This is a genomic window from Streptococcus mitis, from assembly GCF_000722695.1.
Taxonomy (GTDB): Bacteria; Bacillota; Bacilli; order Lactobacillales; family Streptococcaceae; genus Streptococcus; species Streptococcus mitis_O.
Genome location: NZ_JPFU01000012.1, coordinates 1 through 115343 on the forward strand (window position 1 = coordinate 1; position 115343 = coordinate 115343).

A 115343-nucleotide genomic window follows, 5' to 3' on the forward strand; every position below is an offset into this window, starting at 1 on the left:
GATAGGCTTCGAATAACTGATTGACAGTCACAAATTCCCCAGCCTGAGCAGCTCTATATGACGTTTTAGAAATGCTTGTTCTTCTTCGTAAGTCAGATATTCTCGATGACGTCCACCACGGGTCTCTTTAAGAAGAGCCTCTAAACCAAACTCCTTATATTTTTTCAAATTCCTCCAAACAGTTGTTTTATTGCAATCTAGCAAATCCATGATTTCCTTATAACTCTTTCCTTTTGAGCGAAAATAAATAATCTGTAGACGTTTATGATATTTGGCGTACGATGAATCTCTCAGGAGTTTTTCAATTTTCTGTATTTCTTCGTTTGTAAGTTTCATAACTACTATTATAAGATGGTTTTTGATTTTAGTATAGTATAATTCAGATTTTGCCCCCTATACACAAAAAAAGCCTATCGACCAAGCTAGAAAGTTTGAATCAATAGGCTTTTTAAAGGCTGATTATTTAACAGCGTCTTTAAGAGCTTTACCAGCTTTGAATGCTGGAACTTTAGAAGCTGCAATTGTGATTTCTTTACCAGTTTGTGGGTTGCGACCTTTACGAGCAGCACGTTCACGAACTTCAAAGTTACCAAAACCGATCAATTGAACTTTTTCACCAGCTGCAAGGTAGTCAGCTACTGCTGCGAATACAGCTTCAACTGCTGCTGCTGAGTCTTTCTTAGTCAATTCTGTAGCTTCTGCTACTTTAGCGATCAAATCTTGTTTGTTTGCCATGTTAATGATTCCTCCAATTTAATTTCTAATTAACAACTATAATCATATCCTAAAATCCCTTTTAGGTCAAGTTAAAAACGCTATTTATTCGCATTTTCTTTATTTTTTTAGGAGTGGTAACGTACCAAAATAGCCCAAGCGTTTTCACCCGTGTGAGTTTGAATAATAGAACCTGTTTCCAATACTGAAATTGGCTTTTCAACATACGGCTGCAAATTGTCTTTCATCTCTTTTGCCCAATCAGAACTACCAGAATATGAAATTCCAATCTCTGCTACAGAACGTTCAGAGAGTGATGTTATCAACTCATCCAACCATTTTTTAAAAGTTTTAGCGCCACGACCTTTAACCATTGGTTGCAATTCATGGTCCTTCATCTGCATGACAACACGGATATTGAGAAGTGAGCTCAACAATCCAGTTACACGACCAATTCGTCCACCTTTTACTAGATTTTCTAAAGTAGAAACGCCAATATAGAGCTCCGTATGTTTTTTTACTTCTTCTACATGAGATAAAATTTCCTCCATATCTTTGCCTTCTTGTGCTAATTTAGCAGCTTCGACAACTTGGAATTTCAAGGCTTGGTCAGTGAAGGAACTGTCAATAACTGTTACATCAGCAGTAGATAAACTAGCACCTTGGCGCGCTGCTTCTACAGTACCTGAAAGGGCATGGGACATATGAATAGCAAGAATCTGACTGCCATCCTTGCACAAGTCTTCAAAAACTTCAGCGAAAACACCTACAGGTGGTTGACTTGTTTTCGGAAGATTCTTAGCTTCTTGCATCAAGTGAAGAAACTTACCTTCTTCTTTTAAATCAGCATCCGAATAAACAACATTATCAATCATTACAGATAGAGGAACTACCGTGATATCTAATTGCTTTACTAATTCTGGCTCAATAGTAACAGATGAATCGGTAACAATCTTAATTTTTGTCATAGTATCAATCTTTCTATTTTAGGATTCAGATTGGTTTTCTTACTTTTAATTATATCAAAAAAAGATTAAAAATTCTAATGGAGTCAATCAAATTTTCCTTAAAAATTTGATATAATCAACTTATAAGAAAAGAGGTGTCCTATGATTAAAAAAATCTATCCCGTTTTAACCATTTTACTAGGTGCTGGCATTTATGCTTTTGGTCTAACCTATTTTGTAGTTCCCCATCATCTCTTCGAAGGAGGGGCTACAGGCATTACTCTTATTACCTTTTATCTTTTTGAAATTCCTGTTTCCCTCATGAATCTGCTGATTAATATTCCTCTATTCATCCTAGCTTGGAAAATATTTGGAGCAAAATCTCTCTATTCTAGTTTGCTTGGAACCTTGGCTTTATCTGCCTGGTTAGCTTTTTTTGAGCGTATTCCCCTTCATATTGACCTTCAAGGTGATTTACTAATTACTGCCCTTATATCTGGAATTCTATTAGGAATTGGTCTTGGAATTATCTTTAACGCTGGAGGTACAACGGGTGGAACAGATATTCTAGCCCGTATCCTCAACAAATACACTCATTTCTCCATGGGGAAACTGCTTTTTATCTTAGATTTTTGTATTCTCATGCTCATTCTCCTTATTTTTAAGGATTTGAGATTGGTTACTTACACTCTGCTCTTTACTTTCATTGTATCCCGAGTGATTGATTTAATTGGGGAAGGAGGATACGCAGGTAAAGGATTTATGATTATTACTAAACGTCCTGACCAACTTGCTAAGGCTATTAATGATGACCTAGGAAGAGGTGTTACTTTTATCTCGGGGCAAGGCTACTATAGTCAAAAAGATTTGAAAATCATTTACTGTATTGTCGGAAGAAATGAAATTGTTAAAATGAAGGAAATGATTCATCGAATCGATCCTCAAGCTTTTATAACTATTACAGAAGCCCATGAAATCCTAGGAGAAGGCTTTACCTTTGAAAAAGAATAAAAAGAGGTAGTGTAGTGATCTCAAAAGTTAGACTAAATCATCTATCTTTCAGGTCACAGACAACCTCTTTTTTGTTTACTTATACTCTTATACTCTTCGAAAATCAAATTCAAACCACGTCAGCGTCACCTTGCCGTACTCAAGTACAGCCTGCGGCTAGTTTCCTAGTTTGCTCTTTGATTTTCATTGAGTATTAAGACCAATTCCGAGCTACTTCTTCATCTGCCTTTAACTGATCCACTAATTGGTCAACAGAATCAAATTTTGTCATATCACGAATGCGATCAAGCCAATAAACCATGACGGTCTCGCCATAAATATCTTGATTAAAATCAAAAATATTGACTTCAAAACGTGCTTCTTCTCCATCAAAGGTCTCATTTTTCCCGACACTAGCCATGGCACGATACTTCTGTCTTTGAATTTCAACATCAACGACATAAACACCATCTGCTGGCATATAAGTACGGTCTAAAAGCACCAAATTAGCTGTCGGATAACCAATCGTACGACCACGAGCATTACCATGAACCACCATACCTCTCGATGGTAGAGGCGCTCCCAAAAGTTCTCCTGCTTCCTTCACATTTCCATCTAAAATAGCTTGACGGATACGAGTTGAACTAATCTTTCCTTTCTCATCTTCTACAGGTGGGACGATAATGACTTCTCCATCAAAGTAATCCTTTAAGTCTTCTGCCGTTTTTTGGTCAGAACCAAATGTATAATCAAAACCTGCAACAATAATTTTGGCATTCATGGCCTTGATATAAGTTGCAAAAAATTCTTCTGCCGTAAGACTAGCAAATTGACTACTAAAATCAAGGAGATATAATTCTTCAACACCTTCTCGTTTTAATTTCCTCTCACGTTCAGCAGGGTTCAAAATATGTAAAAATAGGTCAGGATGATAAGGCTCTAAAGCAATCTTTGGAGATTCATTAAAGGTCATAACGACGATAGGCAATAAATCCTTTCTCGCAGCCTTATTGGCAACGCGAAATAATTCTTGATGCCCCTTGTGTATACCATCAAAATAGCCTAGAACAACGACTGAATCAGATGGTGTGCCAATATCTTTTTGGTTTTTTATAGGAATAGTAATAATCATAAAATAATTATATCATAGTGATAGCTATTTCTGGAACAGAAAATCTGAAATGTCATTTTTTTAACCTGAAGTGTACTATTTTAGAAGAATTATATTTTTAAAATCAGAAAAACGCATTACATCAGGCATAAAAGCTTGATACAATGCGTTTTATCATGAAAAGATCTACTGAATTCTATAGGAAATGAATTTCCAGCAGTCTTTTCACGTTCTTTTAATAAGTTCCTTCTTCACCTTGACTAGTCAAGATAAGAGGTCCATCTTTTGTAATCACGAACTGGTGTTCATACTGACATGACAATCCACCGTCGATGGTTTTATGCGCCCAGCCGGTCTTCATATCTGTATCAATTTCCCAATCACCTGTATTAATCATTGGTTCAATAGTCAAGACCATTCCTTCACGAAGACGGAGTCCACGACCTGCAATACCATAGTTAGGAACCATTGGTTCTTCGTGCATTGTTGGACCAACACCATGTCCTACAAGATCACGAACAACACCGTATCCACGGCTTTCAGCGTATTCTTGAATGGCTGCACCGATATCACCGATACGATTTCCAACAACAGCTTGCTCGATTCCCTTGTACATAGCTTCTTTAGTGACATCCATCAAGTTTTTCACTTCTTCGGACGGTGTGCCAACGGCGTAAGCCCAACATGAGTCTGCTAGGCCACCAGAATAGCTCTGAGTGTATTTTTTCATTTGCTCGACATTGTTGAAGTTTAATTTTGAGACATTCAAATCCGATTTAGCAATTGGACCTCCCAAAACCATATCAACCTTGAGCAAATCGCCATCTTTTAAGATATAGTGACGAGGGAAAGCGTGAGCTACTTCATCGTTAAGAGAGCAACAGGTAGCATAAGGATAGTCCATCATGGCACCGTCAACCCCAATCTGAAGTGGAAGGAAATTTTCTTCCTTGCAACGACGGCGAACGTATTCTTCAACTTCCCACATATCTAGGCCAGGCTTAATCAAATCACGTAAGCCGATATGAATACTTGCGAGGAAATCACCAGCTTTATCCATAGCTTCGATTTCACGAGCTGATTTTAATGTTATCATTTTTTCTCCTAGTTTCTAATTAATTTTAACAGTCACATTTGCTTTTGAAACAATCTGATGGCCGTGATAAATATCGTAGTCAATAATAGCTGAACGTCTAGTATGATGGATAATGCGTGCTTGAATGCGCAATATATCATCAATCTGAACAGCCTGTAAAAAGTAGATCAGCATCTGCTCTATTATTAAATTTCTTCCGCTATTCACAACCAAATCTTGTGTCATGTGAGTCAGAATTTCAGCCAATACACCATTAGCCAAAACTCCGTTTTTCTCTAACATAAAGGGTTCTACTGTAATGACTACTTCATCATGGTGATAAGAGAGTTTTTGTCCAATCTGCTCAGAAAAAGTCGGTAGAGCCGAAACTTGGGAACGACTCATCTTCTCCATGACATCTCGTCGCGTCACAACTCCAAGCAAGGTTTGATTATTCCGAGTAACTGGTACCATTTCAAAGTCTTCAGCAATCATCCGTTGACTGACATTAGCAATATTTGTCGATAATCCAACCAAAAATAGACTACGAGACATGACCTTATCAATTGTAGTACTTGGTGATTTATCGCCCGCATCTCTCATGGTTACAACTCCAACGACAACCTGATGTTGGTTAATAACTGGAAAACGACTACTTCGATTCTTACGTACTAAGTCCAAATAATCTTTGACTGTGTCGGTCTCTCTCAGAAAACCATATTCATGACTTGGACGATAAAGTTTCTCAACTGTCAAAATATCAGTCTTGATTTGGACATTTGACAAGGCTTTATTGATCATGGTCGCAACAGTGAAAGTATCATGCTTGCTTCTCAGAACAGGAATCCCTTTTTGATTGGCCAGTTTTAGCACATCATCATGGACCTGAAATCCCCCTGTAACTAGAACTGCATTTTCATTTTCCAAGGCTAGCAACTGAATACGGGTTCGGTCTCCGACAATCAAGAGCCCCCCATCATGAAGGTAAGACAAGATGTTTTGTTCAGTCATGGCACCGATTGAAAACTTGCTAAATTCTCTTTCTAAACCTTCTTGTCCAGCTAACACCTCAGAAGAAGTTACTTCTGCAATTTCTGCATATGTTAATCTTTCGATAGCAACTTTCTTCGATTTAACGCGAATTGTTCCACTACGGGGACGAGTCTCCACAATTCCACGGTTTTCAGCTTCCTTGATGGCCCGATAAGCAGTTCCATCACTGACTCCCAGATGATTAGAAATACTACGAACACTGACCCTTTTACCTACTGGTAATTCCTCCAAATAACTTAGAATTTCCTGATGCTTACTCATTGAATTCTCCTTTTACATACCGAAATTCAAGATAATCCCGCATTTTTCTTGTGTAACGATCACTTCCCTTAAACTGACGAAACAAACTAAATCCAGACTTGAGAGCAACCTTTTGGCTAGCTTCATTTTCAAGATGGGTTATAATGGATAATTGTTTTAAGTCAAATTCTTCAAAAGAAAGTTGGCAAAGTTTTTTTACAACTTCTGTCATAAAACCTTGACACCAAGCGTCTTTCCTCAAAAAATAGCCAAGCTCTGCTTCTTTTTTGATTTCATCTAACTTCTCAAATTTAATAGAACCAATCATTTGTTGATTTTTCTGGTCACAAATTGCCCATACTCCCAAAGGGGACTTCATAAAGTAATTAGCCAGTGCATACTGGCTTTCTTCTAGACTTGCCTGCGTTGGAAAAATAAATTGAAGATTTTCTGGATTCGAAGCTATCTCGTGGAAGTCCTGACTATCACTAAAAAAGAAAGGACGCAAATACAAGCGATCCGTTTCAAAAAAGAAAACATTGCTAATTTGGTCCAAATATTCATAAACACCTCTACGGTTTATTCTTCAACAAGTGTAATATCCGCTCCTAGATTACGTAATTTTTCGATAATATCAGAATAACCACGTAAGATAAACTCGATATTGGTAATTTCAGTTTGTCCCTCGGCCATCAAACCAGCAATAACTAAAGCTGCACCAGCTCTTAAGTCAGTCGCTTTAACACTTGCCCCATTCAAAGCACGACCACCTGTATATAAAATATGACCATTTGTTGTTGAAATATCTGCGTCCATCTTAGCTAATTCAAAAACATGGTTTACACGTTTTTCGTAAATCGTATCAACAATTGTACCACGACCATTAGCTGTTAGCAACAAAGGGGTAATCGGCTGTTGCAAGTCAGTAGCGAAGCCTGGGTAAGGAGCTGTCTTAATATTGATTGCTTTCAAATTAGACTGTTCTTCTACAAAAATACTGTCTTCAGATACAGTCATTCTCACTCCCATCTCTTCCAACTTAGCAATGAATCCTTCTAGATGTTCATAAAGAACATTATTTATACGAATCCCCTTACCTACTGCAGCAGCTAAGGAAATATATGTTCCCGCTTCAATACGGTCTGGAATTACCTGATGATGCGTCCCATGTAAACTTTCAACACCATCAATAATGATAATATTGGTTCCAGCACCACGGATATGGGCACCCATATTATTCAAGAGAGTAGCAACATCAATAATCTCAGGTTCACGGGCTGCATTTTCAATAATGGTACGCCCATTTGCTTTAACCGCAGCAATCATCGTATTAATCGTCGCACCGACACTAACCGTATCCATGTAGATACTTGCGCCGTGAAGTCCTGTATCTTTGGCAGATAACTTCATGTTATCTCCCTCGTAGCTAACAGTTGCACCCATAGCTTCAAAAGCCTTAAGGTGTAAATCAATAGGACGTGGTCCCAAATCACATCCTCCAGGTAAACCAACAGTGGCTTCACCAAAGCGACCTAAAAGACTTCCATAAAAATAATAAGATGCACGAAGACTATTGATTTTCCCATAAGGCATTGGAATATTTTGAACACCTCTTGGATCAATCTCTAACACATCGTCATAACGCTTAACTGTAGCACCCATTAACTCCATGATTTCGACAAGACTAGTAACATCAGAGATATCTGGTACACAATCCAAAGTCACAATATCGTCTGCCAAAATAATAGCCGGAATCAAAGCTACTACACTATTTTTTGCGCCACTAATGGTAATCTCACCTTGCAGGGGCAAGCCACCATTGATAACAATTTTTCTCATTTTAAATTTTTAATACTCTTTCAAAATTTCTAAAAAGGTCCTACGTTAAAGTATATCATAAATTCACCCTTTTTTCCATCATTTTCAATTATATTAGCTGAATCGTATTTGTTGGTAACTGAGCTTTCTTAAAAAGTTATGTCCCTTTTTTGCTTTTTTGCCCCCTGAACAGAAAAAAGCCCTTCGGATAAAATCCGAGGGGCTAGAAACGTTGTTAAATCAACGGCCGAACTTTTGAATTTCAAGGTTCGGGATAAAATAGTTCACTGAACTATTTTATTTTTTCAAGTTATCTTCCTATTACTAGATACTAAAAAATAGGCCTAAACCTACTCAATATCTAACTTGATTTTCTCAAAAACTATTAAATTCAAATAAGTTGAGATAACTTAAAGGGTAACAAAAAGGAACTTAAAATGATGAGTTCAGCAGGCAAGAAACTAGCACGGTCAAACGTGCTTTTTTTTATGTCACTCTAGGTAAGCTTTTAACAACGAAATGTGCAATATCAATTTTTGTGTTTCATTTTTTCGATATAAGCGAATGCCTCGTTTTCTGAAATTTCTTCAAAGTCCGTGAAGTCATTGAAATATATTTTATTAAACCAATCTATGCTATTAACCCACGTTTTTTCGATATCAAAAACTTGCATAACACCACCAAATAAACGAAGTATTTGAGGGTTCTCCGCTGTTGTGTGATAATATCTATTTTTTATCATATTACTTCACCACTACTATTTTTCAGCTTTTCAGCAATTTACCACTTGCTTTTTTATATCTTTTTCATGTCTATATAATAGGAAACAATTATATCATATTTACCCCCGTTTTTCCAATTTGTGCATATCCACTGAATGAAGCACCAAATCACGATACTTCCAAGTTGACACCAAGCAATCTAGTAAGTCTTTATCTTCTACTTTAAAATCTAATAGGAGCAATAATTTAACTGTGTATTCATTTTTTAGTATCGGTACACTATATGTCACTTCTACCCAATGTTCAAAATCTGATTTAGTTTCTTCAATGCTTGTAAGTTCCATGTTTAAAATGTTCATTTTTCTCCCTCCTACTTTATTATTCGTAAAAGTAAAAGAAAACCACTTAGATTGTTCTAGGTGCTTGTTTAAATTGATTCTAGTTTTAATGTTTTGAGGTATTCTTCCCATTCACGGTCCAAGTCCTCAACAGTTTTATTCTTATTTCGTTCCTGGATGGCATCAAAATCAATGTTGTCATCTTCACCTTCCGGCCAATCATAAATATCTTTTTTAGCCATATCATTCAATCCTTCCAAATTCAAAACCGAACACTTCGGATAATAATTCAAGAGTTTTTTCTTGTGCTACAACTTCAGTATAATCCTTCTTCGCAAACTTTTCAATATTATCTTTATACATTGGTAAATAGATTTTTCATAGATTAATATTAACCTCTAAATTAAAACAAAAAGCGTAAACCCGAATCCCGCAAAAGAAAAGGTAAACGCTAAGAGGTTGGGGCAAAAGCCCTTTACACCTCTATTTTATCAAATACCACTTGAAAAAACAATGCTCATACAAGCCCCAGATTCGTTTCTAAGGGCTTTTAGTTTACCCATGGTGTTTTAATCGTCTAGCACGCAATAAAGCGAATACGGGCGAATATGAAGCCTCATCTTACTTATATACTTCCAGCTCTCCGTTCTGGTGGATTCTCGCAAAGTTTAAGACGGATATTTGTTTGTACCGGTGATAACTAGTGGAGCTAGTACCTGCCATTTCTACGCATTCGCTCATTGTTTTCTTTCTCATATAGCAATAATGGATAATAAAGTATTTTCTGGCTCGCTTGTTCTCTATGCTGTTAATGTCGTGGGCGAATATTTCCAACCCCTCACGGATTGCTTTTTCATGCTCACCGCTCAAATTCCACTGATCAGGTAAGACAAGTTTCCAAGCCTCTTCATCGATACTAACTTGGTTTTCACTTCCTGCCATCCTCTGGAAACGTAGAAAGTAAGTCGCTTAATCCTCTGAAGCGTATCCTCTTTTAGTTTTAGAACACTTATAAGATTGTTCTCTATCTTGTTCTCTCTGCTTGCCTGTACCCTGCTATGGCTTAGTGTTGGCTTTTCGATAATACCACCTTCCAGGGCTTCCAATTCCAAATATAAGCCTTTGATTTCCTTGCTTATCCACTTAACGCCCTCTAGTTTTTCTTTTACCTGCTCTGGTGTCATGCCTCGGCCTCCTCTATGATATAATATTTTTATTGGGTATATCACAAAGGAGTCAGCTATGCTGGCTTTTTTTCGTTTTCTCGGCGTTCGCTCGGAGTTCAAGTATATTCTCCTTATCTGATTGATAACTGATAAGCTCTATTCATCACAAAAACCTATATTGTCCCAGAATATCCGCAATCCTTTTGTATTTTTAATTCGTGAAATATCTTTTTCTGCTGCTTCTTTTGTCGGATAGACTTCTATAATATCTTTGGGATTTTTCCACCTATCCTATATCTTACCTCAAAATGTCCAGTATCAATCTGCGTCAAAAACACGGTATCAACTTCATCAACCACCGCTAACTTATTCAACTTATTTAAACGGTTTTTAATCGCCTTCATCTAGTATCTTCGCCTCTAATATTTCTAATTGCTCTACTACTTCAACCATTTCAACCGCCTTATAAGCCATGTTTAGAATGCTCTGGGCGCTCTGTTGTCTCGCATACGGGCTTACTGTCTTATCAAGCATGATTTCCCGTAATACATTGACTGCCTCAACACTTGCATTCTGTAACAGCGTAGTAGACTCCTTGAGTTGTTCGCTACGTCTTTCACGGTAAATTCTCTTAAAGGTTGCATCGTTCAAGTAATTGTAAGCCGTCTTTCTGGTGATCTCACTTAATTCACTAGCTTTTTTTACATTCCCAGTCATGAGATAATTGGCCATAAATATTTCTTTTTTTCTGCTTAATTCTGTCAAATACTAGTCACCTCACTTTATTGCTCTAATTCTGGAAACTCACTTATCCCAGTCATTTCCCTAAGTTCATCCATACGTTTTTTTGATTTCTTATAGTCTGCTAGCTTAATATCTTTAAATGGTGTTTTAATAAAATCATCCATATCTATCTTTATTTCATCTTGCTGAAAAGCAAATCTTAAACAATCCACATATAAAGATATACATTCATCGGTTGTTGCATATTCCGTCTTTCCAGCATACTCTTCTAACTTTTCTAGTCTTGCTTTTAAACTTCTAACCATTCCCCTACCTCGTGTGTAATTCTGTCTGATTTATGTAAAAAAAGGGGATTGCTCCCCTCCACATCACAAACCTAACAAACCACGTCTTTCTTTGCCCAGTAGTTTATCATATAGGGCTTTATCCTTCTCATATAGTTCATGTCTACGCTTATAGCCCATAGCCTTAAACTCTTCAAGGGTTACAGCTTCCTCTTCGTAAGATTTTGAAATACTTTCTACGTTCTTGGCAAGCCCCTGCAGTAAGTCAGCTTGTCTCTTCTCTTCTTCGATTTCTTGAAATAGTTGTTTATATTCATCTTTCATTATTGTTCTCCCTCAAAATAGTTAATACGATTCACAAAATAAGCCAAATCATCACTCGGATCTAAATAGCGGTGCTGGCTTCCCATATAGCCAGCTACACCACTGTAAATGTAAGGCTTACTTACTCCACTATATTCTGGAGACGTATTCAGGCGGTCAAATAACTCTTCGATACCTGTTTCTCTTACCTCATCCGCCAATCTTTTAGCAGTATTTTTGTAGTTTTCATTATAATTCGCAATTAACTCCAGAAGCTCAATAGATTTCTGTTTAATTTCTTGGCGCTGACGTTTCACTGTTTCATCTTGCTCTAATGCTGTTTCTAAATAACCTAACGCATTGATTTTTCTAGCATCTGCTACGATTGAGTTAATCCGTTCTTTTTCGAGTTTTGTTCTTTGCTCTTTCATATCGGCAATATATTTCTCTTTAGAGTTGACTGCCTTAAAATCTTCAAAAGTTTGTAACTCAGCTTTCTTAGATTTAATAGCCTCAACTTCTTTTTCGGTTTTCTTGATTTCCTCATCAAAGCGATCAAAAATCTCTAATTGAGTCCGTACTTTGTCCATCTGGTTTTTGACTTCTTGCAATGTTGGCATTTCTTTTTCCTCCAATCTTTCCAAAAACAAAAGAGGCATAGCTAAAATAGATTACTCTACTTTATGCTATACCTCTGATTTTTTCAGTCAGTATTCTTTTTAAATATTGTTGTTTTAGATTCCACGCTGGAGACAATCTCGCCGTCTTGTATTTTAAGCGTGATACTACCAAACCTTGGAACCTCTAACAGTTTTATTATACCATAACTTTTGAAATAAATAAAGCCTTCTTGTATCTCCATGTTTACCTCTCATGCTATTTGTATAGAACCATCACACTGGTCAATGCCCCTATGCTCTCATAGTGTCCCTCTGTTGCTTCTGAATGTCTCACATCTACTACTTCAACAGTTGCCATGAAATCATTTACTTCCTGTTCAAACTCTTCTTTACTTTCCCAAAAATGATGATAAAATAGTTTAATTTTCATGTTGTTTTTCCTTTTTCTGTTTTCAGGGTGTCACTAGTAGTTACACCATTGCAAGGGGGTCGATACTATCTACCCCATTTTGTTAAATTTTTAGTGTTTGTCAGGTACTGCTCTTAGTTCGTCAAGTTCTTCAAAGACCTGCTCAAACTTTTCCGCTATTTTAATCACGTTCACATTATTCACCGATGAATTATAGTTCGCATTCTCAATAAATCCATCTAGTACCTCACTTATCCGCTCAATGTTTTCTTCTAGTCTATTCACTCTTTGACAAATGTTCATCGCCACCTGGTTTGCTCCTTTTTCTCTCAGATTAGGTTTTGATTAGGTTTAAAAAATAACCCTTTAAAAGCCTATTATATAAGCGTTTCAAGGGTATTAGATTAGGGTTAGTTTTACTTTCCAAGTTCGCGCCTATATAACACGTTTATATATATTTTTATATAAAGATATTAGAAATAAAAACTAACCTACTAACCCAAATACTCGCAAAGACTTTTATATCAACGTTTACAAAGGTTAACATTTAGGTTATGTTTCTATTTTTTGCATAACCTAAATTGCTATAACCCTTGATGTAATTGGTTTTTTAGTATTAAATTTCCTAACCTAAATCTTCATCTTCTAAGTGTATTCCCCATACCCCTTTGACAAATCTTTTACGTTGAAAACCTTGTGGGTCAAGTACTTCATAAAACTTAGGGCTAACCGTTCCATTTTTAGCTGAGTACTTATATGACGTTGTTTTTTCCAATTCGGTCATTACTGCATTGCTAAATTGTCCAAGTTTAGGTTTATCTATCCCAATATCTTCAGCAAACTCTTTTAATTTATTTCTTGCAATAAACATTGGAACATGGTTTATTTCATGCCACCTGTTTGGTATGTAGAAATTCTCTACCCAAACTTTGATATAATCGTTATCGTTTTTATACTTGCTAAGCATTTCTTGTACCGCTTTAGGTTCTATAAAGCTATCAAAATCTGGCATATTTAAAACTTTAAACAAAACCCACTCTAGTAGCTCTTTGTTCTTTATAAATCGGTCTTTGATTTCATGACGTTCTTTCTGACCGTTAAAATCTGCACGGAAAGGAATGATACAAAGACGTCTATACCACCCCATCGTCTTATTTCTAGATCTAGGCAAATCATTGCCCGAAAAGATACACAATAGTCTGAAACGTGCTTCCACGGGTTGCAAGCTTTTTTTATTGACCTGCACTGGATCTCCACTAATTACACTCATAAGATCAGAAACTTCATCCAGGTACTTGTTAGAAATATCATCTCCAATATTACAAACCTTTCCTTCCAAAGCGCCCAAATAGAACTCTTTCCCGAATTGGTCAGGTTTCAAATTACTAATATTTGACCGTCCTATTAAATTCTCCAGCAAGGCTTGAAAAGTACCCTTTCCATTATTACCATCTCCAACCATTAGCACCATTTTCTTACGTGTTCGGTTGGGATTGATAGCCTCGTTTATGACTTGCCACAATAAAGCTACAACTTCTTTATCGTTAACTGCTAATGTCTCTAACCATCTATCAAAATCAAACCAACCATCTAAAATCGGCTTTCTAGCACTTGGATTGTAACTTGTTTGTATCTTACTGGTAATGACAAAATTAGGACTAAATTCCTCTAGTCTATGAGTTTTAATATTATAAACTCCATTTGCTACTGGAATATATCGGTAATCGTCCAGCGGTTTTTTCATTTTTGTTTCTGTACGGATAAAAGATATAAGTTCCGTGAAGAACTTGTTAGAGGTCAAACGTGAGTCATATTTTAAAAGCAATTTTCGGAAAATGTCGTTACTTGATACATAATGGCCTAAATCCAAGTGGTAAAGATATAGCTTACTAATATCACTTATTGCACCCTCACCTATAAAGGTAAAATGGCAAATTTCCTGTAACGCTTTGGCTACGATTGCAACACTTGGTCGTGAGATTTCTACCCTTTCGTTTTTCTTTCCTTCATTGACAATATAGGAGTTTTCTTTACGCCATTGATCTCCAAGTTCCCAAATCCTGCTATATAATTCCTTCATCGTTCTAGGAGGTTGTTCTTGCTCTCTGACCTCCGTGATTTCACTTTCTAGGTTTTCTAATTCTTCTAGTTCTATGGTTCTAACCTCTCTTTCTGTATTCAGCCCGTGCTATGCTGCTAAAAGTACGGTCTAACTCTTCAATTGGTAATGGTTCACTTGTGACGCTATTAGCTATCTTAGATAGTTCATAAGCCGTTTTTAGGTCGCAATCAACCCACTTATTAAAGAGTAAGCCTACAAAGCGTGTCAGTGCTACGTTACGCCCTCCCTCGTCTCCAAATCCGTTGAAAAGCGTGTCAATGATCCTCATGGTCATAGATTTCTGACCACTTGGTCTTGGAGTGTATGGAAGACTTGTAGCATTCTGTTCGACTGGTTCAGCCGTTGTCTTTGGTACTGGATAGTCAAGTCCATGCTCCACAATCTTTTGATAACTCTCTGGGTCTCCTGTTGTTACTGGTAGTCCTTGGAGTTGTGACCATGTTAAACTGGCCATGTCAAAGGATAGACCAATCTTGTCAGCAATCTCTTTCACTACCTGCTTATAGGTTGCCTCATTCATCACGTTGTCAGGCTTCACTACAAGGCGAAAACGGGGCTTTTCTAAGCTATGTTTGATAGTCGGGTATAAGATGTATGAGTAGCCAAACAAAGCGCTAGAAATGGCTTTTATGAAGTCCTCAGACGTCCCCTGTATATCGTCATAATCAAGGAAAATCAAATCCCGATAGATTAGATTGGAGTTGTTTCGCTTGTAACTGCCATTCTTTTCTGGTGTTACTTTCCCACTGATACAGTATGGCGCTTGTGTTCGTTTGAAGTCTTCGATATTCCCCCCTTCAGAGACTACCAAAGGCTTAAAACGTTCAATATACTGGAACGGCTCAAGCTTATCAAATGGATAAACAAGATTATTTTGAAAGCCTTTAGCTTCATAAATTACCATATCAGCCTCCTTTTCTACGTTTCTTTCTCAATTTCTTCAATCGTTTTTCCTCTTTGATTTGGGCTAATGTTCTACCACGGTTTTTATACACTTTAACATCATGATAATGTCCTTTATTATCTGCTGGGTGAATACTATACCTAGCCATTCTTCCACCCCCTAATCTACTGCAAGAAAATTGTAAATATCACTCTTGCGGTAATAAACTTTCTTACTACTTTCAAATGGTGAACGGAGCGGTTTCAAACCTTCTTTTTCCCAATTATTTAACGTAGTTCCACTAATACCAAGTTTTTTGAGTAAGTCAGGCCTAGAAATCAAGTCCCAGTTGTCATCACGTTGCTTTTCCAGTTCCATCCTTTTAGCCAAGTGATCTCCCACTTTCTCCAGTAATTCAAGCTCTGCTTCTCTTGATAACAGTTGCATATTACACCCCTTTCTAATTATGAATCTTACCCGCAAGCTGGATATAACGCCCATAGCAAGGGTTTAAATCATCGCTAGGTGTTTCTATCGTCTGTTGATTTTCTCGCTCAAATTGGGCGCTCTTTTTGCGATCTCGGTGGTTTAGATAAAGCAGTAAGCCAATCAGTACCACCATAGAGATTACCGCCTGTGTATTGGTCAAATCTAATTCATTCATGTCATGCCCTCGCTTTGTAATTCTTGATATAGTCCACTTGATCAGTTCGCTCCATCTTCAAAAACTCATCTACCTCTTTGGGTGTTACCTTTCTATCTAAAAAATCAGTGATGAACTGAAAGAGGTTCGGATTTCTATCCTTGATTTCAGCAATTGCTTCATCAAATTCTGCTTGTGTCATGTTGTCTAGGTCTAGTGTCATTTTAATAGCCCTCTTTTCTCTAAATCATCAATTACTAAATCCCGTAAATATGTCCATGTTGAAGCGGTCTTGTGAATGATACCATTGCTTAGATTATTCTCTTTTACAACTTGGTCTAAGAAATTGAATAGCAACCAGTCAGGGGCTTTACCGTATCTGTTTACGCATTCATCGTCATATTTTTTTAATTCTCCAAGTAAGTTCTCAACATTCGCATTGAAAAACTCTTTATGGCTCACTTCTTGCTTCTTGTACGCTTCAGATAATTTATAAAACTTTACCCATAGCTGACTGATTACTGAATTACAATCTTCAGCAATTTCCGTTGCTCCAATATGATTCTTAGACTTATGCCACTCTGATAAAATTTCCAGTTTTTCCTCAATGAGTTGCAACTCATTTCCAAAATCTTTTAAAAATGTGTCCATGTTTATTACCTCTGTTTCTATGTTGTGTAATTGCCCTAAGGGCTTTTTAATGCCTTTTACTATCCAGGATATCCTCACACTCAAAGTTGGGCGATGGCGAGTGTGGGGATTTTGAATGGTTGTTTCTTATACAGTTTTTCTTGTAATGAAGTTCCTCACGCTCAGAAGTTTGCCGACCGAGAGCGTGGGGCTTTTTGAGTTGTTTCTTATAACGCTAATCCTCACGCTCAGAGTCGCCAAATTGAAAGCGTGAGAAAGTACCAGTTTTAAGAGTTGGCGCTCTATGCTTTTCAAAACCTTTTCTAATTGCTTGCCTACCATTAGTTGTTATTGATTGAATAGTTGATTTTTGTTATAATCAAGGTATAGAAAAAATATCTATATTCTTGATCCAGTCGCTTGCTTCAGTCGCCAAACGTTCAGCAAGTGACTTTTTTTGTTGTCAATCCCCAGTGGTAAAGCACCACATGAGAAACTTGTAAATGTAAAGTAGTATTGCGATTGGGTCGCTCCTTTCTAATAATCTTCAGCAAGCCACTGCATGGCCTTTTGATAAATGCTAGGCTTTACTTCGCCACCGTCTCGGATTTTTCGATAGGTAACTTGTGTAACTCCGATTTCTTCGCCTGCTTGCTTTGCAGTTAATTTCTTATCTGCTTGCTTTCGGCGGATTGCTTTTGCTTGTGTTGAGGTAATAAGCAATGAAGTTCCTCCTTTCTACAGTTATCATAATTGATAACTTTTATCTAGATTGTAACATCATAAATGATACTTGTCAAGCAACAAATGATATTTATTGTTATCTTTTTTGATATTTTTTTATTTTATGATATAATCACAATGAGGTAATAATATTTATGAAAAATCGTATTAAACTACTTAGACAAGAACAAGGGAAAACACAAAAAGAATTGGCCGATGAAATAGGTGTAAAAAAGCTAACAATATCTAGATGGGAAAACGCTGAGGATGTTTCCCTTAAGCAAGATAAAGCCCAGCTACTAGCAGATATATTCGGAGTTAGTGTTAGTTATCTGTTAGGGTATAGCGAGTATAGAGATAGCCAAGAAGCAAACTTTCATCTCAACAAAATCAATCCTGATGATCCATATAATTTAGTTAGAGCTAGGATATGCTCTATCCTTGGTGATGACTTAATGGAAGAACTTGAAAGGCAATATGTGACTGGTTATGATGATCCTGATTACTCTAATCTTATTTCATTCTTATCTGCAGTAAATCAGCTTTCATATACTGATGAAGAAGAGTTATTACTAAATTATGGAATACTCCCTAAGGAAGATAAAAAGATAATAAAGAATCTGGTTTCTGATATGGCTGAAAAAGTAAAAATAGCCAATAAAAAAGAACCTTGGGAAAAAGGATTCTAAACCAATGAACCACAATATCCAACAATCATGAATCCCCCCCTTTTTCCACTATCTAAAGTGCAAAAACAGGGGAAATTGAAGAATAGAAAGCCAATTTTACAGACTAAAGCGCAAAAATGAGCTAAATTGCAAAATAGAAATCCGATTTGAACCAACAAAACTAATATCTAAAAGATATAATTCATTAACTTTAAACAAAACGAAGTAAAGAAAAATCAATTATTTTGAACAAAAGTGTTGACTAACATTTAAAATTATCATACAATGAAGGTACTTAAGAGAATAGCGCCCGATAATTCTCAGTGAAACGGGATAGCGAAAAAAGCGCCTTCTATGTATTTAGGAGGTGCCTTTTTTTGTCCAAACCATTCAAGACTATACAAGAACAAATAGAGTTATTACATAAACGGGGGCTTGTAATATCTGACTATTCCAAAACAAAAAAGTACCTACTAACAAATAACTACTACAGTATTATCAATGGTTACAGTAAATATTTTACTGATCAACACAACAATTATATACAAGGTGCTAATTTCTCGGAAATTACTTATACATACTTTTATGATAAGGAAATCAAATACACCTTCCTAAAAGCTATCTTAGAAGCTGAGAAACACATAAAATCTATATTAGCTTATGTTTTTTCCGAGGCTTACCCTACTACTCCTTATTTTTACTTAGATTACCAAAACTACGACTACAAGAAAAACAAGAGGACTGTCCCTTTTGTGATTCGTCAAATCGTAAAAATCATTGATAAACATAAATCAAGCCGAAAAAGCAATAGCATACAACACTATTTCAATAAACATAACGACGTCCCTTTCTGGGTAATCGTGGATTACTTGACTTTTGGAGATATACTCGCAATTTTAAAGAGTTTGCCACTCTCCCTACAAGATAGAATTACAAAGAAGTCTTACAGTTTTATTAGTGAACACTGCACTATTAAGAAAAATTTTACTAGGGATATGCTGATTTCCTTTGTTGAAAACCTAGCAGAAACTAGAAATGTTTGCGCTCACGATAACCGCTTATATGGTTTCAAGTGTAGAAATAGTTTGAAATACTATCCTGATTTACACGACAAACACAATATAAAGAATACAGACGCAAAAAGTAGTCCTTATCATACCATGATTGCGTTACAATGTTTCCTAAGCGCTAATGAGTATGCTAAACTACATAATACTCTTCTATCACGATTTAAAGACTTCTCTAAACATTTACATACACTCTCTATTGATTTCTTTTTAAACGAACTAGGCTTCCCTCCTAATTGGCAACAATCAAATAAACTCGTTCATTAAACAATCCCATATAAGCCCATATACGCCTTGTTTCCTATTACGGTACAATTTTACCGTCCGACTGCTTAAAATCGAAAATAAGGGGCTACGAGAAGCCCCTCGCATGGTATAACTTCAAAATCTTTTCTAATTGCTTGCCTGCTGATGGAAAAGGAGTAAACCATGAATATTACAGAATACAAAAAGAAAAACGGAACTATCGTATACCGAGCAAGCGTGTATCTTGGAGTTGATAAACTTACTGGAAAGAAGGCTAGAACTACAGTTACGGCCAAAACAAAAACAGGCGTTAAAATCAAATCTAGAGAGGCCATTAATGCTTTTGCTTCTAACGGGTATACAGTTAAAGATAAGCCAACAATCACAACATACAAAGAACTGGTAAAAGTTTGGTGGGATAGTTACAAGAATACAGTTAAGCCCAATACTCGTCAATCTATGGATGGATTGGTTAGAGTTCATTTATTGCCTCTATTTGGCGATTACAAGCTAGATAAGCTGACCACGCCTATTCTTCAACAGCAAGTGAATAAATGGGCTGACAAGGCCAATAAAGGCGAAAAAGGGGCGTTTGCTAACTACTCCTTACTCCATAACATGAATAAGCGTATTTTGAAGTATGGCGTAGCTATCCAGGTAATACAATACAATCCAGCTAACGATGTCATCGTTCCACGCAAACAGCAAAAAGAAAAGTCTACTGTAAAATACTTAGACAACAAAGAATTAAAACAGTTTCTGAATTATTTAGATACTCTGGATCAATCAAATTATGAAAACCTATTTGATGTTGTCTTGTATAAGACTTTATTGGCCACTGGTTGCCGTATTAGTGAGGCGCTGGCTCTTGAATGGGCTGATATTGACCTAGAAAACTGTGTTATCAGTATCAATAAGACACTAAACCGCTATCAAGAAATAAACTCACCTAAATCAAACGCTGGTTATCGTGATATACCAATAGACAAAGCCACCTTGCTTTTACTAAAACAATACAAGAATCGTCAACAAATTCAGTCTTGGAAATTAGGTCGATCTGAAACAGTTGTATTCTCTGTATTTACGGAGAAATATGCTTATGCTTGTAACTTACGCAAACGCCTAAATAAGCATTTTGATGCTGCTGGAGTAACTAACGTATCATTTCATGGTTTCCGCCATACACATACTACTATGATGTTGTACGCTCAGACTAGCCCTAAAGATGTCCAATATAGATTGGGACACTCTAACTTATTAGTGACTGAAAATGTTTACTGGCATACAAACCAAGAGAATGCAAAAAAAGCTGTCTCAAATTATGAAACAGCCATCAATAATTTATAAAGGGTGTCACGTTTAGTGACTACCCTCTTACTATACCTAAAATCAGTTAAGGGTAACTAAAAGGGTAGTAAAAACAAAAAAGCACTAAGGGAAAGCGCCCCAAAGTGCTTATTTCAAAGGCTTTATAGCCCCTCATCTCATAAAGAGATTATTTTTTCAAGTTGTAGAATGATTTCAATCCACGGTATTCTGCTACTTCACCAAGTTGGTCTTCGATGCGAAGCAATTGGTTGTATTTAGCGATACGGTCTGTACGTGAAAGTGAACCAGTCTTGATTTGTCCTGCGTTAGTTGCAACTGCGATGTCAGCGATTGTTGAATCTTCAGTTTCACCTGAACGGTGTGATACAACTGCAGTGTAACCAGCTTCTTTAGCCATTTCGATAGCTTCAAAAGTTTCAGTAAGAGTACCGATTTGGTTAACTTTGATAAGGATTGAGTTAGCAGCACCTTCTTGGATACCACGTGCAAGGTAGTCAGTGTTTGTTACGAAGAAGTCGTCACCAACAAGTTGTACTTTCTTACCAAGACGTTCAGTAAGAGCTTTCCAACCATCCCAGTCGTTTTCATCCATACCATCTTCAATAGTGATGATTGGGTATTTGTTAACCAATTCTTCAAGGTAGTCGATTTGTTCTGCAGATGTACGAACAGCAGCGCCTTCACCTTCAAATTTAGTGTAGTCGTAAACTTTACGTTCTTTATCGTAGAATTCTGATGAAGCACAGTCAAATCCGATAAATACATCTTTACCTGGAACATATCCAGCAGCTTCAATCGCAGCAAGGATAGTTTCAACACCGTCTTCAGTTCCTTCGAAACGAGGAGCGAATCCACCTTCGTCACCTACGGCAGTTTCCAAACCACGTGATTTAAGGATTTTCTTAAGAGCGTGGAAGATTTCAGCACCGTAACGAAGAGCTTCTTTAAATGTTGGAGCACCAACTGGCAAGATCATGAACTCTTGGAAAGCGATTGGAGCATCTGAGTGAGAACCACCGTTGATGATGTTCATCATTGGAGTTGGAAGAACTTTAGTGTTGAATCCACCAAGATAGCTGTAAAGTGGGATTTCAAGGTAGTCAGCAGCAGCACGAGCTACAGCGATAGACACACCAAGGATTGCGTTTGCACCCAATTTACCTTTGTTAGGAGTACCGTCAAGAGCGATCATAGCACGGTCGATAGCTTGTTGATCACGTACATCGTAGCCGATGATAGCTTCAGCAATGATGTTGTTTACGTTGTCAACAGCTTTTTGTGTACCAAGACCACCGTAACGAGATTTGTCACCGTCGCGAAGTTCAACTGCTTCGTGTTCACCAGTAGAAGCTCCTGATGGAACCATACCACGTCCGAAAGCACCTGATTCAGTGTAAACTTCTACTTCAAGTGTTGGGTTACCGCGTGAGTCTAGGACTTCGCGAGCGTAAACATCAGTAATAATTGACATTTTTTACTCTCCTTATGAGTTAAATTTTTTACACCTCTATAATACCTTAAAACCCCTCCTTTTTCAAGAAAAAACGTTATCTTTGTGCAAATTTTCCTTAACTTTATAAAGTAATCGCTTTCTTTTGTCTGTTTTATTCTAACTTTTATGATATACTGTTTTCATGACAGATTTATCAAAACAATTACTTGAAAAAGCTCATGGTGGGCCAAAATTAAATCCAGATGAACAAAGACGCTACCTTGGTACTTTTGAGGAAAGAGTTCTTGGATATGCAGATATTGATACGGCAAATAGCCCTCAATTAGAAAAAGGATTTTTATCTATCTTAGAAAACCTTCAAGAAAAGGCTGAGCCTCTATTTGTTAAGATTTCCCCAACTATCGAATTTGACAAGCAAGTTTTCTACTTAAAAGAAGCAAAAGAAACTAATAGCCAAGCCACAATAGTATCTGAAGAACACACTTCTTCTCCTTTCGGCCTGGTTATTCATACTAATGCACCAGTGCAAGTAGAAGAAAAGGATCTTCGACTTGCTTTTCCAAATCTTTGGGAAGTTAAAAAGGAAGAACCAGCCAAAACATCCATCTGGAAGAAATGGTTTGGCTAAATCTTACTCAGACTTAATAAACGCCCAATATTGGCAGCCGTGTGCTCCAGATAGACACTGGCATTGTTCAAACTATCTTCTAGTGGTTCACTTTTCTCCAAAATAGAAAAGGCAGCTTGGATATTTTCAAATGGTAGGGAAGGTAAATCTTCAGCGAGACTACCACAAATAGCAATAACAGGAACTCCGACAGGGGTTCTTTTTGCTACGCCTATAGGCGCTTTCCCTGCTAAACTTTGACGATCTAGCCTTCCTTCTCCAACAATAAGCAAGTCAGCATCTACAACTTTCTTATCAAAGTCAATCAAGTCCAGACAGGTGTCAATTCCAGATACGATATTTGCCTGAGTAAAGGCACACAAACCGCCAGCAATGCCTCCACCAGCTCCTGCTCCTTTAATTTCCAATGTTGCAGGGGAGACTTTTTCATAAAAATCTTGTATTGCCTGATCTACGGTCTCAAACATAGTGGGATTTAGGCCTTTTTGCTTGCCAAAAGTGTAGGTCGCACCTTGATGACCACATAAGGGACTCACGACATCTGCTAAAATACGAATTTGAACATTTTCAGGAATTTCATAGCGATTTTCTGTTGAAACAGAAGCTAAGTTTAGTAAGGATTGACCGCATGCAGGCAAGACATTTCCATCCTTATCATAAAATTGATAACCCAATCCAGCAGCGATCCCAATTCCTCCGTCATTACTGGCCGTGCCACCAACGCCAATATAGATATCTTTCATCCCTTTAGCAATGAGATGACGAATCAATTCTCCAATACCACGAGTTTGGATTTGCAGTGGATTTCGTTCCTCTAACGGAATCTTTCCAAGGCCAACTAAATCAGCAACTTCAAATAGCGCCAGTTCCCCTTTTTGAAAATAGCGCATGGCTTCTTTTTGTCCAAAAGGTCCTGTCACTTTGATCCATTTTTCTTCCATACCAAGAGAATGTCGAATAGCATCTACAGTACCTTCTCCCCCATCACCAACAGGGCAGAGGAGACATTCTACATCTGCTATCGATTGTTGGAAGCCTCTTTTAATAGCTTCAGCTATCTGCTCAGCGGTCAAGCTTTCTTTAAATGAATCTGGTGCAATTACAATCTTCATATTTTCCCTCATTCTAAAAAGTCAATCAAAGGAAGAACTTCTAAAAAATCCCTCTTATCAACATGATTTGGTATTTCTTTTTTCAGCACTTCTTTAGCACAAAAAGCAATTCCCAGTCCTGCTGATTTCAACATTAATAAGTCATTAGCCCCATCACCGATTGCAACTGTTCTTTCTTTGGGGAGTTTGAATTCCTTTCTCCATTTTTCCAGAGTTGCTTGTTTGACTTCAGGGCTTATAATTGCTCCAACTAATTTTCCTGTTAAAAAACCTTCTTTGACTTCAAGTTGGTTGGCAGAGAAATAGGTAATCCCTAGAGATTTTGCCAATCTCTCAACTATTGGTGTAAATCCACCAGACACCAGACCAACTAGGATGCCATTCTTTTGGAGAATAGAAACGAATTCCTGGGCATTTGGCGATAGATGAATGGAGTTGAAAACTTTCTCAAAGACCGAATCAGGTAGGCCTTTTAACAAAGCTACTCTCTCTCGTAAACTCGTTTCAAAATTCAACTCTCCTCGCATCGCCTGACTTGTAAGCCGCGAAATTTCCTCCTCACAACCTGCCTCCCTACCCAACAAATCAATCACTTCTTCTAGGATTAAGGTGCCGTCAACATCCATGACACACAAGCCTTTTACTTGAGACATATCTTCTCCTCTCTAAATAGCCTAAAAAGAGTATGGGACAAAAGTCTAACCTTAAATATAAAAAGCGAACAAAACGAGTCATCTGAGACTCAGAATTCTGTCTTGTTCGCTTTTCTATCTAATCTATCGGTTTTAAAAATTTATAATAAAGAATTCCTAAAATCAAAATCTTTTTGTCCCAGACTCTTTTATCTATTAGTTAACTAAGCTTTGGTACAAGTCTAGATATGACTTGCAGGCTGTATCCCATGAAAAATCACACTCCATAGCTTGTTTTTGTAAGTTTCTCCAAACGTCAGGATGGTTTCTATACAAGTCCAATGCTGTTTGGAAAGTCCAATTCAACCAGTAAGGAGATAGATTGTCAAAGCTAAAGCCAGTACCGCTTCCTTCAATCGGATTAAAGGCTTGAACAGTATCTCGCAAGCCACCAACCTCATGAACCAATGGCAAGGTTCCGTAACGCATTGCCATCATTTGAGACAAACCGCATGGTTCAAAACGACTCGGCATGAGGAAGAGGTCACAAGCAGCATAGATTTCTTGAGCTAGTTTGACATCAAAAGTGATATTGGCTGATAGCTTGTCTGGATAGATTTGAGCAAACCATGAGAAAGCCTCTTCAAAGGCTGGATCACCAGTTCCTAAAAGAACAATCTGAACATCATTTTGCAAGATATGGTGTAGACTTTCCACCACGACATCAAAACCTTTTTGACGTGTCAAACGAGAAACAATTCCCACCAGAGGAACGTCAGCTCTAACTGGCAAGCCAACTCGTTCTTGCAATTTTGCCTTATTTCTCGCTTTTCCAGACAAGTCTTCCTGATTAAAATGATAGTCTAAAAGAGCATCCGTCTGAGGATTATACAGATCAGCATCAATCCCATTCACGATACCAGAAACTTTACCAGACTCCATTCGAAGAATCTGATCCAAGTTACATCCGAACTGACTGGTCATAATTTCATGAGCATAGCTAGGCGAAACGGTTGAAACACGGTCAGCATAGAGAATACCTGCCTTCATCCAGTTCAGACAGTTGTTCCAGCGAAGGGTGCCATCAGCGTAACGTTCAAAGCCAACTCCAAACAAATCCCATAACATTCCTTCTGAGAATTGTCCTTGGAATTCCAAATTATGAATGGTTAAAACAGTTTTAATTCCTTGATAAGCTTGAATCCAACGGTATTTTTCCTTTAACAAGAATACTATCATGGCTGTATGGTAATCATGAACATGGAGAAGGTCGGGGATAAAGTCAATTCTTTCCATAGCCTCAATGGCAGCCAGTTGGAAAAAGGCAAAGCGTTCTCCGTCGTCAAAATCACCGTAAACATGGCCACGGAAGAAATAATATTGGTTGTCAATAAAGTAGAAGGTCACACCATTTAGCACTGTTTTCTTAATTCCACAGTACTGTCTGCGCCAACCAACATTCACCTCAAAATGAAGAACATCTTCAATCTGATTTCCAAACTTAGCTTCTACCATGTCATAGTAGGGTAAAATCACTGCCACTTCGTGCCCAGCTTTTACCAGTGATTTGGGAAGAGCGCCAATGACGTCTCCCAAACCACCTGTTTTTGAAAAGGGTGCACCCTCAGCTGCTACAAATAAAATTTTCATGAATGAATATCCTCTGTTACTTTAGTACCTTTCTTAACGACAACTGGATGTTCTGCAGTTCCACGGATCACAACTCCATCTGCAACTTCCACACCCTTGTCCAAGATAGCATATTCTACCTGAGCACCTTCTCCAATAACAACACGAGGGAATAAGATGCTATCTTTAACCAAGCTATCCTTATGGACATGAATATTGCGTGATAGAACAGAATTAGCCACTTGACCTTCAATGATACTACCAGAAGCAAACTGAGATGTACTTACCTTAGATGTATTGGCGTAGTAAGTTGGCTCTTCGTTTTTGACCTTTGTATAAATCTTTTGGTTTGGTGAGAAAAGAGAGTAGAATTTTTGCGATTCAAGCATATCTTTATTAGCTTGGTAATAAGACTCTACAGAGTGAATATTTGCAAGGTAGCCTGTGTACTCGTAGGCAAAAGCCCCTTCTTTGGCAGCTAAATCCCGTAAAACATAACGTAACTTCTCTGGATGTTCTTTTTTAGATTCTTCTTCTAGACGTTCAATCAACCAAGGTGTATCAACGACAAAGATATCTGTGGACATATTGAACATTTCAGCTGTTGACTTGCTATCAAAAAGTTTATGAGAACGGACATGGTCTGTTTCATCCACTTCTAAGATTGCATTTACTTCTGAAATATCTTTCTTAGGAAGTTTCTTATAAACAACTGTAATAGATCCCTTCGTTGTGTTATGAAGGTGGAACACTTGGTTCAAATCAATATTAATCAAAACATCACAGTTGAGTGATACTGTTTGGTTTGAGCCGGAACGTTTCAAATAAGTAAGAAGCTGTTGGTAGTATTCTTTTCCTACTGTGCTACTCTCAACGCGTGTATTGTAAATACCTAGATAATAGTGACTGAGAAGAGTTGATAAGCCCCACTCACGCCCTGAACGGATATGGTCAAAAACAGAACTAATATTATCCTGCTGAAAAATACCAAAAACACTACGAACACCAGCATTGGCAAGACTTGAGAGTGGGAAGTCAATCAAACGATATTTACCGCCAAATGGCAAACTAGCTACTGGACGGTGGTCTGTCAATGTTGACATGTCATGAAAACCAACTGTGTTTCCTAAAATGGCAGAATATTTATCAATCTTCATCTGTTGCTACCCCCACTACTTCATTATATCCTACAACTTGTACTTCTTCTGTTCCATCAATTTCGACACCATCAGAAATAACTGCACCTTCACCAATAATGGCACGTTTGATTTTAGCCCCATGTCCAATGATGGCTCCACTCATGATAACTGAATCAACAACTTCTGCACCTTCACGAACTTGCGCACCTGTTGAAAGAATAGAGTGTTTAACCGTTCCATCAACGAAACATCCGTCTACAACTAATGAGTCTTCCACATGAGCATTTGCCCCAAGGAAGTTTGGTGGTGAAATCAAGTTTCTTGAGTAAATCTTCCATTGACGGTTACGGCTATCCAAGGCATTCTCTGGAGAAATGTACTCCATGTTCGCTTCCCAAAGCGACTCAATAGTACCAACGTCTTTCCAATAACCATTAAATTCGTAGGCATAGACACTTTCACCTGACTCAAGGTAATTTGGAATGACATTTTTACCGAAGTCTGACATATCAACATTGCTCTTTTCAGCAGCGACTAACATATTGCGGAGACGTTGCCAATCAAAAATGTAAATCCCCATAGAGGCTTTGGTAGATTTAGGTTGAGCTGGTTTCTCTTCAAATTCTACAATACGATTGTTAGCATCTGTATTCATGATACCAAAACGGCTAGCTTCTTTAAGAGGGACATCTAAAACTGCTACTGTCAAACTAGCATTATTATCCTTGTGAGATTGGAGCATAGCATCGTAGTCCATTTTGTAGATATGGTCCCCAGACAGAATCAAGACATACTCAGGATTGACACTATCGATATAATCGATATTTTGGTAAATAGCGTGACTAGTTCCTTCAAACCAACGATTTCCTTCACTTGCCGAATAAGGTTGAAGAATAGAGACACCAGAATTAATCCCATCTAGACCCCAACTTGAACCATTCCCAATATGGTTGTTGAGAGCAAGTGGTTGATACTGGGTGATGACTCCAACATTGTTGATGCCTGAGTTGGCACAGTTTGAAAGAGCAAAGTCAATGATACGGTAGCGCCCACCAAATTGCACAGCTGGTTTTGCAATGCTTTGAGTGAGTTTACCGAGACGAGTTCCTTGCCCACCAGCAAGAATCAAAGCTAACATTTCATTCTTCATTTTCTACTCCTTTTTGGTTTTTACTTGTGACAGTTTTATCAGATTTCAAGCGACGCTTGATTTTCCATACACTAGCTCCCATAGCAGGTAAGGTAAAAGTCAAGGTCTGCTCATAATCCTTCCATAGTCCTTCTTGCGTTTGAACAGTTTGATTGTGTTCTTTCCAGACACCTCCCCACTCTTCTAACTCAGTATTCCATACTTCCTGATAAATACCTGCAACAGGAAGTCCGATTGTAAAATCTTTTCGTTCAACAGGTGCCATATTAAAGACACAGACTAACATGTCGCCCTTTTTACCCTTACGGATGAAGGACAGAACACTCTGGTCTCGATTATCCGCATCAATGATTTCAATACCATCATAGCTGGTATCAATTTCCCACAAACAGCGGTGGTCTTTGTAAAACTGGTTTAGCTGAGAAGTGAAATACTTCATCTTAGCATTCATTGGATCTTCTAGATTAGACCATTCCAACTGTTCTTCAGATTTCCATTCTAGGAATTGCCCATATTCACTACCCATGAAGAGCAATTTTTTACCTGGGTGACAAATTTGGTAGGTGTAAAGATTACGCAAGCCTGCGAATTGATTGTAGCGATCTCCCCACATCTTGTGCATCATACTCTTCTTGCCATGAACCACTTCATCGTGCGAGAATGGTAGGAGATAATTCTCCTTGAAGACATACATAAAGCTGAAAGTCACTAGGTTAAAGTCGTATTTACGATAAATCGGATCTTCTTCGTAGAATCGGAGGATATCATTCATCCAACCCATATTCCATTTATAATCAAAGCCAAGACCATCTGAATCCTTGGTGTCAGTAATCTGTGTTGCAGATGAGCTTTCTTCTGCAATCATCATCACATCTGGATGAGCTTGTTTAATGACATCATTCAAGCGTTTTAGGAAATAATATCCCTCGTAGTTGAGATTACCACCATCTTTATTAGGCGTCCATGGTGCATCATCATAGTCAAGATAGAGCATGTTACTCACTGCATCCACGCGAATACCATCTAGATGGTAAAAGTCAATCCAAAACTTAATACTAGAAATCAAGAAAGACTGGACTTCATTCTTTCCAAGGTCAAAATTGAGTGCTCCCCAACCGTAGTTATGAGCCTTATTATGGTCTTGGTATTCAAAAGTCGGTGTTCCATCATAATAGGCCAAGGCATCATCATTGATAGTAAAGTGACCAGGTACCCAGTCTACAATAACGCCTATATTGTTTAAGTGACATTCCTCAACAAAATCTTGAAACTCTTCAGGGCGACCATAGGCATGCTCTAAGGCGAAGTAACCCATAAGCTGATAGCCCCAACTCAAACCTAGAGGATGAGACATCAGGGGCATAAACTCAATGTGAGTATAGTTCATCTCAACCAAGTAAGGAATGAGTTCATCTTTCAATTGAGCAAAACTATAAGGTCTGCCATCAGGATTTCTCTTCCAAGAGCCAGCATGAGCCTCGTAAATATTGACAGGACGCTCTTCAAAGCTCAAGCGTTTTCTACGGGCTAACCAGAGACCATCCTTCCATTTCTTTTCTGGAATATCTGTTAAAATAGCACCAGTCCCAGGTCGTGCCTCATACCGTACAGCCAAAGGGTCAATCTTCATCAGCTGATGACCATTTGCACGTGTGATATGATACTTATAAATTTGGCCTTCTTGAGCAAGACTGGTAAAGACTTCCCAAATTCCAAATTCATTCCGTTCCATCGGAATTTGATTTTCAACCCAATTGGTGAAATCCCCTACCAAGTGAACTGCCTGAGCATTGGGTGCCCAAACTCGGAAAGTATAGCCAGACTCACCATCTTTTTCTTCCCTATGCGCTCCCAGATAATGCTGGAGGTGAAAATTCTCACCTGTCATAAAAGTTTCTAAAGCTTTTTTCTTATCCATACACCCTCCTATCTTTTGTAAGCGTTTTCCATAGTTTTATTATACTATCTTTTTAGATAAGATTCAAGTAAATTACTATATTTGCTAAAAATTCTTTTGAAAGTCTTCAACAAATTCACTGATGTATTCACTTGTAAATCAAGAAATTTTCAGAAACACTTTGAAAACGAATTGTTTTTTAACAATACTATCATAAAGTTCGTTATTTTGCTAACAAAAAAATAATTTTAAGTAAAAAATAAATCAGGAGATGAATTTCCTGATTTTATTGTTTTTAAGAGATAAACTACTGCAAATGAATTTAAATTGTAAAATTCTACAAAACTTTAAAGACGCTGGCGCTAACGCCACCAACCGTGTCTTTATCAGCTAAATGGCTATTGGTCACCAACAGTTCTAGATTTCCAGCATTCTCAAACTGGAAGTCTTGCCCTTTAGCATTAAAGACAACCAATAAGTGCTCTTCCCCATGAATTTCATAAACAATCCAACCACTATGTTCATTTGCTGAATGAACAAAGACATGATGGTAAATTTCTTCATAAGTAGGGTAAGAAAAGGCACTTGTTTCTGTCTTCAAGCGAATCATCTGACGGATAAACTCAATACTGTCTTGATGCTCATTAAGCAAGTCCCAGTTGACTTGATTCACACTGTCAGGAGCATTATAGCTATTCATAGCACGCTCTCTATCATCATGGGTCAACTCACCATTCTCACCAGTCGCAACCAGTTTGGTACGACCAAATTCTTGACCGATTTCCATAAAGGCCATCCCTTGCATAAGCAGATTCATGGCTGTGGCAGTTTCGACCTTACGCATGATTTGCTCGGAACTTTGGTCTGGATGAAGGGTTGCCAACAAATCGTGAAGATTGTAATTGTCATGGGCTTCCACATAGTTAAGCACCTGATTTGGATGTGTATAGGTACCTAATTCACGACTGCCTAGGATTGCTTTGGCTAGAATTGGCTCTGTAGCAGCACCACTGACAAAACCTGACTTGATAGCACCGTAGACTTCTCCCCCTTTAACAGCATCGCGCTGATTGTCATTAAAGAAACCAATATTTGGCATCTGATAGGCATTGTCTTTCTTAGCCTTATCATAAGGGGCAAGACCTGTTCCCATATCCCATCCTTCTCCATAGAGGATAATGTTTGGATCGATTTCATCCAAGCTCTGGCGAATCATCTGCATGGTCTTGACATCATGAATCCCCATCAAGTCAAAACGGAAGCCGTCAATATTGTATTCTTGCACCCAGTATAGAAGAGAATCAATCATATACTTGCGGAACATTTCGTGTTCACTGGCAGTTTCATTTCCAACACCCGTTCCATTCTGGAAGGTACCGTCTGGATTCATACGATAATAGTAATCAGGGACAGTTGTTTGGAAAGGTGCATCAACAACTGAAAAAGTATGGTTATAGACCACGTCCATAATGACACCAATACCCGCATCATGATAGGCTTGAACCATGGTCTTCAAATCACGAATGACCTGAGCTGGATCATCTGGATTAGTAGAAAGGCTCGTTTCTGGTGCGTTATAGTTTTGTGGATCATAACCCCAGTTATAGGTCACATTACCTTCTGAATCATATTCCTTATGACGATCTGCAATTGGTTGCAGTTGCACATAATTATAACCCATACTCTTGATGTAATCAAAGGCTGTCGCTTGTCCATATTGGTTAACCGTTCCAGTCTGAGCAGCACCCAAGAAAGTTCCTCGAAGATGTTCATCCACACCTGAGGTCGGTGATTTGGTCAAATCACGAATGTGCATTTCACAAATAACTGCCTTACATGGATTTGCCAAGCGCCAAGTAGCATCAGAACCGTGCTTAACCTCAAAGTTTTCAATTTGCTTTTCTTCATGACTCAGGATAGCTGAACGTTTGCCATCAGGACTGGTCGCAATGGTGTACGGGTCGCGAGTAAGACTTTGGTGGTGAGGAAATTGGACTTGATACTGATAAGCCTTACCAGTCAAATCTTCCTCAACATCCAAACTCCAGACACCAATAGTATTGTCCTTATGGTTATAAGAGTAGCTATTGCCTCTCTCCATATCAAAAGTCTTCCAAACAGGTGCATCATTAGTAGCTGATTCATAAACGACAACCTGCACTTCTGTCGCTGTTGGAGCCCAAAGGGAAAAATGAGCCTGATTGTCCTCTACACGGCACCCCAATTCTCCTTGGTAACCCCAATGATGATCAAAACTAGCACTGTTAATGGCCTTATCAAAGGCAAAAGGATTTTGATTTTTATAGAAAGGACTGGCAATAGCAGGATTTTCAGAATAATAAATTCTGTCATCTCCTTCCAAAATCCAGACCTCTGTTAAGAGGGGATAGTGATTAAAACGGATAGCATATTCTTTACTGGTTTGACCTGTATGAACCACAAAATTCAAGCTTTCTAAGGCATGAGAACTTGGGTGTTCAAAACTAAATAAAGCTCCAAAATAATCTTCTTTGTAGGTCAGCAAATCAATTCGTTGATCCTGACTTTTTACAAAGGAGCAAGTGTCGTATTCTCCATTCTTGCGATGGTAATGAATGCGCATAGGGTAATTAAACATTTTTTATTTTTCCTTTTTTAATTTGTTTCTGTTTCACTAATAAATTCTTGACCAATTTTGTCACTACTAACAAACATAGTTATATTATCTAAACTCTTATTTTAAACGATTATTACAAGCTTTCTAGCCAAGCTTCATCTCGAACTTCGATACCAAGTTCTTGTGCTTTTTGCAGTTTACTTCCAGCATCTGCTCCTGCAACGACGAGGTCGGTCTTTTTAGAAACGCTGCCTGTTACCTTGGCACCTAGACTTTCGAGTTTGCTTTTAGCTTCTGAGCGCTTGAGTCGTTCCAATTTTCCTGTCAATACCACTGTCAAACCTGACAAGGCTGCATCTGCTACTACAGTCTGACCTTTATAGTCCAGGTTAACCCCAGCTTCTTTCAATTCTGTGAGGAGAATTTTAGAGCCCTCTGTCGCAAAGTAAGTCTGAAGACTCTTGGCAATCACACCACCCAGACTTTCAATACTAGCAACTTCCTCTGGATCTGCCTGAGCCAGATTTTCGATTGAATGGAAATGTTGGAGTAACAGCTGACTGGCCTTACTTCCGACATGACGAATCCCCAAACCAAACAAGAGTTTTTCAGCTGAGTTTTCCTTAGATGCTTGGATGGCCTGATACAGTTTAGAAGCGGACTTTTCCTTAACCCCTTCTAAAAGGAGGAAATCTTCTTCTTTCAAACGATAAATATCCGCCACATCCTTGACTAGATTTGCAGCAAAGAGTTTCTCAACAATAGATGGACCAAGTCCTGTAATATTCATAGCATCACGAGAGGCAAAGTGAATCAAACCTTCCATGATTTGGGCAGGACAACGCGGATTGATACAACGGAGGGCCACTTCATCTTCGAAGTGCAACAAGTCCGAATCACAACTTGGGCAGTTTGTTGGAATATCTAGTTTCTCTTCAGAAATTCGTTTTGACTCTACCACACGTAAAACCGCAGGGATGATGTCCCCAGCCTTATAGACAATGACCGTATCGTCTTTACGAATATCTTTTTCAGCAATATAATCTACATTGTGCAGAGTTGCACGACTAACAGTCGTACCAGCAAGCTGAACTGGTGTCAGATTTGCAGTTGGCGTAACAACTCCAGTACGGCCAACTGTCCAATCAACTGAGAGTAGTTGAGCTTCTTTTTCTTCAGCTGGAAACTTATAGGCTACTGCCCACTTTGGAGCCTTGACGGTAAAACCAAGTTCTTCTTGGCTTGCCAAGTCATTGACCTTGATCACCAACCCATCGATATCATAGGGAAGACTGTCTCGTTCCTGTCCTACTTCTTGAATAAAATCCCAGATTTTATCTATGTTTTCAGCCAAGATTCGCTTAGGATTGACCACAAAACCAAGTTGTTCAAGGTGCTTCAAGACTTTTTCTTGACTATCTCGAGTTGAAGGGCTGGCTTCTTGATAGAGGAAAGTCGCAAGATTACGCTTGGCAACTACTGCTGTATCCAACTGACGCAAGGTTCCTGCCGCCGCATTACGAGGATTGGCAAATTCAGGTTCTCCATTTTCTTGGCGAGCTTGGTTAACCTGATCAAAAGAAGCGCGTGGCATATAACATTCTCCACGAACTGTGATATCTAGTTCTTCTGGCAAGGTCAAAGGAATGTCCTTAATACGCTTGAGGTTTTCCGTGATATTCTCCCCAACAGAACCATCTCCACGCGTTGCCCCAGCAACCAAAATCCCCTTTTCATAAGTAAGCGAGATAGATAAGCCATCGATTTTCAACTCACAAATATAGGTTGGATGGGCCACTTCCTTACGAACACGCGCATCAAAAGCTTCAAGCTCCTCACGTGAAAAAGCATCCTGCAAACTATAAAGAGGATACTGATGACTGTATTTTTCAAAACCATCTAAAACCTTGCCACCAACACGATGGGTCGGACTGTCTGCTAATACTTGATCTGGATAGGCAGTTTCTAACTCGACCAACTCACGGTAAAGGCGGTCATACTCACTATCTGAAACAGACGGATTGTCGCTGGTATAGTACTCAGTCGCATAGCGATTGAGCAAGGCGACTAACTCATTCATTCTTTTATTCATAAGACCATTTTACCATAAACTAAGCCCTCCTCACAAACGAGAAGGGCGGAAAAAACACTTAGTTTGAAATTATTTTTGAATCTCAAGTAGCCTTATGTCTCTTTTTCAAAATGAATCCGAACATAGCCTAGAGCTAAGAAAGATAAGACTACAACTCCAAGTCCAATAATTAAGAAAGAATAAAGATGGACACTTGGAAGCCATGTCATTAAACCTGTTGCAATTGGCATAAAAAGTATAGCTAAGGTATAAATCGAACTGAGAACCCTTCCCAGATATTCCCCTTCAACCTTGGTTTGTACCTGAGTAAAAAAGTGAATATTGAACATCGTCATAAATAGTTCACAAATGAAATTTCCTGAAAAAGCAAGATAGGAGGGGAGGGGGAAACCCATTATCATCACTCCAAGTCCAGTCAGAGCCAATAAAAACAGAAGCATTTCCATACTGGCTTTAATCTTACTAGCTAACAGCGCCCCAACAATAGAACCGATAGCCCCCATAGTTAAAATAGTGGCATAGGCACCTTGTACTCCATAGAGCTGATTTGAAAAGGGAAGGAGATAATTAAAAGCTGCAAAGAAAAAATTGACACTTGAAGCCATGACTAACAAAAAGAAGATTTCCTTTTGCTTCACAATATAGTGAACTCCCTCCTTGATATCAGAAAAAATAACTTTGAATGTGAGTTTCTTCTCACCCATAGTCTTCTCTTCTTTCTTTGGAAGCAAGGCTACCAAGCCAAAAGCGAGAAAAAAACTAAGGGCATCTAATACCAAGGTAATGCGAAGACTTGCAAACTGTAAAACCAGAAAAGAAAGTACAGGAGAACTCACACTGACAACCTGCAAGACCAACTCCAAACGAGAATTGTAGAGGACCAGTTCATCCTTCTCTACCAATTCTGTGATAATGGCCTTATTTGCTGGTCTAGAAAAGGCAAAAGCAATAGCCTGCACAATATTGGCAAAAATCAAAGCCCCAATCATCCAACTATCATTCCTTATGAACGAAATAGCTAAACAAAGAATCCCACAAACAAGGTCTGTCGTCATTAAAATCTTACGACGAGAAAATCGATCTGATATAACTCCACCAAAGGGATTTACGAGAATAGATGTGACGAGCTCAGAAATCTGATACATTCCTAAAACTGTCTGTCCGATAGTCCCCATGGAAGCCAACCAGACACTATTTCCATAATCATAGAGCATATTCCCTATCTTGTTAACAGCTCCACGGCTAATCAACTGTACTGCATAGCGATTCATATAAAAACTCCTCTCAAATTTTGAAACTATTGTATCAAAACCGAAAGGAGCTTTTTATTTTTTCCCTTATTTGGGAAAATTAATTTTTGATAAATTTTTCATAGTGTTCCTGATAATAGGCTACTTGCTCTGGAAGACCTAGCACGTCAAAAATATGCATGGCTTCTTGCATCTGCTTACAACCTTCTTTACACTGTCCTTTTTGGTACAAATCAAAGCCTTTTAGATAATGGAAAATATTACGTTCATAAAGCTTAATGCCTTTACCAATAATCTTCTCTGTATAAGTCTCAAAATAGCTTGCATTATCAAAAGAAAGATGCTCTAAACAATGCTGGTAACAATTGAGGGCCAAAATCAACACCAATCTCTTATGGCGACCAATCTCTTGGTAAAATTCCTCCCTCTCCATAACTTCTCTACCAATCCGAGTGACATAGTCCACATCGTAGAAACTATAGAGGTTACCGAAAAGAATCAACTCATACATAGTCCATTCTTCTGTTTTGAAGAGATAATCTGCTACCTTATCCAAATCATCCTGCTTCATCTCATAAGTCGTATCTCTTTGACAAATCAGACCCTGTAGCAAAATCCAGTTCAGCTCAAAATAAAGAGGATTTGTCGAACTCTTAGCCTTTTCAAGTTGTTCTCTTTGAAGCTTTTGAAAACCTGCAATATCATTTGAATAGTAAAGAGGCACAATTTGTCCCATCATGGCAACATGTTCATGATTGTGAAAATTCCTTGCCTTATCCATGAAATTTTCGATTGTGACATGAATGTTATCCAAAAGCTCAAAGAAACGTGAGACTGCTAGGTCAGACTCCCCAAGCTCAAAGCGAGATAACTGAGAAGTTGAACAGGACTCGCCTGCAGCCTCCTTTAAAGAATAATTTCCACTTGTCCGAAATTCACGAAATACTTTTCCTAGATTTTCCATCTTTACACCTGCTCTGATAATTCTTCCCACTCAAGCATAGCTTCTTCCTGACGGTGGCTGATTTTGTCCAGCTCAGCCTGTAATTCCATCAGTTTTTCGGCATCGTTTGTTTCCAACATTTGTTCAGAAATGGTTTGGCTTTGACTTTCTAACTCTTCAATTTCAGCTTCTAGATTTTCGATTTGTCGCATGAGTTTGCGGACTTCTTTTTGACTTTCTTTCTGAGCTTGATAATCATTGACCGGACTTGCTTCCTTTGCTTGATTACTGGTTAAAGCTTCCTCTGTCAGACTGACTTCCATTTCAGCCTTTTTATCAACATAGTAGTCGTAGTCTCCAAGGTAGAGAGTCGAACCATTCTCAGACAATTCCAAAACATGAGTTGCCACACGATTGATAAAGTAACGGTCGTGACTGACGAATAGAAGAGTTCCATCAAAGTCAATCAAGGCATTTTCTAGCACTTCCTTGCTATCAATATCCAAGTGATTGGTTGGCTCATCCAGAATCAAGAAGTTGTTGTTTTCCATAGACAATTTGGCCAAAAGCAAACGAGCTTTCTCTCCACCTGACAACATGCCAACTGATTTTTTAACATCATCTCCTGAGAAAAGGAAGGCACCTAGACGGTTACGGATTTCAACTTCTGGTGTTAACTTAAAATCATTCCAGAGTTCATCCAGTACAGTATTACTTGGTGTCAGCTTGCTTTGGGTTTGGTCATAGTAACCAACCTCAACATTAGCCCCAACGCGCTTTTCCCCCTTGATAAACGGAATCTGCTCCACTATAGACTTAATAAAGGTTGACTTGCCAATACCATTAGGACCAACGATGGCAACAGCATTCATCTTACGAAGGTCTAGATTTATAGGCTCTGACAATACTTCCCCATCATAACCAATAGCAGCATTTTCAACAGTCAAAACAACATTACCAGACGTTTTCTCAGACTGGAAGGTCATGTTGGCAGATTTCTTGCCAGCTTCAGGCTTGTCCAAACGCTCCATTTTTTCCAGTTGTTTGCGTCGAGATTGGGCGCGTTTGGTCGTTGAGGCTCTGACTAGATTGCGATTGACAAAGTCTTCCAGAGCAGCGATTTCCTTCTGTTGCTTTTCATAATTTTTTGCCTCAGTAGCTAGCTTTTGCTCCTTCAACTCGACAAAGCGAGAGTAATTACCCACATAACGATCCAAGGAATGCTTGGTCAAATCCAGCGTAATCGTCGCAACCTTGTCCAAGAAATAACGGTCGTGGCTGACAATAATAAGGGCACCGCTATAGTTTACCAAGTAATTCTCTAGCCAGGCAATCGTTTCAATATCCAAGTGGTTGGTTGGCTCGTCTAGTACCAAAAGATTAGGTCTTTCAAGGAGCATTTTGGCTAGAGCCAAACGAGTATTTTGACCACCAGAAAGCTCAGCAATTTTCATCTGCCACATAGATTCATCAAACTTAAATCCATTTAAAATCGCTCGAATATCAGCTTCATAGGTAAAGCCGCCTGCTTGGCGAAAATTCTCAGATAAGCGGTCGTAATCTGACATCAGTTTATCCAAATCTTCACCAGATTTTTGACCCATCTCCAACTCCATCTGACGAAGTTGCTTCTCCGTCCGACGTAAGCCATCAAAGACATGAAGCATCTCATCGTAGATAGTATTTTCAGATTCAAAACGACTATCTTGAGCTAGGTAAGACAGAGAAATATCTTTTTTCTTATTGATTTCTCCACTAGTTGGCTCCTCTTCTCCAACCAAAATCTTCAAAAGAGTAGACTTACCTGCACCATTTTTCCCAACAAGGGCAATCCGATCTCGTTCATCAACTTGCAGATTGATATTATCAAAAAGAACCTCTCCTGCAAAAGATCGTTCAATTTTATTAGCTTGTAAAATAATCATACAAGTAGTATAGCATGTTTCCCTAAGGCATTCAAGACTTGATAAACCGGCATATGTCACTACTTTTCTGAAAATTATGCTGCCGTTTTACTAAAACGCTAAAAAGTGCTATAATGTGAACGGTTAAAACAATTTACAAAAAGGAGAATTTTAATGTCTTACCAAGAAAATTACCAGAAATGGGTTGATTTTGCGGAGCTTCCTGACTACCTTCGTCAAGATTTGGAAAATATGGACGAAAAAACTAAGGAAGATGCCTTCTATACCAATCTTGAATTTGGTACTGCAGGTATGCGTGGCTTGATTGGTGCTGGTACAAACCGCATCAACATCTACGTTGTTCGCCAAGCTACTGAAGGATTGGCTCGTTTGATTGAGTCAAAAGGTGGAAACGAAAAAGAACGCGGTGTAGCAATTGCCTACGATAGCCGTCACTTCTCACCAGAGTTTGCCTTTGAATCTGCAGCAGTTCTTGCTAAACATGGTATCAAATCTTATGTATTTGAAAGCCTTCGTCCAACTCCAGAACTCTCATTTGCAGTTCGTCATCTCAACTGTTTCGCAGGTATCATGGTCACAGCTAGCCACAACCCTGCTCCATTTAACGGTTACAAGGTTTACGGTGAAGATGGTGGACAAATGCCTCCACACGATGCGGACGCTTTGACTACTTATATCCGTGCTATCGAAAACCCATTTGCAGTTGAAGTTGCTGATGTGGAAGCTGAAAAAGCTTCTGGCTTGATTGAAGTTATCGGCGAAGCTGTTGACGTAGAATACCTTAAAGAGGTTAAGGACGTAAACATCAACCCAGCTTTGATTGAAGAATTTGGTAAAGACATGAAGATTGTCTACACACCACTTCATGGTACTGGTGAAATGTTGGCTCGTCGTGCTCTTGCCCAAGCAGGATTTGACTCTGTTCAAGTCGTTGAAGCGCAAGCAACTGCTGACCCAGATTTCTCAACTGTTAAATCTCCAAACCCAGAAAGCCAAGCAGCCTTTGCCCTTGCTGAAGAACTTGGTCGTCAAGTTGGTGCAGATGTTCTTGTGGCAACTGACCCAGACGCTGACCGTGTTGGTGTTGAAGTTCTTCAAAAAGATGGTAGCTACCTCAACCTTTCAGGTAACCAAATCGGTGCTATCATGGCTAAATACATCTTGGAAGCCCACAAAAACGCTGGAACTCTTCCTGAAAATGCGGCCCTCTGCAAATCGATCGTATCAACTGACTTGGTAACGAAGATTGCTGAAAGCTACGGCGCAACCATGTTCAACGTTTTGACAGGTTTCAAATTCATCGCTGAAAAAATCCAAGAATTTGAAGAAAAACACAATCACACTTACATGATGGGATTTGAAGAAAGTTTCGGTTACTTGATTAAACCATTCGTACGTGATAAAGATGCAATCCAAGCCGTTCTTGTCGTTGCTGAACTTGCTGCCTACTACCGCTCACGTGGTTTGACTCTTGCTGACGGTATCGAAGAAATCTACAAAGAGTATGGCTACTATGCAGAAAAAACAATCTCTGTTACTCTTTCAGGTGTCGATGGTGCTGAACAAATCAAAGCGATTATGGCTAAATTCCGCAACAATGCTCCAAAAGAATGGAATGCAACAGCTATCACTGTCGTAGAAGACTTCAAAGCTCAAACAGCTACTGCTGCTGACGGCACTGTTACAAACTTGACAACTCCTCCAAGTGATGTGTTGAAATACACACTTGCTGACGGTTCATGGATTGCCGTTCGCCCTTCAGGTACAGAACCAAAAATCAAGTTCTATATTGCAGTTGTAGGTGAAACTAATGAAGAATCACAAACTAAGATTGCTAATATCGAAGCAGAAATCAATGCATTTGTAAAATAAAACCCTATAAAAGATGAGACCAACCAATCTCATCTTTTTTTCGTATCAAATCTAAGCAATTTTAGAAACTTTATGGCATACTAGACTTATCAATGAAAGCGAGGTAATCTCATGGAACAATTTTTAGATAATATCAAAGACCTTGAAGTCACTACAGTTGCGCGTGCACAAGAAGCACTTGATAAAAAAGAAACTGCAACTTTCTTCATCGGTCGTAAAACTTGCCCTTACTGCCGTAAATTTGCTGGTACCTTGGCAGGTGTCGTAGCTGAAACTAAAGCTCACATCTACTTCATCAACAGTGAAGAGCCAAGCCAACTCAATGAGTTGCAAGCATTCCGCTCACGCTACGGAATCCCAACTGTACCAGGCTTCGTTCACATTGCAGATGGACAAATCAATGTCCGTTGCGACTCTTCAATGTCAGCACAAGAAATCAAAGATTTCGCTGGATTGTAAAAGATATAAAAAAGAAGGCCCTCGCCTTCTTTTTATATATCTGTCAATGGTGTTGCGGTATCTGGTGAGGTATCATATACCTTAAAGTCTATCCCGACTCCAAGATCAGCTTGTGCTAGCTGATTAACCATAGTCATGTGAGCCAGCTCCTTGATATTGTTTTCCTTAGACAAATGTCCTAGGTAGATTTTCTTAGTGCGATTTCCTAGCGTCCGAATCATTGCTTCAGCACCGTCCTCGTTAGAAAGGTGACCCAGATCCGATAGGATTCGTTGTTTGAGTCGCCAAGCGTAAGAACCTGCTCGCAAAATCTCTACATCATGGTTGGACTCAATAAGATAGCCATCTGCATTTTCGATAATCCCTGCCATACGGTCACTAACATAACCTGTATCTGTCAAAAGGACAAAACTCTTATCATCCTTCATAAAGCGATAGAACTGCGGTGCGACTGCATCATGACTCACACCAAAACTCTCGATGTCGATATCTCCAAAGGTTTTGGTTTTGCCCATCTCAAAGATATGCTTTTGCGAAGAATCCACCTTGCCGAGATACTTGCTATTTTCCATAGCCTGCCAGGTCTTTTCATTGGCATACAAATCCATACCATACTTGCGAGCCAAAACACCCACACCGTGGATATGGTCTGAATGCTCATGGGTAATCAAGATGGCATCCAGGTCTTCTGGCTTGCGATTAATTTCAGCAAGTAGGCTGGTAATCTTTTTACCAGACAAGCCTGCATCCACTAAAAGCTTCTTTTTTGGAGTTTCCAGATAAAAGGAATTTCCACTGGAACCCGACGCTAAAATACTGTATTTAAAGCCTGTTTCACTCATTCTAGTCTTCTACTTCATCCTCCCATACTTCTTCTTTCACTGCATCCTTATCATAAGGGAGCACAATGGTAAAGGTCGATCCCTTACCGTATTCACTCTTGGCCCAAATAAAGCCCTTATGTTGTTTGATAATTTCTTTGGCAATAGCAAGCCCCAGACCCGTACCACCTTGGGCACGACTTCTAGCACGATCCACACGGTAGAAACGGTCAAAGATACGTGGTAAATCCTGCTTAGGAATACCCAATCCTTGGTCTGAGATGGATAAAATCATCTGATCATCAGTCGTCTTCATGGTCACTGTGATTTTTCCACCATCTGGCGAATACTTGATAGCATTGTTAAGAATATTGTCAATCACCTGTGTCATCTTATCTGTATCTATCTCTATCCAGACTGAGGTAATTGGGTAATCTCTCACCAGTTCGTATTTCTTCTCTTCATCCTGCCCTCTTATCTGATCAAAACGGTTGAGAATAAAGGTTATAAAGGCAGTAAAATTAATCAATTCCACATCCAGGTGGCTGGTTGCATTATCAATTCGTGAAAGATGAAGAAGGTCTGTCACCATCCGCATCATACGGTTAGTTTCGTCTAGAGACACCTTGATAAAATCTGGTGCAACAGGTTCCGACAAGGCTCCCTCATCCAAAGCTTCAAGATAGGATTTCACACTAGTCAGAGGAGTCCGTAACTCATGACTAACGTTGGAAACAAAGAGTCTTCGTTCGCGCTCTTCCTTCTCTTGCTCCGTCGTATCGTGTAAAACAGCAACCAAACCAGAAATAAAGCCAGACTCACGACGAACCAAGGCAAAACGTACACGAAGGCTCAGATATTCACCATTGGCATCCTGAGAATCAATCATAAGCTCAGGAACTTGGGTAATCAAATCACGAAGTTCATATTCATCTTCAATCTTAAGCAATTCTAGAATACTTTTATTGAGAACCTCTTCTTTCTGAACACCTAGCTGTTTCTTAGCCATGTCATTAATCATGGTAATCTTCCCACGACGATTGGTCGCAAGGACTCCGTCTGTCATATATGAGAGGATACTATTCAATCGTTTACTCTCTTGTTCTAGATTTTCTTGGGTTAAACGAATTACTTCTGATAAATCATTGAGATTATTGGTAATATTGGTAATTTCAGAGCTTCCCTGCATATCCAATACCTGAGAATAATCTCCTGCAATCAGGTCTTTTACCTTTTGATTGATTTGCTTTAATCGAATATTATCTCGCCGATTTTCTAGTAAAAGCAAGGTCACGACTAAAATAAAGCCAAGTAAAATGAGGATAAAGATAAAATCACTGGTTAAAACTGTGTCTTTAATTAGTTTAATCATTATTTCTCATATAATAACCAACACCACGACGTGTTAGGATATACTCTGGACGACTAGGTGTATCTTCAATCTTCTCACGCAAACGTCTGATAGTTACGTCAACAGTCCGAACATCTCCGAAATAATCATAACCCCAGACCGTTTCAAGCAAATGTTCACGTGTAATCACTTGACCGATATGAGACGCCAAGTGGTACAAAAGCTCAAATTCACGGTGGGTTAAGTCTAGTTCTTCACCGTATTTTTTAGCTACATAAGCATCTGGTACAATCTCCAAGTCCCCAATTTGCAAGGGTTGGGTTTTCTTTTCATCTGACTCTTGATTATCTACAGAAGCCAAGTCCGTGCGACGAAGAAGAGCTTTAACACGCGCCTGCAACTCACGATTTGAGAAGGGTTTGGTTACATAGTCATCCGCTCCAAGCTCCAAACCAATAACCTTATCAAATTCGCTATCTTTAGCCGAAAGCATGATAATAGGCACACTACTTGTCTTGCGAATAGTCTTAGCAACTTCTAAACCATCAATTTCGGGAAGCATCAAATCCAGAATAATAATATCTGGTTGCTCTGCTTCAAATTGCTCTAGCGCTTCACGACCGTTAAAAGCAGTTACAACCTCGTAACCTTCCTTGGTCATATTAAACTTGATAATATCTGAGATCGGTTTTTCATCATCTACAATTAATATTTTTTTCATTTGTTCACCTTTTTCTCTACTATTATACCAAAAAAATAACAAGAAGACATAATAGCTAGTCTTGGCTACTGTCTAATACTCTTCGAAAATCAAATTCAAACCGCGTCAACGTCGCCTTGCCGTACTCAAGTACAGCCTGCGGCTAGTTTCCTAGTTTGCTCTTTGATTTTCATTGAGTCTAAGTTGGCTTGTGCATAAGCCTGCCAGATTTTTTGTTGGGGTTTGGCAAGTGGAACATCCTTGAACTCTTCTGGTGAAAGCCAGCGAACTTCCCTATCTGAAAAATCATGGAAGTCGGTCACCTGACCTGCTACAATTTGAACATGCCATTTACGATGACTAAAGACATGATTGACAGTCTCAAAACAACCATCAAACCAATCAACATCTAAGTCATAGTCCTGCTGGAAACTCTCTTCTGGGCTGGGGCCAAAATTGACACTTTCTTCTGCAACCTGATGAAAGAGGTCAAACTGCTCTTCTTGCGAAAAGTCATCTACTTCTATCAAGGGAAAATGCCAAAAGCCTGCCAACAACTTTTCACTCTCATTTTTTTCAAGAAGAAATTGTCCCTGACTATTTTTTACCACTAAGGCTTTAAGATAAATAGGGACAGGCTTTTTCTTGGGAGCCTTGATTGGATAACGGTCCATGGTTCCATTCTGATATGCCGCACTAAAATCCTTCACCGGACTCTCTTCTGGTCTAGGATTTACAGGAGCCTCAATATCAGACCCTAAGTCCATCAAGGCTTGATTAAAGTCACCTGGCCGTTCTGGATCAATCAAGATTTCCATCATTGCCTGAAAAATTTTACGATTACTTGGAATGCCAATATCCTGATTGACTTCAAACAGACGAGCCAAAACTCGCATGACATTGCCGTCTACAGCAGGCTCAGGCAAGTTAAAAGCAATACTAGAAATGGCTCCCGCAGTGTAAGGACCAATCCCTTTCAAGCTGGAAATTCCTTCATAGGTATTTGGAAATTGAGCCCCAAAGTCAGCTATAATCTGCTGGGCTGCAGCCTGCATATTACGCACTCGAGAATAATAACCCAAACCTTCCCAAGCCTTCAACAAACGCTCTTCAGGCGCAGTTGCCAAACTTTCCACTGTTGGAAACCAGTCCAAGAATCGTTCATAATAAGGAATAACTGTATCCACCCTAGTCTGCTGGAGCATAATTTCAGAGACCCAGATATGATAAGGATTCTTACTTCTACGCCAGGGTAAATCTCTTTTGTTTTCATCATACCAAGTGAGAAGTTTCTCACGGAAAGAAATAATCTTCTCCTCTGGCCACATGACGATACCGTATTCTTTCAAATCTAACATATCTCTAGTATAACACAGAAGATTCTAACTGTCCTTTTCCTAGTATTAATACTCTTCGAAAATCTCTTCAGACCACGTCAACGTCGCCTTACCGTATATATGTGACTGACTTCGTCAGTCCTATCTACAACCTCAAAACAGTGTTTTGAGCAGACTGCGGCTAGTTTCCTAATTTGCTCTTTGATTTTCATTGAGTATAAAAAGCCTCTTCCCAAAGGAAAGAGGACTAAATCTTATTGATGAACAGCTTGGGCTGCTGTGATAAGGGTCAACTTGTAAACATCATCTGCATTACAGCCACGAGAAAGGTCGTTAACTGGCTTGTTCAAACCTTGTAAAACAGGTCCTACAGCCGCAAAACCACCAAGACGTTCAGCCATCTTGTAGCCAATATTTCCTGCCTCGATACCTGGGAAGATGAAGACATTTGCTTGACCAGCCACCGTACTTCCAGGAGCTTTCAGAGCTGCAGTTTCAGGAACAAAGGCCGCATCAAATTGCAACTCACCATCGATTTCAAGGTCAGGACGCAAGTCATGAGCAATTTTAGTTGCTTCAACTACCTTATCAACGCTTTCACCAAACCCTGAACCCTTAGTAGAATAGCTTAGCATAGCAATTTTAGGCTCGATTCCAAACATCTTAGCTGTGATTGCTGAGTTGATTGCAATTTCAGCCAAAGCTTCCGCGTCTGGATTGATATTGATGGCACAGTCCCCAAAGAGGTAACGCTCCGTACCACGAACCATGAGGAAGGCACCTGAAGTACGAGTAACATTTGGACGAGTTTTGATGATTTGAAGAGCTGGACGTACTGTTGAAGCAGTTGAGTGAATCGCTCCTGACACCATTCCATCAACCAAGCCCAAGTAAACCAACATAACACCAAAATAGTTGACATCTTCAACCAAAACCTTACGTGCATCTTCTTCAGACATTTTACCCTTGCGACGTTCTACCAAGGCAGCGACCATTTCTTCAAATTTATCGTAGTGTTGAGGGTCGATGACTTCATAACCGTTCTCGATACCTTCAATTTCAAGATAAATTTTAATTTTTTCAGGATTTCCAAGCAAAACAGGAATTACTTCTGTTTCTTTTACCAAGCGTTTAGTCGCTTGAAGAATACGAGGCTCTTCCCCTTCAGGGAGAACGATACGAGCATTTTTACCAACAAGGTTGGCTTTGAGACTTTCAAAAACTTCCATGAGTTTTCTCCTTTAAAAAATAAATTATACTCTGAATTACTTTATTATAGAGTATTAGTTGATAACTGAGTAATAAGATTACTGAAATCATCCGGCAAGGGACTGTCTAACTGCAAGTCTTGCTCTAAAAATGGATGATAAAAAGATAGGTAATGGCAATGCAGAGCCTGACGTTGGATGCCGTCGTCCAGACTACCACCATACAAATCATCTCCCAACAAAGGAAAACCAATATGAGAAAAATGGACTCGGATTTGGTGAGTACGTCCAGTATGCAGGCGAATGTCTACCAAGTGGATATTTCCATAAGAAGCTACAATCTTGTAAGAAGTATGGGCATACTTTCCACCTTTAGCCACCCGTCTGGTGATAATAGAGTCTTCATCACGCGCAATCGGAGCAATAATTTCCCCCTCTAACTCTAAGTATCCATCACCTTTAACCAAAGCAAAATAGCGTTTTTCAATAGACTTTTTCTGCAACTGCTTGTCTAATCGTGCATGGGCATAGCCGTGCTTGGCAAAGAGCATCAAGCCAGAAGTATCTCTATCAAGCCTGGTCACAATGTGAACCTGCTGATTTTCATAGTTTTGCTTGACATAGTAACCCTTGATAAAATTGGCAATGGTATTGGAGTGGTTGACACTAGGAATAGAAGCCACTCCATAGGGTTTATTCAAGACTAGAAAATGGTCATCCTCATAGAGAATATCCAGTGGGCGCTCGATAGCTTCTAGAGTTTCAAAGCCTTCCTCAGCAGGAATATCAATGATAACGCGGTCTCCAATATCCAATAGATACGTCGCATTTTGCGGTTGGTCATTGACCAGAATAGCTCCGCCTCGAAACTTAATCTTAGCCAGCAGCCCCTTAGAAACCTCGTGCTTTTTCAAAAAGGTCTTAACCTTGACATGCTCATCTGCGATAAATTCAAACCTCATTCATCCACCTCTCCGATGAAAGCATCCTTAACACGATTCCAGAAACTGGTATGGCTAGGTGATGCGACAAAGTGAATCTTATGGTGGTCGATTTGATACTCAATACGCTCAATATTACGGAAAGAATAAACGCTATTGTCAACCGAAATGGTATGGTAATCGTTTCTCGTTGGAATGAGTTCAATCTTATCCTTCTTAGGAACAATAATGGACGAACCTAGCGTTCGATAGACACGATTGTTAAGGCTGGCAATTTCCGTCAACTGAAGAGCTTCAATGGTAGGGTGTAAAACAGCACCACCAAGAGACTTGTTGTAGGCTGTACTACCAGTCGGTGTCGAAACTGTTAGCCCGTCTCCACGAAAACGTTCAAAGGGAACACCATTGATCACAATATCTGTCACCATTGTTCGGTCCGACCTGCGGATGCTGGCTTCATTTAGTGCTCTAAAAATCTTCACTTCACCATTTCCAAGAAAGACCTTCACATTTAGAACAGGGTAAGAGACTCTTGCTCCTGTATCTAGCTGCAAATTAGTCACTAGCTTATCCAACTCAAAATCACGGTAGTCCGTATAGAAGCCCAAATGTCCAGTGTGAACACCAATGAAGCGGACCTTGTCAAGCTGGTTTTCGTACTTATGAAAGGCTGACAAGAGCATGCCATCCCCACCAATGGAAATAACGATATCTGGATTGGTATCATTGAGTATAAACTGATTTCTCTTCAAACGATCTCGCAATTCATACAAAACCCTTTGACTCTGTGGTTTTCTATTAGCTATCAGGTCAATTCGTTTACCTGTATTCTTCATCTGTATCGTCACTGTTTCCTACACCATCATTTAATTTTCTACTCAAAGGATCAAAAAGTGCCTGGGCTTCTTGGATATCATCACGAATTTTACCCATTTCTTCATCCAACTGATGGGCAATTTTGGCAGTAATTTCCAATCGCTTCTTAATCTCCTCTGGGAAATCCCCTTGGTATTTGTAGTTGAGAGAATGTTCTATCGTTGCCCAGAAATTCATGGCCAAAGTACGAATTTGAATTTCTGCCAAAATAGTCTTGGCTCCATTGATGGTGTCAACCATATATTCTACTACCACATGATAGGAACGGTAGCCTGAAGCCTTTCGATGAGTAATGTAATCTCGCTCCTGTATGATCCGCATATCCTGACGCTTGCGCAAAATAGCCACAACTTCTTGGACATCATCTACAAACTGGACCATCACACGCAAACCAGCAATATCCTGTAAATCGTGTTCCAATGTCGCATAAGTAATGCCGCGACGGGCCATTTTTTCTTTTATACTCTCAATCGGCTTGACCCGACCAGTCACAAACTCAATCGGAGAATGCTTATTTTGCTTGCGATATTGCTTACGAATACCACGTAGTTTAATCTTTAACTCACCAACAGCTTGAATGTAAGGATCTAGAAATTCTTCCCATTCTAAGGTCATATATTCTCCCTTATTCTCATATTATCCTTCAAAAATATTTTTGATTTTTTCTCCAGATTCATATACAATAAATACAATGCTTATTATACCATAAATCCGCTTTCAACGATAAAGAAAAGGTAAGAAAAATGAAACATTTAGAAATTGAATTGAAAACACTATTGAAAAAAGATGAATATGATCGTCTAAAAGACCAGTTCAGAGGTGTCACTCCTGTTCTTCAAAAAAATTACTACATCGACACGCCTGATTTTGAACTACGAGAAAAGAAAGTTGCTATGCGCATTCGAACTTTTGAAGACTGGGCAGAATTGACACTCAAAGTCCCACAAAGTATTGGAAACATGGAATACAATCAAAAATTACAACTAAAAGATGCTGAAAACTATCTGGCTAAGGAAGAACTTCCTCAGGGGCTGGTTCTTGATGAATTGGCTAAATATGGTATCCAAAGTAAGAAATGGCAGGTGCTTGGTTGTCTCACAACGATTCGCTATGAAATGAAAACAGCTATTGGTCTCATGGCACTTGATGAGAGTCAATACTTTGATATGACAGATTACGAATTAGAGCTCGAAGTTGAAAATCACGAGCAAGGCAAACAAGAATTCAAACAATTTTTAGAGGAAAATCAGATTTCCTATCAAAAAGCCCCTTCAAAATTGGTTCGATTTGTCAAAAGCATGAAAAATAGCTGAAATAATCTCCATTTTTTGGTAAAATAGAAAAGATAAAAATACTCGAATCCAAGTTAATATATGCTAAAGCATATGGCTTGGCTACAGAAAGTTTACAGAGGACGGTCTATAATGTCAGATAGAAAAAACATGAAACTTTTCGCACTCAACTCTAACCAAGAGATTGCACAAAAAATTGCACAAGCTGTTGGTGTCCCACTTGGCAAACTATCATCACGTCAATTTTCAGACGGAGAGATCCAAGTTAATATCGAAGAGAGTGTCCGTGGTTATGATGTGTACATCATCCAATCTACAAGTTTCCCTGTTAACAACCACCTAATGGAATTGTTAATCATGGTTGATGCTTGTGTGCGTGCAAGTGCCCACAGTATCAACGTTGTACTTCCGTATTTTGGCTATGCACGCCAAGATAGAATTGCATCATCTAGAGAACCACTAACAGCTAAACTAGTTGCTAACATGCTGGTTAAAGCTGGTGTAGATCGTGTCCTTACCCTCGACCTACATGCAGTTCAAGTACAAGGTTTCTTTGATATTCCTGTAGATAATCTTTACACTGTTCCTCTCTTTGCTAAACACTACTGTGATAAAGGATTAAGAGGTTCAGATGTTGTTGTCGTTAGCCCTAAAAATTCAGGGGTAAAACGTGCTCGTAGCCTGGCTGAATATCTTGATGCTCCTATCGCTATTATCGACTATCCTCAAGACGATGCAACTCGCAACGAAGGCTATATCATCGGTGATGTTGAAGGTAAAAAAGCCATCTTGATTGATGACATTTTAAATACAGGACGTACCTTCTCTGAAGCAGCTAAAATCGTTGAACATGAAGGGGCTACAGAAATTTATGCTGTTTCTAGCCACGGTCTCTTCGTTGAAGGTGCTGCTGAACTTCTTAACAATACTAAGATTAAAGAAATTCTTGTAACTGATTCAGTAGCAACAAAAGAAAAAACTCCTAAAAACGTATGCTACATCACTGCTAGTGAGTTAATTGGTGATGCCATCGTCCGTATCCACGAAAGAAAACCAGTCAGCCCACTCTTTGCCTACAACAAAAAGAAATAAGGTGATTCTTTGATTTATTTGGACAATGCTGCAACGACTCCCATGTCAGCAGTTGCTATTTCAGCTATGACCGAGGTTATGCAAGAAACCTATGGAAATCCTTCTAGTATTCATGGACATGGACGTCAAGCTGGCAAACTCTTGCGAGAAGCCCGTCAGGAACTAGCTCAGTTACTGGGGACAAAACCTCAACATATCTTTTTCACTTCTGGTGGGACTGAAGGCAACAATACTGCCATCATTGGCTACTGCCTTCGTCACCAAGAACGAGGAAAACATATTATCACAACTGCCATCGAGCACCATGCTGTCCTTGAAACCATTGATTACTTGGTTCAGCACTTTGGTTTTGAAGCAACTATTATCCAGCCAGAAAATCAAGAAATCACTGCCCAGCAAATTCAAGAGGCCTTACGTGACGATACGATTTTGGTTTCTACCATGTTTGCCAATAATGAGACAGGAAACCTACTGCCCATTGCTGAAATTGGCCAAATACTCAAGCAACACCCTGCTGCCTATCATGTCGATGCAGTTCAGGCTATTGGAAAAATCCCTATTCATCCAGAAGAATTGGGCATTGATTTTCTCACTGCTTCTGCCCATAAATTCCATGGTCCTAAGGGAATCGGCTTTCTCTACGCATCAAGCATGGACTTTGATTCCTATCTTCATGGCGGAGACCAAGAACAGAAAAAACGAGCAGGAACTGAAAATCTAGCTGCCATCGTAGGCATGGTTGCAGCCCTAAAAGAAAATTTAGAAAAGCAAGAAGAACATTTTCAACATGTACAAAATCTAGAGACTGCCTTTCTGGCAAAGCTAGAGGGAGTTCAGTATTACCTGAATAGAGGACAAGATCATCTTCCTTATGTTCTCAATATTGGATTTCCTGACCAGAAAAACGACCTCTTACTCCTTCGGCTAGATTTGGCTGGAATTTCTATCTCTACTGGCTCAGCATGTACGGCAGGCATTGTCCAATCCAGCCATGTTCTTGAAGCCATGTACGGGGCAAATTCAGAACGCTTGAAGGAATCCGTTCGCATCAGTTTGTCTCCACAAAATACTGTTGAAGATCTACAAACCCTCGCAAAAACCTTAAAAGAAATTATCGGAGGTTAGCCATATGGCATTTGAAAAAACCATTCAGTTAAAAAATTGTCGTTACGACTACACTCTTAGCCCTACTGTTAAGAAGTTCACCCTCAAGGACAATACTTTTTTTGAGACAAAGGTTGGTAACTATGAACTGACTCGCCTTTTGGAAAAAGTGCCAAACAGCGGTGAAGGCTTCCAACTCAAAATCATCATTAACAAGGAACTTACAGGGGCTAAAATCAATATCACTGACAAGTTTGGTCTTCGTCTAGTTGATATTTTCAAATCAGAAGACCACCACATTCATCAGGAAAAATTCTATTTTCTCATGGATAGCTTGGTAGAACGTGGTGTCTTTACAAAATCAGAAAGATAAAGCCAAAATGTTTGAACTGACCTATAAAGATAGCTACCAGGTAGAGCGTACACTCAAGTATGAAGATTATGAGGCTCTCATGTTGGCTTTGTCAGGATGTGTGACCCTACCAGATACACTTTATGTGACTTCTTTGACTTTTGAGGGGCAGGAAGTTTACCAAGGATTGGTTGGAGACCTCTACCGTTTTCTATCACAAACATCATTTTTACATCAAAACTAAGATTTTTCTTAGTTTTTTCTTATTTTTGTTGATTTTTTCACAATGTTTCTATAAAATAGAAGAATAGAAAGGTTGTGATTTTGTGAAAGATAAACAGTCTGCTATTCCAAAAGCTACAGCAAAAAGACTCTCTCTCTACTATCGAATTTTTAAGAGATTTCATGCAGAAAAGATTGAACGTGCCAACTCTAAGCAAATTGCAGAGGCTATCGGTATTGATTCAGCGACAGTTCGTCGTGATTTTTCCTATTTTGGTGAACTAGGTCGTCGTGGATTTGGCTATGATGTCAAAAAACTGATGACGTTTTTTGCCGATTTGCTTAATGATAACTCCATTACCAATGTCATGCTAGTAGGTATTGGAAATATGGGCCATGCCCTTCTCCACTACCGCTTCCACGAGCGTAACAAGATGAAGATTATCATGGCCTTTGATCTAGATGACCACCCTGAAGTCGGTACACAAACTCCTGATGGTATTCCCATTTACGGGATTTCTCAAATCAAGGATAAAATTAAGAATGCCGATGTCAAAACTGCTATCCTGACCGTTCCTAGCGTCAAATCACAAGAGGTTGCCAATCTCTTAGTTGATGCTGGCGTGAAAGGTATTCTCAGTTTTTCACCTGTTCATCTACATTTACCAAAAGACGTGGTCGTTCAGTATGTCGATTTGACAAGTGAACTCCAAACCCTCCTCTATTTCATGCGAAAAGAGGATTAGAAAGCGAAAATCATTTTATGAAAAAACCAGTTATTGGGATTACAGGAAACGAAAAAACTCATCCAGATGATAACATCATGATGAGCTACGCAGCAAAAAGTTTTGTAGAAGGCGTTAAAGACGCTGGAGGGATTCCCATCATCCTACCGATTGGTGATCAAGAAATGGCTATCCACTATATTAGTTTGATTGACAAGCTCATCTTGACAGGTGGGCAAAATGTCGATCCAAAATTCTATGGCGAACCGAAAACCATTGATAGCGATGACTACCACCTTCAAAGAGATATCTTCGAACTGGCCCTCATCAAGGAAGCTATTAAACAGAAAAAGCCAATTTTTTCTGTCTGCCGTGGAACACAACTCTTTAACGTTGCCATGGGTGGAACTTTGTATCAAGATATCGAAGACCACTGGCAAGATTGTTCGGCTGAGTACACAACTCAACGCTTGGTGACAGAGCCTGATACAGTTCTTCGAGAAATCTATGGAGAAATCTCCCATATCAACTCCTTCCACCACCAGAGTATCAAAGATTTAGCACCTAACTTAAAGATTGCAGCTCATGATCCTAAGGATGGTATCATTGAAGCTGTCATGAGTACGGATGATGTCGCCTTTCTCGGTGTCCAATGGCACCCAGAATTTCTATTTGAAAATCGTCCCAAAGATAAAAACCTCTTTGACTATGTCGTTAATGAACTTTAGATTAAATCTGTCTTTTCACGATAACTAAAGTAACTAGAATGAGAGACAATCAAATGGTCCAAGAGAACAATACCCATCAGGTCGCAGGCTTCTTTGACAAGTTTAGTGACATGATCATCATTACGACTAGGGGCTACTGCTCCTGAAGGATGATTGTGGACCAAGATGAGAGAGGTCGCCATATGCTTGATGGCATAGTGAAGAATCTCTCGCGGTTCAGCGATACTACGAGTTGCAGAACCGATAAAAATGGTCTGTTGATGGATGATTTGATTTTGAGTATTGAGATAGAGCGCCACCAGGTGCTCTTGTTTTTTATGTCCCAACTCCTGCTGCATCTTCTTGGCCAACTTTTGACTGCTGAGAATACTTTCCATCTCAAGGGTTTCGTGTTTTTGAATACGATGGCCCATTTCGATCATAGCTTGTAATTCTATTGCCTTAACACGGCCGATACCAGACAGACTCTGCAATTCCTGCAGGGTCATTTTTTTCAAATCTGTTAGGCTTGAAAGATTGTTCAAGACTTTCTGGGCAATTTCAAAAACGCTGGCTTGACGTGTTCCTGTCCTGAGTAAAATAGCTAGCAACTCTTGATTACTGAGCGCTTCAACTCCTTCTTTTGCCAGCCTTTCTCTTGGTAATAGTGAATCTTCTTGAAATGAAATACTGTACATAAAAATCCTCCTCACTTTATTATTCGTGAGAAGGATGGAAAATTATATTTTTTTCTCAATTGGGGCTACACTAGCTAAAAGTTTTTTCAAACCTACTTCTGGGAAATTGATTTTTAATTCTTGAGTAGCTCCGCTACCTGAAACTTCTAGAACGGTTCCCTCTCCCCACTTCTTGTGGAGGGCAATGTCACCAATGGACCAATTCGCCTCGCTAGACGCTGATTTTACGCCAGCTGTAAATTGACCAAATGGAAGATCGCTTGACTGAATAGTTTTTGGGGCAGCACTGCGTTTACGGTCTTGAAGAGCTTGGGCAAGACTCATACCTTGACCGAAGGCAAGGCCACCACTGCTATAAGATGCCTTAAAGCTTGTATTGGCTGGACGGGCCAAACCTTGATACTCAAGCAAATCTGAACTGATTTCGTTAATAAAACGAGTCGGACGGTTGTAGTTTGTACGACCAAAAAGCAGGCGCGAATTAGCATTTGTCAGATAGAGAATTTTCTCTGCACGCGTAATTCCTACATAGGCCAGACGGCGTTCTTCTTCTAATTCATCTTGATCTTCAGCTGCACGGCTAAGCGGGAAGACATTTTCTTCCATCCCAATCAAAAAGACAACTGGAAACTCAAGACCTTTGGCAGCATGCAGGGTCATCAAGGTCACTTCTGATGTCTCCTGACTACCTGAATCTGTATCCGCAATCAAGGCTAAGTCATTTAAGAAACGACTCAGCTTGTCCAAACCAGTTTCCTCTTCTGGCACATCAGAGGTGTCGTCAAAATTTTTCGTCACAGAAAGGAACTCTTCGATATTTTCAACCCGAGCCTTACTTTCTAGAGTCGCTTGGGCATTAAGAATATCGACATAACCTGTTTTTTCTAGTACCGACTCAACCAACTCAGTAATACTTAAGTGGTCCAGTTGCTCTCGCAAATCCAGAATCATATTGGCAAAATCCCAGATAGACTGGGCTGCTTTACCCTTGATACCAGACAACATGATATTAGCAGAAGCATCTAGCATGGACATGTTTTGCATATTTGCAAAGTCACGGATTTTTTCAACGGTTCCTGGCCCAATTCCACGTTTAGGCTCGTTGATAATACGCTCAAAACTGATATTGTCACTCAAATTAGCAATGAGGTTAAGGTAAGCGATAATATCTCGGATTTCCTTACGGCTGTAGAACTTGGTTCCGCCAACCATGGTATAAGGGATATTTGACTTGAGCAAGGCTTCCTCAATAGTACGGGACTGCGCATTAGTACGATAAAGAACTGCAAAATCCTTGTGAAGGAAGTTTTGACTGCGACCAAGTTCATCAATAGTTTTAGCCACAAATACAGCCTCATCTAGCTCATCATTGGCACGATAGTAAACGATTTGCTCCCCATCAGCATTTTGTGTCCAGAGATTCTTAGGACGGCGGTTTTTATTATTTTTAATGACCTCGTTGGCCGCTTGGAGAATGGTTTTAGTTGAACGGTAATTCTCCTCCAACAAAACAACCTTGGCTTGGGGATAATCCTTTTCAAAGTCCAAAATATTCTGCATATCAGCACCACGCCAACCGTAGATAGACTGATCCGCATCCCCAACCACACAGATATTTTTAAAGCGTGAAGCCAAGAGTTTGACCAGTTGGTACTGAGCATGGTTGGTATCTTGATACTCATCAACGTGAATGTATTGGAATTTTTGCTGGTAGTAGGTCAAAACATCAGGATTTTGATCAAAGAGACGCAAGGTCAGCATAATCAAATCATCAAAGTCAACCGACTCTGACTGGCGAAGCTCTTTCTGATAGGCTGTATAACACTGGGCTACGATTTGCGTATACATATCGCCAGCTTGGGCAGCATAAGCCACATCATCAATCAAGTCATTCTTAGCATTGGAAATAGTCCCTAAAATACTCCGTTCATTCCATTTTTTAGGATCTAAATTAAACTGCTTGAGAATGCGTTTCATGAGAGTTCGTTGTTCACCAGGATCTACAATAGTAAAATTGCGGTTGTAGCCAATATGATCCGCATCGCGACGCAAAATACGCACACACATGGAGTGAAAAGTCGCAATCAAACAGTCCTGAGTAGCTGGATTGAGGCTATAAGCACGCTCTTTCATCTCACGCGCAGCCTTGTTGGTAAAGGTAATGGCCAAGATATTCCACGGATTGACTAGCTTTTCATCAATCAAATAAGCGATACGGTGGGTCAAAACACGGGTCTTTCCAGAACCAGCCCCCGCCATGATTAACAAGGGACCTTCTGTCGTTTGTACCGCCTCAGCCTGACGGTCATTCATTCCATTCAATAATGCGTTCATCTTTTCTTCCTTACTCTTGAAGTCACTATTTCTATTATATCAGAAATCAGGGAAAATATCTTTACCTAGACTGGTTACGTGTAGAAGACAACTCCTTATATCTAGATAAGAAAATGAGCTTGGATAGTATTTCCAAACTCATTTAAAGTCAATTTCAATATACTAGAACAAGCCTAGGACAGTTCCATCGCTTTCAACATCCATATTGAGAGCAGCTGGTCGTTTTGGAAGTCCTGGCATGGTCATGACATCACCAGTTAGGGCAACGATGAAGCCTGCACCTAATTTTGGTACCAATTCGCGAATGGTAATTTCAAAGTTTTCAGGTGCTCCAAGTGCATTTGGATTATCTGAGAAACTATATTGAGTTTTAGCCATACAGATTGGCAATTTGTCCCAACCGTTTTGAACGATTTGAGCGATTTGTGTTTGAGCTTTCTTCTCAAAGTTCACTTTACTACCACGGTAGATTTCAGTAACAATCTTTTCAATCTTTTCTTGAACAGAAAGTTCATTGTCATAAAGACGTGTATAGTTAGCTGGGGTTTCAGCGATAGTCTTGACAAGAGTTTCAGCAAGCGCTACACCACCTTCTGCGCCATCAGCCCAGACACTTGCCAACTCAACTGGTACATCGATTGAGGCACAAAGTTCTTTCAAGGCTGCAATTTCAGATTCTGTATCAGATACAAATTCGTTAATCGCAACAACTGCTGGAATACCGAACTTACGGATGTTCTCAACATGGCGTTTCAAGTTGGCAAAACCTGCACGAACCGCCTCCACATTTTCCTCTGTCAGAGCATCTTTAGCCACGCCACCATTCATCTTAAGGGCACGAAGGGTTGCGACAATAACTACTGCATCTGGAGAAGTTGGCAAGTTTGGTGTCTTGATATCAAGGAATTTCTCAGCGCCAAGGTCCGCACCAAAACCAGCTTCTGTTACTGTATAATCAGCCAAATGAAGGGCTGTTGTCGTTGCCAAGACAGAGTTACACCCATGAGCGATATTGGCAAATGGACCACCATGTACAAAGGCAGGTGTACCGTAAATTGTTTGAACCAAGTTTGGCTTAATCGCATCCTTCAAAATCAAAGCTAAGGCACCTTCAACCTGCAAATCACCTACAGAAACAGGTGTACGGTCGTAACGATATCCGATAACGATATTGGCCAAACGGCGTTTCAAGTCCTCGATGTCCGTTGCCAAACAAAGAATAGCCATGATTTCAGAAGCAACTGTAATATCAAAACCATCCTCACGTGGAATACCATTTAGAGGACCACCAAGTCCAACGGTCACATGACGAAGGGCGCGGTCGTTCAAGTCCACTACACGTTTCCAGAGGATACGACGTTGGTCAATTCCTAGCTCATTTCCTTGGTGCAAGTGGTTATCAATCAAGGCAGAAAGAGCGTTGTTAGCAGTTGTAATGGCATGCATGTCTCCAGTAAAGTGGAGGTTGATGTCTTCCATTGGCAGAACTTGGGCATAACCACCACCTGCAGCACCACCCTTAATCCCCATTACTGGACCAAGAGATGGTTCGCGGATAGCAATCATGGTTTTCTTGCCAATCTTGTTCAAGGCATCCGCAAGACCAATGGTAATAGTTGATTTTCCTTCACCTGCAGGTGTTGGATTGATGGCAGTAACCAAGATCAATTTTCCAACTGGATTGCTCTCAACTGCACGAATTTTATCAAAGCTGAGCTTAGCCTTGTACTTTCCATACAACTCCAAATCATCGTAAGAAATACCAAGTTTCTCTACAACATCAACGATTGGCTTCAACTCAATACTCTGTGCAATTTCAATATCTGTTTTCATTCAAAACTCCTCTAACCTCTTATATGATAATTCATTATAACACAAAACAAGATTTTTAACATCCTAAAACTCTCTAAACGTTCGTAAATATCCCTGTTTTTAAGGTTTTTAGAGTCCTTTCTTAAATTTTATATGGCTTTATAGTTTGAAACTATAGTAAATCTTCATTTTTACCAAAAATTTATCGCTTTCATTTTACTTACCGTTTATTTTTGTGTACAATAGTGCTATGAAAATTTTAGTTACATCGGGCGGTACCAGTGAAGCTATCGACAGCGTCCGCTCTATCACTAACCATTCTACTGGTCGCTTGGGGAAAATCATCACAGAAACCTTGCTTGCTGCAGGGCATGAAGTTTGTTTAATTACGACAAAACGAGCTGTGAAGCCAGAAGCCCATCCTAACCTAAGCATTCTAGAAATTAACAATACCGAGGACCTTCTACTAGAAATGCAAGAACGTATCAAGGATTATCAGGTCTTGATCCACTCAATGGCTGTTTCTGACTACACTCCTGTTTATATGACAGGGCTTGAGGAAGTTCAAGCTAGCTCCAATCTAGAAGAATTTTTAAGCAAGCAGAATCATCAGACTAAGATTTCTTCAACTGACGAGGTTCAGGTTTTGTTCCTAAAAAAGACACCCAAAATCATCTCTCTGGTCAAGGAATGGAATCCTGCTATTCATCTGATTGGTTTCAAACTGCTGGTTGATGTTAACGAAGATTATCTAGTTGAAGTTGCTAGAAAAAGTCTTATCAAAAACCAAGCAGACTTGATTATTGCAAATGACCTGTCTCAAATTTCAGCAGATCAACATCGTGCAATCTTTGTTGAAAAAAATCAGCTTCAAACAGTCCAGACTAAAGAAGAAATTGCAGAACTCCTCCTTGAAAAAATTCAAGGCTATCATTCGTAGAAAGGAAAGCTATGGCAAACATTCTCTTGGCTGTAACGGGGTCAATCGCCTCTTACAAGTCGGCAGATTTAGTCAGTTCTCTAAAAAAACAAGGTCATCATGTCACTGTCTTAATGACTCAGGCTGCTACAGAGTTTATCCAACCATTGACACTACAGGTCTTATCACAAAATCCTGTCCACCTAGATGTCATGAAGGAACCCTATCCTGATCAAGTCAATCATATCGAACTTGGAAAAAAAGCAGATTTATTTATCGTGGCCCCTGCAACAGCTAACACTATTGCAAAACTAGCCCACGGCTTTGCGGACAACATGGTAACTTGTATGGCTCTAGCCTTGCCAAGTCATATTCCCAAACTCATCGCACCTGCTATGAATACAAAGATGTATGAACATCCAGCAACTCAGGCTAATCTGAAAACATTAGAAACCTACGGCTATCAGCTGATTGCTCCTAAGGAATCCCTACTAGCTTGTGGAGACCATGGACGAGGAGCTTTAGCCGACCTCACAATTATTTTAGAAAGAATAAAGGAAACTCTCGATGAAAAAACGATCTAATATTGCGCCCATTGCTATCTTCTTTGCAACCATGCTTGTGATTCATTTTCTAAGCTCGCTTGTCTTTAACCTTTTTCCATTCCCAATCAAACCGACCATCGTTCATATTCCTGTCATTATTGCCAGCATTATTTACGGTCCACGAGTTGGGGTTACACTTGGATTTTTGATGGGACTACTTAGCTTAACTGTTAACACGATTACAATTCTACCGACAAGCTACCTCTTCTCTCCATTTGTACCAAACGGAAACATCTACTCAGCTATCATTGCCATCGTCCCACGTATTTTGATTGGTTTGACTCCTTACTTAGTCTATAAGCTGATGAAAAATAAGACTGGTCTGATTCTAGCTGGTGCCCTTGGTTCCTTGACAAATACTGTCTTTGTCCTTGGTGGAATTTTCTACCTTTTTGGAAATGTTTTTGATGGTAATATCCAAAAACTCCTAGCAACTGTTATCTCAACAAATTCGATTGCTGAATTAGTCATTTCCGCAGTTCTAACCTTAGCCATTGTTCCAAGACTACAGACTTTGAAAAAATAAAAACAATCTCCACTTTCAAACCTGAAGGTGGAGATTTTGTTTGATATAGTTACTATTATTAGTGAAATCTTTACCAATATCTAACTAAAAATGACCTATAAACCTAAGTAAATCCTTGCTTTATTGTCTTCTTTATTGTACTATACTAGTGTATATACAGATAAAAAGGAGATTCTTATGAATACACGGAAAAAGACACAATTTATGACAATGACAGCCCTATTAACAGCTATTGCAATTTTGATTCCGATTGTTATGCCTTTCAAGATTGTCATTCCACCTGCTTCTTACACTTTAGGAAGTCACATTGCTATTTTTATAGCCATGTTCTTGTCGCCCTTAATGGCAATTTTTGTCATACTAGCCTCTAGTTTTGGATTTTTGATGGCTGGATATCCCATGGTTATCGTATTTCGAGCTTTTTCCCATATCTTTTTTGGAACTCTAGGAGCTCTTTACCTACAAAAATTTCCCGATACCCTAGATAAACCAAAATCTTCTTGGATTTTCAACTTTGTTTTGGCTGTCATTCATGCCCTTGCTGAAGTATTAGCCTGTGTCCTTTTTTACGCAACTTCTGGTACCAATGTAGAAAATATGTTTTATGTTCTATTTGTACTAGTTGGATTTGGCACAATTATCCATAGTATGGTAGACTATACATTAGCACTAGCTGTCTATAAAGTGCTTCGAAAACGCCGTTAAGAGGAAAAACTATGACAAAAGATCGCAAACAAGCCCTGCTCCAAGTCTTGAAAGAAGCTCCTAAAGCCCTCAATGGTCAAAGTTTGGCTGAACATTTTCATGTCACGCGTCAGGTCATTGTACAGGATATTGCAATTTTGAGAGCCGATGGCGCTCCTATCCTATCCACCAATCGTGGCTACGTCTATAAGCAAATTGATACTAACCCTTATGTTCATAAACTTTTTAAAGTGAAACATGAAGTTGAAGAAATCGGTCAAGAACTCCTCGCTATCGTAGATAATGGTGGACGTGTTCAAAACACCTTGATTGACCATCCCGTTTATGGAGAAATTGAAACCTTGCTTAAACTTTCTTGCCGCCGAGACGTTCAACATTTTCTAGAACAAGTCGAGCATTCTGATTTTAAACCTTTATCTGAATTGACAGATGGTATCCATTACCACCTAGTTGAAGCCGAAACACAACAAGACCTCCACTATATCGAGGAGGCCTTGGATAAGCTCGGTTATTTAGTAAAAGACTAGAAAATTTTCTTTTCCAAATCGTCTTCTGTACGGCGAGGGTAGAAAAATTCAGATTTGTCCGGAGCTTCCATCATTTCCATCAAAGGTAACATATCATAGGCCAGATCCAAGTTTGGAATCTGGTCTTTTTGCACCCAAGAAATTTCTCTTTCATCTGAAGAGCGAAGGGTACCAGAGAACTCAGTCGCCTTATAACAAACGACAATATAGCGCCTACCTGTATCTAGTGGCCAATTTTTAATGCCGACAAGTTGAGGATTTTGGATAGTCAATCCTGTTTCTTCATAGATTTCACGAATGACAGACTCTGCGAAAGACTCGCCATGCCTGTGCCCCTCTTTGATCTAATATAATGCTCCTTGTTTAAAATCTGTACTATATGCCATAGCTTTATCATAGCATGCTTTTTTTAAACCAAACAACTATAAAGTATTATCGTAACTGCCCAATAACGAGGCATATTGAAAAAAATCTCCAGATTAGAGAACTCGCTGATAGTTCCTAATCTAGAGATTAAATGAGATTTTCTACTTATGCTTCCTCTTCATCATCTTTCTTCTTTTTAGCAAATAGTAAACCAAATGCTCCAAGAAGAGATAGAACTCCTAATGAACCGGTAGCACGATCTTCTTTGGTACCCGTATTTGGTAATGCGGCATGACTTTTAGAATCATTTTGTTTCGGTACATTATTCTCTGATGAAACTGGTTGAGAATTTGAAGTGACTACTTCAGGCTCACGTGTTGTATCATCAGATGGCACTACTGATGCTGGTTGAGGTTTGTTTTCTCCACCTTGTTCTTCTTTAAGTGTCTCAGTTGGTTCTACAATTTCACCATTCACCTCTCCTGTAAATTCCGGAAAATCAAGTGTAGCAGGTAAATTCGCCTCTATAGAGTTAATTCTTTCTATTCCTTCAATTTTTGCTGTTTCTACAGCTGCATTTGTTGTTGCTGTTTTTATTCTTACAATAGCAGCCATCGCTGCTTTTTCAGCTTTGTCTTTAAGGATGTCTTTATCGTTATCTGTAAATTCTTTACTTGATTCTATAGATTTAATCTTAGTATCTAAAGCTTTTTTCACTTCTGCAATGGCGTTTGATTTTTCTATTTCTGTAGGGAATGGCGCCCCATCTAACTTCTCTTTAGCTGTGCTAATTGCTGATAATGCATTGTTGACTTCCGTTTGTGTCGCATTATCTTTAGCTAATACGACTTTACCTGCTGTTACTGCTTGATCGTACGCGTCTTTCTTACTTGCTTCGGCATTGTAGTAAGCTGCACTTGCCTTAGTTTCTGTATCACCTGTGCTTGTCGCTGTTTGGAGTGCGTCTTTGTTTGTCGCGTTTCCTCCTAATGCATTCTTAGCTGTGGTAATTGCTGATAATGCGTTGTTGACTTCCGTTTGTGTCGCATTATCTTTGGCTAGTACGACTTTACCTGCTGTTACTGCATTGTCATACGCTGTTTTCTTACTTGCTTCGGCATTGTAGTAAGCTGCACTTGCCTTAGTTTCTGTATCACCTGTGCTTGTCGCTGTTTGGAGTGCGTCTTTGTTTGTCGCGTTTCCTCCTAATGCATTCTTAGCTGTGGTAATTGCTGATAATGCATTGTTGACTTCCGTTTGTGTCGCATTATCTTTAGCTAGTACGACTTTACCTGCTGTTACTGCATTGTCATACGCTGTTTTCTTACTTGCTTCGGCATTGTAGTAAGCTGCACTTGCCTTAGTTTCTGTATCACCTGTGCTTGTCGCTGTTTGGAGCGCGTCTTTGTTTGTCGCGTTTCCTCCTAATGCATTCTTAGCGTTAGTAATCGCACTTACGGCATCATTTACTTCCGTTTGTGTCGCATTGTCTTTGGCTAGTACGACTTTACCTGCTGTTACTGCATTGTCATACGCTGTTTTCTTACTTGCTTCGGCATTGTAGTAAGCTGCACTTGCCTTAGTTTCTGTATCACCTGTGCTTGTCGCTGTTTGGAGTGCGTCTTTGTTTGTCGCGTTTCCTCCTAATGCATTCTTAGCTGTGGTAATTGCTGATAATGCGTTGTTGACTTCCGTTTGTGTCGCATTATCTTTAGCTAATACGACTTTACCTGCTGTTACTGCTTGATCGTACGCGTCTTTCTTACTTGCTTCGGCATTGTAGTAAGCTGGAGTTGCCTTAGTTTCTGTGTCACCTGTGCTTGTCGCTGTTTGGAGCGCGTCTTTGTTTGTCGCGTTTCCTCCTAATGCATTCTTAGCTGTGCTAATTGCTGATAATGCGTTGTTGACTTCCGTTTGTGTCGCATTATCTTTAGCTAATACGACTTTACCTGCTGTTACTGCATTGTCATACGCTGTTTTCTTACTTGCTTCGGCATTGTAGTAAGCTGCACTTGCCTTAGTTTCTGTATCACCTGTGCTTGTCGCGGTTTGGAGTGCGTCTTTGTTTGTCGCGTTACCTCCTAATGCATTCTTAGCTGTGGTAATTGCTGATAATGCATTGTTGACTTCCGTTTGTGTCGCATTGTCTTTGGCTAGTACGACTTTACCTGCTGTTACTGCATTGTCATACGCTGTTTTCTTACTTGCTTCGGCATTGTAGTAAGCTGCACTTGCCTTAGTTTCTGTATCACCTGTGCTTGTAGCGGTTTGGAGCGCGTCTTTGTTTGTCGCGTTTCCTCCTAATGCATTCTTAGCTGTGGTAATTGCTGATAATGCGTTGTTGACTTCCGTTTGTGTCGCATTATCTTTAGCTAATACGACTTTACCTGCTGTTACTGCTTGATCGTACGCGTCTTTCTTACTTGCTTCGGCATTGTAGTAAGCTGCACTTGCCTTAGTTTCTGTATCACCTGTGCTTGTCGCGGTTTGGAGCGCGTCTTTGTTTGTCGCGTTTCCTCCTAATGCATTCTTAGCGTTAGTAATCGCACTTACGGCATCATTTACTTCTGTTTGTGTCGCATTGTCTTTGGCTAATACGACTTTACCTGCTGCTACCGCATTGTCATACGCTGTTTTCTTACTTGCTTCGGCATTGTAGTAAGCTGGAGTTCCTTTGGTTGTTGTATCTCCTGTGCTTGTCGCGGTTTGGAGCGCACCTTTATTAGTTGGTCTTCCACCCAATGCATTCTTAGCGTTAGTAATCGCACTTACGGCATCATTTACTTCTGTTTGTGTCGCATTGTCTTTGGCTAGTACGACTTTACCTGCTGTTACCGCATTGTCATACGCTGTTTTCTTACTTGCTTCGGCATTGTAGTAAGCTGGAGTTGCCTTAGTTTCTGTATCACCTGTGCTTGTCGCTGTTTGGAGCGCACCTTTATTAGTTGGTCTTCCTCCCAATGCATTCTTAGCTGTGGTAATTGCTGATAATGCATTGTCGACTTCCGTTTGTGTCGCATTGTCTTTGGCTAGTACGACTTTACCTGCTGCTACTGCATTGTCATACGCTGTTTTCTTGCTTGCTTCGGCATTGTAATAAGCTGGAGTTCCTTTGGTTGTTGTATCTCCTGTGCTTGTCGCGGTTTGGAGCGCACCTTTATTAGTTGGTCTTCCACCCAATGCATTCTTAGCGTTCGTTATCGCACTTACGGCATTATCTACTTCCGTTTGTGTCGCATTATCTTTGGCTAGTACGACTTTACCTGCTGCTACTGCATTGTCATACGCTGTTTTCTTACTTGCTTCGGCATTGTAGTAAGCTGGAGTTCCTTTGGTTGTTGTATCTCCTGTTGTTGTCGCAGTTTGGAGCGCACCTTTATTAGTTGGTCTTCCCCCCAATGCATTCTTAGCGTTCGTTATCGCACTTACGGCATCATTTACTTCCGTTTGTGTCGCATTGTCTTTGGCTAGTACGACTTTACCTGCTGCTACCGCATTGTCATACGCTGTTTTCTTACTTGCTTCGGCATTGTAATAAGCTGGAGTTCCTTTGGTTGTTGTTTCATCCGAAAGCGCTGCTGTTAACGCTGACTTATTAGCAAGTCTCTCTGTAGCTCTTCTTTCATCACTAAACCATGATCCACGTTCACCTGGGTCAGTATCATTCTCTCTTCCATTTAACTCTATTACAGTTATCGCTTTAAAAGCTGTAGTCCCCAGCTCACTAACTCTATAATTACTTGCATTGATAATTGCAGTTCCTTTTCCCCCAGTAGAAGCAACAACATCAGCCGAAGCTAAAACAGAATATCCTGAAGGATAAGCATTACCACTATTATCCCATCCATTTGTACTTCCTCCTCTGACTAGGTAAACTTTAAATTTTGACCCAGTTGGTGCTGGAGAAAATGTAGGAACTTCTACTTCAATGGTTGGTTTTTCTTTAGCTTTCCCCTCTAAAGCAGTATTTTGTGTTAGAATAGTAGGTTTTCTTAAAGCAGTATAATATCCAAAATTAAAACTTTTCGTTCCTTTAGCAGTAGTGGCTGTCACCGTCATATTCCAAGAACCATTAGATGGTGTATTCCCCTCAAAATATAACTCTGCTTCTTTACCGTTGATTTTCTTTTTTACTTGTAATGGGAATCCCTGATTACCTGTAACTTCAATATTTGTAAAATTATCACTGGCAGAAATAGCTTTAATTTTCATAACGTTTCCAACTATCCCTTGGTTGGCAGGTGTTACAAATACATTCGAACTATCAAACGTTCGTCTAGTTCCATTCCATCGTCCAATTTGAACATCAGCTAATTCTGGTTTAGGTGCAGCTCGTAGTCCACTACCTTCAGGCAAAGTAATCCCATTCAAGATATGATTATGTCCTGCGATATTCCTATCATTTGGCTCAGTATTTTGGGCTTTCTTCCCTACTGTTTCTTTACCATTTGTTGTATCTAGTTTAGGAGTATTTTCCTCTAGTGGTTTATGAGTCGTTTTCACACGTCTTAAACTACTGTTTTTGTAATTAACTAACTCTTTATATACAGAATTAACTTCCTCTTGATTTTTAGCAGTTGTTAATACTTCTTTAGCCTTTGCAACTTTTTCTTTTAATCCCTTTACTGAATCCTCAGTGTATTTTTCTGGATTCAATTTGTCAATTTCTTTTAAAAGCGTTTCCAATTTGGTTTTATTATTGAACACTTCCTCGACTTTGACATCTTTTACAGATTTTTTGATTTCTTCAGTCTGATTAACAAGTGTCACAGCATTCTCTGATACTTCAAACTCTTTTTTATCTTGAGCTTTAGAACCAGATCCATCTTCCTTGTTAGAAGCTTTATCTTTAGTCTTAGACTTAAGTAGACGCACTTGCTCTGTAAGAAATTGAACTCGACTTACTTGACTTGCAATCGCTTCCTCAGAAGTATTTTCTCCATTAAGTAAACGGTTATTTTCATCGGTTAATTGAGTAAGTTGATTAGATAAACTTACTAAACTTTCCTCGTCTACTTTTGCAATCGCAGCTTGAAGTTCACTAATAGCCTGAACAAGAGGAGACTGATCCACTAGCTTCTGAGCAACTGGTATTTTATCACCCACTACTTCCTCTTTTGATTTCTCTATAGGATTCTCTTTAGGTGGAACTCCTTCTGTCAGTTCCGTAACACCAACATTTACCTTTTCAGTATTCGCCGTAGCAGGTGATACTGGTAAAGTGTCTGCCTTAACCGCACCATTTGCAAAAAACATTAATGCTGCTACGGCAACACTTGCAGCACCAAAATGGTACTTACGAATAGAATAACGGAATACCTTTTCTCCGTTCACTTCACGATATGATTTTCTCATCTAATCGCCTCTCTCCTATTTTTATTTTAGAGGTACTAAAAAATCCCCCCCCTTAAATATTTTAGGAATTTAAGGAAAGGATATGCTTTTTAATTTTGGGTACCACACTTGTTTTAAAAACATAGTACACTTTCTATTTTACATCTTTCTTAGAAAAATTAACAGTATAACCCATATATTTTTTCTAATTTAGCATTTAATTTTAGCAAGTATATATACTTTTTTCCTAATCTTCTACTACTATTAGACAGGAGACACAACAAGACCTCCACTATATCGAGGAGGCCTTGGATAAACTTGGTTATTTAGTAAAAGACTAGAAGATTTTCTTTTCCCAATCGTCTTCTGTACGGCGAGGGTAGAAAAATTCAGACTTGTCAGGAGCTTCCATCATCTCCATCAAGGGTAACATATCATAGGCCAGATCCAAGTTTGGAATCTGGTCTTTTTGTATCCAAGAAACTTCTCCTTCATCTGAAGACCGAAGGGTACCAGAGAACTCAGTCGCCTTGTAACAAATGACAATATAGCGCCCACCTGTATCTAGTGGCCAATTTTTAATGCCGACAAGTTGAGGATTTTGAATAGTCAACCCTGTTTCTTCATAGATTTCACGAATGACAGACTCCGCAAAAGCCTCACCATTTTCTACATGACCTCCAGGAAAGGCATAACCTGACCAGCGATTGGTTTCAGGAGCGCGATACTGCATCACCACGCTCTGGGTTTCTAAATCTTCAATCAGACAAATGTTTGTTAAAATCGTTAATTGTGCTCGGGACATAAATTTACTCACTTTCTAATTTATTAAATTTTCAGACTTACTACCAGAGATATTATCTTTTACTTTTTAAAATTATTTAGAATAAAATACCATTCGTTTTTCCTTTATGGGCTTTCCAAGTTCAAGCATCTTTTCTTGTCCATCAAAAGTAAAACCCATTTTTTGATAGAAAGCAATGGCGCGCTTATTATCTTTCAATACCCATAAAAAAATTTCAGAAAAATGATTAAGAGCAGTCAAAGCTGCTTTCATTAACTTTTGTGAGATACCTTTTCCGTAATAGTCTTTTAAAACATATAAAGCAATAATTTCACCAGCTTGAATAGTCTCATCACGAAAGTTGCCATAACTGATAAAACCAACTACCTTCACGCCATCTATCGCAATCAATGTATTTTCTGGATACTTTTGACTGAAGAATCGACATCTTTCTAATGTCATCGTCTCCTGAAATTCTGCAGGCAAAAGATCGTCATAAGCCTCTCTCCACGTCTGCCAATGAACGAGGGACTTACCTTCTATCTCTTCAGGAGTTTCCATCTGTTTGATCATAATCGTCATTTGTTTTCTTCTCCTTAATTCAACACCCTGACTTCCTTTGCTACTTTTTGTAGAAATTTTTGTCTTGTTGAACTTGTATTCACTTCACGTCCTAACTCTCCTAAGATTAAAACCCTCTTTGTTTTTATGCCACAGTGATTCAATACAGCATTCTTTAATACTGATATTCCATAACTGTCTGGAATATTAATCGGACCTGAAAATACTTTGTACCACAAAGTTGGTGCCATAGATGTTGCATAGATACTAGCTGTTTTTCCTTTTAGTAACTTTTTGAACTGTCTACCTATCAAGTAGTTCAAAATAAAGCTTCCTTGATTGTTGGCAGAGTATGCAACGCCTGGCGTAAAAACACGATCAATCCACCCCTTCAATAGACTAGGCATACTACTCCACCAAATAGGATAAACAAAAATGAAATGATCTGCCCACTGAATTAATTCCTGAGAGCGTAGAATAAACGGATCGTCCTCCATCCTTTGTCGATAACCATAACGTAAAACAGGATCAAACTCTTTCTCATTAAGATTAATCACTTCAAGTTCATGTCTCTTTGAGTCTATATTTTCTACAATCGTTTGAAAAATTGCTTGACAGTAGCTTTCTTTATCAGGATGTCCATTGATAACTAAAATATTCATAAAATTCCCCTAATCCAAGGCTTTGACTTCCAGCATCATATCACGAATCTGAGCTGCCAGTTCAAAGTCAAGCACTTCGACAGCTTCTTGCATTTGTTTTTCCAGTTTCTTGACTAGTTCTTTGCGCTCTTGTTTGTTGAGGCTATTGATATCGACTTCCTTATCCTCTTCCTTGGCAACTGCCTTGGTCACAGCAATCAGGTCACGGATTTCTTTCTTGATTGTCTGAGGCACAATACCGTGTTCTTCATTATAAGCCATCTGGATTTTGCGACGGCGTGCCGTTTCATCAATGGCACGTTGCATAGACTGGGTTACAGTGTCAGCATACATAATTACATGACCTTCACTGTTACGGGCGGCACGTCCAATGGTCTGGATGAGTCCACGCTCGTTACGGAGGAAGCCTTCCTTATCAGCATCGAGAATAGCAACCAAGCTGACCTCAGGAACGTCAATTCCTTCACGGAGCAGGTTGATTCCGACCAAGACATCAAAAACACCCAAACGCAGGTCACGGATGATCTCCGTCCGTTCCAAAGTCTTGATATCTGAGTGCATGTACTTGACCTTGATGCCCATTTCCTTGAAGTAGTCGGTTAAGTCCTCTGCCATTTTCTTAGTCAAGGTTGTGATAAAGGTTCGTTCGTTCTTCTCAACACGGACATTGATTTCACCTAAGAGGTCATCAATCTGTCCCATTGTCGGACGGACTTCTACCTCTGGATCCAATAGTCCTGTTGGACGAATGATTTGCTCAATCACTGTCTCGGTCTGTTCATTTTCATAGTCACCAGGTGTCGCTGAAACGTAAACAATCTGATGGACATGGCTTTCAAACTCCTCACGACGGAGAGGTCGATTGTCCAAAGCTGATGGCAAACGGAAACCATAATTAACCAGCATTTCTTTACGCGAACGGTCTCCATTGTACATGCCCTTGATCTGCCCCATGGTCATGTGGCTCTCGTCAATCATAATTAAGAAATCATCTGGGAAGAAATCCAAGAGAGTATAAGGAGGCTCACCCTCACTCCGTCCATCCATGTGACGTGAATAGTTCTCAACCCCGTTGGTATAGCCCATCTCACGCAGCATTTCGATATCATACTCTGTCCGCTGTTTTAAACGCTGGGCCTCTAGCAGCTTACCTTCCTTCTCAAAGACTGCTAACTGCGCCTCCAACTCTGCCTGAATTTTAGCAATGGCAACTTCCATGTGGTCGTCATTGGTCACAAAGTGAGTAGCTGGGAAAATCGCCAAATGATCGACTTCGCCAAGGACTTGACCTGTCAAAGCCTCCACTTCACGAATACGGTCAATCTCATCCCCGAAAAACTCTACCCGAAAAGCATGTTCATCTCTGGAAGCTGGGAAAATCTCCACTACATCCCCACGCACACGAAATCTTCCCCGTTGGAAATCAATATCATTACGTTCAAACTGGATATCAACCAAGTCATTCAAGAGTCTATCACGAGAAATTTCAAGACCTGGACGCAGACTTACAACACTGTCAGCGTATTCCTTTGGCGAACCCAGACCATAGATACAAGAGACAGAAGCCACGACGATAACATCATTACGCTCCAAAAGAGCTGAAGTCGCTGAGTGGCGGAGCTTGTCAATCTCATCGTTAACAGAGCTGTCCTTCTCAATGTAGGTATCACTAGAAGGGACATAGGCCTCTGGTTGGTAATAGTCATAGTAAGATACAAAGTACTCAACAGCATTTTCAGGGAAAAATTCCTTAAACTCCCCATAGAGCTGGCCTGCTAGAGTTTTATTGTGGGCAATAACTAGAGTGGGTTTATTGACTTTGGAAATGACCTGACTCATAGTATAGGTCTTCCCTGTTCCAGTCGCCCCCATGAGAATCTGAGCTTTTTCGCCCCCCTCAATATTATCTACCAACTGTTCAATAGCTTGGGGTTGGTCTCCTGATGGTTGATATTTTGATACTAGTTTAAATTGATTATCTGTAATGCGGTTAATCATAAGAATCCTCTCTCGATGTGCTATTCCTATTTTAGCATACTTGTATCATTTTCACGAAGAAAAGGACAGAACGAAGTCACATCCTTTCATTTTCTTTCTTTAATTGATGAGCGAGATAGAAAATCAAAAGTAACAAGACTAAACTTGTCATGATAGAACCTTCAATCCCAAAAGAACCACCTGATAGCCAGCCTTGATTGCCTTGTGGTAAAAAGGTCATCAGAGACGTTCCTGATGGTTGACCACTAACTAAAATCCCAAAGAGATTTCCCTGAGCAAAATTCCAGGCGCCATGAATACCTGCTACACCCCAAACTGTATCTGTTTTGAGAAGGTAAAGTGACATGGCAACTCCGAATAAAAAGAGATTCACTAGAGATAGAGGGGTGATACCAGAATTGCCCATATGGAGCAGGGTAAAGAATAGGCTAGATATAAGAACAGCTAGTTTTAGATTGGTTCTTGAGGCCAATTGAGGAAGGAGCCAAGCACGGGCCACCACTTCTTCTGTTGTCCCCTGTAAAATCCAAAATGGGATAGTAAAGACAACAAAAGTAAGTGAATAAGGATTCAATCGAATGGACTCCAAACGATATTGCCCTAAGGCTACTAAAACTAACAAGGTAAGAAGAAAAAGTGCCAGGCCTAGGCCAAATCCTTTAAGAAGATTGCTGAGGAAATTCTCTCTATAAAATCCTAAAGTTCGAATAGGTCTTTTCTCAACTTTTCTAGTCCATCTAAACACAGTGTTAAGAACAAAACCAAAGGCCAGCAATTCTAAAATTAAACGAAAGTCACTTGTTTTATCCATCAAGCTCTGATGCAAGGTCTGCAAATAGGTTGCAAGATTTTGACCAGTCTCTCCAAAATTTCTAGCAAGTCCGATGAGAGCTAACAAACTAATACCATACAGAGTATAAGCCACAAACTCTCCTATGAAGACAAAAGCAAAGGCTAACAAGGGGCTTGTGTAAATGTTTAAACTCATTTTTGAAGCTTGGAAGTCTTTAAATATTCTTTTGTTCTTCATATCCCTGTCCTCTTTTCTTCTATTATATACTATTATTATAGCACTTTATAGTAGCAATTCAAGAAAGAAAAGAAATAACCTATGTTACATTTTCTGACACAAAAATATAAAAAATTTGCCTTTTTTTACTTTTTCTGATATAATGGGAAAATATTCGGAAAAGGAGACTAAAAATGAAGAAAAAATTTCTAGCATTTTTGCTAATTTTATTCCCAATTTTCTCATTAGGTATTGTGAAGGCAGAAACGATTAAGATTGTTTCTGATACCGCCTATGCACCTTTTGAGTTTAAAGATTCAGATCAAACTTATAAAGGAATTGATGTTGACATTATCAACAAAGTCGCTGAGATTAAAGGCTGGAACATTCAGATGTCCTATCCTGGATTTGACGCAGCGGTCAATGCGGTTCAAGCTGGTCAAGCTGACGCTATCATGGCAGGGATGACAAAGACGAAAGAACGTGAAAAAGTTTTTACCATGTCTGATACTTACTATGATACAAAAGTTGTCATTGCAACTACAAAGGCACACAAGATTAGTCAGTATGACCAATTAAAAGGTAAAACTGTTGGTGTTAAAAACGGAACTGCCGCTCAACGTTTCCTTGAAAGTATTAAGGACAAATACGGCTTTACCATTAAAACATTTGACACTGGTGATTTGATGAACAACAGCTTAAGTGCTGGTGCCATTGATGCTATGATGGATGATAAACCTGTTATCGAGTATGCCATCAACCAAGGTCAAGACCTCCATATCGAAATGGATGGGGAAGCTGTAGGTAGCTTTGCTTTCGGTGTTAAAAAAGGAAGCAAATACGAGCACCTGGTTACTGAATTTAACCAAGCCTTGGCTGAAATGAAAAAAGATGGTAGTCTTGATAAAATCATCAAGAAATGGACTGCTTCATCATCTTCAGCAGTGCCAACTACAACTACTCTAGCAGGCTTAAAAGCTATTCCTGTTAAAGCTAAATACATCATTGCCAGCGATTCTTCTTTTGCACCTTTTGTTTTCCAAAACTCAAGCAACCAATTTACTGGTATTGATATGGAATTGATTAAGGCCATCGCTAAAGACCAAGGTTTTGAAATTGAAATTACCAACCCTGGTTTTGATGCTGCTATCAGTGCTGTCCAAGCTGGTCAAGCAGATGGTATCATTGCTGGTATGTCTGTCACAGATGCTCGTAAGGCAACTTTTGACTTCTCAGAATCATACTACACTGCTAATACAATCCTTGGTGTCAAAGAATCAAGTACCATTGCTTCTTATGAAGATTTGAAAGGGAAAACAGTCGGTGTTAAAAACGGAACTGCTTCTCAAACCTTCCTAACAGAAAATCAAAGCAAATACGGTTACAAAATCAAAACCTTCGCTGATGGTTCATCAATGTATGACAGTTTAAACACTGGTGCAATTGATGCCGTTATGGATGATGAACCTGTTCTCAAATATTCTATCAGCCAAGGTCAAAAATTGAAAACTCCAATCGCTGGAACTCCAATCGGTGAAACAGCCTTTGCTGTTAAAAAAGGAGCAAATCCAGAATTGATTGAAATGTTCAATAACGGACTTGCTAACCTTAAAGCAAACGGTGAATTCCAAAAGATTCTTGATAAATACCTAGCTAGCGAATCTTCAACTACTTCAACAAGCACTGTTGACGAAACAACTATCTGGGGCTTGCTCCAAAACAACTACAAACAACTCCTTAGCGGTCTTGGTATCACTCTTGCTCTAGCTCTTATCTCGTTTGCTATTGCCATTGTCATCGGGATTATCTTCGGTATGTTTAGCGTTAGCCCATACAAATCTCTTCGTGTGATCTCTGAGATTTTCGTTGACGTTATCCGTGGTATTCCATTAATGATTCTTGCAGCCTTCATCTTCTGGGGAATTCCAAACTTCATCGAGTCTATCACAGGCCAACAAAGCCCAATTAACGACTTTGTAGCTGGTACTATTGCCCTCTCACTCAATGCAGCTGCTTATATCGCTGAAATCGTTCGTGGTGGTATTCAGGCCGTTCCAGTTGGACAAATGGAAGCCAGCCGAAGCTTGGGTATCTCTTATGGAAAAACCATGCGTAAGATTATCTTGCCACAAGCAACTAAATTGATGTTGCCAAACTTTGTTAACCAATTCGTTATCGCTCTTAAAGATACAACAATCGTATCTGCTATCGGTTTGGTTGAACTCTTCCAAACTGGTAAGATTATCATTGCCCGTAACTACCAAAGTTTCAAGATGTATGCAATCCTTGCTATCTTCTATCTTGTAATTATCACACTTTTGACTAAACTAGCGAAACGCTTAGAAAAGAGGATTCGTTAATGGCAAAATTAAAAATTGATGTAAATGATTTACACAAGCACTATGGAAAAAATGAAGTCCTAAAAGGAATTACGACTAAGTTCTATGAAGGAGATGTTGTTTGTATCATCGGTCCTTCAGGTTCTGGTAAATCAACCTTCCTTCGTAGCCTTAATCTTCTAGAAGAAGTTACGAGCGGTCACATCACTGTGAACGGTTATGACCTAACTGAAAAAACAACCAACGTTGACCACGTCCGTGAAAATATCGGAATGGTGTTCCAACATTTCAATCTCTTCCCACACATGTCTGTTTTGGACAACATTACTTTTGCTCCTATTGAGCACAAGTTGATGACTAAGGAAGAAGCTGAGAAATTGGGGATGGAGTTACTTGACAAGGTTGGGTTAGTAGATAAAGCTAATGCCAACCCAGATAGCCTATCAGGTGGTCAAAAACAACGTGTGGCCATCGCTCGTGGACTAGCAATGAATCCAGACATCATGCTCTTCGATGAACCAACTTCTGCCCTTGACCCTGAAATGGTCGGAGACGTACTAAACGTTATGAAAGACTTGGCTAAACAAGGCATGACCATGATTATCGTAACCCATGAGATGGGGTTTGCTCGTCAGGTTGCCAACCGCGTTATCTTTACAGCAGATGGCGAGTTCCTTGAAGACGGAACACCTGATCAAATCTTTGACAACCCACAACACCCACGTCTGAAAGATTTCTTGGACAAGGTCTTAAACGTCTAAACTCAAACTGTAAGGATTTCCTTGCAGTTTTTTTCTATCTCGTATTGGATTTTTTGATTTTTCGGAAAATTATGTTAGAATTAAGTTTATGAAATGAGGTTTCCTCATACCTAGCAAGACTAGGAATAAAAATAGAAATTAGGTAGCTAGATGTCATCTAAGGTTATTGTTACAATTTTCGGTGCGAGTGGAGACCTGGCTAAACGCAAGCTCTACCCTTCCCTATTTAGACTATATAAATCCGGCAATCTTTCCGAGCACTTTGCCGTTATTGGAACTGCTCGTCGTCCTTGGAGCAAGGAATATTTTGAATCTGTTGTAGTCGAATCTATCCTTGATTTGGCAGATAGTACCGAACAGGCTCAGGAATTCGCTAGTCACTTCTACTATCAAAGTCATGATGTCAATGATACAGAACACTACATTGCTCTACGTCAATTGCAGGCTGAATTAAATGACAAGTACCAAGCGGAACACAACAAGCTCTTCTTCTTGTCTATGGCACCTCAGTTCTTTGGAACCATTGCCAAACACCTCAAGTCTGAAAACATTGTTGACGGTAAAGGTTTTGAACGTTTAATCGTTGAAAAACCATTTGGTACAGATTACGCAAGCGCAAGCAAGTTGAATGACGAGCTCCTAGCAACATTTGACGAAGAACAAATTTTCCGTATCGATCATTATCTTGGTAAGGAAATGATCCAAAGTATCTTTGCAGTTCGCTTTGCCAACCTGATTTTTGAAAACGTTTGGAACAAGGATTTTATCGATAATGTTCAAATTACCTTTGCGGAGCGCTTGGGTGTAGAAGAACGTGGTGGCTACTATGATGAATCTGGTGCCCTCCGTGACATGGTACAAAACCATACTTTGCAACTTCTTTCTCTGCTTGCCATGGATAAGCCAGCAAGCTTCACAAAAGACGAGATTCGTGCTGAAAAGATTAAAGTCTTTAAAAACCTCTATCATCCAACTGATGAAGAGCTTAAAGAACACTTTATCCGTGGTCAATACCGTTCAGGTAAGATTGAGGGCATGAAATACATTTCTTATCGTAGCGAACCAAATGTTAATCCAGAATCAACAACTGAAACCTTTGCATCTGGTGCCTTCTTCGTGGACAGCGATCGCTTCCGTGGTGTTCCATTCTTCTTCCGTACTGGTAAACGTCTGACTGAAAAAGGAACTCATGTCAACATCGTCTTTAAACAAATGGACTCTATCTTTGGAGAACCACTTGCTCCAAATATTTTGACCATCTATATCCAACCAACAGAAGGTTTCTCTCTTAGCCTAAATGGTAAGCAGGTGGGAGAAGAATTCAACTTGGCTCCTAACTCACTGGATTACCGTACAGATGCGACCGCAACTGGTGCTTCTCCAGAACCATACGAAAAATTGATCTATGATGTCTTAAATAATAACTCAACTAACTTTAGTCACTGGGATGAAGTTGGTGCGTCATGGAAATTGATTGACCGTATCGAAGAGCTCTGGGCTGAAAATGGTGCCCCACTTCATGATTATAAAGCTGGAAGCATGGGACCTCAAGCCAGCTTTGACTTACTTGAAAAATTCGATGCCAAATGGACTTGGCAACCAGATATCGCCTATTGTCAAGATGGTCGTTTAGAATCATGACCACTCGTCAAATAGGTGGTTTGAACCAGGGCTATAAGCCCAAATCACCAGCCAGCGCCTAAAGACGCTGGCTTTCACGTTGTTCAAGCCTTATTGCTCTTGACTCGTCACTTGCCTCTTAATACTCAATGAAAATCAAAGAGCAAACTAGGAAACTAGTCGCAGGTTGCTCAAAACACTGTTTTGAGGTTGTAGATAAGACTGACGAAGTCAGTCACATATATACGGCAAGGTAACGTTGACGTGGTTTGAAGAGATTTTCGAAGAGTATAAAGAGGCTTTAGTATTACTTACCACTATCTCTAAAGGGAGCCTCATATTCTTTTACACTTAATTTATCTAGTGCTATATCATGCTTTACTCGTTCTCAAATTTTCATACTCGTGAAGAAATCATCCACTGGATCATTTCTTTAATCTTGAATATATTTCTTAATTGTGGCTTCATTGAGTCCCACCGTACTTACATAATAACCTTCCGCCCAGAAATGCCGATTCCCAAACTTGTACTTGAGATTGGCGTGTTTATCAAACATCATGAGTGCACTTTTACCTTTTAAATCCCCCATGAAACTTGAAACACTTATCCTCGGTGGAATACTGACTAACATATGTACATGGTCTGGCATTAAGTGACCCTCGATAATTTCAACTCCTTTATAACTACATAATCGGCGGAATATTTCTCCCAAATTGCTTCGATATTGATTATAGATTACTTTTCGTCTATACTTAGGGGTGAACACAATGTGATAGAACACATCCACTTTGTGTGTGATAAACTATGTGCCTTTTGTGCCATATTTTTCTCCTTTCGCTTTACAATTGGCTTGAACACCTTTATTGTATCGCGTTTGGAGTTTTTTGGGTATAACCTTCGACGCGCACCCGCATAGCGGGTGTTTTTTTTGTCTCGCACCTAGCGGAGCGAGACTGACTAATAGTCACATAAATAAAAACGAGAGAGCTGACGCATCAGTCCCTCCTAGACATAAACAAGTGTGCCCGTTTACTGAAGATATTAGATCATCATGCTACGCAACAAATTGTTGCCTGAAAATTCTTGAAATTTGTTTTGATGCGAGTATAATATGAATTAAATTAACATAAGGGAGGCATACGCCTATGATTGGTGACTTTCTAAAGCAACGTAGATTAGCAATGGGGTTTACTCAAGAATTTGTAGCAAATCAATTAAAACTAAGCCGACAGGCTATTTCAAATTGGGAAAATGACTCTCGTGATATCAATGTTAGAGACTTAATAGCTTATGCAAAGCTACTAGAAATATCCTTCGAAGATTTAGAAGTTAGTTTAAATCAACCAAGTGCTTTAACTAAAGAAAGCATATCTAAAATATCAGATGGCGTTGTACCCAAGCATTTTAATTTAAAATTACAAAGACAAGAGCAGACTGAAGCTACCAGCACTCAAAAGCTTCACGTCAAAATCGAAGGAGATAAAGTTATCGGCGTTCATATTCTATTATCTTGCTTATTTTTGAATAAAAACAAGTTAATAATTAGAAACTGCCCTACTGCCTTTGATTTTCTAAATATACTCTATGAATTTGGAAAGAATGAGTGGTCTGATTCTTTCACCTATGAAGATACTATAGAGGTTAGCTCTAAAAGGATGCCTACAGATATTACATCTCTCAATAAAATTAGTAGAGCTAGCATTGGTACTATAACAGCTTTGACTTATCGATATCACCATCTTTTATTTGCATTTCCTGGAGGAGACGATTTTTGTTTCAGACCTATTGACTTACACCTTGATATTCTCTCCACCGTAGCGAGCTATACCTATCAAGAAGAGAATAAAATCTTTTATTCTGAGAAGAATGACTTACTAAATAAAAATATCACCTTGAATTGTTACGCTGATGGGAGTAAAAGTGTTGGTGCTTTCTTCAATGCTATTAGTTTGGCATATGTTTATCCAAATGAAATTAGAATCAACGGGCTTTCGCCAGACCCTACTGTGTCCTATCTCATTACATTACTAGAGTCTTCAACTAATCGTACAGTGCAATATCTAACATCTGATAAAATTGTCATTTCCAAAGTGGATTCTATTGAAATTAAAGATGCAGAAATCACATTACCTCCCGATATGTCTATGCTTGTATCCTATGTCTTGCTATTCTGGGATGAGTTAGAAAATATCATTTTTGACAATGTATTTATCAGAGATATTCCTCAAAGTTACATTGACCTTTTTACAAAATTAGGACTAAATATCATTGAAGACAAACACACAATTCAGTTCAAAAAAGCATCTCAAATAGAGTCCGAGTACTTTGAATTTTTACGTTTAGGTGCTGCACCATTTATTACAAGTGATTTAGGTCCTATTCTATCAGAATTTTTAGCCTTTCACAATATATCATCCATCCTATTTGATGAAGTATTTATTCAAAGAATCAATCATATTGCAGAATTACACAAATTGGGAATTAGAATAAAAGTTTTGAGTAACGGTGCATTAAAAACACAAGACAAACTATCAGATATTGACACAAATTTAAAAATGTATCATTTAAATGATACATGTGCAGGTATGGCTATCTTGATGGGAATCATTCAAGTTCATCTTGATAAAGTGATGCTATCAAATTTTGACACTGTTCTTCACGGATTCGGAAACATACAAAAGGTATTATGTTCATTAGGATATAAAGGAGAGATTTATGGATAACCTACACTTTTACTCATCAAAGAAATCTACGAAATTTCTGACATATCTTCCCAAGACAACTTGTTTCTTAGGTGCATGCACTGCTCAAAATCTAGCCCTTGGAATTGACTATTTTTCCAACAGTCAAATTAAAACTTTTTCTCCTTATGATACCATTTTTAATGCACCATCCTTACTAAAGGATTTAGAAATCATTGCATTTGAATTGAATCATCATATCTTGATAGATACCAAACAAAAAGTATTTTATGATGAAGTTCGTTTTTGGAATCGTTCAGAGAGTTTTAAAAAGGTCATAAACGAAAATTTACAGATTGATACTTGTGTTAAGAGAGCAATAACTGAATCAGATTTACTAATCGTCTCTCTCGGATCCGTTGAAATGTGGTCTAAGTCTAAACACGTAATGAACATACTTCCAAGAAATCAGTTTTTCAACCCAGAGATTAAAAATGTCTATCTATCGTCCGACGATATACTTAATTTTGCTAAACAAATTATGCGAGTTGTACAACTTATTAACCCTAAAATTAAGATTCAATTTTCAATTCCCTATGTACTTCTTAAAGCTTCTGAAAAGTTTCATAATCTGCATTTGGCTACGACTGAAAATTATCGTATTATCAAAGATGCCATTATGGAATTAGGGGACGACTATTACTTTCCTGAATATGAACTATTCAAATACTATGTCGAAAAAAATAATCATCCTTTCCAAGAAGATGGAAGACATCCCTCTGTCAAGCTAATTGCAGATATATCTAAACACATTGTTAAAGAAATTAACAAGGATTATCTATTAGATACACCCAACAAACCATTTGCAATCAACAAAGTCGATAGCCGAGGTAAAATCAATGGTAAAGAATACTTATAGTGACGATTTACAACGTATCTTTAAAGCTCAGACTCTCCCATCATCGCCTTTGATAAGAGAAGAAAAGAACTTATTTACTTTTTCACCAATTCAAGATGAGCTAGAGTATTTTAAAGAAAAGAAAGATGGTTTATATGTAAAAGAACAAGTTTGTTTCCGAAATGTCTACCCTGCTAACTTAGTAAACCCTATCTCTACCCCATGCCAAACTTTAATTAGTTTATTTTCCTTCCGTGAAGAGAAATATGGACAAATTATTGAAACCTTTATCACAAAATTTTTAAATAAATGGATTCCTTTCGATAACATTTATATTATATGTCCAAAAATGACTGATATCCTTGGTCAACTGTACAATGTTACTAATCACATTATCGAAATTGATAAAAATCGACTTCAGTGTCATGTTCCTTTATCAGGGAATCATTACTACATTAAAATTTGTAGCAAGTACCACGATGGTTTGGTAACATTAGCAAATTTTGTTCTAATCAATTTTCAAGGAGGATTTCAGTCTCAATTAGACAGTGTCTTCTTTCCTTTAAGATTAGATATGATTCGTGAACAAGCGAAATCTATTTACGAGTCGCAAAATTTTCTAGCCACCTACAATAAGTTATATAAATTTTCTAGTAATCATGAACTGACGCATTTTTTCATCAGTCAACTAGAAGCTTTAACCATTTTATTCCCGGAAATTGGAACATTTGGCAATCATAGACACAGCTATGCCCTAAAAAAACTAGCTAGAGAAATCTTTTTGGAATGTGATATTCATAATATCTCACTAGAGGACGTCTTAAATGAGTTTTCAACGATTAAAATCGAATTGCTAAAACAGTACAAGGAATATTCTCGGAATATCAATAAAGCATTAAAGAAAGTCAAAAAGAGTAGGGATACAATGGGGGCAGATTATGCCTATCAGACATTAGGTATTCCTTATAAACTCTACAAAAATCAGATTGATCCCACTTACAAACTACCTGAGTTGCCGAGCAACTTTGCTTATTATAGAGATTCGCATAAAAACCTCTATCAAAATCCAATAGAAAGTTATAAATAATCATGGCAAAATTACTTATCTTACACCCCTATCGTGAAACTTACACCGATATTTACTCTTGTCTTTCCAAAAATCATCACTATACACTCCTGATTGATGATAGCAAAGTAGAATCATTTGAAACGAATAAACCAACCAATGTCACTCTAGTTACTACCCAACATTATCCTGAAAAGAGAAAAGAAACCTCACAAGGAATCCTACAACGATCTCATTTCGATGCGATTGTTGCTTTAGATGAGTTTGATATGGTATTGGCTGCAGAATTACGAGAACAATTTCATATTAAGGGCCAATCAGTCAATCAAGCAAAAACTTTCCGTGATAAAGACAAAATGACACAGAAAGTCAGTGAACTAGGTTTTAAAATCCCCCATTCCCGGAAAATCTCATCTTATGAGGAATTGAAAAACTTTTTCAAAGAACATGGAGATATTATTCTAAAACCTTTGGATGGAGCTGGTTCTGTTGATACTTTCCACTTAAAAAGTGATAACGACTTAACTCCTTTTGATTCCGATAACTTTTGGGGAGATAAGACTGTCTTGGTTCAAGAATATATTTATTCAGATGTTTATCACATAGATGGATTTGTATCGCATGGAAATATCATTTATTGTGAACCGTCCCAATATATCTTCAATCCCTTGCTAATTAAAGAAGGAATTTCAGCTGCGGGAGTTTCCTTGGATTACACTTCAAAACATTTCAAAAAACTTGTTGATTACGCCTCTGAACTGTCTAAAAAACTCTACCCAGACGGAACATTTCTTTTTCACTTAGAGGTGTTTTACGATGGACACGAAATCATTTTTTTGGAGATTGCTTCACGCATTGGTGGTGCACGGATTCGTCAAAATCTACAATATAAACTGACCTACAATCCACTTGAGCTTCTCTTGACAGCCATCTGTAATGACACCTTACCCATACTTCCAACCGTATTTCCAGTTACTGGCTGGCTTCTAACTGCCAAAAAGGAGGGAGTCATCCAACAACTCCCAGAACTAACGGAAACGATAAAAGAACAGTACTCTATCTTTGACTATATTACTTACACGCAAGTTGGTAAACAGTTGCATTCTGCTTTTCACAGTGCAGATGCTGTTGTCGGTTTTTCTTGTCATGGTTTAACATTCCGAGAAACAAAAAACAATCTCTTAGGAGCTGAGACTTGGGTGTTAGAAAACACGAGGTATAAGAAATGAAATATTTTATTTATCGCTTTTCTCCTGCAAGTATTGGTATTAAAGCAAAAGAAAATTTAGGTATTATCTGTCCTAGCAGACAAGAAAAAAATTATCTGTCAGTTGGATTTTTAAAGAACCAAATTTTTTGTATAGATGATTTTAGCCAAATTAATCTACTCTTTTTTTTCAAAGATATACAGAACATAGAGGATATTTTCACACTAGATGAAGGACTCATGCATATTGTCGGTATCTTAAAATCGCTTTTCACCTCCGATAAAGAGGCTTGGAAAATCGCTTATACTTATAAAGACAAGAAAATCATGCGCACTCAGCTGAGTGAACAAATCAGTCAACCTCAACTATTGAACCCAAATGATAGTCTTCCTAATACCTTTCTGATTAAACCTAGATGTGAAGCTTCTGGCAAAGATATTCATATTATCTCTCAAATACCAGAGTATTATACAGCTGAGAATTTTCTTTTAGAAAGTCTGGAACAATTTGATACCATGTTTACTTGTGATGGTATAGCTATTAATGGAAAAATCCAATACTTTTTTACACATGAATATATAGGAAATATCCTAGATATTAAAACAACCTTCATCAATATCGTCCGTACAAACTCTCACTATAATAATCCCCTCTTCATTCAACGATTAAAAACTGAAACCCAAAAAGTATTGGACAGTTTAGGAACTGAGAAAATCCATCCTTTCCATGCAGAGTTCTTTTATAACTCCACTACAGATGAGATAAGCTTTTGTGAAATTGGAAAGCGGTTTGGTGGAGGAAATATTCCTTTGCTTATCAAATGTGCCTTTCAAATTGACATCCTAGATACTTACTGGAATCTTATAAATAGTGTTTCTATACAAGCAGAGATTCCAACATCACCCAGTAAAATTGCACTGACTTTAGCTATTTTTCAGAATGGCCATCATCAAGCTCCTCCAAAGCTCCCTTTCCCTATCGAATTTTTTAGAGAATATCCTGAAAAGATAAACTGTCCTGCTCATTCACTAGATGATTTACGCTATCTCATCACTACTAGTGTAAAGAATGAGAAGGAATTTACACTCATAAACGAGCTACTTGAGGAATATAAGTATGAACAAAGAGAATAAAAATATCCTACTACTGATTATCAGGGGACAAACAACAAACTTGGGTAATATTATTTTTGATTATGCCAATAAACTATTAATCGCAAACCTCACCGTTCAATCCTCATTCTTTATGATGCTTTATCAGTCTAGCGAATCCATTGTTCGCTTACTATTTAATCTATTTGCAGGATATGTTGCTGATTTTAGCGATAGAAAACGTATGCTCATTCTAACAGATGTGATTGCTGCAATTGCAACTTTCTTACTATTTTTATTTTATAATCCGCAAAATATCTGGATATTGGTTGTTGTCAATATATTACTGGCTATTTTATTTAGTTTTAACGGCCCAGCTTATAAGGCTATTATAAAAGACCTTCTTTCCAGCGATGGAATCTTTACCTATAACTCTATTTCTAAAATAGTAGCTGAGATTGTTGGAGTTGGAGCACCGCTAGCTTCCGTCTTTGTTATCCATCAATTTGGATTTAGATATGGTATGCTGATTAACTCTTTCTCTTTTATTATTTCAGCTTTGTGTGAATATCGTTTTCACATTTTACATCACCATAATACTATCCAATCAAAATTTTTTACTGGATTAAAAGAAGGTTTTACCTACCTCTATGAAGACAAAACACTCCTAACCATTTTAATTTCTTCCGCCTTTCTAAACTTCTTAGATGCGATCTATTCCTTCTATCTTCCATTCACATCAACCTTTTCTCAATTCCATCAAATTTTTGCTTATATTCTCGTTTCTCAATCTATCGGAAGTATCTTAGGAGCTCTTATCATCAGTCTAAACAAGAAAAAGATTGAACCGAGATACTTTCTTCATTTCTTATTGCCAGGTGCAGTTTCCTTAATACTTATTAATCTTTTTCAGTCCTCGCAAATTATCTTATTGATTCTATTTGCTCTGTTCTCTACAACTGTTTCAATGTTCAATGTGAATTTAATGTCACATCTCCAAGTTTCTATAGATTCCAATTTCTTAGGACGCATTTTTAGCATCATATTCACTATCAGTGGTATCTTTGCTCCTTTCGGAACTATGTTTGCATCATGGATTGATTTTAAAAATTGGCAAATATTTCAATATATAGGTATTGTTCAACTGCTGATTTATATAATCAGTTTACTAGCACTTAATAAGAGTTCCAAAAAAAGTTAAATCATCCAGCTACACAGCACAAAATTTAGGAAGATTATTCAATTCAAAATTGAAAATCTTTTTGAAATAAGCTGTAATAAATTTAAGTAGTGATAGGAGATAGGATAGTGCCTACAATCAGTTTAACACGTGATATAAAGCTAACAAATGAAGATGCTTTAAAAATTTTCAACCATCAATCATCTGAAAAATTACAAGAAATATTGAGATCTATTGAATCACAAGATGCCTCCACCCTAACGGAAAATAAACTCATACTCAATGAAAATCAAAGAGCAAACTAGGAAACTAGCCGCAGGCTGTACTTGAGTACGGCAAGGCGACGTTGACGCGGTTTGAATTTGATTTTCGAAGAGTATCATTTCAAAATATTTATAACTCATCGCTCTTACAATAAAAAATATCCTGCAAGTTTGTGCCTTGCAGGATATTTGCTTCTGATTAGATTAAGCCTTCCAAGAGACCTTTCATAAAGTTTTCTGAGTTAAACTCTCCAATATCATCGATTTTTTCACCAAAACCAATCAATTTTACAGGAATATTGAGTTCTTCACGGATGGCTAAAACAACACCACCTCGAGCAGTACCATCAATCTTAGTCAAGACAATTCCTGTCAAAGGAGTGATTTTCGAAAATTCTTTGGCCTGTACAAGAGCGTTTTGACCTGTTGATGCATCAAGTGCTAAGAAGGTTTCATGGGGTGCTTCTGGCACAACACGTTTGATGATGCGACCAATCTTTTCCAACTCAGCCATGAGGTTGTCCTTGTTTTGCAAACGACCAGCAGTATCAATCATGAGAATATCAATTCCTTCTGCTACAGCTCGTTCCATACCATCAAAGACCACGCTGGCTGGATCAGCTTTTTCAGGTCCAGTCACAACTGGAACGTCCACACGACGGCCCCATTCAGCTAGTTGGGCTACTGCCCCTGCACGGAAGGTATCTGCTGCAACCAGCATGACCTTCTTACCTGCTTGTTTGTAGCGGTGGGCTAGTTTCCCGATAGAAGTTGTTTTCCCAACACCATTCACACCAACAAAGAGCATGACTGTCAAGCCATCTTGAAATTGGATACTTTCATCATAGTTGCCATCCTTTTCATAAAGCTCAACCAATTTCTCAATGATGACGCGACGAAGGGCGTCAGGTTTCTTGGCGTTTTCAAGCTTGGCTTCGTAGCGTAGCTCCTCTGTTAAGTTAGAAGCCACCTGGACACCAACGTCACTCATAATCAGCAGTTCTTCCAGTTCTTCGAAGAATTCTTCATCGACAGAACGGAAGTTGGCAAAGAAAGCGTTCAAGCGGGCACCAAAGCCTGTACGAGTTTTCTTAAGACTGCGGTCATATTTTTCCTGAACAGTTTCTTCTGCTTGAGGTCTTTCTGCTTCAAGCACTTTAGAACTATTTTCTTCTACAGTCTCTAGGAGCTCAGTATTATCTTCCTCTGTGACTTCTTCTGAGTTTGGCAATTCTTCGACTTCTTCTTGAGAAACTTCTACAACTGACTCTGAATCCAGACTTTCTTCAACTGTGTATTGGATTTTCTCTTCTTGGAGCACAGCTTGTTCAACAATTTCAACTTCTGCATCTTCTTGAGGAACTTCCTCAGCTTCTGTAAGAGAAGACTCAACATCTTCAGACAAATCAAGATTTTCCAGAGCTTCTTTTACAACTTCTTCGATTTTAGGTTCTTCTTTTTTTCCGAATAGACGGTCAAATAATCCCATATCTTAGTTCTCCTTTAGCACGTATTCTTCGATAGCCCAGACGACAGCCTCTTCATCGTTGGTCATTGGCGTCACTACATTTGCGACTGCCTTAACTTCAGGAACAGCGTTTTGCATGGCAACACCGAGCCCTGCCCATTCAATCATAGAGAGGTCATTGGCCTCGTCACCACAAGCCATGACTTGGCTTTGGTCGATTCCGAGATGGCTGATTAGTTTTGCTAAACCTGTTGCTTTATGAACATTCTTTGGTGACCACTCTAGCAACATTTCACGTGATTTAAAGATTTCATATTGGTCAAACAATTCTAGAGAAATCTTCTGAATGGCTGCATCCAAGGGTTCTTGAGCAAAGGCGGTCACGCATTTGTTGTAGGTCATTTGACTAGATAAGTCTTCAAAGTCCACTGGAACAAAGGTCAAAGCTGGATTGAATTTGGCATAAAGACTTTCTTGGTCAGATTGAATTTGATAAACAGTTCCTTCTGAAATAGCATCAAGAGGCAGTGATAATTTCTCTGTTTCTTCATACAAGCGTGCCACATCATCATATGAAAAGACTGTCTTATCAAGGATTTCACCTGTATTTTTCTGAACCAAACCACCATTAAAAGTAATCGTATACTCATCTTCCTGGCCGTCAGTCCCTAGCTCATGGAGGAAGAAATCCATGGCTTTTAAGGGACGACCAGTTGTCAATACGACCTTGATACCACGATCACGCGCAGCTTTCAGGGTTGCCTTGGTACGATCCGTCAACCTTTTATCAGTAGTCAGCAAGGTCCCGTCCAAGTCCAATGCAATCAATTTTATATCTGCCATTATAAGCCCTCCATATAAGCTATAACCGACTGGTCCTTATGGTGACCAATCACAGTTTCTACTAATTCTAAAATTTCTGGTCGCGCATTTTCAGGAGCCACAGGATGACCGACAACCTGCATCATGTGCAAGTCATTTAGATTGTCTCCAAAAGCCATAACCTGATCCATTGTGATACCAAGTTTTTTAGCTAATTCAACAATGGCCACACCCTTATCGACATAGTCCAGAACGATATCAATAGATTCAAAGCCAGTTGTCATAGCCTTAACACCAGGAACGTTTTCGTTTACCCAAGTTTCACCAGCTTCCAACGTTTCTTCTGTGAAGTTGGTTGTAAATTTGAAAATGTCATCTGTAATATCTTCCAAACTCGCTACTTTTTGGATATTTTCATTATAACGCTGGCTCTCTTTCAAATAGGTCTCATCAACCGTATCTAGCACATAAGAGCCTTTTTTGCCCGTCAAGAGCAATTTATTGATATCTACATAAGGTGACGTTTTCAGCTTTTCAAAAGTGGATAGATAAAAGTCACGAGACATGGTCGCTTCATACAAATCCTGACCTTGATATTCGACCAAACTACCATTTTCCGCGATAAAAATAATATCATCACGAACATCAGCAAATAATTTTTCTAAGGATAGAAATCCGCGCCCCGAAGCCACCGCAAAGTAAATCCCTTTTTCCTTGTAGGAAGCAAAAAGAGACTTGAGGCGGTCCATATCAAAGCGCCCATTCCCATCTAGGAAGGTTCCGTCCATATCCGTTGCTACTAGTTTAATTGTCATCATTCAATACTTTCTAAATCTTTTAACTTAACCGAAACAATTTTTGAAACACCCGATTCCTGCATGGTCACTCCATAGATGGAATCAGCCGCTGCCATGGTTCCCTTACGGTGGGTCACAACGATAAACTGGCTGTCCTTGTCAAAGCGGTTGAGGTAATCCCCAAAACGTTTAACATTGGCTTCGTCTAGCGCAGCCTCTACCTCATCCAAGATGACAAATGGAATGGTCTTGACACGGATAATGGAGAAGAGCAAGGCAAGAGCCGATAGGGCTTTTTCCCCACCACTCATAAGGTTGAGAGACTGGATTTTCTTGCCTGGTGGTTGAACAGAAATCTCAACCCCAGCTGTCAGTAAGTCTCCCTCAGTCAAAATCAGGTCAGCCTGACCTCCGCCAAACATCTGCTTGAAGGTCACTTTAAAGGACTCACGAATAGCCTCAAAGGTTGATTTAAAGCGTTCCTTAACCTCATCATTCATCTCTGTGATAGTCTCAAGAAGCAGATTTTTCGCTGACAAAATATCATCTCGCTGGCTATTTAGGAAGTCCAGACGGTTGTGGACTTCTTCGTACTGTTCAATAGCTTCCAAGTTGACAGGACCCAGTGAGCGAATAGCCTTCTCTAAATCCTGCACCTCTTGCTCTGCCAGATTGAGGTTTTCCAATTCATGCGCTTTTTCTAGAGCTTCAGTATAGCTAATCTGGTACTGGTCTGTTAATTGACTTTGTAGATGGCGCAAGCGCTCGCTGACCTTTTCTTTCTTGGCTTCAGCACGTGTTTGCTTGCGAATCCACTCCTCATTCTGCTGGCGAGCCTGATCCAAATGACTAGCAATATCATCCAGCTGCCCTTCAATATCATCCAACTCAAACTGCTTGCGAATCAAACCTTGTTGGAGGCTTGTTTTCTGAGTTTTGGCTTCTTCGGCCTGTTGACTGAGCAAGGCTGTATCAACCTTCTCCAGATTATCAACCTTTTCTTGAAGAAGGCGCTGAATTTCCTCTTGTTCGATATTCAGATTGTCCAATTCCTTGCCTAAACGCTCAATATCAGCTACTTCATAACGTTTTTGTCCTTGCAGTTCAGTCTTAAGCAAGCGAGCCTGCGCTACCTCTTCCTGCAAGTTTTGATAGCGTTCTTGGATGGCGTTTTTGTTAGACTTAATCTCTTCAATCTCAGCTTCCAGATTTTGCTTGTCGCTGGAGATAGTAGTGAGGCGCTCTTGGCATTTTTCCTTATCTGCTTGCCAATCTCCCTCAGAAAGACGATCTAATTCCTCTTCTTGGAGTTTCAAAAGAGTTTCTAGCTCTTCAACTTGTTGACTGGTCTGCTGATAAGCGAGGGCCAAGCCCTGCTCCTGGATACGAGCCTGCTCTCCCTGAGATTTGATGGTTTCTAACTTTTCTGTCAATGAAACCATCTCATCTTGCCAGATCTTCAAACTCGCTTCATCTGAACGCAAACTTGCTTCTTCTTCAGCAATTTCTTTTTGCAATTGTTCCAGTTCTGGCTTGATGAAGATACTGTTATTTTGGCGATTGGCACCACCTGCATAAGAACCACCTGTGCGCAACTCTGTCCCATCTAAAGTCACCATACGAACCTGATAACGAACCTGGCGAGCTGCTGCACGCGCATGTTCTACTGTATCAAATATGGCCGTCGTGGCTAGCAAATTCTTGAAAATAGCTTCCAGTCTAGTATCGAATGTCACCAGCTCATCTGCCATGCCCAGAAATCCTGGACTTGCAGCGATAGCATCTTGGTTCTGGCTAGAAATCGTACGCGCCTTGATCGTTGTCAACGGAAGGAAAGTCGCACGACCAGCTCTATTTCGTTTTAGGAAATCAATTGCCTTGGTTGCCACATGTTCATCTTCTACGATGATATGCTGACTGCTGGCTCCAAGCGCAATCTCTAGGGCAGTTTGATAATGCACATCAAAAGTCAGGTGCTCACTGACTGCACCAATAATCCCACCAAGGCGATCTTTTTCTTGGAGAACACTCTTAACACCTGCATAAAAGTTACTATGATTTCTCAGGATATTTTCCAAACTTTGGGCTCTAGCCTGCTTGTTTTTAAGACTGTCCAGACGGTCAAAGAGTTGACTTTGTTGAGCTTGATAGGAAGCTTTCTGCTCCTCTTGCTCCTTGGCAATAGCTTGGTAGTCGGCCAATAATTTTTGAACCTGCTCCTTAGCAGTTTCAAGCTCCGCCTTTTGCTGACTAGCCTTCTCTTTAGCTGTAGCCAGTTGTTCTTTCAGCTTTTCTAGTTGATCTGCTTGTTTTTGAGAAAGCTGACGACTATTTTCCAACTCGTTTTCGATACGGGTCAACTGGTTTGAGACGTCTGCTTCTTCTTGTAAAAGCGCCACAAAGCGTTCACGTAATAGCTCAATCATCTGATCAGGATCATCTGAAAAAGCCAGCAATTCAGCTTCTAAACGATTGAGTTTTTGATTATTTTGGACTAGATTTTCTTCTAAGAGAGCTAAAGAACTTTCTTTATCAGATTTTTCTTTGCTAAGCGAATTTCTCTTATCCTCCAAAGCAGCCAAACGAGCTTGTGCTTCCTGTTGATTCAGGGCTACTTGCTCAGATTCCAGTTTCGATAGGGCTAATTTTCTCTCTAAATCACTAATCAGACTGGTCAAGTCCATCAAACTGCCTTGATCTTTGGCCATTTCAGCCTGTAAATCTTGGCGTTGCTTCTTGAGATTCTGATTTTCCTCTTCTAATTTTTCACGCTTCTGGTAATAGCTCGTCAAGAGTTCCTGAACCTGCGCCAACTCTTCTTCTGTCGACTCTAGTTCAGCCTTATTTTCCTTGATTTGAGCAACCAGCACGTCTAAATAAATAGCCTTGCGTTGACCTTCCAAGTCTAAAAACTTACGAGCATTTTCAGCTTGCTTCTCAAGAGGCTTGATTTGATTGTCCAACTCGTAGATAATATCCTCTAAGCGGTCTAGATTATCCTGAGTTTGTTGTAGTTTGCTCTCAGTTTCTTTTCTGCGAGTCTTGTATTTTAAAACTCCAGCAGCTTCTTCAAAAATAGCTCGGCGTTCTTCAGGCTTGGAATTAAAAATCTCCTCAACCTTCCCTTGGGAAATAATGGAGAAGGAATCTCGTCCCAATCCAGTATCCAAGAAGAGGTCATGAATATCACGCAGACGCACTTTCTTGCCGTCAATCTTGTATTCGCTATCTCCACTACGATAGATATGGCGTTCCACCCTAATTTCTTGGCCTGCATCCTTGATAAATCCGTCATTATTATCCAGAGTCACAACTACAGAAGCATAATTGAGCGGTTTGCGACTTTCAGTTCCAGCAAAAATAACATCCGGCATCTTGCCCCCACGGAGACTCTTGACACTAGACTCTCCCAAGGCCCAACGCAGACTTTCTGTAATATTCGACTTTCCTGATCCATTTGGCCCCACAACTGCTGTAACCCCTTGGTCAAACACAACCTTGGTTTTATCAGCGAAAGACTTGAATCCCTGAATTTCGATTTCCTTTAAATACATGAATCCAGCCCTTTCTCAACGGCATTTTTGGCAGCTTCCTGCTCTGCTAATTTCTTAGAACGACCTTGGCCTTGACCAATGCTCTTACCTTCAACGAGAACTTCTACTTCAAAAACCTTATCGTGGGCAGGACCTGTTTCAGATATCACTTGATACCGAATAGCCACATCCCCATTGACCTGAAGTAACTCTTGAAGATGGGTTTTGTAGTCTGTAATCATCTCAAACTCGCCTGCTTCAACCTTAGGAATCATAACTTGATAGATAAATGCCTTAACCTTGGCCACATCCTTGTCCAAAAGGAGGGCACCAAGAAAGGCTTCAAAGGCATCACCAAGAATGGTGTCACGATTGCGACCGCCAGATTTTTCTTCCCCTTTACCCAACTTGATAAATTGATCAAACTGGCAATCACGCGCAAAACCAGCCAAACTCTCCTCACGGACAATCATAGCACGGAGTTTAGACAAGTCACCCTCAGGCTTTTTAGGATATTTTTTATACAGATATTCTGAAATCAATAACTGTAGAACAGCGTCTCCTAAAAATTCCAAGCGCTCATTGTGTGAAATTTTTAAGAGGCGGTGCTCATTGGCATAACTCGTATGAGTAAAGGCAGTCTCCAGTAAATTTTTGTCTGCAAATTCGATTGCAAAATGGTTCTTTAGTACAGTTTGTAATTCTTTCATACCAACCTCTTTCTAACTGATAACAGTCCTTTTTATTATATCAAAAAAAGCCCCCTGAGTCACTTTAAAACGGGGCTGGAGGGGATTTGGGCATTCTATAGACAGAGTTTTTCAGTTTTATACTCAATGAAAATCAAAGAGCAAACTAGGAAGCTAGCCGCAGGCTGCTCAAAGCACTGCTTTGAGGTTGTAGATAGAACTGACGAAGTCAGCTCAAAACACTGTTTTGAGGTTGCAGATAGAACTGACGAAGTCAGTAACATAACTACGGTAAGGCGACGCTGACGTGGTTTGAAGAGATTTTCGAAGAGTATTAGAGTCAAATTTGAGACAGGATAAATACAAAAGCCCTATTAAAGGCTTTCTTAGGGTTTTTACATCCACCCTGAGGGAATCGAACCCCCATCTCAAGAACCGGAATCTTACGTGATATCCATTACACTAAGGGTGGAAACTTGTTTTATTATAACAAAAATTTGCTCTAATAACAAGTTTTTTCTAGTGATATAACCCGTCTTAGTGGGAAGCATCCCCATTCCAGATGGAGTTTTTCACGATAACATAATCAACGTGTTTAAGGTCAGCAACCTGACGTCCACCTGCATAAGAAATAGCACTTTGAAGGTCTTGTTCCATCTCAGTTAAAGTATCTTGTAGATGGCCTTTGGCAGGAAGTAAGATACGTTTTCCTTCGACGTTTTTATAAGCTCCTTTTTGGTATTGGGAAGCTGAACCATAGTATTCTTTGAACTGTTCACCATCGACTTCAATCGTTTTCCCTGGACTTTCGATGTGTCCTGCAAAGAGGGAACCAATCATGACCATGCTGGCACCAAAACGGATAGACTTGGCAATATCACCGTGAGTACGAATTCCTCCATCAGCGATAATCGGTTTACGTGCAGCCTTGGCACACCAGCGTAGAGCAGCCAACTGCCAACCACCTGTACCAAAACCAGTCTTGACCTTGGTGATACAAACCTTACCAGGACCGATTCCAACCTTAGTAGCATCCGCACCAGCATTTTCCAATTCACGCACAGCTTCTGGTGTTCCCACATTTCCAGCAATAACAAAAGTATCTGGCAATTCTTTCTTGATGTGTTGAATCATAGAAATCACGCTATCCGCATGACCATGGGCAATATCAATAGTGATATACTCAGGAGCGTCAGCCTTGAGCTGGCTAACAAAATCATACTCATAGTCCTTAACACCGACAGAAATAGAAGCAATGAGCCCTTGATCGTGCATGCGTTTGATAAAAGGAATGCGTCCCGCCTCATCAAAACGATGCATAATGTAGAAGTAGCCCCCTTTAGCCAGTTGCTCTGCTACATTTTCATCCAAAATCGTTTGCATATTAGCTGGTACAACAGGTAGTTTAAAGGTGTGATTTCCTAGAGTGACGCTTGTATCCGCTTCTGCACGGCTTTTAATGACACATTTATTTGGAATCAATTGAATATCTTCGTAATCAAAAATTGGAAATTCATTTAACATATCGATGTCTCGTTTCTTTTGTAATGACCTACCTATGCTCTCGCATCACTACGTCTTTTCCGACGTTTCCTTAATTTATTATAAACCAAAGTACAGTTTTTGTCAAATAATGTTATAATTTAAAATATATTGTTCGGATTTTGTTGTATAAATAATAAAAGAAAGAGGAGAGATTATTTTCTCCCCACTTCTTCTCTATCTTAATAATACTCACCCTGACGATAGTCCCATGAGTTAAAGGTATCTGACAGGTGCATCATGATTTTATCAATATCAAGACCTTTACGGATCACAACTGGAGCTGGTGAAGTTGAACGTGCTCCTCCTTGTTCTGGGATGAGTTTACCATCTTTATCGACCATAGACACCATCACACCTTGCTCGTAGCGAGTTTCAATCGTTTTGTCAGGTTGGATGGATGCCACGTAGTCGTCTGCTTCTATGACAAGGTCCACTGATCCTTCGATACGTTCTCCGATACCTTCTACCTTACCGCGGTTTCCTTTTCCAGATGGGTTTGCTGATGAAGCATATACCATCTTGCCTTCTTCCCAAAGTTTAGCAGCCAATTGTTCACCAGCCTTACCAAATTTGATAACAAAACAGCTAGTACCACGCACGTCTGTCATGAGTTCTTCACGGCCATCACCGTATGCTTTGAGTTTTTCAAAGGCTTCTGGTTTCCAAGGAAGGATACAACCAAGGAGAATGTCTTCGTCCCAATGTTTTTGGTAAAAGGCTTCAATTTCTGGGTTGAGTTGTGCTAAAGCGCGAAGCTCGTCCATGCTACCGCAGAGAACAACCCCTGGTTTGTTACGGTTACGCTCTTTGGCTGCGAACTTACGCTCAAGTCCTGCCTTGTCACTGGTCATGATGATATAACCAACTTTTGTAGGGCAAACGATACATCCGCCCTCACCTTTTAAAATGTCGTAGCCTTCTTGTGAAAGTGTTCCGTTCCATTGAATGTGTTTTGTCATAGTTCTATATTTCCTTTTCTATTTTTTCTAATCCTGCCAGTAGGCTGGTCGTTGTTTTTCATAAGCAGCAATCAAGTCTTCATACTGCAAAGTAATACCGATATCATCCAAACCATTTAAGAGCTTGTGTTTCCATTCGCTATCAATTTCGAAAGTGAATTCTCCAACTGGTGAGATGATTTTCTGTTGTTCCAAGTCCACAGTTACCTGATCGGTTGGTTTAAGCTGGGCTAGCTTTTCTCTAACCTCTCTGGGCTGAACAATAGGCAACATACCATTATTGAGTTCATTATTGTAATGAATGTCACCGAAAGATCCTGCAATCACTACCTTAAAACCATAGTCTGCTAAGGCCCAAGCTGCATGTTCCCTCGAAGACCCTGCCCCAAAGTTATCCCCTGAGATGAGGATACTGGCTTTCCGGTATTCAGGTCGGTTAAAGACAAAGTCAGGATCCTCAGTGTAGTTATCGTCCAGATAACGCCAAGCATACATGAGGTACTTACCAAAGCCTTTTTTATCAATTAACTTGAGAAACTGCTTGGGTAGGATTTGGTCGGTGTCGATGTTATCATTCATGAGAGGAACGGTCGTTCCTGTATAAACTGTAAATTTTTCCATATCCTCTCCTTACTGGGCTTCTGGCATTTGTCGAACATCTACAAAGCGCCCTGCAATAGCTGCTGCTGCTGCCATGGCTGGACTACAGAGATGGGTCTTAGCACCAAAGCCTTGTCTGTCTTCAAAGTTGCGGTTGCTGGTTGAGGCGCAGTGGACACCATCAGGCACCTTATCAGGATTCATCCCCAGGCACATGGAGCAACCCGGGTCTCTCCACTCAAAGCCAGCGTCTAGGAAAACCTTGTCCAAGCCCAACTTCTCCGCAGCTCGTTTGACAGGACGAGAGCCTGGAACTACGATAGCTGTTAAGTTGGGAGCAATCTTCTTCCCTTTGACAAATCGAGCAGCCAGTTGCAAATCGCTGAGACGAGCATTGGTACATGAGCCAATAAAGATATAGCCTAGTTCAATATCCGCTGGCTTTTGACCAGGCTCCAAATCCATGTAATGATAAGCTCGTTCATCATTCATATCCTTAATTTCTGGGAAACTGCTGTCAAAGTCAACTCCCATAGCAGGATTGGTTCCCCAGGTTACCATGGGAGCCAAGTCAGAAACATCCATCTGGATAACCTTATCGTAAACGGCATCATCATCACTGACAAGGGTTTTCCAATCAGCCACAGCCTCTTCGAAATTCTCTGGAATACACTCACGTCCCTTAAGATAATCATAGGTGGTTTGGTCCGGATTCATGATTCCCATCTTGGATCCAAACTCGATGGACATATTGCAGATGGTCATTCGCTCTTCCATGCTCAGTGCATCAATAGCTTGACCTCGATATTCCACCACGTAGCCAACACCACAGGCAACGCCGTACTTGGCAATCAAGGCTAAAATGAAGTCCTTGGAATAAACTCCTTTTTGAGGAACACCAGTGAATTCTACCAACATTTTCTTGGGTTTAACTTGCCAGAGGGTCTGGGTAGCAAAGACATGCTCAACCTCACTGGTCCCAATTCCAAATGCGATAGCTCCGAAAGCTCCGTGGGTTGCTGTGTGACTGTCTCCACAGACAATGAATTTTCCTGGTTGGGTCCGTCCTGTTTCTGGACCAACCATGTGTACGATCCCTTGTTTTTCAGAACCGTGGGCCGCATGTTCAATCCCAAATTCCTCAACATTTTCAGCTAGCTTATCAATTTGAGCCTTGGAAATCACATCTCGAATATCATAGATATTGACTGTTGGAACATTGTGGTCAAAGGTTCCAAATGTCAAGTCTGGTCGTCTCAATCTACGACCTGCATCTCGTAATCCTTGAAAAGCCTGAGGACTGGTCACTTCGTGAATATAGTGCTGGTCCACATACATGAGTTGGGGTTGCCCCTCTTCTCCTGTGATGACATGACGGTCCCATAATTTATCAAAAATCGATTTTCCTGCCATCTATTACCTCCAAATAACATATAAGGCTCCTAGTGTGGTCACCATCCCAAGAAACCAAACCGTTTTAAAGTACCATTTTCGAGTCTTGTGGTGAAAGGTGATTCCTGCTAACCAAGCTCCAAAACCACCACAAGTAAAGGCTAAAATGAGTAAGATTTTCTCTGGGATGCGCCAAACTCTTCTCCTTGCCTTAGATTTGTCAATGCCATAAATCAAGAAAATTATGACATTCCAAATCAAAAGGACTAGAGTAATTTTTTCGTCTAACTTCATAACCTTGCAATAATAGCTTCCGTCATTTCCTTGGTCGAAGCCTGTCCACCTATATCTCTCGTTAAAATGCCAGCTGCCAAACTGGCTTCTACTGCACGTTCGATACGCTCTGCATCCTCATAACGACCAAAACTGTCTCTAAGCATCATAGCAACAGACAAAATCATGGAAATAGGATTGGCAATTCCTTGACCTGCAATATCGGGTGCCGAACCATGAATGGGTTCATAGAGACTTGGATCCTTTTCAGAGTGACTGGCTGATGGCATGACTCCAAGTGTGCCAGATAGGACACTTGATTCATCAGATAAGATATCTCCAAAAAGATTCTCCGTCACGATGACATCAAACTTAGCAGGATTGGTAATCATAAGCATGGCAGCTGAGTCGACTAGCTGGTGCTCCAAGGTTACATCTGGGAAATCCTGTGCGACTTCCTCAGCTACTCTGCGCCAGAGTTTTGAGGTCGCTAGAACATTTTGCTTATCGATACTAGTAACGATTTTTCTCCGACTTCTTGCGATTTCAAATGCCTTACGAATAATCCGCTCTACTTCTTCATAGCTATAGTCATTGATATCACGTGCTTTTTGCTCTCCAAGGATATGGTCCCCAAAGTAAATCCCGCCTGTCAACTCACGCACCACGACAAAGTCTACACCAGCAATTCGTTCTGGTTTGAGTGGTGACAAATGCTTGAGACTGTCAAAGATTTTTACGGGGCGAATATTGGCATAAAGATTGAGTTCCTTACGGAGAGCCAGCAGTCCTTGTTCAGGCCGAACCGCTGCCCCATCATACTGGGGACTCCCAATAGCCGCTAGGAGAATGGCATCTGCTTCTCTACAAGCCTTAAGAGTATCATCAGGTAAGGGATGGCCTGCTGCATCAATACCTGCACCTCCAAAAGGTCGTCTGTCTATTTCATAGACAAAGCCTGTTTTTTTAGCTAGGGCTTCCAGAACATCTAAACCAGCCTCCATGATTTCTGGGCCGATTCCATCCCCTGCTAGAGCTACTATTTTCTTTGTCATAGCATCCTCCTTTACACACTAGGCATATCGCGATAGGAAACGCTACGGCCCATCTCGCCAGCATTCTCTTTTTGAACAAAGGTATTGGCATTGATGTAGGCAATAGCCGAAGCTTTCAACACATCGAAATCAAGACCTGCTGCATTAAAGATGGTTTCTGTATCTCTGTTTTCAACAGTAACCAAGACCCGAGCCTGGGCATCAATTCCATCCGTTACCGCGTCAATAGTATAGGACACCAAGCGGACGGATTGGTTAAAGAACTTGTCGATAGCGTTAAAGATCGCTTCAACGGAACCTTGACCTGTCGCATTAAATTCAACTTTCTCACCATCCATATTGGCTAGGCTAACGAGTGCTTCAATGTCATTATCTGCATGAGTTTGAAGTTGTAAATCATCAAAGTGGAAACCTTCTGGGTTTTCAACCATGGTTCCAGCTACCAGAGCACGAATATCTGCATCTGTGATTTCTTGTTTCTTGTCTGCCAGCGCCTTGAACTTGGCAAAGAGTGGTTTGATATCCTCTTCTGAAAAGTCTAGGGCCAATTCTCTTAGTTTTTCAACAAAGGCATGGCGACCTGACAATTTTCCAAGAGGAAGGCTATTGCTCTTAACACCAACCAATTCAGGGGTGATAATCTCATAAGTAAGAGGATTTTTAAGGACTCCGTCTTGGTGAATACCAGATTCGTGAGAAAAGGCATTACCACCAACCACAGCCTTGTTTTTAGGAACCGGAATACCTGAGAAGCGAGAAACCATTTCTGACGTATTTATTGTTTCATTTAGGACAATACTTGTTTCTGCTTGATAGTAATCTTGGCGAATATTGAGGGCCACTGCAATTTCTTCAAGGGCAGCATTTCCAGCTCGCTCACCAATACCGTTGATGGTTCCTTCAACACGTCCTGCTCCATTCTTGACAGCAGCAAGGCTATTTGCCACTGCCATTCCGAGGTCATCGTGACAGTGAGGCGAATAGATAATCTGACGATCTGTCTTAACATTCTCAATCAGGTGTTTGAAGATAGCACCGTACTCTTCTGGAGTGGTGAATCCAACCGTGTCAGGGATATTGATATAAGACGCCCCTGCATCAACCGCTGTTTGAACAACTTGCAAGAGGAAATCTAACTCTGTTCTAGTCGCATCCTCTGGAGAGAATTCGACCACTTCAAACTTAGAACGTGCATAAGAGACATGCTCCTTAATAGCTTCCAAAATCTCTTCCTTGCTCTTATTGAGCTTATACTTGCGGTGAATCGGACTGGTAGCGATAAAAACGTGAACCTGTGGATACTTGGCGTCCTTGAGGGCCTCGTAACAAGCATCAATATCAGACCTGACAGAACGGGCCAAACCAGTCACTGCTGTTTTCTTCAAGACCTTAGCAATCTCCTGAACTGCCGTAAATGAGTCTGGACTCGCCGCTGGAAAACCAGCCTCGATTGCTGAAATGCCCCATTTCTCCAGCTGCCTTGCGATGGCAATTTTTTCTTTGATTGAAAAATTAACACCTGGTGTCTGTTCTCCATCCCGAAGGCTGGTATCTAGAAATTCAACTGTTCTCATAAGATTTCCCCTTTTCCAAATGTGGTTTTAAAAAAACATCTCGCTTAGAAACCCAAGCGAGATGTTGATTCACTCCCGCTTGGTAAGCCAAACAGGACTAATGCTTTTTGCACTAGCCCGAGTACCTCAACAACAAAGCAAATTGATTAAACTTAGCTGTTTTCATGTTTGACTTTCTCCTTCGTTTGATATCTTGTTTAGTATTTTAGCATAGGCACAAGCACTTGTCAAGAAAAAATCAAATATTTTCTGAAAATTTCTTCAGTAAAGAATATTTAGCTAATTGAAAGTTCTTGAAAATCCTTGAAATGTTTCATTTTTTAAAGGTTAAGTTCCAACTTATTTCTATCAATTCCAGTACTTCTTCATCTGATAAAGTATCATCAAGAGCCACACTAATCCAGTAGCGTTTGTTCATATGGTAAGCTGGATAAATACCTTTTTGTGAAAGCAAGTCCGCTACTTGATCATGCTTGAGGTTGACTGCTTCCACCTGTCCTTCTCTGCCCTTTTCCAGCTTATCCCAAGAAATTTTCATCAAAACAGCATACCACTTTTGATTGCCTTCATGTCTTAATACTGCCGTATCAGGAGATTTCTCCCACAGATACTCCAACTGATTACCATACTGTTCCTGAACCTGAGTCATGATTCGCTTAGTCTGAGGACAGATAAAATCTTGCACATCAAAACAAGCCTTCCGAATCTTGTAAAGAATCTCCAGACAAGTCTCACGGACATTTCCGACAAAACTACCCCTCATGCTTTCCATATGAACTTGAGGATAGAGGTCAGCAGTCTCCTGGTCAAAGACTTGAAAGTTCACATTATCAGCAGTAATGGACACAGTCATGACAAAGTCACCCTGCAAAATCTGGCAACTATAGGTCCAGACTCCACTATTTTCTACAAAACCAAAAGCATGAGCCTTTTCTTGATTAAACTGATAGGATTTAAAAATTTCAAACATAAGTGAAAACTGCTACCCAAAGCTAGCAGTTCCTTTCTATTTTTTAAAAGACAACCTTGGTTCCATGCAATTGTGTCACACCCAGCTGGTCGATAAAGGTTTGACGATTGTCCAAGTCAATCCCCCCACCTGGTAAAATTTCAATTTTACCTTTAGCATATTCCAAAATTCTGTGATAGTGAGCAAAACGTTTCTCTAGTGAATCGCCAGACACACCAGCACGAGTTAGGATACGAGTAACTCCAGCTTGGCTGAGCCAGTCAATGGCTTCCAACTGATCTTCATCACTCAATTCATCAAAGGCCATGTGGAAGACAATTTCCATCCCTTTGGATGCCGCAATCAGCTTCTCTAGATTAGCCTTATCCAACTTCTTCTCAGCAGTTAAGGCACCAAATACAACTCCTTGACTTCCAGCCTGAGCAGTCAACCGAATGTCTTCTAGCATGATAGCAATTTCTAGTTCATTATAGACAAAATCGCCACCACGAGGACGAATCATGGTCATAATGGTCGTATCATAGTTAGCTGCCAGTTCAACTGCTGCCTTAGTTACTCCATAGCTGGGTGTTGTTCCACCAACTGCTAGATTATCACAAAGTTCTATTCGACGAGCTCCAGCCTGCATCGCTTTTTCAAGCAAGGTCACATTTTCAGCACAAAATTCGTAAATCATTTAATTCTCCTTGAGTATTACTTTAAATTTATTATATCATATTGTTGTGAATATGCTTTCAATTTTATCAAGGGAAATAGTAACAAATTTTACCTATTCTTTGTCTGGAATAACCTTAAAGAGATAGTAGGTGATAAAGATGGTCAAAGCTCCCAGACCGATTTTGACTGGTAATAGAGGAGCAAAATAAATGGAAATTCCCATCAGAATGTAGATGGATACGATGATTTTTTTCTTACGTTCACGCGCAATAGACTTGGTCTCGCGAAAATCAGCTACATATGCTTGATAGAGCTTGGTATGGTAAAGCCAATCTTCGAAGCGCTTGGAACTTCTGGAGAAACAAGCAATAGACAACAAAAGGAAAGGCGTTGTCGGCAACAAGGGTAAAACAACCCCAACAATAGCCAAGGCCAGTGATAAAAAACCAATAATAAGATAAATAATACGCATAACTACTCCTAATTAAAATAATCTTCTTCTAGTTTCGCATACAATGATGAATTTTGTCAAGCTCCAACCCAAAAGAGCCTGAAATTCACTTTCAGGACTCTCCTCTTATTTAATCTTTTCTTCTTCGTAGTCGCCTTTACTACAAATAACCTGTCTGCCACCACCACGGACCTTTTTCTCCATGAGGAAGTTGCCACATTTTGGACAGTCACGACCAACAGGCTTGTCCCAAGAGGTAAATTCACATTCTGGATAGCGATTGCAACCATAGAAAAGGCGATTGCGTTTGGTTTTACGTTCAATGATTTGTCCCTGATGACAACTTGGACACTCAACACCAATCTCTTTCACGATTGCTTGGGTATGGCGGCAATCTGGGAAATTACTACAAGCGTAGAACTTACCAAAACGACCAAGTTTAATGACCATTGGACTACCACACACTTCACAATCAAACCCAGCTGGTTCATCCTTAATCTGGATTTTTTCCATTTCTTCTTCAGCCTTGGCGACTTCTTTAGAGAAAGGTTTGTAAAAGGCATCAATAACACATTGCCACTGCTCTTTTCCAACTTCGACATCATCCAGTTTACCTTCCATTTCAGCTGTGAAGGTCACGTTTACGATATCTGGGAAATATTCAACGATGAGCTTGTTAACAATTTCTCCCAACTCTGTCGGTTCAAAGCGTTTAGATGCAAGGCGAACATAATAACGTTTCTGAATGGTTTCAATGGTCGGTGCGTAGGTTGACGGACGTCCAACCCCATTTTCCTCCAAGGTCTTGATCAGGGTCGCTTCAGAATAACGAGCAGGCGGTTGAGTGAAATGTTGCTCTGGTTTACTATTCACCTGTTTGACCACATCTCCAACAGCCATATCCGGTAACATCTTATTCTTGTCAGAATCATTATAAATGGCAAGATAACCATCAAACTTAACCTGACTACCATTGGCAGCAAATTGGACCCCATTTTGAGACAATTTAACAGCCATGGTATCAAAGACAGCCGCTGTCATTTGGCTAGCCACAAAACGATTCCAGATAAGAGTATAAAGCTTGAGCTGATCCTTATCCAAATACTTAGCGATGCTTTCAGGTGTATTAAAGACACTAGACGGACGAATAGCCTCGTGGGCATCCTGAGCACCTGAAGCATTTTTGACCTTGCTACCATGCTTAGAATACTTGCTACCAAAACGATCCGTAATGAAGCTTGCTGCCTCATTTTGCGCCACTGGACTGATACGAGTCGAATCGGTACGCATATAGGTAATCAAACCTTGAACACCAGAACCAATATTGATCCCTTCATAGAGCTGTTGGGCAACCATCATTGTCTTTCGAGTACGGAAATTGATTTTATTAGCCGCATCCATCTGCATAGATGAAGTGGTATAAGGTAAAGGAGCATTACGCTTGCGCTCTTTCTTATCTACCTGATCCACTGAAAAGTCTTTACTAGTCAGACGAGACAAGATTTCCTTAACCTCGTCATTGCTAGTCAGTTTCAGCTTTTTACCATCTACTCCATAGAAGGAAGCCTGGAATTGCTTGGTTCCCTTTTTAAAGACGCCATCAATTGTCCAGTATTCCTCTGGCTGGAAGGCATTGATTTCATTCTCACGATCAATGATTAACTTAAGGGCAATAGACTGAACGCGACCTGCTGACAAGCCCTTCTTGACCTTCTTCCACAAAATAGGCGAAATCGAATAGCCTACCAAGCGGTCCAAGACACGGCGTGCCTGTTGAGCATCGACCAAGTCCATATCAATCTTACGCGGTTCTTTAAAAGCATTTTTGACCGCATCCTTGGTGATTTCATTGAAGACCACTCGGTTGGAATCATTTTCATCCAAGTTGAGAATATGGGCCAAATGCCAAGAAATCGCTTCTCCTTCACGGTCTGGGTCACTCGCCAGAAAGACTTTATTAGCTTTTTTGGCTTCTTTTTTCAAGTCATTGATAAGAGGACCTTTTCCTCGGATATTGATATATTGCGGTTCATAATTATTTTCAATATCGACGGACATACTAGATTTCTTCAAATCACGGATATGCCCGACACTGGCTAAAACCTTGTAGTTTCTGCCTAGATATTTTTCAATCGTCTTAGCCTTAGCAGGCGACTCCACGATTACTAGATTTTTTTTAACTGTTGATTTTTTCTTTTTTGTTGCCGTAGCCACAGTATCACACCTTTTCAAAGTAATAAACTTTATAAAGTGTAAACCATTTTTTGAACCCTGTCAAGACTTAGCTACTATAATAGAAGAAAAGTTTGTCTAGTAAGCGGACTTTCTTCTTATACTCAATGAAAATCAAAGAGCAAACTAGGAAGCTAGCCGCAGGTTGCTCAAAACACTGTTTTGAGGTTGCAGATGGAAGCTGACGTGGTTTGAAGAGATTTTCGAAGAGTATTAAAATTCAAATTCCGCAAGAACATCCTTCCCACTTGTGACCAATTTTGCTCCTTCCTGAATCAAATGATGGCAACCGTCTGATAGTCCATCTAAAATGCTACCAGGAATAGCAAAGACATCTCGCCCTTCTTCCATTGCTCTCTCACAGGTAATGAGACTTCCCGAGCGCATCTTGGCCTCTGCTACAATCACACCTCGGCAAAGTCCAGCAATGATGCGATTACGGGCAGGAAAATGAAATTTCAGAGGTTGTTCACCAGGTCCATATTCACTAAGAACCAAATGGTCATTTCCGATGTAGTCTTGTAAGCGTTTATTGGCTTTAGGATAAAATACATCCAGTCCTGTTCCAATCACTGCAATGGTTTTTCCACCATTCTGCAGAGCTGCCATATGAGCTGCTGTGTCTATCCCCTTGGCTAATCCACTGACAATAACCAGTTCATTTTCCAAGCCTTGAATGATTTTTTCAACTGACTTAGCTCCCTGTTTGCTACAAGCACGACTGCCCACAACCGCTACCTTAGGAAATTTCAAGAGTTCAAGATTGCCCTTATAAAATAAAAGCACAGGTGCATCATAAATTTCACTCAAGTCCCAAGGATAACAGTCGTCTAAAATAGAGAAAGATGGAAATTTTTGAAATTCTTTCTCCAAATGCACATCGTCTATCTGAAAATAACGTTCCATAAAAACAGCTGGATTTCGGCAACCTGATATATCTGCAATATCACCTAACAACAGTTCTTGATCAACATTTTCACCGTATTCTAGGACCTTCAAAATCTGTTGATTGGTCAAACCTGATTTTTTTAACTTATAGATTTCATAGTTTGTGATTTTCATAAATAACTCCATTTCTTTTTCTACTCATCTATTTATTCGTAAAAAAATCAAAAAACATCCGACTATTTCAGCCAGATGTTGGAATCATTAATTCTCGTTTTTAAGAATTTCTTCTAATTTATGATAGTCTTGGACACTATCAATTTCATAGATGCTATTGCCTTCTAATTCTTCAACATAGACATCTAACTCTTTGATATTGTCCTTAACCATATTGTCCCAGTAGAGATCAACAAATTCGCCACTTGCATAGGCCTTGTCGATAAAGCTGACAATTTTTTCTGCAGTTGGAGCATCCCAGAAAGAGACACCACTAAGGATACGACCAGCCTTACTATCAACAGTAATGTCTTGAACCTTATAGTCGTCTCCATAGACCAAGAACCATTCGTTGGTACAATCTTCACGATAGACACTAAAATAAGTCGAACGAGTCAAATCATTGCGGAACATATTTTTAAAGAGATAGTTATCTGCATCAATAACATAGCTGTTGGCCAATTCTTCTTTTACAAGATAGAGAGAGTAAAAGTTATTGTAGTCAGCGTATTTATCATTGAAAACGAGGCGAATACCATATTTTTCTTTCAAATAATCAAATTGTTCTTTAAGATAACCAACAATGATAATAATCTCGTTAATCCCTTTTTCTTTGAGAAACTCAATTTGATATTCAATCAAAGGTTTTTGATTAACTTGAACCAAGGCTTTAGGGGTATTTTCAGTCATAGGACGCAAGCGAGTTCCCAATCCCGCTGCTAAGATGATGGCTTTCACACGAATCTCCTTTATTCTTTAATAATAATATAAACTCCAGCAATGACGACAAGTGACGTAATAATTGTCAGCATATCTAGCGGTGCACCTAAGAAAACAACTGCAAACAAGACAGTCCAAACTACATAGCTCACGTTCAAGCCTGTAGCCTTGGCTGGTTGCAAGCGATTGATAGCGATATAATAAGCCAAATAGGAAATCATATCAAAGGCTGCAAAGATAATCATAAGACCTAGTAATTGCCCATTGGCTACTTCTGCAAATGACTGATGAGAGAAGAGCACAATCACAAGATAAGACAAGAATGAAGTCACTTGACGGATTAAGAGGGCTTCTATTTCACTCAGTTCACTTTCCATAGCAAAAGAGCTAAGAACACTCTCACTTCCCCATGCGATAGCACAAACCAAAGCACAGAGAATCCCAATGTAGAAGGAATTAACCTGTTCAACCTTATAAGTTTGAGCAATAATCCCTCCAATAATCAAGACAATCCCAAACACAGTATTTTTCGAAATCTTGTGCTTCAAAAAGAAGAAAGCCAATAAAACTGAAACTGCAGGGTAGATAGCAGATACCGATGAAGCTAAGGAACTTCCAATATACTTAACTGCATAAAGATTGGCCTGCATTCCGATAGGACCAGCTAGCAAGGCTCCGATGATAACACTAACATTGCGAATATTTAAGAAAATTGAGAGACGCACTTTTCCTTCTTTTACCAAAAGAAAAGCTAGTAAGATAAAGATACTCAAGAAATCGTGAGCAGCAGCTACCACAAAGGGCGACAAATCTGTAAAAATCGAAAAGATATAAGCACTAATCGTTAGACCTAATCCCCAGAAAACACCTGAGAGTAGACCAAAAGAAACTCCATTTTTATTTTTCATCTGAACCTCCATAATATGATAAACCTTTAATAGCTCTTTGGTAACGGCTCACACCATAATCACCAAAATCTGCACCTTGCTCTTCTTTGTAAACTGTCCATAAACTCCAAATAGCGTCTTGTAAAATTTTATAAATGGCAATCTTTTCACGAGAGACAGGTGTTTGCTCACTCTCATAGTGAGATAAGAAAGCTTCTTCCTCTTGGGAAGTGAATTCAGATTCTAAAAATAGGGCTGCCAAATCCCACATTGGATCATTCATTGATGAGTATTCCCAATCAATCAGATATAGATGTCCTTGAGGTGATTCGATAAAGTTTTCAGGCACCAAATCAATGTGACAAGATTTTCTGTCAACACCTAAGTCAACTAACCTTTTCTCTAAGGAGAAGACTTCTTTTCTAACTGCTTCATAGTTAGCATAAGGGATTTTTTCTTCAATCAAGGATTCGTATTTTTTGATTTCTTCAAAAGGAGCAAATTCTCCTCTTAATTCCTTACCAGAAGCATGAATGGTTTGTAAAATTGGAGCGATTTTATCAAATTTGGTCTTGATTGACGTTGAATCAAGCGTGATAGCCGACTCAATATACTCATTTACTTTGATACCAGCCTCAATATCAAAAAGATAATTTTTGACATCTAGGTCTAAATCTTTAAGTAGTTCAAGATTGTACTTTTCATCTTGACGATTGATAAGCTTTTCTGTCCCTTTACCAAAGAACTTAACAATGTATTGCTTATTTGTTGTTTTGACCAAATAGTTTTGATTGGTCATTCCCCCCAGTTGTTCAACACTGAGGACTTCCTCTTCTTCACTAAGTAAGGAAGAAATTTTTTCTTTAATCATTTTCTCCACAATTAACCTCCAATACTTATACTTCCCACTTAAACACGGTTTTAAAGGCTGTGTTTAAATCGGTCGCAAAGACACGGTGAATATCTTTAATTTCTCTTACAGGTTCTTCTAGATAAAGGACATTTTTAAGACGATTGGCAAATTTCTTGACTTCCATCATTTGAATTGCATTTTCAAAATCAATGCGTCCAGAACGAGAGGACCCAACCAAGAGCAAGCCTTTTTCTAAGGCATCACGTGTATTGAGATTGACTTTATATTCGCTAACGCCCATCATGAGAATCGTTCCTTGAGGACGAATGTAGCGAATCAAGTCATTAATGGCTGGTCCAGTACCATCACCACCACAACACTCAAAAGCATGGTCAAAGGCCAAATCTTCTGGAATATTATCAGTGATATAGCATTCTTTGGCAAATGAAAAGAGTTCCAACTTTTCCCAATGACGACCAATAACCACAATCTCTGCTTCTGGCAAAGTATAGTTGATAATATTGGCAACCACAAATGCTAAACTGCCATCTCCGATAACAGCGATTCGGTCCCGCTTGCTATGAGCAAGGGTCAATAGACGATTCATAGCGTGCATACCGACACTGACGAACTCTGTAATCGCTGCAACCGTATCTTCGATAGCATCGTAAGCCACCACACGGTCTTTAGGGAGAGAAACAAACTCTCTCATAAAGCCATCAAATCCACTAGACAAGAAATGAGTCCCTGTCATGTAGTTCTCATAAAATTCTTCATCACTCTGCATAGGTGGCTGATTAGGAATCATGACAACTTTTTGCCCAACCTCATAAGTTCCTGTCGGATCAGAAATAACGGTTCCACATGATTCGTGAATCATTGCCATTGGAAGTTTTTTATTCAAAATCTTTGGATCACGTTTTCCTTGGTAGTAACGTTGATCCGCATGACAGACAGCCATGTAGTTGGGGCGGATGAGGATATGATTCTCTTGGTCAATATCCTCTTCCTGGTATTTGACGTTGATAAACTTGGGCTTAGTCAGTTGATAAATTTGATTAATCATATCACTAGTCTTTCTCAATCATACTTTTTGCAATCTTCAAATCTGTCACTGTTGTTATTTTTAGATTTGAGTATTCCCCCTTAGCCAAGGCCACATCTTTTCCTTTGATTACAAAGATTTTACATGCATCTGTTAAGATTTCCTTCTCTTCAGCAGAGAGAGAACCATAAAGGTCCATGAAGTCCTTGCAACGGAATGTTTGAGGTGTTTGTCCTTGATAGAGGTGAGCACGATTTGGAATATCTGTAATAAATTGACCATTAGTGCTTTCAACGATGGTATCAACAGCTTCTACCACTGTGTCCACTGCGTCATGATTTTGAGCAAGTTGGATATTGTCCTGAATCATGCGAAGCGTAATAAATGGACGAACAGAATCGTGGGTAACAACGATATCCTCTGGAGTAAGCGGACGATAAGCATCGATGGCTTCAATGATTTTCTCAATACTCGTATTACGGTCAGCACCACCCTTTGTAATGATGATACGATCCTTATGAAGAGGTAGATATTTATCTACAAGATCCTCTGCATGGGAAACCCAGTCTCCATGAACCCCAACTACAATTTTTTCAATACTTGGTTCCAAAACAAATTTTTCAATTGTATGAATCAAAATAGGTCGATCACCTAACTCTAAAAATTGTTTTGGCAAGTTACTGATCCCCATGCGTGTGCCAGTTCCACCGGCAAGAATTCCTGCATAAATCATCTATTTTCTCCTTTGTCTTACTAAAAAACTTATTCTCTCTATTATACCACAATCTAGTTCTATCATGAAAGAAATACTGATCCTCCCCTTCTAGAATAGGAGAATTATACAGTTCTATTATTCACAGAAACTAGTCCATTTCCAGTAGTGACTAGGAATTCTGTAGTCATTACTAATAAATAGCTGTGAAATTTTAGAGTCCTTTAGAATAATATAATTTACTTAAAGAAAACTTAAAATTAAGATTTGAGGCTTCAAAGTGATTACTTACTTTACTGCCCTTCATTTCTTATTAGCTGACTTTATGATATAATGAAAAACGAGGTAAATTGAATGAAAAGTATAAAATTAAATGCTCTATCTTACATGGGAATTCGTGTCTTAAATATTATTTTTCCCATTCTAACAGGAACTTATGTCGCCCGTGTCTTAGACCGTACTGACTATGGTTACTTCAACTCAGTTGACACTATTTTGTCATTTTTCTTGCCCTTTGCAACTTATGGTGTCTATAACTATGGTTTAAGGGCTATCAGTAATGTCAAAGATAACAAAAAAGATCTGAATAGAACCTTTTCTAGTCTTTTTTATTTGTGTATCGCTTGTACAATTTTGACCACTGCTATCTATATTCTTGCCTATCCTTTCTTCTTTACTGATAATCCAATTATCAAAAAAGTCTACCTTGTTATGGGGATTCAACTCATTGCTCAGATTTTTTCAATCGAATGGGTCAATGAAGCTCTGGAAAATTATAGTTTTCTCTTTTACAAAACTGCCTTCATCCGTATCCTGATGCTGGTCTCTATTTTCCTGTTTGTCAAAAATGAACACGATATTGTTGTCTACACACTTGTGATGAGTTTATCGACACTGATTAACTACCTGATTAGTTATTTTTGGATTAAAAGAGACATTAAGCTTGTTAAGATTCACATAAGTGATTTTAAACCGCTCTTTCTCCCTCTAACAGCCATGTTGGTCTTTGCCAATGCCAATATGCTCTTCACTTTTTTGGATCGTCTCTTCCTCGTTAAAACAGGGATTGATGTCAACGTTAGTTACTATACTATGGCTCAACGAATTGTGACCGTTATAGCTGGTGTTGTAACTGGTGCAATTGGAGTGAGTGTACCCCGTCTCAGTTACTATTTGGGTAAAGGAGACAAAGAAGCCTATGTTTCTCTGGTTAACAGAGGTAGTCGAATCTTTAACTTCTTTATCATTCCTTTAAGTTTTGGACTCATGGTTTTAGGACCAAATGCCATCCTACTTTACGGGAGTGAAAAATATATCGGAGGTGGCATCTTGACCTCTCTCTTCGCTTTTCGGACGGTTATACTGGCCTTAGATACCATTCTTGGTTCCCAAATTCTCTTTACAAATGGCTATGAAAAACGTATCACAGTCTATACGGTCTTCGCTGGATTACTCAATTTGGGCTTAAATAGTCTCCTCTTTTTCAACAATATCGTGGCTCCTGAATACTACTTACTGACAACTATGTTATCAGAGGCCTCTCTACTTGTTTTCTATATCATTTTCATCCATAGAAAACAGCTTATCCACTTGGGACATATCTTTAGCTATACTGTTCGATACTCGCTCTTTTCACTTTCCTTTGTAGGAATTTATTTCCTGATTAATTTCTTGTATCCCGTGGATATGGTCATTAATTTGCCATTTTTGATTAATACTGGTTTGATTGTCTTGCTATCAGCCATCTCTTATATTGGTCTACTTGTCTTCACAAAAGATAGCATTTTCTATGAATTTTTAAACCATGTCCTAGCCTTAAAAAATAAATTCAAAAGATCATAGGAGTTTAGAATGAAACAACTAACCATTGAAGATGCCAAACAAATTGAATTAGAAATTTTGGATTATATTGATACTCTCTGTAAAAAGCACAATATCAACTATATTATTAACTACGGGACTCTGATCGGGGCAGTTCGACATCAGGGCTTTATCCCTTGGGACGACGATATTGATCTGTCCATGTCTCGAGAAGACTATCAACGATTTATTAACATTTTTCAAAAGGAAAAAAGCAAGTATAAGCTCCTAGCCTTAGAAACTGATAGGAACTACTTTAATAACTTTATCAAAATAATCGACAGTACGACTAAAATCATTGATACTCGAAATACAAAAACCTATGATTCTGGTGTCTTTATCGATATTTTCCCCATGGATCGCTTTGATGATCCTAAGGTCATTGATACTTGTTATAAACTGGAAAGCTTCAAACTTCTATCTTTCAGTAAACATAAAAATATTGTCTATAAAGATAACCTTTTAAAAGATTGGATACGAACAGCCTTTTGGTTGCTCCTTCGACCGGTTTCTCCTCGTTATTTCGCACATAAAATCGAGAAAGAAATTCAAAAATATAGTCGTGAGAATGGGCAGTATATGGCTTTTATCCCTTCTAAATTTAAGGAAAAGGAAGTCTTCCCAAGTGGTACCTTCGATAAAACAATCGATTTAGCCTTTGAAAATTTAAGCCTTCCAGCACCTGAAAAATTTGATACTATTTTGACTCAATTTTATGGGGATTATATGACCTTGCCACCTGAAGAAAAACGCTTCTACAGTCATGAATTTCATGCCTACAAATTGGAGGATTAGGATGCAATATTTAGAAAAAGAAGAAATTAAAGAAATCCAACTAGCTCTGCTAGATTATATTGATGAGACTTGTAAGAAACATAATATTCCTTATTTTCTCAGTTATGGAACCATGCTTGGAGCTATCCGCCACAAAGGTATGATTCCCTGGGATGATGATATTGATATTTCTCTCTATCGTGAGGATTATGAACGTTTACTGGATATTATAGAGAAAGAAAATCACCCTCGCTACAAAGTTCTTTCCTACGACACCTCTTCTTGGTACTTCCATAATTTTGCATCGATTTTAGATACTTCTACCGTTATCGAAGACCATGTTAAGTACAAGCGTCATGACACCAGTCTCTTTATCGATGTCTTCCCAATTGATCGCTTTACAGATTTGAGCATTGTCGACAAGAGCTATAAGTATGTGGCTCTTCGTCAACTAGCTTATATTAAAAAATCACGAGCAGTTCACGGTGATAGCAAATTAAAAGATTTTCTAAGATTATGTAGCTGGTACGCTCTCCGATTTGTCAATCCTCGTTATTTTTACAAGAAAATTGATCATCTAGTCAAAAATGCTGCAACCAACACTCCTCAATATGAAGGAGGAATTGGAATCGGTAAGGAAGGAATGAAAGAAGTCTTTCCAATTGATACCTTTAAAGAACTGATTTTAACAGAGTTTGAAGGCCGTATGTTGCCAGTACCTAAAAAGTATGACAAATTTTTAACCCAGATGTATGGAGATTATATGACACCACCATCAAAAGAAATGCAAGAGTGGTATAGTCACAGTATTAAAGCTTATCGTAAAAGCTGATTGAGGGTTACCATATAAACTACAAAGAGGCTGGGAAAAAGTCTTTAAAATCAAAAAAACGCATAATATCAGGCATTGAAAAACTTGATACTATGCGTTTTATTGTGGAAAAATTTACTTCATTTATTACTGAAATTGAGTTTTTCCCAATCTCTTTTTAATACTTCATTTCATAAACCAACCACTACTACTTTCTCTTTATCAAGCTTCAAGCTAATACTTAAGACCTAATTTAAACAAGTTTAAAAAATATCGAAAAGAAGCTTGATATTAAGAATGGTTAAGACAATTGCAACTGCGTAACCTAGGATTGTGTTCCACTTGGCATTTGTAAATTCTCCCATTAGTGACTTCTTAGAGGTCAAATAGATTAAAGGAAAGATTGAAAACGGAAGAGCGATTGACAGAAAGACCTGTGAATAAACCAATAACTAATCCAAGGTTTTTTCTTGATGTCCAAACAAGACGGCGACTATAATCACAGGGAGCAAGGCAAAAATACGTGTACCGATACGGATAAGCCACTGAGGTAATCTTAGATGTAAGAAGCCTTCCATGACAATCTGTCCTGTCAAGGTGCCTGTAATGGTCGAATTTTGACCACTTGCTAAGAGAGCCAGAGCAAACAAAGTTGAGCTGGCTATTGCTCCTGCTATTGTCGAATCCTGTAAAGCATTGTACATTTGAGAGAATGCCGAAATTTCAGATGCATGACCAAAAAAGAGCGAAGCACCTAAAATGAGTAACAAGGAATTGACAATAAAGGCTAAGGACAACTGAAGATTAGAATCCCAGGTCATAAAGCACACTGCTTTTCGGACGTCCTTCTTATCTTTATGATTGATTTTTCTTGTTTGTGATAAGGATTAATGAAGATAGAGATTATGAGGCATGACTGTCGCTCCTACAATCCCTAAAGCCAAGGTCAATTGACTCTCATGTCCCGGAAGAGGACTTTCAAATAAAGTCGAAGTCGGTAAATAACCACTAAAGATTCCCTGAATACTTGGACTGGATAAAACTACCAGATAGGAAAAAATGCCTAATATGGTTAAGATAAGGGTCGTAACAATAGCTTCAATCTTCTTGAAGCCAAATTTCATCAACAAAAGTAAAAGAAATACATCTAAAACGGTTAGGAGGATAGCAACCATAATCGGTATTTTAAACAAAAGATTTAAGGCAATCGCTGAACCTAAAACTTCAGCCAGGTCTGTCGCCATTAAAGCTAATTCTAAAATCACC

107 protein-coding genes, 1 tRNA gene and 8 pseudogenes (1 of these 116 running past the window's edge) are annotated in these 115343 nt (G+C 39.3%); 33 read left to right on the top strand and 83 right to left on the bottom strand.

Annotated elements, in window-relative coordinates; genetic code table 11:
* From SK629_RS03970 to SK629_RS03980, 3 genes and pseudogenes are all read right to left on the bottom strand, one after another.
* Positions 1-336 (bottom strand): annotated as a pseudogene (locus SK629_RS03970) (helix-turn-helix domain-containing protein); the annotation flags it as partial.
* Between the two features lie 123 nt (positions 337-459).
* Entirely contained in the window at positions 460-735 is a 276-nt protein-coding gene (locus SK629_RS03975; protein ID WP_001284637.1) for an HU family DNA-binding protein, read from the bottom strand.
* A 107-nt stretch (positions 736-842) separates the two neighbouring features.
* Positions 843-1682 carry a DegV family protein gene (locus SK629_RS03980; RefSeq protein ID WP_042900684.1) on the bottom strand — a complete coding sequence of 280 codons (840 nt, stop codon included), beginning with the start codon at positions 1680-1682 and terminating at the stop codon, positions 843-845.
* Between the two features lie 141 nt (positions 1683-1823).
* Between SK629_RS03980 and SK629_RS03985 the strand changes: the two genes are divergently transcribed.
* Positions 1824-2672 (top strand): YitT family protein, encoded by an 849-nt coding sequence (locus SK629_RS03985; protein ID WP_042900685.1) that lies wholly within the window; start codon positions 1824-1826, stop codon positions 2670-2672.
* A gap of 193 nt (positions 2673-2865) precedes the next feature.
* Here the strand turns inward: SK629_RS03985 and SK629_RS03990 are convergent, their stop codons facing one another.
* From SK629_RS03990 to SK629_RS04090, 25 genes and pseudogenes are all read right to left on the bottom strand, one after another.
* A complete protein-coding gene (locus SK629_RS03990; protein WP_042900687.1) occupies positions 2866-3783 on the bottom strand; it encodes a bifunctional riboflavin kinase/FAD synthetase in 918 nt (305 codons plus the stop codon).
* A 214-nt stretch (positions 3784-3997) separates the two neighbouring features.
* Positions 3998-4858: a methionyl aminopeptidase gene (locus SK629_RS03995; RefSeq protein ID WP_042900688.1), complete on the bottom strand. Its 861-nt coding sequence runs from the start codon at positions 4856-4858 to the stop codon at positions 3998-4000.
* 15 nt (positions 4859-4873) lie between these two features.
* On the bottom strand, positions 4874-6151 hold the full coding sequence (spxR, locus tag SK629_RS04000; RefSeq protein ID WP_042900689.1) for a CBS-HotDog domain-containing transcription factor SpxR: 1278 nt from the start codon (positions 6149-6151) through the stop codon (positions 4874-4876).
* Positions 6144-6694: pseudogene (locus tag SK629_RS04005) on the bottom strand (GNAT family N-acetyltransferase). The gene spxR and the pseudogene SK629_RS04005 overlap by 8 nt, the downstream one beginning before the upstream one ends.
* A 15-nt stretch (positions 6695-6709) precedes the next feature.
* Positions 6710-7969, bottom strand: coding sequence for a UDP-N-acetylglucosamine 1-carboxyvinyltransferase (locus SK629_RS04010; protein ID WP_042900691.1), 1260 nt, complete (start codon positions 7967-7969; stop codon positions 6710-6712).
* Positions 7970-8477: 508 nt separating this feature from the next.
* Positions 8478-8690, bottom strand: a complete 213-nt coding sequence (locus SK629_RS04015) for a hypothetical protein (RefSeq protein ID WP_042900692.1) — start codon at positions 8688-8690, stop codon at positions 8478-8480.
* 99 nt (positions 8691-8789) lie between these two features.
* The gene (locus SK629_RS04020) at positions 8790-9029 is read right to left on the bottom strand and encodes a DUF7720 family protein (RefSeq protein ID WP_042900693.1); all 240 of its coding nucleotides are present in this window, start codon (positions 9027-9029) and stop codon (positions 8790-8792) included.
* A 68-nt stretch (positions 9030-9097) separates the two neighbouring features.
* On the bottom strand, positions 9098-9250 hold the full coding sequence (locus tag SK629_RS12460; RefSeq protein ID WP_196314818.1) for a hypothetical protein: 153 nt from the start codon (positions 9248-9250) through the stop codon (positions 9098-9100).
* A 379-nt stretch (positions 9251-9629) separates the two neighbouring features.
* Positions 9630-9974 (bottom strand): annotated as a pseudogene (locus tag SK629_RS12930) (transcriptional regulator); the annotation flags it as partial.
* Positions 9968-10192, bottom strand: a pseudogene (locus SK629_RS04025) (hypothetical protein); the annotation flags it as partial. The pseudogenes SK629_RS04025 and SK629_RS12930, both read right to left, overlap by 7 nt.
* 372 nt (positions 10193-10564) lie before the next feature.
* The gene (locus tag SK629_RS04035; RefSeq protein WP_000035041.1) at positions 10565-10906 is read right to left on the bottom strand and encodes a hypothetical protein; all 342 of its coding nucleotides are present in this window, start codon (positions 10904-10906) and stop codon (positions 10565-10567) included.
* Positions 10907-10956: 50 nt separating this feature from the next.
* Entirely contained in the window at positions 10957-11223 is a 267-nt protein-coding gene (locus SK629_RS04040; protein ID WP_042900694.1) for a hypothetical protein, read from the bottom strand.
* A 63-nt stretch (positions 11224-11286) separates the two neighbouring features.
* Entirely contained in the window at positions 11287-11526 is a 240-nt protein-coding gene (locus SK629_RS04045; RefSeq protein ID WP_042900695.1) for a hypothetical protein, read from the bottom strand.
* Positions 11526-12125: a hypothetical protein gene (locus tag SK629_RS04050; protein ID WP_050492348.1), complete on the bottom strand. Its 600-nt coding sequence runs from the start codon at positions 12123-12125 to the stop codon at positions 11526-11528. The genes SK629_RS04045 and SK629_RS04050 overlap by 1 nt, the downstream gene beginning before the upstream one ends.
* 83 nt (positions 12126-12208) lie before the next feature.
* Positions 12209-12367 (bottom strand): DUF2292 domain-containing protein, encoded by a 159-nt coding sequence (locus SK629_RS12935; protein WP_080710203.1) that lies wholly within the window; start codon positions 12365-12367, stop codon positions 12209-12211.
* A 14-nt stretch (positions 12368-12381) separates the two neighbouring features.
* Complete coding sequence (locus SK629_RS12465; protein ID WP_080710204.1) at positions 12382-12555, bottom strand: hypothetical protein; 174 nt, start codon at positions 12553-12555, stop codon at positions 12382-12384.
* 90 nt (positions 12556-12645) lie between these two features.
* On the bottom strand, positions 12646-12837 hold the full coding sequence (locus tag SK629_RS04055) for a hypothetical protein (protein WP_235219611.1): 192 nt from the start codon (positions 12835-12837) through the stop codon (positions 12646-12648).
* Between the two features lie 322 nt (positions 12838-13159).
* Positions 13160-14614: a DNA primase family protein gene (locus tag SK629_RS04060; protein WP_042900698.1), complete on the bottom strand. Its 1455-nt coding sequence runs from the start codon at positions 14612-14614 to the stop codon at positions 13160-13162.
* 79 nt (positions 14615-14693) lie between these two features.
* Positions 14694-15560, bottom strand: a complete 867-nt coding sequence (locus tag SK629_RS04065; protein WP_042900699.1) for a primase alpha helix C-terminal domain-containing protein — start codon at positions 15558-15560, stop codon at positions 14694-14696.
* A 1-nt stretch (position 15561) separates the two neighbouring features.
* Positions 15562-15708, bottom strand: coding sequence for a hypothetical protein (locus tag SK629_RS12470; protein ID WP_200872335.1), 147 nt, complete (start codon positions 15706-15708; stop codon positions 15562-15564).
* Between the two features lie 11 nt (positions 15709-15719).
* On the bottom strand, positions 15720-15986 hold the full coding sequence (locus SK629_RS04070) for a helix-turn-helix transcriptional regulator (protein WP_042900700.1): 267 nt from the start codon (positions 15984-15986) through the stop codon (positions 15720-15722).
* A gap of 13 nt (positions 15987-15999) precedes the next feature.
* Positions 16000-16203 carry a hypothetical protein gene (locus tag SK629_RS04075; RefSeq protein ID WP_042900701.1) on the bottom strand — a complete coding sequence of 68 codons (204 nt, stop codon included), beginning with the start codon at positions 16201-16203 and terminating at the stop codon, positions 16000-16002.
* Between the two features lies 1 nt (position 16204).
* Entirely contained in the window at positions 16205-16405 is a 201-nt protein-coding gene (locus tag SK629_RS04080) for a hypothetical protein (protein ID WP_042900702.1), read from the bottom strand.
* Positions 16402-16833, bottom strand: a complete 432-nt coding sequence (locus SK629_RS04085) for a hypothetical protein (RefSeq protein ID WP_042900703.1) — start codon at positions 16831-16833, stop codon at positions 16402-16404. Before SK629_RS04085 ends, SK629_RS04080 begins: the two co-directional genes overlap by 4 nt.
* A gap of 516 nt (positions 16834-17349) precedes the next feature.
* Positions 17350-17535, bottom strand: a complete 186-nt coding sequence (locus tag SK629_RS04090; protein WP_000909283.1) for a hypothetical protein — start codon at positions 17533-17535, stop codon at positions 17350-17352.
* A gap of 155 nt (positions 17536-17690) precedes the next feature.
* Here SK629_RS04090 and SK629_RS04095 point away from each other — a divergent pair, with 155 nt between their 5' ends.
* The 3 genes from SK629_RS04095 (at position 17691) to SK629_RS04105 (ending at position 20863) form a co-directional block, all read left to right on the top strand.
* The gene (locus SK629_RS04095) at positions 17691-18224 is read left to right on the top strand and encodes a helix-turn-helix transcriptional regulator (RefSeq protein WP_042900705.1); all 534 of its coding nucleotides are present in this window, start codon (positions 17691-17693) and stop codon (positions 18222-18224) included.
* A gap of 356 nt (positions 18225-18580) precedes the next feature.
* Positions 18581-19537 carry an Abi family protein gene (locus SK629_RS04100; protein WP_042900707.1) on the top strand — a complete coding sequence of 319 codons (957 nt, stop codon included), beginning with the start codon at positions 18581-18583 and terminating at the stop codon, positions 19535-19537.
* Between the two features lie 162 nt (positions 19538-19699).
* Entirely contained in the window at positions 19700-20863 is a 1164-nt protein-coding gene (locus SK629_RS04105; protein ID WP_042900708.1) for a tyrosine-type recombinase/integrase, read from the top strand.
* A 148-nt stretch (positions 20864-21011) separates the two neighbouring features.
* On the opposite strand, the gene eno is transcribed toward SK629_RS04105, so the two are convergent.
* Complete coding sequence (eno, locus tag SK629_RS04110) at positions 21012-22316, bottom strand: surface-displayed alpha-enolase (protein WP_000022813.1); 1305 nt, start codon at positions 22314-22316, stop codon at positions 21012-21014.
* A gap of 163 nt (positions 22317-22479) precedes the next feature.
* On the opposite strand from eno, the gene SK629_RS04115 reads away from it, so the two are divergent.
* Positions 22480-22926, top strand: a complete 447-nt coding sequence (locus SK629_RS04115) for a YueI family protein (RefSeq protein WP_042900709.1) — start codon at positions 22480-22482, stop codon at positions 22924-22926.
* On the opposite strand, the gene SK629_RS04120 is transcribed toward SK629_RS04115, so the two are convergent.
* The 11 genes from SK629_RS04120 to abc-f all read right to left on the bottom strand — a co-directional run bounded on the left by SK629_RS04120 (position 22923) and on the right by abc-f (position 39291).
* A complete protein-coding gene (locus SK629_RS04120) occupies positions 22923-24038 on the bottom strand; it encodes a glycerate kinase (protein WP_042900710.1) in 1116 nt (371 codons plus the stop codon). The two genes, SK629_RS04115 and SK629_RS04120, sit on opposite strands and share 4 nt — an antisense overlap.
* 8 nt (positions 24039-24046) lie before the next feature.
* Entirely contained in the window at positions 24047-24691 is a 645-nt protein-coding gene (serB, locus tag SK629_RS04125) for a phosphoserine phosphatase SerB (RefSeq protein ID WP_042900711.1), read from the bottom strand.
* A gap of 195 nt (positions 24692-24886) precedes the next feature.
* Complete coding sequence (glgA, locus tag SK629_RS04130; protein ID WP_042900712.1) at positions 24887-26320, bottom strand: glycogen synthase GlgA; 1434 nt, start codon at positions 26318-26320, stop codon at positions 24887-24889.
* Positions 26317-27456: a glucose-1-phosphate adenylyltransferase subunit GlgD gene (gene glgD / locus SK629_RS04135; protein ID WP_042900713.1), complete on the bottom strand. Its 1140-nt coding sequence runs from the start codon at positions 27454-27456 to the stop codon at positions 26317-26319. The genes glgA and glgD overlap by 4 nt, the downstream gene beginning before the upstream one ends.
* Positions 27446-28588 (bottom strand): glucose-1-phosphate adenylyltransferase, encoded by a 1143-nt coding sequence (locus tag SK629_RS04140; RefSeq protein WP_000787283.1) that lies wholly within the window; start codon positions 28586-28588, stop codon positions 27446-27448. The genes glgD and SK629_RS04140 overlap by 11 nt, the downstream gene beginning before the upstream one ends.
* Positions 28578-30506: a 1,4-alpha-glucan branching protein GlgB gene (gene glgB, locus SK629_RS04145; RefSeq protein ID WP_042900714.1), complete on the bottom strand. Its 1929-nt coding sequence runs from the start codon at positions 30504-30506 to the stop codon at positions 28578-28580. Before glgB ends, SK629_RS04140 begins: the two co-directional genes overlap by 11 nt.
* Positions 30507-30822: 316 nt before the next feature.
* A complete protein-coding gene (gene pulA, locus SK629_RS04150) occupies positions 30823-33102 on the bottom strand; it encodes a type I pullulanase (protein ID WP_042900715.1) in 2280 nt (759 codons plus the stop codon).
* 112 nt (positions 33103-33214) lie between these two features.
* On the bottom strand, positions 33215-35173 hold the full coding sequence (ligA, locus tag SK629_RS04155) for an NAD-dependent DNA ligase LigA (RefSeq protein WP_042900716.1): 1959 nt from the start codon (positions 35171-35173) through the stop codon (positions 33215-33217).
* A 92-nt stretch (positions 35174-35265) separates the two neighbouring features.
* A complete protein-coding gene (locus tag SK629_RS04160) occupies positions 35266-36444 on the bottom strand; it encodes an MFS transporter (protein ID WP_042900717.1) in 1179 nt (392 codons plus the stop codon).
* 79 nt (positions 36445-36523) lie between these two features.
* Entirely contained in the window at positions 36524-37387 is an 864-nt protein-coding gene (locus SK629_RS04165; RefSeq protein ID WP_042900718.1) for an XRE/MutR family transcriptional regulator, read from the bottom strand.
* Between the two features lie 2 nt (positions 37388-37389).
* Positions 37390-39291, bottom strand: coding sequence for a ribosomal protection-like ABC-F family protein (gene abc-f / locus SK629_RS04170; RefSeq protein WP_042900719.1), 1902 nt, complete (start codon positions 39289-39291; stop codon positions 37390-37392).
* A 153-nt stretch (positions 39292-39444) separates the two neighbouring features.
* Here abc-f and SK629_RS04175 point away from each other — a divergent pair, with 153 nt between their 5' ends.
* Positions 39445-41163 carry a phospho-sugar mutase gene (locus SK629_RS04175; RefSeq protein ID WP_004260217.1) on the top strand — a complete coding sequence of 573 codons (1719 nt, stop codon included), beginning with the start codon at positions 39445-39447 and terminating at the stop codon, positions 41161-41163.
* A 111-nt stretch (positions 41164-41274) separates the two neighbouring features.
* On the top strand, positions 41275-41622 hold the full coding sequence (locus SK629_RS04180) for a thioredoxin (protein WP_000434635.1): 348 nt from the start codon (positions 41275-41277) through the stop codon (positions 41620-41622).
* A 32-nt stretch (positions 41623-41654) separates the two neighbouring features.
* On the opposite strand, the gene SK629_RS04185 is transcribed toward SK629_RS04180, so the two are convergent.
* From SK629_RS04185 to SK629_RS04225, 8 genes are all read right to left on the bottom strand, one after another.
* Entirely contained in the window at positions 41655-42464 is an 810-nt protein-coding gene (locus tag SK629_RS04185) for an MBL fold metallo-hydrolase (protein ID WP_042900721.1), read from the bottom strand.
* Between the two features lies 1 nt (position 42465).
* Positions 42466-43815 carry a cell wall metabolism sensor histidine kinase VicK gene (gene vicK, locus SK629_RS04190; protein ID WP_042900722.1) on the bottom strand — a complete coding sequence of 450 codons (1350 nt, stop codon included), beginning with the start codon at positions 43813-43815 and terminating at the stop codon, positions 42466-42468.
* On the bottom strand, positions 43808-44515 hold the full coding sequence (yycF, locus tag SK629_RS04195; protein WP_033681745.1) for a response regulator YycF: 708 nt from the start codon (positions 44513-44515) through the stop codon (positions 43808-43810). The genes vicK and yycF overlap by 8 nt, the downstream gene beginning before the upstream one ends.
* Before the next feature lie 125 nt (positions 44516-44640).
* The gene (gene mutY / locus SK629_RS04200; RefSeq protein ID WP_050492350.1) at positions 44641-45852 is read right to left on the bottom strand and encodes an A/G-specific adenine glycosylase; all 1212 of its coding nucleotides are present in this window, start codon (positions 45850-45852) and stop codon (positions 44641-44643) included.
* A 233-nt stretch (positions 45853-46085) separates the two neighbouring features.
* Positions 46086-47060 carry a phosphate acetyltransferase gene (gene pta / locus SK629_RS04210; protein ID WP_042900725.1) on the bottom strand — a complete coding sequence of 325 codons (975 nt, stop codon included), beginning with the start codon at positions 47058-47060 and terminating at the stop codon, positions 46086-46088.
* 44 nt (positions 47061-47104) lie between these two features.
* Positions 47105-48001 carry an RluA family pseudouridine synthase gene (locus SK629_RS04215; RefSeq protein ID WP_042900726.1) on the bottom strand — a complete coding sequence of 299 codons (897 nt, stop codon included), beginning with the start codon at positions 47999-48001 and terminating at the stop codon, positions 47105-47107.
* Entirely contained in the window at positions 47998-48816 is an 819-nt protein-coding gene (locus SK629_RS04220; RefSeq protein WP_042900728.1) for an NAD kinase, read from the bottom strand. Before SK629_RS04220 ends, SK629_RS04215 begins: the two co-directional genes overlap by 4 nt.
* Positions 48800-49471, bottom strand: coding sequence for a GTP pyrophosphokinase (locus SK629_RS04225; RefSeq protein ID WP_000171684.1), 672 nt, complete (start codon positions 49469-49471; stop codon positions 48800-48802). Before SK629_RS04225 ends, SK629_RS04220 begins: the two co-directional genes overlap by 17 nt.
* A gap of 128 nt (positions 49472-49599) precedes the next feature.
* On the opposite strand from SK629_RS04225, the gene SK629_RS04230 reads away from it, so the two are divergent.
* The 7 genes from SK629_RS04230 to SK629_RS04260 all read left to right on the top strand — a co-directional run bounded on the left by SK629_RS04230 (position 49600) and on the right by SK629_RS04260 (position 54371).
* Entirely contained in the window at positions 49600-50169 is a 570-nt protein-coding gene (locus SK629_RS04230; protein ID WP_042900730.1) for a CYTH domain-containing protein, read from the top strand.
* A gap of 111 nt (positions 50170-50280) precedes the next feature.
* Positions 50281-51240 (top strand): ribose-phosphate diphosphokinase, encoded by a 960-nt coding sequence (locus SK629_RS04235; protein WP_042900735.1) that lies wholly within the window; start codon positions 50281-50283, stop codon positions 51238-51240.
* Between the two features lie 9 nt (positions 51241-51249).
* Complete coding sequence (locus SK629_RS04240) at positions 51250-52365, top strand: cysteine desulfurase family protein (protein WP_042900736.1); 1116 nt, start codon at positions 51250-51252, stop codon at positions 52363-52365.
* 4 nt (positions 52366-52369) lie between these two features.
* Positions 52370-52717, top strand: coding sequence for a DUF1831 domain-containing protein (locus SK629_RS04245; protein ID WP_033683737.1), 348 nt, complete (start codon positions 52370-52372; stop codon positions 52715-52717).
* 7 nt (positions 52718-52724) lie between these two features.
* Positions 52725-52940 carry a DUF4649 family protein gene (locus SK629_RS04250; RefSeq protein WP_042900737.1) on the top strand — a complete coding sequence of 72 codons (216 nt, stop codon included), beginning with the start codon at positions 52725-52727 and terminating at the stop codon, positions 52938-52940.
* An 82-nt stretch (positions 52941-53022) separates the two neighbouring features.
* On the top strand, positions 53023-53664 hold the full coding sequence (locus SK629_RS04255; protein ID WP_042900738.1) for a redox-sensing transcriptional repressor Rex: 642 nt from the start codon (positions 53023-53025) through the stop codon (positions 53662-53664).
* 17 nt (positions 53665-53681) lie between these two features.
* A complete protein-coding gene (locus SK629_RS04260; protein ID WP_042900739.1) occupies positions 53682-54371 on the top strand; it encodes a gamma-glutamyl-gamma-aminobutyrate hydrolase family protein in 690 nt (229 codons plus the stop codon).
* On the opposite strand, the gene radC is transcribed toward SK629_RS04260, so the two are convergent.
* The 3 genes from radC to SK629_RS04275 form a co-directional block, all read right to left on the bottom strand.
* Positions 54368-55048 (bottom strand): RadC family protein, encoded by a 681-nt coding sequence (gene radC, locus SK629_RS04265; RefSeq protein ID WP_042900740.1) that lies wholly within the window; start codon positions 55046-55048, stop codon positions 54368-54370. The two genes, SK629_RS04260 and radC, sit on opposite strands and share 4 nt — an antisense overlap.
* A gap of 42 nt (positions 55049-55090) precedes the next feature.
* Positions 55091-57382: a DNA helicase PcrA gene (pcrA, locus tag SK629_RS04270; RefSeq protein WP_042900741.1), complete on the bottom strand. Its 2292-nt coding sequence runs from the start codon at positions 57380-57382 to the stop codon at positions 55091-55093.
* 162 nt (positions 57383-57544) lie between these two features.
* A complete protein-coding gene (locus SK629_RS04275; RefSeq protein ID WP_042900742.1) occupies positions 57545-59215 on the bottom strand; it encodes a formate--tetrahydrofolate ligase in 1671 nt (556 codons plus the stop codon).
* 229 nt (positions 59216-59444) lie between these two features.
* Here SK629_RS04275 and coaB point away from each other — a divergent pair, with 229 nt between their 5' ends.
* The 5 genes from coaB to SK629_RS04300 all read left to right on the top strand — a co-directional run bounded on the left by coaB (position 59445) and on the right by SK629_RS04300 (position 62476).
* Positions 59445-60134: a phosphopantothenate--cysteine ligase gene (gene coaB, locus SK629_RS04280; protein WP_042900743.1), complete on the top strand. Its 690-nt coding sequence runs from the start codon at positions 59445-59447 to the stop codon at positions 60132-60134.
* 11 nt (positions 60135-60145) lie between these two features.
* Complete coding sequence (gene coaC / locus SK629_RS04285) at positions 60146-60697, top strand: phosphopantothenoylcysteine decarboxylase (RefSeq protein ID WP_042900744.1); 552 nt, start codon at positions 60146-60148, stop codon at positions 60695-60697.
* Positions 60681-61244, top strand: a complete 564-nt coding sequence (locus SK629_RS04290; protein WP_033688884.1) for an ECF transporter S component — start codon at positions 60681-60683, stop codon at positions 61242-61244. The genes coaC and SK629_RS04290 overlap by 17 nt, the downstream gene beginning before the upstream one ends.
* A 177-nt stretch (positions 61245-61421) precedes the next feature.
* The gene (locus SK629_RS04295) at positions 61422-61949 is read left to right on the top strand and encodes an ECF transporter S component (RefSeq protein WP_001097390.1); all 528 of its coding nucleotides are present in this window, start codon (positions 61422-61424) and stop codon (positions 61947-61949) included.
* Positions 61950-61960: 11 nt separating this feature from the next.
* Positions 61961-62476, top strand: a complete 516-nt coding sequence (locus SK629_RS04300; protein WP_042900746.1) for a transcription repressor NadR — start codon at positions 61961-61963, stop codon at positions 62474-62476.
* Here SK629_RS04300 and SK629_RS04305 read toward each other — a convergent pair.
* Positions 62473-62811, bottom strand: a pseudogene (locus SK629_RS04305) (8-oxo-dGTP diphosphatase); the annotation flags it as partial. The gene SK629_RS04300 and the pseudogene SK629_RS04305 overlap by 4 nt on opposite strands.
* A gap of 196 nt (positions 62812-63007) precedes the next feature.
* Positions 63008-68197, bottom strand: coding sequence for a YSIRK signal domain/LPXTG anchor domain surface protein (locus tag SK629_RS12085; protein ID WP_042900747.1), 5190 nt, complete (start codon positions 68195-68197; stop codon positions 63008-63010).
* A 242-nt stretch (positions 68198-68439) separates the two neighbouring features.
* Between SK629_RS12085 and SK629_RS12090 the strand changes: the two are divergent.
* Positions 68440-68517: pseudogene (locus SK629_RS12090) on the top strand (DNA-binding transcriptional regulator); the annotation flags it as partial.
* Here SK629_RS12090 and SK629_RS04315 read toward each other — a convergent pair.
* The 5 genes from SK629_RS04315 to SK629_RS04335 all read right to left on the bottom strand — a co-directional run bounded on the left by SK629_RS04315 (position 68514) and on the right by SK629_RS04335 (position 73211).
* A complete protein-coding gene (locus SK629_RS04315; protein WP_042900748.1) occupies positions 68514-68981 on the bottom strand; it encodes an 8-oxo-dGTP diphosphatase in 468 nt (155 codons plus the stop codon). The pseudogene SK629_RS12090 and the gene SK629_RS04315 overlap by 4 nt on opposite strands.
* A gap of 72 nt (positions 68982-69053) precedes the next feature.
* A complete protein-coding gene (locus SK629_RS04320) occupies positions 69054-69542 on the bottom strand; it encodes a GNAT family N-acetyltransferase (RefSeq protein ID WP_042900749.1) in 489 nt (162 codons plus the stop codon).
* A gap of 14 nt (positions 69543-69556) precedes the next feature.
* Positions 69557-70183 (bottom strand): NAD(P)H-dependent oxidoreductase, encoded by a 627-nt coding sequence (locus SK629_RS04325; RefSeq protein ID WP_042900750.1) that lies wholly within the window; start codon positions 70181-70183, stop codon positions 69557-69559.
* A 9-nt stretch (positions 70184-70192) separates the two neighbouring features.
* Positions 70193-72181, bottom strand: coding sequence for an excinuclease ABC subunit UvrB (uvrB, locus tag SK629_RS04330; protein ID WP_042900751.1), 1989 nt, complete (start codon positions 72179-72181; stop codon positions 70193-70195).
* A 76-nt stretch (positions 72182-72257) separates the two neighbouring features.
* Positions 72258-73211, bottom strand: a complete 954-nt coding sequence (locus SK629_RS04335) for a CPBP family intramembrane glutamic endopeptidase (RefSeq protein ID WP_042900752.1) — start codon at positions 73209-73211, stop codon at positions 72258-72260.
* A 173-nt stretch (positions 73212-73384) separates the two neighbouring features.
* Between SK629_RS04335 and SK629_RS04340 the strand changes: the two genes are divergently transcribed.
* From SK629_RS04340 to zwf, 3 genes are all read left to right on the top strand, one after another.
* A complete protein-coding gene (locus SK629_RS04340; protein ID WP_042900753.1) occupies positions 73385-75550 on the top strand; it encodes an ABC transporter substrate-binding protein/permease in 2166 nt (721 codons plus the stop codon).
* Positions 75550-76290 carry an amino acid ABC transporter ATP-binding protein gene (locus tag SK629_RS04345; protein WP_042900754.1) on the top strand — a complete coding sequence of 247 codons (741 nt, stop codon included), beginning with the start codon at positions 75550-75552 and terminating at the stop codon, positions 76288-76290. Before SK629_RS04340 ends, SK629_RS04345 begins: the two co-directional genes overlap by 1 nt.
* Positions 76291-76440: 150 nt before the next feature.
* Entirely contained in the window at positions 76441-77931 is a 1491-nt protein-coding gene (gene zwf / locus SK629_RS04350; protein ID WP_042900755.1) for a glucose-6-phosphate dehydrogenase, read from the top strand.
* Positions 77932-78217: 286 nt separating this feature from the next.
* Here the strand turns inward: zwf and tnpA are convergent.
* Positions 78218-78732: pseudogene (gene tnpA / locus SK629_RS04355) on the bottom strand (IS200/IS605 family transposase).
* Between the two features lie 323 nt (positions 78733-79055).
* On the opposite strand from tnpA, the gene SK629_RS04360 reads away from it, so the two are divergent.
* From SK629_RS04360 to SK629_RS12475, 7 genes are all read left to right on the top strand, one after another.
* Entirely contained in the window at positions 79056-80633 is a 1578-nt protein-coding gene (locus SK629_RS04360) for a helix-turn-helix domain-containing protein (RefSeq protein ID WP_042900756.1), read from the top strand.
* On the top strand, positions 80626-81510 hold the full coding sequence (locus SK629_RS04365) for a GSCFA domain-containing protein (RefSeq protein WP_042900757.1): 885 nt from the start codon (positions 80626-80628) through the stop codon (positions 81508-81510). Before SK629_RS04360 ends, SK629_RS04365 begins: the two co-directional genes overlap by 8 nt.
* Positions 81491-82576 carry a hypothetical protein gene (locus tag SK629_RS04370; RefSeq protein WP_042900758.1) on the top strand — a complete coding sequence of 362 codons (1086 nt, stop codon included), beginning with the start codon at positions 81491-81493 and terminating at the stop codon, positions 82574-82576. The genes SK629_RS04365 and SK629_RS04370 overlap by 20 nt, the downstream gene beginning before the upstream one ends.
* Before the next feature lie 2 nt (positions 82577-82578).
* Positions 82579-83784, top strand: a complete 1206-nt coding sequence (locus SK629_RS04375) for an ATP-grasp domain-containing protein (RefSeq protein WP_042900759.1) — start codon at positions 82579-82581, stop codon at positions 83782-83784.
* A complete protein-coding gene (locus SK629_RS04380) occupies positions 83781-84896 on the top strand; it encodes a biotin carboxylase (RefSeq protein ID WP_042900760.1) in 1116 nt (371 codons plus the stop codon). The genes SK629_RS04375 and SK629_RS04380 overlap by 4 nt, the downstream gene beginning before the upstream one ends.
* Complete coding sequence (locus SK629_RS04385; RefSeq protein ID WP_042900761.1) at positions 84880-86055, top strand: MFS transporter; 1176 nt, start codon at positions 84880-84882, stop codon at positions 86053-86055. The genes SK629_RS04380 and SK629_RS04385 overlap by 17 nt, the downstream gene beginning before the upstream one ends.
* A 107-nt stretch (positions 86056-86162) precedes the next feature.
* The gene (locus tag SK629_RS12475) at positions 86163-86339 is read left to right on the top strand and encodes a hypothetical protein (RefSeq protein ID WP_200872336.1); all 177 of its coding nucleotides are present in this window, start codon (positions 86163-86165) and stop codon (positions 86337-86339) included.
* A 157-nt stretch (positions 86340-86496) separates the two neighbouring features.
* Here SK629_RS12475 and ftsY read toward each other — a convergent pair whose 3' ends face one another.
* The 23 genes from ftsY to SK629_RS04510 all read right to left on the bottom strand — a co-directional run bounded on the left by ftsY (position 86497) and on the right by SK629_RS04510 (position 110653).
* Positions 86497-87786 carry a signal recognition particle-docking protein FtsY gene (gene ftsY / locus SK629_RS04390; RefSeq protein ID WP_042900762.1) on the bottom strand — a complete coding sequence of 430 codons (1290 nt, stop codon included), beginning with the start codon at positions 87784-87786 and terminating at the stop codon, positions 86497-86499.
* Between the two features lie 3 nt (positions 87787-87789).
* Positions 87790-88608 carry a Cof-type HAD-IIB family hydrolase gene (locus SK629_RS04395; protein WP_042900763.1) on the bottom strand — a complete coding sequence of 273 codons (819 nt, stop codon included), beginning with the start codon at positions 88606-88608 and terminating at the stop codon, positions 87790-87792.
* Complete coding sequence (locus SK629_RS04400) at positions 88608-89402, bottom strand: Cof-type HAD-IIB family hydrolase (protein ID WP_042900912.1); 795 nt, start codon at positions 89400-89402, stop codon at positions 88608-88610. Before SK629_RS04400 ends, SK629_RS04395 begins: the two co-directional genes overlap by 1 nt.
* Positions 89402-92938 carry a chromosome segregation protein SMC gene (gene smc / locus SK629_RS04405; RefSeq protein WP_042900764.1) on the bottom strand — a complete coding sequence of 1179 codons (3537 nt, stop codon included), beginning with the start codon at positions 92936-92938 and terminating at the stop codon, positions 89402-89404. Before smc ends, SK629_RS04400 begins: the two co-directional genes overlap by 1 nt.
* A complete protein-coding gene (gene rnc, locus SK629_RS04410; RefSeq protein WP_042900765.1) occupies positions 92929-93627 on the bottom strand; it encodes a ribonuclease III in 699 nt (232 codons plus the stop codon). The genes smc and rnc overlap by 10 nt, the downstream gene beginning before the upstream one ends.
* Positions 93628-94006: 379 nt before the next feature.
* Positions 94007-94078 (bottom strand) — tRNA-Arg (locus tag SK629_RS04420).
* A 65-nt stretch (positions 94079-94143) separates the two neighbouring features.
* Positions 94144-95130 carry a GMP reductase gene (locus SK629_RS04425; RefSeq protein WP_000931164.1) on the bottom strand — a complete coding sequence of 329 codons (987 nt, stop codon included), beginning with the start codon at positions 95128-95130 and terminating at the stop codon, positions 94144-94146.
* A gap of 200 nt (positions 95131-95330) precedes the next feature.
* On the bottom strand, positions 95331-96110 hold the full coding sequence (locus tag SK629_RS04430; RefSeq protein ID WP_042900766.1) for an L-threonylcarbamoyladenylate synthase: 780 nt from the start codon (positions 96108-96110) through the stop codon (positions 95331-95333).
* A gap of 27 nt (positions 96111-96137) precedes the next feature.
* A complete protein-coding gene (gene leuD, locus SK629_RS04435; protein WP_000410640.1) occupies positions 96138-96731 on the bottom strand; it encodes a 3-isopropylmalate dehydratase small subunit in 594 nt (197 codons plus the stop codon).
* Positions 96732-96740: 9 nt separating this feature from the next.
* Positions 96741-98123, bottom strand: coding sequence for a 3-isopropylmalate dehydratase large subunit (leuC, locus tag SK629_RS04440; protein WP_042900768.1), 1383 nt, complete (start codon positions 98121-98123; stop codon positions 96741-96743).
* A 3-nt stretch (positions 98124-98126) separates the two neighbouring features.
* On the bottom strand, positions 98127-98396 hold the full coding sequence (locus SK629_RS04445; protein WP_042900769.1) for a DUF1294 domain-containing protein: 270 nt from the start codon (positions 98394-98396) through the stop codon (positions 98127-98129).
* Complete coding sequence (gene leuB, locus SK629_RS04450; protein WP_042900770.1) at positions 98393-99430, bottom strand: 3-isopropylmalate dehydrogenase; 1038 nt, start codon at positions 99428-99430, stop codon at positions 98393-98395. The genes SK629_RS04445 and leuB overlap by 4 nt, the downstream gene beginning before the upstream one ends.
* Positions 99431-99441: 11 nt before the next feature.
* Positions 99442-101004 (bottom strand): 2-isopropylmalate synthase, encoded by a 1563-nt coding sequence (locus tag SK629_RS04455; RefSeq protein WP_042900771.1) that lies wholly within the window; start codon positions 101002-101004, stop codon positions 99442-99444.
* A 313-nt stretch (positions 101005-101317) separates the two neighbouring features.
* Complete coding sequence (locus tag SK629_RS04460; RefSeq protein WP_042900772.1) at positions 101318-101974, bottom strand: MmcQ/YjbR family DNA-binding protein; 657 nt, start codon at positions 101972-101974, stop codon at positions 101318-101320.
* A gap of 43 nt (positions 101975-102017) precedes the next feature.
* A complete protein-coding gene (locus SK629_RS04465) occupies positions 102018-102650 on the bottom strand; it encodes a copper homeostasis protein CutC (protein ID WP_042900773.1) in 633 nt (210 codons plus the stop codon).
* Between the two features lie 93 nt (positions 102651-102743).
* The gene (locus SK629_RS04470; protein ID WP_001220352.1) at positions 102744-103103 is read right to left on the bottom strand and encodes a YbaN family protein; all 360 of its coding nucleotides are present in this window, start codon (positions 103101-103103) and stop codon (positions 102744-102746) included.
* 105 nt (positions 103104-103208) lie between these two features.
* Positions 103209-105296 carry a type I DNA topoisomerase gene (topA, locus tag SK629_RS04475; RefSeq protein ID WP_042900774.1) on the bottom strand — a complete coding sequence of 696 codons (2088 nt, stop codon included), beginning with the start codon at positions 105294-105296 and terminating at the stop codon, positions 103209-103211.
* 231 nt (positions 105297-105527) lie between these two features.
* The gene (dprA, locus tag SK629_RS04485; protein ID WP_042900775.1) at positions 105528-106376 is read right to left on the bottom strand and encodes a DNA-processing protein DprA; all 849 of its coding nucleotides are present in this window, start codon (positions 106374-106376) and stop codon (positions 105528-105530) included.
* Positions 106377-106463: 87 nt separating this feature from the next.
* Entirely contained in the window at positions 106464-107153 is a 690-nt protein-coding gene (locus SK629_RS04490) for a CTP--phosphocholine cytidylyltransferase (RefSeq protein ID WP_042900776.1), read from the bottom strand.
* 11 nt (positions 107154-107164) lie between these two features.
* Positions 107165-108043, bottom strand: coding sequence for a DMT family transporter (locus SK629_RS04495; RefSeq protein ID WP_042900777.1), 879 nt, complete (start codon positions 108041-108043; stop codon positions 107165-107167).
* On the bottom strand, positions 108033-108902 hold the full coding sequence (locus tag SK629_RS04500) for a phosphotransferase family protein (protein ID WP_042900779.1): 870 nt from the start codon (positions 108900-108902) through the stop codon (positions 108033-108035). Before SK629_RS04500 ends, SK629_RS04495 begins: the two co-directional genes overlap by 11 nt.
* A 16-nt stretch (positions 108903-108918) precedes the next feature.
* Positions 108919-109941, bottom strand: a complete 1023-nt coding sequence (locus SK629_RS04505) for a ribitol-5-phosphate dehydrogenase (protein ID WP_042900780.1) — start codon at positions 109939-109941, stop codon at positions 108919-108921.
* Between the two features lie 4 nt (positions 109942-109945).
* Positions 109946-110653 carry a 2-C-methyl-D-erythritol 4-phosphate cytidylyltransferase gene (locus SK629_RS04510; protein ID WP_000638489.1) on the bottom strand — a complete coding sequence of 236 codons (708 nt, stop codon included), beginning with the start codon at positions 110651-110653 and terminating at the stop codon, positions 109946-109948.
* A gap of 333 nt (positions 110654-110986) precedes the next feature.
* Between SK629_RS04510 and tacF the strand changes: the two genes are divergently transcribed.
* Genes tacF through SK629_RS04525 form a run of 3 tightly spaced genes read left to right on the top strand, consistent with a single transcriptional unit; the run spans position 110987 to position 114098 of the window.
* A complete protein-coding gene (tacF, locus tag SK629_RS04515) occupies positions 110987-112474 on the top strand; it encodes a type IV teichoic acid flippase TacF (protein ID WP_042900781.1) in 1488 nt (495 codons plus the stop codon).
* A gap of 9 nt (positions 112475-112483) precedes the next feature.
* Complete coding sequence (locus SK629_RS04520; protein ID WP_042900782.1) at positions 112484-113287, top strand: LicD family protein; 804 nt, start codon at positions 112484-112486, stop codon at positions 113285-113287.
* Position 113288: 1 nt separating this feature from the next.
* On the top strand, positions 113289-114098 hold the full coding sequence (locus SK629_RS04525) for a LicD family protein (RefSeq protein WP_042900783.1): 810 nt from the start codon (positions 113289-113291) through the stop codon (positions 114096-114098).
* A 242-nt stretch (positions 114099-114340) separates the two neighbouring features.
* Here the strand turns inward: SK629_RS04525 and SK629_RS04530 are convergent.
* A pseudogene (locus tag SK629_RS04530) lies at positions 114341-115343 on the bottom strand (Nramp family divalent metal transporter); it runs 320 nt beyond the window's last position.

Bases quoted from the DNA above. Each gene is read 5' to 3' on its own strand.
- SK629_RS04230 (WP_042900730.1), top strand. From the start codon at position 49,600: ATGAAACATTTAGAAATTGAATTGAAAACACTATTGAAAAAAGATGAA.
- SK629_RS04020 (WP_042900693.1), bottom strand. From the start codon at position 9,029: ATGAACATTTTAAACATGGAACTTACAAGCATTGAAGAAACTAAATCA.
- SK629_RS12085 (WP_042900747.1), bottom strand. From the start codon at position 68,197: ATGAGAAAATCATATCGTGAAGTGAACGGAGAAAAGGTATTCCGTTAT.
- SK629_RS04070 (WP_042900700.1), bottom strand. From the start codon at position 15,986: ATGCAACTGTTATCAAGAGAAGCAGAGCTTGAATTACTGGAGAAAGTG.
- SK629_RS04140 (WP_000787283.1), bottom strand. From the start codon at position 28,588: ATGAAGAATGAAATGTTAGCTTTGATTCTTGCTGGTGGGCAAGGAACT.
- SK629_RS04250 (WP_042900737.1), top strand. From the start codon at position 52,725: ATGTTTGAACTGACCTATAAAGATAGCTACCAGGTAGAGCGTACACTC.
- glgA (WP_042900712.1), bottom strand. From the start codon at position 26,320: ATGAAAATTTTATTTGTAGCAGCTGAGGGTGCACCCTTTTCAAAAACA.
- SK629_RS03990 (WP_042900687.1), bottom strand. From the start codon at position 3,783: ATGATTATTACTATTCCTATAAAAAACCAAAAAGATATTGGCACACCA.
- SK629_RS04175 (WP_004260217.1), top strand. From the start codon at position 39,445: ATGTCTTACCAAGAAAATTACCAGAAATGGGTTGATTTTGCGGAGCTT.
- SK629_RS04365 (WP_042900757.1), top strand. From the start codon at position 80,626: ATGGATAACCTACACTTTTACTCATCAAAGAAATCTACGAAATTTCTG.
- SK629_RS04160 (WP_042900717.1), bottom strand. From the start codon at position 36,444: ATGAATCGCTATGCAGTACAGTTGATTAGCCGTGGAGCTGTTAACAAG.
- SK629_RS04465 (WP_042900773.1), bottom strand. From the start codon at position 102,650: ATGATTTACGAATTTTGTGCTGAAAATGTGACCTTGCTTGAAAAAGCG.
- SK629_RS04345 (WP_042900754.1), top strand. From the start codon at position 75,550: ATGGCAAAATTAAAAATTGATGTAAATGATTTACACAAGCACTATGGA.
- SK629_RS04425 (WP_000931164.1), bottom strand. From the start codon at position 95,130: ATGTTAAATGAATTTCCAATTTTTGATTACGAAGATATTCAATTGATT.
- SK629_RS04300 (WP_042900746.1), top strand. From the start codon at position 61,961: ATGACAAAAGATCGCAAACAAGCCCTGCTCCAAGTCTTGAAAGAAGCT.
- SK629_RS04225 (WP_000171684.1), bottom strand. From the start codon at position 49,471: ATGACCTTAGAATGGGAAGAATTTCTAGATCCTTACATTCAAGCTGTT.
- SK629_RS04045 (WP_042900695.1), bottom strand. From the start codon at position 11,526: ATGAAAGATGAATATAAACAACTATTTCAAGAAATCGAAGAAGAGAAG.
- SK629_RS12465 (WP_080710204.1), bottom strand. From the start codon at position 12,555: ATGAAAATTAAACTATTTTATCATCATTTTTGGGAAAGTAAAGAAGAG.
- SK629_RS03985 (WP_042900685.1), top strand. From the start codon at position 1,824: ATGATTAAAAAAATCTATCCCGTTTTAACCATTTTACTAGGTGCTGGC.
- SK629_RS04335 (WP_042900752.1), bottom strand. From the start codon at position 73,211: ATGAAGAACAAAAGAATATTTAAAGACTTCCAAGCTTCAAAAATGAGT.
- coaB (WP_042900743.1), top strand. From the start codon at position 59,445: ATGAAAATTTTAGTTACATCGGGCGGTACCAGTGAAGCTATCGACAGC.
- zwf (WP_042900755.1), top strand. From the start codon at position 76,441: ATGTCATCTAAGGTTATTGTTACAATTTTCGGTGCGAGTGGAGACCTG.
- glgD (WP_042900713.1), bottom strand. From the start codon at position 27,456: ATGAAGATTGATAAATATTCTGCCATTTTAGGAAACACAGTTGGTTTT.
- SK629_RS12460 (WP_196314818.1), bottom strand. From the start codon at position 9,250: ATGGCTAAAAAAGATATTTATGATTGGCCGGAAGGTGAAGATGACAAC.
- serB (WP_042900711.1), bottom strand. From the start codon at position 24,691: ATGTCTCAAGTAAAAGGCTTGTGTGTCATGGATGTTGACGGCACCTTA.
- SK629_RS04470 (WP_001220352.1), bottom strand. From the start codon at position 103,103: ATGCGTATTATTTATCTTATTATTGGTTTTTTATCACTGGCCTTGGCT.
- SK629_RS04010 (WP_042900691.1), bottom strand. From the start codon at position 7,969: ATGAGAAAAATTGTTATCAATGGTGGCTTGCCCCTGCAAGGTGAGATT.
- spxR (WP_042900689.1), bottom strand. From the start codon at position 6,151: ATGAGTAAGCATCAGGAAATTCTAAGTTATTTGGAGGAATTACCAGTA.
- SK629_RS04290 (WP_033688884.1), top strand. From the start codon at position 60,681: ATGAAAAAACGATCTAATATTGCGCCCATTGCTATCTTCTTTGCAACC.
- SK629_RS04325 (WP_042900750.1), bottom strand. From the start codon at position 70,183: ATGAATATTTTAGTTATCAATGGACATCCTGATAAAGAAAGCTACTGT.
- SK629_RS04525 (WP_042900783.1), top strand. From the start codon at position 113,289: ATGCAATATTTAGAAAAAGAAGAAATTAAAGAAATCCAACTAGCTCTG.
- SK629_RS04015 (WP_042900692.1), bottom strand. From the start codon at position 8,690: ATGATAAAAAATAGATATTATCACACAACAGCGGAGAACCCTCAAATA.
- SK629_RS04455 (WP_042900771.1), bottom strand. From the start codon at position 101,004: ATGAGAACAGTTGAATTTCTAGATACCAGCCTTCGGGATGGAGAACAG.
- leuC (WP_042900768.1), bottom strand. From the start codon at position 98,123: ATGGCAGGAAAATCGATTTTTGATAAATTATGGGACCGTCATGTCATC.
- SK629_RS04075 (WP_042900701.1), bottom strand. From the start codon at position 16,203: ATGAATGAATTAGATTTGACCAATACACAGGCGGTAATCTCTATGGTG.
- SK629_RS04340 (WP_042900753.1), top strand. From the start codon at position 73,385: ATGAAGAAAAAATTTCTAGCATTTTTGCTAATTTTATTCCCAATTTTC.
- yycF (WP_033681745.1), bottom strand. From the start codon at position 44,515: ATGAAAAAAATATTAATTGTAGATGATGAAAAACCGATCTCAGATATT.
- rnc (WP_042900765.1), bottom strand. From the start codon at position 93,627: ATGAAAGAATTACAAACTGTACTAAAGAACCATTTTGCAATCGAATTT.
- coaC (WP_042900744.1), top strand. From the start codon at position 60,146: ATGGCAAACATTCTCTTGGCTGTAACGGGGTCAATCGCCTCTTACAAG.
- SK629_RS04430 (WP_042900766.1), bottom strand. From the start codon at position 96,110: ATGACAAAACACATTCAATGGAACGGAACACTTTCACAAGAAGGCTAC.
- SK629_RS04375 (WP_042900759.1), top strand. From the start codon at position 82,579: ATGGCAAAATTACTTATCTTACACCCCTATCGTGAAACTTACACCGAT.
- SK629_RS04060 (WP_042900698.1), bottom strand. From the start codon at position 14,614: ATGAAGGAATTATATAGCAGGATTTGGGAACTTGGAGATCAATGGCGT.
- SK629_RS04235 (WP_042900735.1), top strand. From the start codon at position 50,281: ATGTCAGATAGAAAAAACATGAAACTTTTCGCACTCAACTCTAACCAA.
- SK629_RS04460 (WP_042900772.1), bottom strand. From the start codon at position 101,974: ATGTTTGAAATTTTTAAATCCTATCAGTTTAATCAAGAAAAGGCTCAT.
- SK629_RS04185 (WP_042900721.1), bottom strand. From the start codon at position 42,464: ATGAGTGAAACAGGCTTTAAATACAGTATTTTAGCGTCGGGTTCCAGT.
- dprA (WP_042900775.1), bottom strand. From the start codon at position 106,376: ATGAAAATCACAAACTATGAAATCTATAAGTTAAAAAAATCAGGTTTG.
- SK629_RS04315 (WP_042900748.1), bottom strand. From the start codon at position 68,981: ATGTCCCGAGCACAATTAACGATTTTAACAAACATTTGTCTGATTGAA.
- SK629_RS04510 (WP_000638489.1), bottom strand. From the start codon at position 110,653: ATGATTTATGCAGGAATTCTTGCCGGTGGAACTGGCACACGCATGGGG.
- SK629_RS04080 (WP_042900702.1), bottom strand. From the start codon at position 16,405: ATGACACTAGACCTAGACAACATGACACAAGCAGAATTTGATGAAGCA.
- ligA (WP_042900716.1), bottom strand. From the start codon at position 35,173: ATGAATAAAAGAATGAATGAGTTAGTCGCCTTGCTCAATCGCTATGCG.
- SK629_RS04035 (WP_000035041.1), bottom strand. From the start codon at position 10,906: ATGGCCAATTATCTCATGACTGGGAATGTAAAAAAAGCTAGTGAATTA.
- mutY (WP_050492350.1), bottom strand. From the start codon at position 45,852: ATGTTAGATTTGAAAGAATACGGTATCGTCATGTGGCCAGAGGAGAAG.
- SK629_RS04220 (WP_042900728.1), bottom strand. From the start codon at position 48,816: ATGAAGAATACAGGTAAACGAATTGACCTGATAGCTAATAGAAAACCA.
- SK629_RS04040 (WP_042900694.1), bottom strand. From the start codon at position 11,223: ATGGTTAGAAGTTTAAAAGCAAGACTAGAAAAGTTAGAAGAGTATGCT.
- radC (WP_042900740.1), bottom strand. From the start codon at position 55,048: ATGTACAGTATTTCATTTCAAGAAGATTCACTATTACCAAGAGAAAGG.
- abc-f (WP_042900719.1), bottom strand. From the start codon at position 39,291: ATGATTATTTTACAAGCTAATAAAATTGAACGATCTTTTGCAGGAGAG.
- pta (WP_042900725.1), bottom strand. From the start codon at position 47,060: ATGGAAGTTTTTGAAAGTCTCAAAGCCAACCTTGTTGGTAAAAATGCT.
- SK629_RS04050 (WP_050492348.1), bottom strand. From the start codon at position 12,125: ATGCCAACATTGCAAGAAGTCAAAAACCAGATGGACAAAGTACGGACT.
- glgB (WP_042900714.1), bottom strand. From the start codon at position 30,506: ATGGATAAGAAAAAAGCTTTAGAAACTTTTATGACAGGTGAGAATTTT.
- SK629_RS03995 (WP_042900688.1), bottom strand. From the start codon at position 4,858: ATGATAACATTAAAATCAGCTCGTGAAATCGAAGCTATGGATAAAGCT.
- SK629_RS04215 (WP_042900726.1), bottom strand. From the start codon at position 48,001: ATGAGGTTTGAATTTATCGCAGATGAGCATGTCAAGGTTAAGACCTTT.
- leuB (WP_042900770.1), bottom strand. From the start codon at position 99,430: ATGACAAAGAAAATAGTAGCTCTAGCAGGGGATGGAATCGGCCCAGAA.
- SK629_RS04105 (WP_042900708.1), top strand. From the start codon at position 19,700: ATGAATATTACAGAATACAAAAAGAAAAACGGAACTATCGTATACCGA.
- tacF (WP_042900781.1), top strand. From the start codon at position 110,987: ATGAAAAGTATAAAATTAAATGCTCTATCTTACATGGGAATTCGTGTC.
- vicK (WP_042900722.1), bottom strand. From the start codon at position 43,815: ATGATTAAACTAATTAAAGACACAGTTTTAACCAGTGATTTTATCTTT.
- SK629_RS04520 (WP_042900782.1), top strand. From the start codon at position 112,484: ATGAAACAACTAACCATTGAAGATGCCAAACAAATTGAATTAGAAATT.
- pulA (WP_042900715.1), bottom strand. From the start codon at position 33,102: ATGTTTAATTACCCTATGCGCATTCATTACCATCGCAAGAATGGAGAA.
- SK629_RS04120 (WP_042900710.1), bottom strand. From the start codon at position 24,038: ATGAAGATTGTAATTGCACCAGATTCATTTAAAGAAAGCTTGACCGCT.
- pcrA (WP_042900741.1), bottom strand. From the start codon at position 57,382: ATGAACGCATTATTGAATGGAATGAATGACCGTCAGGCTGAGGCGGTA.
- SK629_RS03975 (WP_001284637.1), bottom strand. From the start codon at position 735: ATGGCAAACAAACAAGATTTGATCGCTAAAGTAGCAGAAGCTACAGAA.
- SK629_RS04320 (WP_042900749.1), bottom strand. From the start codon at position 69,542: ATGACGATTATGATCAAACAGATGGAAACTCCTGAAGAGATAGAAGGT.
- SK629_RS04400 (WP_042900912.1), bottom strand. From the start codon at position 89,402: ATGACAATTAAACTAGTAGCAACGGATATGGACGGAACCTTCCTAGAT.
- smc (WP_042900764.1), bottom strand. From the start codon at position 92,938: ATGTATTTAAAGGAAATCGAAATTCAGGGATTCAAGTCTTTCGCTGAT.
- SK629_RS04095 (WP_042900705.1), top strand. From the start codon at position 17,691: ATGAAAAATCGTATTAAACTACTTAGACAAGAACAAGGGAAAACACAA.
- SK629_RS04380 (WP_042900760.1), top strand. From the start codon at position 83,781: ATGAAATATTTTATTTATCGCTTTTCTCCTGCAAGTATTGGTATTAAA.
- SK629_RS04360 (WP_042900756.1), top strand. From the start codon at position 79,056: ATGATTGGTGACTTTCTAAAGCAACGTAGATTAGCAATGGGGTTTACT.
- SK629_RS04370 (WP_042900758.1), top strand. From the start codon at position 81,491: ATGGTAAAGAATACTTATAGTGACGATTTACAACGTATCTTTAAAGCT.
- SK629_RS04245 (WP_033683737.1), top strand. From the start codon at position 52,370: ATGGCATTTGAAAAAACCATTCAGTTAAAAAATTGTCGTTACGACTAC.
- SK629_RS04385 (WP_042900761.1), top strand. From the start codon at position 84,880: ATGAACAAAGAGAATAAAAATATCCTACTACTGATTATCAGGGGACAA.
- SK629_RS04260 (WP_042900739.1), top strand. From the start codon at position 53,682: ATGAAAAAACCAGTTATTGGGATTACAGGAAACGAAAAAACTCATCCA.
- uvrB (WP_042900751.1), bottom strand. From the start codon at position 72,181: ATGATTAACCGCATTACAGATAATCAATTTAAACTAGTATCAAAATAT.
- SK629_RS04055 (WP_235219611.1), bottom strand. From the start codon at position 12,837: ATGAACATTTGTCAAAGAGTGAATAGACTAGAAGAAAACATTGAGCGG.
- eno (WP_000022813.1), bottom strand. From the start codon at position 22,316: ATGTCAATTATTACTGATGTTTACGCTCGCGAAGTCCTAGACTCACGC.
- SK629_RS04165 (WP_042900718.1), bottom strand. From the start codon at position 37,387: ATGGAAAATCTAGGAAAAGTATTTCGTGAATTTCGGACAAGTGGAAAT.
- SK629_RS04505 (WP_042900780.1), bottom strand. From the start codon at position 109,941: ATGATTAATCAAATTTATCAACTGACTAAGCCCAAGTTTATCAACGTC.
- SK629_RS04495 (WP_042900777.1), bottom strand. From the start codon at position 108,043: ATGAAAAATAAAAATGGAGTTTCTTTTGGTCTACTCTCAGGTGTTTTC.
- leuD (WP_000410640.1), bottom strand. From the start codon at position 96,731: ATGGAAAAATTTACAGTTTATACAGGAACGACCGTTCCTCTCATGAAT.
- SK629_RS04085 (WP_042900703.1), bottom strand. From the start codon at position 16,833: ATGGACACATTTTTAAAAGATTTTGGAAATGAGTTGCAACTCATTGAG.
- SK629_RS04180 (WP_000434635.1), top strand. From the start codon at position 41,275: ATGGAACAATTTTTAGATAATATCAAAGACCTTGAAGTCACTACAGTT.
- SK629_RS03980 (WP_042900684.1), bottom strand. From the start codon at position 1,682: ATGACAAAAATTAAGATTGTTACCGATTCATCTGTTACTATTGAGCCA.
- SK629_RS04445 (WP_042900769.1), bottom strand. From the start codon at position 98,396: ATGAAGTTAGACGAAAAAATTACTCTAGTCCTTTTGATTTGGAATGTC.
- SK629_RS04395 (WP_042900763.1), bottom strand. From the start codon at position 88,608: ATGGCAGATATAAAATTGATTGCATTGGACTTGGACGGGACCTTGCTG.
- SK629_RS12470 (WP_200872335.1), bottom strand. From the start codon at position 15,708: ATGGCTAGGTATAGTATTCACCCAGCAGATAATAAAGGACATTATCAT.
- SK629_RS04275 (WP_042900742.1), bottom strand. From the start codon at position 59,215: ATGAAAACAGATATTGAAATTGCACAGAGTATTGAGTTGAAGCCAATC.
- ftsY (WP_042900762.1), bottom strand. From the start codon at position 87,786: ATGGGATTATTTGACCGTCTATTCGGAAAAAAAGAAGAACCTAAAATC.
- SK629_RS12935 (WP_080710203.1), bottom strand. From the start codon at position 12,367: ATGGAGATACAAGAAGGCTTTATTTATTTCAAAAGTTATGGTATAATA.
- SK629_RS04115 (WP_042900709.1), top strand. From the start codon at position 22,480: ATGACAGATTTATCAAAACAATTACTTGAAAAAGCTCATGGTGGGCCA.
- SK629_RS04295 (WP_001097390.1), top strand. From the start codon at position 61,422: ATGAATACACGGAAAAAGACACAATTTATGACAATGACAGCCCTATTA.
- SK629_RS04065 (WP_042900699.1), bottom strand. From the start codon at position 15,560: ATGGTAATTTATGAAGCTAAAGGCTTTCAAAATAATCTTGTTTATCCA.